Origin of the sequence: Thermocrinis jamiesonii (genome assembly GCF_000702425.1) — a bacterium.
In the GTDB taxonomy this organism is placed as follows: Bacteria; Aquificota; Aquificia; order Aquificales; family Aquificaceae; genus Thermocrinis; species Thermocrinis jamiesonii.
Genome location: NZ_JNIE01000002.1, coordinates 108,824 through 224,166, shown reverse-complemented (window position 1 = coordinate 224,166; position 115,343 = coordinate 108,824). Strand labels below are relative to the sequence as shown.

The 115,343-nt window shown below is 41.8% G+C and carries 105 protein-coding genes, 3 tRNA genes and 2 pseudogenes (2 of these 110 running past the window's edge); 58 read left to right on the top strand and 52 right to left on the bottom strand.

Annotation, left to right across the window (positions count from 1 at the left end; genetic code table 11):
* From K217_RS0101260 to flgL, 7 genes are all read left to right on the top strand, one after another.
* Positions 1–153: the 3' portion of a YifB family Mg chelatase-like AAA ATPase gene (locus tag K217_RS0101260; RefSeq protein ID WP_029551326.1), read on the top strand. It extends 1,380 nt beyond the left edge of the window; 153 of the gene's 1,533 nt are visible here — the last part of the coding sequence; its start codon lies off the left edge, out of view; its stop codon occupies positions 151–153.
* 85 nt (positions 154–238) lie between these two features.
* Positions 239–1,270, top strand: a complete 1,032-nt coding sequence (locus tag K217_RS0101255; RefSeq protein ID WP_029551325.1) for an OmpA family protein — start codon at positions 239–241, stop codon at positions 1,268–1,270.
* A gap of 46 nt (positions 1,271–1,316) precedes the next feature.
* Positions 1,317–1,643, top strand: coding sequence for a methionine--tRNA ligase subunit beta (metG, locus tag K217_RS0101250; RefSeq protein WP_029551324.1), 327 nt, complete (start codon positions 1,317–1,319; stop codon positions 1,641–1,643).
* A gap of 17 nt (positions 1,644–1,660) precedes the next feature.
* Positions 1,661–2,407, top strand: a complete 747-nt coding sequence (locus tag K217_RS0101245; protein ID WP_029551323.1) for a dihydroorotate dehydrogenase electron transfer subunit — start codon at positions 1,661–1,663, stop codon at positions 2,405–2,407.
* Positions 2,407–3,036 carry a riboflavin synthase gene (locus tag K217_RS0101240; RefSeq protein WP_029551322.1) on the top strand — a complete coding sequence of 210 codons (630 nt, stop codon included), beginning with the start codon at positions 2,407–2,409 and terminating at the stop codon, positions 3,034–3,036. Before K217_RS0101245 ends, K217_RS0101240 begins: the two co-directional genes overlap by 1 nt.
* 46 nt (positions 3,037–3,082) lie before the next feature.
* Positions 3,083–4,633, top strand: coding sequence for a flagellar hook-associated protein FlgK (flgK, locus tag K217_RS0101235; RefSeq protein WP_029551321.1), 1,551 nt, complete (start codon positions 3,083–3,085; stop codon positions 4,631–4,633).
* A gap of 11 nt (positions 4,634–4,644) precedes the next feature.
* Entirely contained in the window at positions 4,645–5,814 is a 1,170-nt protein-coding gene (gene flgL, locus K217_RS0101230) for a flagellar hook-associated protein FlgL (RefSeq protein ID WP_029551320.1), read from the top strand.
* Here flgL and K217_RS0101225 read toward each other — a convergent pair.
* Genes K217_RS0101225 through proC form a run of 3 tightly spaced genes read right to left on the bottom strand, consistent with a single transcriptional unit; the run spans position 5,809 to position 7,843 of the window.
* Positions 5,809–6,507 (bottom strand): biotin--[acetyl-CoA-carboxylase] ligase, encoded by a 699-nt coding sequence (locus K217_RS0101225; protein WP_029551319.1) that lies wholly within the window; start codon positions 6,505–6,507, stop codon positions 5,809–5,811. The genes flgL and K217_RS0101225 overlap by 6 nt on opposite strands.
* A complete protein-coding gene (gene pgeF, locus K217_RS0101220; RefSeq protein WP_029551318.1) occupies positions 6,504–7,109 on the bottom strand; it encodes a peptidoglycan editing factor PgeF in 606 nt (201 codons plus the stop codon). Before pgeF ends, K217_RS0101225 begins: the two co-directional genes overlap by 4 nt.
* A complete protein-coding gene (gene proC, locus K217_RS0101215) occupies positions 7,061–7,843 on the bottom strand; it encodes a pyrroline-5-carboxylate reductase (protein ID WP_029551317.1) in 783 nt (260 codons plus the stop codon). Before proC ends, pgeF begins: the two co-directional genes overlap by 49 nt.
* Positions 7,844–7,863: 20 nt before the next feature.
* On the opposite strand from proC, the gene gltA reads away from it, so the two are divergent.
* Genes gltA through K217_RS0101200 form a run of 3 tightly spaced genes read left to right on the top strand, consistent with a single transcriptional unit; the run spans position 7,864 to position 10,651 of the window.
* On the top strand, positions 7,864–9,285 hold the full coding sequence (gltA, locus tag K217_RS0101210) for an NADPH-dependent glutamate synthase (RefSeq protein WP_029551316.1): 1,422 nt from the start codon (positions 7,864–7,866) through the stop codon (positions 9,283–9,285).
* A complete protein-coding gene (locus K217_RS0101205; RefSeq protein WP_029551315.1) occupies positions 9,282–9,710 on the top strand; it encodes a DUF4878 domain-containing protein in 429 nt (142 codons plus the stop codon). The genes gltA and K217_RS0101205 overlap by 4 nt, the downstream gene beginning before the upstream one ends.
* The gene (locus tag K217_RS0101200; RefSeq protein ID WP_029551314.1) at positions 9,707–10,651 is read left to right on the top strand and encodes a glycosyltransferase family 9 protein; all 945 of its coding nucleotides are present in this window, start codon (positions 9,707–9,709) and stop codon (positions 10,649–10,651) included. Before K217_RS0101205 ends, K217_RS0101200 begins: the two co-directional genes overlap by 4 nt.
* Here the strand turns inward: K217_RS0101200 and K217_RS0101195 are convergent.
* From K217_RS0101195 to K217_RS0101175, 5 genes and pseudogenes are all read right to left on the bottom strand, one after another.
* The gene (locus K217_RS0101195) at positions 10,582–11,694 is read right to left on the bottom strand and encodes an FtsW/RodA/SpoVE family cell cycle protein (RefSeq protein ID WP_029551313.1); all 1,113 of its coding nucleotides are present in this window, start codon (positions 11,692–11,694) and stop codon (positions 10,582–10,584) included. The genes K217_RS0101200 and K217_RS0101195 overlap by 70 nt on opposite strands.
* Positions 11,673–12,749, bottom strand: coding sequence for a 3-deoxy-D-manno-octulosonic acid transferase (locus K217_RS0101190; protein ID WP_052178010.1), 1,077 nt, complete (start codon positions 12,747–12,749; stop codon positions 11,673–11,675). The genes K217_RS0101195 and K217_RS0101190 overlap by 22 nt, the downstream gene beginning before the upstream one ends.
* Positions 12,749–12,821, bottom strand: a tRNA-Pro gene (locus K217_RS0101185). The genes K217_RS0101190 and K217_RS0101185 overlap by 1 nt, the downstream gene beginning before the upstream one ends.
* A 151-nt stretch (positions 12,822–12,972) precedes the next feature.
* Positions 12,973–13,914: pseudogene (locus K217_RS07550) on the bottom strand (amidohydrolase); the annotation flags it as partial.
* A gap of 186 nt (positions 13,915–14,100) precedes the next feature.
* Positions 14,101–15,126 (bottom strand): KpsF/GutQ family sugar-phosphate isomerase, encoded by a 1,026-nt coding sequence (locus tag K217_RS0101175; protein ID WP_081820009.1) that lies wholly within the window; start codon positions 15,124–15,126, stop codon positions 14,101–14,103.
* A gap of 270 nt (positions 15,127–15,396) precedes the next feature.
* Between K217_RS0101175 and K217_RS0101170 the strand changes: the two genes are divergently transcribed.
* The 5 genes from K217_RS0101170 (at position 15,397) to rpsB (ending at position 20,449) form a co-directional block, all read left to right on the top strand.
* A complete protein-coding gene (locus K217_RS0101170; RefSeq protein ID WP_029551309.1) occupies positions 15,397–16,179 on the top strand; it encodes a cytochrome c oxidase subunit 3 in 783 nt (260 codons plus the stop codon).
* Positions 16,176–16,943 carry an SCO family protein gene (locus K217_RS0101165; RefSeq protein WP_029551308.1) on the top strand — a complete coding sequence of 256 codons (768 nt, stop codon included), beginning with the start codon at positions 16,176–16,178 and terminating at the stop codon, positions 16,941–16,943. The genes K217_RS0101170 and K217_RS0101165 overlap by 4 nt, the downstream gene beginning before the upstream one ends.
* A complete protein-coding gene (coxB, locus tag K217_RS0101160; RefSeq protein ID WP_029551307.1) occupies positions 16,940–17,695 on the top strand; it encodes a cytochrome c oxidase subunit II in 756 nt (251 codons plus the stop codon). Before K217_RS0101165 ends, coxB begins: the two co-directional genes overlap by 4 nt.
* Positions 17,696–17,708: 13 nt before the next feature.
* Positions 17,709–19,331 (top strand): cytochrome c oxidase subunit I, encoded by a 1,623-nt coding sequence (locus tag K217_RS0101155; RefSeq protein WP_029551306.1) that lies wholly within the window; start codon positions 17,709–17,711, stop codon positions 19,329–19,331.
* A 290-nt stretch (positions 19,332–19,621) separates the two neighbouring features.
* Positions 19,622–20,449 carry a 30S ribosomal protein S2 gene (gene rpsB / locus K217_RS0101145; RefSeq protein WP_029551305.1) on the top strand — a complete coding sequence of 276 codons (828 nt, stop codon included), beginning with the start codon at positions 19,622–19,624 and terminating at the stop codon, positions 20,447–20,449.
* Here rpsB and K217_RS0101140 read toward each other — a convergent pair.
* From K217_RS0101140 to K217_RS0101105, 7 genes are all read right to left on the bottom strand, one after another.
* Entirely contained in the window at positions 20,441–21,655 is a 1,215-nt protein-coding gene (locus tag K217_RS0101140) for a molybdopterin molybdotransferase MoeA (RefSeq protein ID WP_029551304.1), read from the bottom strand. The genes rpsB and K217_RS0101140 overlap by 9 nt on opposite strands.
* Positions 21,652–22,941, bottom strand: a complete 1,290-nt coding sequence (gene leuC, locus K217_RS0101135) for a 3-isopropylmalate dehydratase large subunit (protein ID WP_029551303.1) — start codon at positions 22,939–22,941, stop codon at positions 21,652–21,654. Before leuC ends, K217_RS0101140 begins: the two co-directional genes overlap by 4 nt.
* Positions 22,942–22,955: 14 nt before the next feature.
* Positions 22,956–24,836, bottom strand: coding sequence for an ATP-dependent zinc metalloprotease FtsH (gene ftsH / locus K217_RS0101130; protein WP_029551302.1), 1,881 nt, complete (start codon positions 24,834–24,836; stop codon positions 22,956–22,958).
* A gap of 229 nt (positions 24,837–25,065) precedes the next feature.
* Positions 25,066–27,246: a lipoyl protein ligase domain-containing protein gene (locus K217_RS0101120; RefSeq protein ID WP_029551301.1), complete on the bottom strand. Its 2,181-nt coding sequence runs from the start codon at positions 27,244–27,246 to the stop codon at positions 25,066–25,068.
* A 13-nt stretch (positions 27,247–27,259) separates the two neighbouring features.
* Positions 27,260–27,688, bottom strand: a complete 429-nt coding sequence (locus tag K217_RS0101115) for a phosphatidylglycerophosphatase A family protein (RefSeq protein WP_029551300.1) — start codon at positions 27,686–27,688, stop codon at positions 27,260–27,262.
* Complete coding sequence (locus K217_RS0101110; protein ID WP_029551299.1) at positions 27,685–28,536, bottom strand: peptidylprolyl isomerase; 852 nt, start codon at positions 28,534–28,536, stop codon at positions 27,685–27,687. The genes K217_RS0101115 and K217_RS0101110 overlap by 4 nt, the downstream gene beginning before the upstream one ends.
* Positions 28,479–29,306 carry a peptidyl-prolyl cis-trans isomerase gene (locus tag K217_RS0101105; RefSeq protein ID WP_029551298.1) on the bottom strand — a complete coding sequence of 276 codons (828 nt, stop codon included), beginning with the start codon at positions 29,304–29,306 and terminating at the stop codon, positions 28,479–28,481. Before K217_RS0101105 ends, K217_RS0101110 begins: the two co-directional genes overlap by 58 nt.
* Before the next feature lie 21 nt (positions 29,307–29,327).
* Between K217_RS0101105 and K217_RS0101100 the strand changes: the two genes are divergently transcribed.
* From K217_RS0101100 to clpX, 4 genes are all read left to right on the top strand, one after another.
* A tRNA-Leu gene (locus tag K217_RS0101100) sits at positions 29,328–29,410 on the top strand.
* 19 nt (positions 29,411–29,429) lie between these two features.
* Positions 29,430–30,731 carry a trigger factor gene (gene tig, locus K217_RS0101095; RefSeq protein ID WP_029551297.1) on the top strand — a complete coding sequence of 434 codons (1,302 nt, stop codon included), beginning with the start codon at positions 29,430–29,432 and terminating at the stop codon, positions 30,729–30,731.
* Positions 30,718–31,314: an ATP-dependent Clp endopeptidase proteolytic subunit ClpP gene (clpP, locus tag K217_RS0101090; protein WP_029551296.1), complete on the top strand. Its 597-nt coding sequence runs from the start codon at positions 30,718–30,720 to the stop codon at positions 31,312–31,314. The genes tig and clpP overlap by 14 nt, the downstream gene beginning before the upstream one ends.
* An 11-nt stretch (positions 31,315–31,325) precedes the next feature.
* A complete protein-coding gene (gene clpX / locus K217_RS0101085; protein ID WP_029551295.1) occupies positions 31,326–32,570 on the top strand; it encodes an ATP-dependent Clp protease ATP-binding subunit ClpX in 1,245 nt (414 codons plus the stop codon).
* A gap of 21 nt (positions 32,571–32,591) precedes the next feature.
* Here clpX and K217_RS0101080 read toward each other — a convergent pair whose 3' ends face one another.
* The 3 genes from K217_RS0101080 to K217_RS0101070 all read right to left on the bottom strand — a co-directional run bounded on the left by K217_RS0101080 (position 32,592) and on the right by K217_RS0101070 (position 34,851).
* Positions 32,592–33,287 (bottom strand): IS200/IS605 family accessory protein TnpB-related protein, encoded by a 696-nt coding sequence (locus K217_RS0101080; protein WP_231476978.1) that lies wholly within the window; start codon positions 33,285–33,287, stop codon positions 32,592–32,594.
* Positions 33,288–33,322: 35 nt separating this feature from the next.
* Positions 33,323–33,514, bottom strand: coding sequence for a hypothetical protein (locus tag K217_RS0101075; protein WP_155991089.1), 192 nt, complete (start codon positions 33,512–33,514; stop codon positions 33,323–33,325).
* Between the two features lie 164 nt (positions 33,515–33,678).
* Entirely contained in the window at positions 33,679–34,851 is a 1,173-nt protein-coding gene (locus K217_RS0101070) for an MFS transporter (RefSeq protein ID WP_029551292.1), read from the bottom strand.
* A 25-nt stretch (positions 34,852–34,876) separates the two neighbouring features.
* Between K217_RS0101070 and K217_RS0101065 the strand changes: the two genes are divergently transcribed.
* The 3 genes from K217_RS0101065 to K217_RS0101055 are packed head-to-tail and all read left to right on the top strand — an operon-like array spanning position 34,877 to position 38,708.
* Positions 34,877–35,716, top strand: a complete 840-nt coding sequence (locus K217_RS0101065) for an ATP phosphoribosyltransferase regulatory subunit (protein WP_029551291.1) — start codon at positions 34,877–34,879, stop codon at positions 35,714–35,716.
* 8 nt (positions 35,717–35,724) lie between these two features.
* A complete protein-coding gene (locus K217_RS0101060; RefSeq protein ID WP_029551290.1) occupies positions 35,725–36,675 on the top strand; it encodes an acetyl-CoA carboxylase carboxyltransferase subunit alpha in 951 nt (316 codons plus the stop codon).
* Entirely contained in the window at positions 36,672–38,708 is a 2,037-nt protein-coding gene (locus K217_RS0101055; RefSeq protein WP_029551289.1) for a DUF3536 domain-containing protein, read from the top strand. Before K217_RS0101060 ends, K217_RS0101055 begins: the two co-directional genes overlap by 4 nt.
* On the opposite strand, the gene rsmI is transcribed toward K217_RS0101055, so the two are convergent.
* From rsmI to gltB, 5 genes are all read right to left on the bottom strand, one after another.
* On the bottom strand, positions 38,680–39,357 hold the full coding sequence (gene rsmI / locus K217_RS0101050) for a 16S rRNA (cytidine(1402)-2'-O)-methyltransferase (RefSeq protein ID WP_029551288.1): 678 nt from the start codon (positions 39,355–39,357) through the stop codon (positions 38,680–38,682). The genes K217_RS0101055 and rsmI overlap by 29 nt on opposite strands.
* Before the next feature lies 1 nt (position 39,358).
* Positions 39,359–40,156: a universal stress protein gene (locus tag K217_RS0101045; protein ID WP_029551287.1), complete on the bottom strand. Its 798-nt coding sequence runs from the start codon at positions 40,154–40,156 to the stop codon at positions 39,359–39,361.
* Entirely contained in the window at positions 40,149–42,524 is a 2,376-nt protein-coding gene (gyrB, locus tag K217_RS0101040; protein ID WP_029551286.1) for a DNA topoisomerase (ATP-hydrolyzing) subunit B, read from the bottom strand. The genes K217_RS0101045 and gyrB overlap by 8 nt, the downstream gene beginning before the upstream one ends.
* A gap of 14 nt (positions 42,525–42,538) precedes the next feature.
* Positions 42,539–42,614 (bottom strand) — tRNA-Glu (locus tag K217_RS0101035).
* Between the two features lie 38 nt (positions 42,615–42,652).
* A complete protein-coding gene (gene gltB, locus K217_RS0101030; protein ID WP_029551285.1) occupies positions 42,653–47,152 on the bottom strand; it encodes a glutamate synthase large subunit in 4,500 nt (1,499 codons plus the stop codon).
* A gap of 50 nt (positions 47,153–47,202) precedes the next feature.
* On the opposite strand from gltB, the gene mog reads away from it, so the two are divergent.
* Positions 47,203–47,733, top strand: a complete 531-nt coding sequence (gene mog, locus K217_RS0101025; RefSeq protein ID WP_029551284.1) for a molybdopterin adenylyltransferase — start codon at positions 47,203–47,205, stop codon at positions 47,731–47,733.
* On the opposite strand, the gene K217_RS0101020 is transcribed toward mog, so the two are convergent.
* The 3 genes from K217_RS0101020 to K217_RS0101010 are packed head-to-tail and all read right to left on the bottom strand — an operon-like array spanning position 47,717 to position 50,363.
* Entirely contained in the window at positions 47,717–48,478 is a 762-nt protein-coding gene (locus tag K217_RS0101020) for an SAM hydrolase/SAM-dependent halogenase family protein (protein ID WP_029551283.1), read from the bottom strand. The genes mog and K217_RS0101020 overlap by 17 nt on opposite strands.
* Positions 48,475–49,713, bottom strand: a complete 1,239-nt coding sequence (locus K217_RS0101015; protein ID WP_029551282.1) for an aspartate kinase — start codon at positions 49,711–49,713, stop codon at positions 48,475–48,477. Before K217_RS0101015 ends, K217_RS0101020 begins: the two co-directional genes overlap by 4 nt.
* Positions 49,710–50,363 carry an endonuclease III domain-containing protein gene (locus K217_RS0101010; protein ID WP_029551281.1) on the bottom strand — a complete coding sequence of 218 codons (654 nt, stop codon included), beginning with the start codon at positions 50,361–50,363 and terminating at the stop codon, positions 49,710–49,712. The genes K217_RS0101015 and K217_RS0101010 overlap by 4 nt, the downstream gene beginning before the upstream one ends.
* 22 nt (positions 50,364–50,385) lie before the next feature.
* Here K217_RS0101010 and K217_RS0101005 point away from each other — a divergent pair, with 22 nt between their 5' ends.
* The 7 genes from K217_RS0101005 to K217_RS0100975 all read left to right on the top strand — a co-directional run bounded on the left by K217_RS0101005 (position 50,386) and on the right by K217_RS0100975 (position 55,114).
* Positions 50,386–50,616, top strand: coding sequence for a sulfurtransferase TusA family protein (locus K217_RS0101005; RefSeq protein WP_029551280.1), 231 nt, complete (start codon positions 50,386–50,388; stop codon positions 50,614–50,616).
* Positions 50,613–50,915 carry a DsrE family protein gene (locus K217_RS0101000; protein WP_029551279.1) on the top strand — a complete coding sequence of 101 codons (303 nt, stop codon included), beginning with the start codon at positions 50,613–50,615 and terminating at the stop codon, positions 50,913–50,915. The genes K217_RS0101005 and K217_RS0101000 overlap by 4 nt, the downstream gene beginning before the upstream one ends.
* On the top strand, positions 50,915–51,925 hold the full coding sequence (locus tag K217_RS0100995) for an aldo/keto reductase (RefSeq protein WP_029551278.1): 1,011 nt from the start codon (positions 50,915–50,917) through the stop codon (positions 51,923–51,925). Before K217_RS0101000 ends, K217_RS0100995 begins: the two co-directional genes overlap by 1 nt.
* A gap of 105 nt (positions 51,926–52,030) precedes the next feature.
* Positions 52,031–53,233: a chromosomal replication initiator protein DnaA gene (locus tag K217_RS0100990; RefSeq protein WP_029551277.1), complete on the top strand. Its 1,203-nt coding sequence runs from the start codon at positions 52,031–52,033 to the stop codon at positions 53,231–53,233.
* A gap of 10 nt (positions 53,234–53,243) precedes the next feature.
* Positions 53,244–53,576 carry a Sec-independent protein translocase subunit TatA/TatB gene (locus tag K217_RS0100985; RefSeq protein WP_029551276.1) on the top strand — a complete coding sequence of 111 codons (333 nt, stop codon included), beginning with the start codon at positions 53,244–53,246 and terminating at the stop codon, positions 53,574–53,576.
* Positions 53,530–54,270 (top strand): twin-arginine translocase subunit TatC, encoded by a 741-nt coding sequence (gene tatC, locus K217_RS0100980; protein ID WP_029551275.1) that lies wholly within the window; start codon positions 53,530–53,532, stop codon positions 54,268–54,270. The genes K217_RS0100985 and tatC overlap by 47 nt, the downstream gene beginning before the upstream one ends.
* Entirely contained in the window at positions 54,263–55,114 is an 852-nt protein-coding gene (locus tag K217_RS0100975; protein ID WP_029551274.1) for a prephenate dehydrogenase, read from the top strand. The genes tatC and K217_RS0100975 overlap by 8 nt, the downstream gene beginning before the upstream one ends.
* On the opposite strand, the gene K217_RS0100970 is transcribed toward K217_RS0100975, so the two are convergent.
* From K217_RS0100970 to K217_RS0100960, 3 genes are read right to left on the bottom strand one after another with little or no spacing between them, the layout of a single operon-like run.
* The gene (locus K217_RS0100970) at positions 55,100–56,224 is read right to left on the bottom strand and encodes an acetoin utilization protein AcuC (protein WP_029551273.1); all 1,125 of its coding nucleotides are present in this window, start codon (positions 56,222–56,224) and stop codon (positions 55,100–55,102) included. The genes K217_RS0100975 and K217_RS0100970 overlap by 15 nt on opposite strands.
* Positions 56,211–57,227 carry a mechanosensitive ion channel family protein gene (locus K217_RS0100965; protein ID WP_029551272.1) on the bottom strand — a complete coding sequence of 339 codons (1,017 nt, stop codon included), beginning with the start codon at positions 57,225–57,227 and terminating at the stop codon, positions 56,211–56,213. The genes K217_RS0100970 and K217_RS0100965 overlap by 14 nt, the downstream gene beginning before the upstream one ends.
* A complete protein-coding gene (locus K217_RS0100960) occupies positions 57,221–57,877 on the bottom strand; it encodes a rhomboid family intramembrane serine protease (RefSeq protein ID WP_029551271.1) in 657 nt (218 codons plus the stop codon). The genes K217_RS0100965 and K217_RS0100960 overlap by 7 nt, the downstream gene beginning before the upstream one ends.
* 30 nt (positions 57,878–57,907) lie before the next feature.
* Between K217_RS0100960 and K217_RS0100955 the strand changes: the two genes are divergently transcribed.
* Complete coding sequence (locus K217_RS0100955) at positions 57,908–58,570, top strand: septal ring lytic transglycosylase RlpA family protein (RefSeq protein WP_231476965.1); 663 nt, start codon at positions 57,908–57,910, stop codon at positions 58,568–58,570.
* Here K217_RS0100955 and K217_RS0100950 read toward each other — a convergent pair.
* On the bottom strand, positions 58,567–61,377 hold the full coding sequence (locus tag K217_RS0100950) for an AAA family ATPase (protein ID WP_029551269.1): 2,811 nt from the start codon (positions 61,375–61,377) through the stop codon (positions 58,567–58,569). The genes K217_RS0100955 and K217_RS0100950 overlap by 4 nt on opposite strands.
* 141 nt (positions 61,378–61,518) lie before the next feature.
* Between K217_RS0100950 and K217_RS0100945 the strand changes: the two genes are divergently transcribed.
* The 3 genes from K217_RS0100945 (at position 61,519) to glgB (ending at position 65,490) form a co-directional block, all read left to right on the top strand.
* Positions 61,519–61,740, top strand: coding sequence for a hypothetical protein (locus tag K217_RS0100945; RefSeq protein ID WP_029551268.1), 222 nt, complete (start codon positions 61,519–61,521; stop codon positions 61,738–61,740).
* 202 nt (positions 61,741–61,942) lie between these two features.
* A complete protein-coding gene (gene ilvD, locus K217_RS0100940; protein ID WP_029551267.1) occupies positions 61,943–63,610 on the top strand; it encodes a dihydroxy-acid dehydratase in 1,668 nt (555 codons plus the stop codon).
* Entirely contained in the window at positions 63,610–65,490 is a 1,881-nt protein-coding gene (gene glgB, locus K217_RS0100935) for a 1,4-alpha-glucan branching protein GlgB (RefSeq protein WP_029551266.1), read from the top strand. The genes ilvD and glgB overlap by 1 nt, the downstream gene beginning before the upstream one ends.
* A 118-nt stretch (positions 65,491–65,608) precedes the next feature.
* Here glgB and K217_RS07425 read toward each other — a convergent pair whose 3' ends face one another.
* The gene (locus K217_RS07425) at positions 65,609–68,920 is read right to left on the bottom strand and encodes an Eco57I restriction-modification methylase domain-containing protein (RefSeq protein WP_038028055.1); all 3,312 of its coding nucleotides are present in this window, start codon (positions 68,918–68,920) and stop codon (positions 65,609–65,611) included.
* Positions 68,917–72,210: a helicase-related protein gene (locus tag K217_RS0100925; RefSeq protein WP_029551264.1), complete on the bottom strand. Its 3,294-nt coding sequence runs from the start codon at positions 72,208–72,210 to the stop codon at positions 68,917–68,919. The genes K217_RS07425 and K217_RS0100925 overlap by 4 nt, the downstream gene beginning before the upstream one ends.
* 33 nt (positions 72,211–72,243) lie before the next feature.
* Between K217_RS0100925 and K217_RS0100920 the strand changes: the two genes are divergently transcribed.
* Genes K217_RS0100920 through K217_RS0100910 form a run of 3 tightly spaced genes read left to right on the top strand, consistent with a single transcriptional unit; the run spans position 72,244 to position 75,441 of the window.
* On the top strand, positions 72,244–72,591 hold the full coding sequence (locus tag K217_RS0100920; RefSeq protein WP_029551263.1) for a hypothetical protein: 348 nt from the start codon (positions 72,244–72,246) through the stop codon (positions 72,589–72,591).
* A 1-nt stretch (position 72,592) separates the two neighbouring features.
* Entirely contained in the window at positions 72,593–72,925 is a 333-nt protein-coding gene (yajC, locus tag K217_RS0100915) for a preprotein translocase subunit YajC (RefSeq protein ID WP_029551262.1), read from the top strand.
* The gene (locus K217_RS0100910; RefSeq protein ID WP_029551261.1) at positions 72,925–75,441 is read left to right on the top strand and encodes an AMP-binding protein; all 2,517 of its coding nucleotides are present in this window, start codon (positions 72,925–72,927) and stop codon (positions 75,439–75,441) included. The genes yajC and K217_RS0100910 overlap by 1 nt, the downstream gene beginning before the upstream one ends.
* On the opposite strand, the gene pyrH is transcribed toward K217_RS0100910, so the two are convergent.
* From pyrH to K217_RS0100895, 3 genes are read right to left on the bottom strand one after another with little or no spacing between them, the layout of a single operon-like run.
* Entirely contained in the window at positions 75,397–76,110 is a 714-nt protein-coding gene (pyrH, locus tag K217_RS0100905) for a UMP kinase (protein ID WP_029551260.1), read from the bottom strand. The two genes, K217_RS0100910 and pyrH, sit on opposite strands and share 45 nt — an antisense overlap.
* Entirely contained in the window at positions 76,110–76,973 is an 864-nt protein-coding gene (gene tsf, locus K217_RS0100900; protein WP_029551259.1) for a translation elongation factor Ts, read from the bottom strand. The genes pyrH and tsf overlap by 1 nt, the downstream gene beginning before the upstream one ends.
* 22 nt (positions 76,974–76,995) lie before the next feature.
* Positions 76,996–79,290, bottom strand: a complete 2,295-nt coding sequence (locus K217_RS0100895) for a DNA gyrase/topoisomerase IV subunit A (protein ID WP_029551258.1) — start codon at positions 79,288–79,290, stop codon at positions 76,996–76,998.
* A 27-nt stretch (positions 79,291–79,317) separates the two neighbouring features.
* Here K217_RS0100895 and K217_RS0100890 point away from each other — a divergent pair, with 27 nt between their 5' ends.
* Positions 79,318–80,067, top strand: coding sequence for a prepilin peptidase (locus K217_RS0100890; RefSeq protein WP_029551257.1), 750 nt, complete (start codon positions 79,318–79,320; stop codon positions 80,065–80,067).
* Here K217_RS0100890 and K217_RS0100885 read toward each other — a convergent pair.
* Both K217_RS0100885 and K217_RS0100880 read right to left on the bottom strand, forming a co-directional pair.
* A complete protein-coding gene (locus K217_RS0100885) occupies positions 79,982–80,899 on the bottom strand; it encodes a DUF86 domain-containing protein (protein ID WP_052178006.1) in 918 nt (305 codons plus the stop codon). The two genes, K217_RS0100890 and K217_RS0100885, sit on opposite strands and share 86 nt — an antisense overlap.
* Before the next feature lie 36 nt (positions 80,900–80,935).
* Entirely contained in the window at positions 80,936–81,457 is a 522-nt protein-coding gene (locus K217_RS0100880; RefSeq protein WP_029551255.1) for a 3'-5' exonuclease, read from the bottom strand.
* A gap of 174 nt (positions 81,458–81,631) precedes the next feature.
* On the opposite strand from K217_RS0100880, the gene K217_RS0100870 reads away from it, so the two are divergent.
* Both K217_RS0100870 and K217_RS0100865 read left to right on the top strand, forming a co-directional pair.
* On the top strand, positions 81,632–82,657 hold the full coding sequence (locus tag K217_RS0100870) for a P-loop NTPase (protein WP_029551254.1): 1,026 nt from the start codon (positions 81,632–81,634) through the stop codon (positions 82,655–82,657).
* Positions 82,658–82,660: 3 nt separating this feature from the next.
* Positions 82,661–83,881, top strand: coding sequence for a cysteine desulfurase family protein (locus K217_RS0100865; protein WP_029551253.1), 1,221 nt, complete (start codon positions 82,661–82,663; stop codon positions 83,879–83,881).
* On the opposite strand, the gene kdsB is transcribed toward K217_RS0100865, so the two are convergent.
* A complete protein-coding gene (gene kdsB / locus K217_RS0100860; RefSeq protein WP_029551252.1) occupies positions 83,865–84,572 on the bottom strand; it encodes a 3-deoxy-manno-octulosonate cytidylyltransferase in 708 nt (235 codons plus the stop codon). The two genes, K217_RS0100865 and kdsB, sit on opposite strands and share 17 nt — an antisense overlap.
* 12 nt (positions 84,573–84,584) lie before the next feature.
* Positions 84,585–85,565 carry an MraY family glycosyltransferase gene (locus K217_RS0100855; RefSeq protein WP_231476964.1) on the bottom strand — a complete coding sequence of 327 codons (981 nt, stop codon included), beginning with the start codon at positions 85,563–85,565 and terminating at the stop codon, positions 84,585–84,587.
* A gap of 15 nt (positions 85,566–85,580) precedes the next feature.
* Here K217_RS0100855 and K217_RS0100850 point away from each other — a divergent pair, with 15 nt between their 5' ends.
* Both K217_RS0100850 and K217_RS0100845 read left to right on the top strand, forming a co-directional pair.
* Entirely contained in the window at positions 85,581–86,567 is a 987-nt protein-coding gene (locus K217_RS0100850; RefSeq protein WP_338065577.1) for an AAA family ATPase, read from the top strand.
* A complete protein-coding gene (locus tag K217_RS0100845; protein WP_029551249.1) occupies positions 86,564–87,307 on the top strand; it encodes a carbon-nitrogen hydrolase family protein in 744 nt (247 codons plus the stop codon). The genes K217_RS0100850 and K217_RS0100845 overlap by 4 nt, the downstream gene beginning before the upstream one ends.
* 23 nt (positions 87,308–87,330) lie before the next feature.
* Here K217_RS0100845 and K217_RS0100840 read toward each other — a convergent pair whose 3' ends face one another.
* The gene (locus tag K217_RS0100840; protein WP_038028054.1) at positions 87,331–88,668 is read right to left on the bottom strand and encodes an MATE family efflux transporter; all 1,338 of its coding nucleotides are present in this window, start codon (positions 88,666–88,668) and stop codon (positions 87,331–87,333) included.
* Positions 88,658–89,488 carry a patatin-like phospholipase family protein gene (locus K217_RS0100835; RefSeq protein ID WP_231476963.1) on the bottom strand — a complete coding sequence of 277 codons (831 nt, stop codon included), beginning with the start codon at positions 89,486–89,488 and terminating at the stop codon, positions 88,658–88,660. Before K217_RS0100835 ends, K217_RS0100840 begins: the two co-directional genes overlap by 11 nt.
* Positions 89,489–89,551: 63 nt before the next feature.
* Here K217_RS0100835 and K217_RS0100830 point away from each other — a divergent pair, with 63 nt between their 5' ends.
* The gene (locus tag K217_RS0100830; protein ID WP_029551246.1) at positions 89,552–90,097 is read left to right on the top strand and encodes a thermonuclease family protein; all 546 of its coding nucleotides are present in this window, start codon (positions 89,552–89,554) and stop codon (positions 90,095–90,097) included.
* Here the strand turns inward: K217_RS0100830 and rsmA are convergent.
* Positions 90,094–90,831, bottom strand: a complete 738-nt coding sequence (rsmA, locus tag K217_RS0100825) for a 16S rRNA (adenine(1518)-N(6)/adenine(1519)-N(6))-dimethyltransferase RsmA (RefSeq protein WP_029551245.1) — start codon at positions 90,829–90,831, stop codon at positions 90,094–90,096. The genes K217_RS0100830 and rsmA overlap by 4 nt on opposite strands.
* 53 nt (positions 90,832–90,884) lie before the next feature.
* Between rsmA and rplS the strand changes: the two genes are divergently transcribed.
* Genes rplS through K217_RS0100805 form a run of 4 tightly spaced genes read left to right on the top strand, consistent with a single transcriptional unit; the run spans position 90,885 to position 92,944 of the window.
* Entirely contained in the window at positions 90,885–91,259 is a 375-nt protein-coding gene (rplS, locus tag K217_RS0100820) for a 50S ribosomal protein L19 (protein WP_029551244.1), read from the top strand.
* Positions 91,259–91,870, top strand: a complete 612-nt coding sequence (locus tag K217_RS0100815; RefSeq protein WP_029551243.1) for a ribonuclease HII — start codon at positions 91,259–91,261, stop codon at positions 91,868–91,870. Before rplS ends, K217_RS0100815 begins: the two co-directional genes overlap by 1 nt.
* Positions 91,848–92,708, top strand: a complete 861-nt coding sequence (rsmH, locus tag K217_RS0100810; RefSeq protein ID WP_029551242.1) for a 16S rRNA (cytosine(1402)-N(4))-methyltransferase RsmH — start codon at positions 91,848–91,850, stop codon at positions 92,706–92,708. The genes K217_RS0100815 and rsmH overlap by 23 nt, the downstream gene beginning before the upstream one ends.
* Positions 92,705–92,944: a hypothetical protein gene (locus K217_RS0100805; RefSeq protein WP_029551241.1), complete on the top strand. Its 240-nt coding sequence runs from the start codon at positions 92,705–92,707 to the stop codon at positions 92,942–92,944. The genes rsmH and K217_RS0100805 overlap by 4 nt, the downstream gene beginning before the upstream one ends.
* On the opposite strand, the gene K217_RS0100800 is transcribed toward K217_RS0100805, so the two are convergent.
* From K217_RS0100800 to hemN, 3 genes are read right to left on the bottom strand one after another with little or no spacing between them, the layout of a single operon-like run.
* The gene (locus K217_RS0100800; RefSeq protein WP_029551240.1) at positions 92,941–94,185 is read right to left on the bottom strand and encodes a hemolysin family protein; all 1,245 of its coding nucleotides are present in this window, start codon (positions 94,183–94,185) and stop codon (positions 92,941–92,943) included. The two genes, K217_RS0100805 and K217_RS0100800, sit on opposite strands and share 4 nt — an antisense overlap.
* A complete protein-coding gene (locus tag K217_RS0100795; RefSeq protein WP_029551239.1) occupies positions 94,154–95,065 on the bottom strand; it encodes an ABC transporter ATP-binding protein in 912 nt (303 codons plus the stop codon). Before K217_RS0100795 ends, K217_RS0100800 begins: the two co-directional genes overlap by 32 nt.
* Positions 95,062–96,432 (bottom strand): oxygen-independent coproporphyrinogen III oxidase, encoded by a 1,371-nt coding sequence (gene hemN, locus K217_RS0100790; RefSeq protein WP_029551238.1) that lies wholly within the window; start codon positions 96,430–96,432, stop codon positions 95,062–95,064. The genes K217_RS0100795 and hemN overlap by 4 nt, the downstream gene beginning before the upstream one ends.
* Before the next feature lie 45 nt (positions 96,433–96,477).
* On the opposite strand from hemN, the gene hemA reads away from it, so the two are divergent.
* The 6 genes from hemA to mutS all read left to right on the top strand — a co-directional run bounded on the left by hemA (position 96,478) and on the right by mutS (position 105,210).
* Positions 96,478–97,710 (top strand): glutamyl-tRNA reductase, encoded by a 1,233-nt coding sequence (hemA, locus tag K217_RS0100785; RefSeq protein WP_029551237.1) that lies wholly within the window; start codon positions 96,478–96,480, stop codon positions 97,708–97,710.
* On the top strand, positions 97,649–97,948 hold the full coding sequence (locus K217_RS0100780; protein WP_029551236.1) for an Lrp/AsnC family transcriptional regulator: 300 nt from the start codon (positions 97,649–97,651) through the stop codon (positions 97,946–97,948). The genes hemA and K217_RS0100780 overlap by 62 nt, the downstream gene beginning before the upstream one ends.
* 13 nt (positions 97,949–97,961) lie before the next feature.
* The gene (gene pheT / locus K217_RS0100775) at positions 97,962–100,250 is read left to right on the top strand and encodes a phenylalanine--tRNA ligase subunit beta (protein WP_029551235.1); all 2,289 of its coding nucleotides are present in this window, start codon (positions 97,962–97,964) and stop codon (positions 100,248–100,250) included.
* 200 nt (positions 100,251–100,450) lie between these two features.
* Positions 100,451–101,011: a 5-formyltetrahydrofolate cyclo-ligase gene (locus K217_RS0100770; RefSeq protein ID WP_029551234.1), complete on the top strand. Its 561-nt coding sequence runs from the start codon at positions 100,451–100,453 to the stop codon at positions 101,009–101,011.
* A 4-nt stretch (positions 101,012–101,015) separates the two neighbouring features.
* Entirely contained in the window at positions 101,016–102,683 is a 1,668-nt protein-coding gene (gene rny / locus K217_RS0100765; protein ID WP_029551233.1) for a ribonuclease Y, read from the top strand.
* Complete coding sequence (gene mutS / locus K217_RS0100760; RefSeq protein WP_338065576.1) at positions 102,673–105,210, top strand: DNA mismatch repair protein MutS; 2,538 nt, start codon at positions 102,673–102,675, stop codon at positions 105,208–105,210. The genes rny and mutS overlap by 11 nt, the downstream gene beginning before the upstream one ends.
* Before the next feature lies 1 nt (position 105,211).
* On the opposite strand, the gene K217_RS0100755 is transcribed toward mutS, so the two are convergent.
* From K217_RS0100755 to K217_RS0100730, 7 genes and pseudogenes are all read right to left on the bottom strand, one after another.
* Entirely contained in the window at positions 105,212–105,442 is a 231-nt protein-coding gene (locus K217_RS0100755) for a hypothetical protein (protein ID WP_029551231.1), read from the bottom strand.
* Positions 105,433–105,846, bottom strand: a complete 414-nt coding sequence (locus K217_RS0100750) for an NUDIX domain-containing protein (RefSeq protein WP_029551230.1) — start codon at positions 105,844–105,846, stop codon at positions 105,433–105,435. Before K217_RS0100750 ends, K217_RS0100755 begins: the two co-directional genes overlap by 10 nt.
* A complete protein-coding gene (gene hisF, locus K217_RS0100745) occupies positions 105,839–106,603 on the bottom strand; it encodes an imidazole glycerol phosphate synthase subunit HisF (protein ID WP_029551229.1) in 765 nt (254 codons plus the stop codon). The genes K217_RS0100750 and hisF overlap by 8 nt, the downstream gene beginning before the upstream one ends.
* Positions 106,603–107,880 (bottom strand): DNA mismatch repair endonuclease MutL, encoded by a 1,278-nt coding sequence (gene mutL, locus K217_RS0100740; protein WP_029551228.1) that lies wholly within the window; start codon positions 107,878–107,880, stop codon positions 106,603–106,605. The genes hisF and mutL overlap by 1 nt, the downstream gene beginning before the upstream one ends.
* Positions 107,881–107,951: 71 nt before the next feature.
* Positions 107,952–108,923 carry a thioredoxin-disulfide reductase gene (gene trxB / locus K217_RS0100735; RefSeq protein WP_029551227.1) on the bottom strand — a complete coding sequence of 324 codons (972 nt, stop codon included), beginning with the start codon at positions 108,921–108,923 and terminating at the stop codon, positions 107,952–107,954.
* 27 nt (positions 108,924–108,950) lie between these two features.
* Positions 108,951–109,046, bottom strand: a pseudogene (locus tag K217_RS07585) (peroxiredoxin); the annotation flags it as partial.
* Positions 109,045–110,151, bottom strand: a complete 1,107-nt coding sequence (locus tag K217_RS0100730; protein ID WP_029551226.1) for an NAD(P)H-dependent flavin oxidoreductase — start codon at positions 110,149–110,151, stop codon at positions 109,045–109,047. The gene K217_RS0100730 and the pseudogene K217_RS07585, both read right to left, overlap by 2 nt.
* Positions 110,152–110,205: 54 nt before the next feature.
* Between K217_RS0100730 and rimM the strand changes: the two genes are divergently transcribed.
* The 5 genes in view from rimM to der are tightly spaced (at most 9 nt apart) and all read left to right on the top strand, a layout consistent with a single transcriptional unit that may run on beyond the window.
* Positions 110,206–110,715, top strand: a complete 510-nt coding sequence (rimM, locus tag K217_RS0100725) for a ribosome maturation factor RimM (RefSeq protein WP_029551225.1) — start codon at positions 110,206–110,208, stop codon at positions 110,713–110,715.
* A gap of 9 nt (positions 110,716–110,724) precedes the next feature.
* Positions 110,725–112,563 (top strand): sodium-extruding oxaloacetate decarboxylase subunit alpha, encoded by a 1,839-nt coding sequence (gene oadA, locus K217_RS0100720; RefSeq protein ID WP_029551224.1) that lies wholly within the window; start codon positions 110,725–110,727, stop codon positions 112,561–112,563.
* Positions 112,560–113,228: a response regulator gene (locus K217_RS0100715; protein ID WP_029551223.1), complete on the top strand. Its 669-nt coding sequence runs from the start codon at positions 112,560–112,562 to the stop codon at positions 113,226–113,228. The genes oadA and K217_RS0100715 overlap by 4 nt, the downstream gene beginning before the upstream one ends.
* Positions 113,225–114,331: a metallophosphoesterase gene (locus K217_RS0100710; protein ID WP_029551222.1), complete on the top strand. Its 1,107-nt coding sequence runs from the start codon at positions 113,225–113,227 to the stop codon at positions 114,329–114,331. Before K217_RS0100715 ends, K217_RS0100710 begins: the two co-directional genes overlap by 4 nt.
* Positions 114,328–115,343, top strand: the 5' portion of a protein-coding gene (gene der, locus K217_RS0100705; RefSeq protein WP_029551221.1) for a ribosome biogenesis GTPase Der. 283 nt of this gene lie beyond the right edge of the window; only the first 1,016 of its 1,299 coding nucleotides appear in the window; the start codon lies at positions 114,328–114,330; its stop codon lies off the right edge, out of view. Before K217_RS0100710 ends, der begins: the two co-directional genes overlap by 4 nt.

Below are 115,343 nucleotides of genomic sequence, written 5' to 3'. Positions count from 1 at the left end.
CACCTAAGTGGAAGGTCTTACAGTAAACTCTTAAAAGTATCAAGAACCATAGCGGACTTGGAAGGGGAAGAAAAAATAAGAGAAGATCATATCTCGGAAGCTATACACTACAGAGTTGAAGAAAAATTACTAACTTTCAAAGACGGAGTTTAAAGCTAAATTTTGTTTTGTCCAAAATTTTTGCAGAACGGAAGACCTATAGAATTATAATTACAGTGAGGTAAAAAGGAGGAGTAGTATGAAAAAAGTAATACTGATAAAGGTTTTAGCTGTCGCTGTTTGTTTTGGGGTTGTCATCAAAAGTGATCTTAGAGTTTCCGAAGCCATTAATGAATCCCAAAGACTCATAGAAACCGCTTACAAAGCAGGAGGTAAGGATAAATCTATCTATCACTTTGAAAAAGCAAGAGCTTACAGAGATATATCCGTATTGCTTGCCTCAGAAATGGAGGAGGTAGGTTCTAAGATTTTTGCCATAAAGAGTATGAACTCTGCATCCAAGTCCATAGAGGGAAGTCAAACACTCGATACTTTGGAAATTACAGAACCAAAAAAAGAAGGACAAACTCTAAACATAGACCCAAAAAGCCTTCTATCCGCGCTTGAAAAACTCAGGGAGGATAAGGCGTTTAACTGTGCCCCTAAGGAACTGGCTTACACAGAAGCTTATTACGACGCCATAAATTATGAACTTTCAAAGGACAAACCAAACAGTTCTCTTTTGCAAAGTCTGTATAACAGCTATCTTTCCTATTATTTAATCGTTAAGGACAAGGTAGATATAGCAAAAAAGGCATCGCTTGAGTGTTATGTAGGTAAAGTGCAACTGGTCAGTGTGCCAGAAGCTAAGGAAGAGCCGGTGGAAACAGAAAAGGTTTCAGAAGCTGTTACAGAAGAAACAAAGAAAAGGGTAGAAGAACCTCTATTGGTTCGTGCTAGGATTCATTTTGATTTTAACAAAGCTGAAATAAAAAAGGAGTATATGCCTTTGCTGAACGAAGTGGTCAAAATTTTGAAGGAAAATCCGAAAATTAGCATAAGAATTGAAGGATACACTGATGACATAGGTAGCAAAGCCTACAACGAAAAACTTGCACTTAGAAGAGCTATGGCAGTTAAAGACTACCTTGTAAGGCAAGGTATAGATGCCCAAAGAATAGAGGTTGTGGGCTTTGGAAAAGAGAGGTTTATAGCAGAAAATAACACCTCTATCGGTAGGCTAACCAACAGAAGAGCGGAGTTTATAGTTATACAGGTTCCATCTGAATGAAAGAACTAAGTTATAATTTAATGCACAGTGTTTGGAGAACTATGCTATGGAATTAATTAGTTTAGAAGACTTTATCAAGCTAGACATAAGGGTCGCAAAGGTTCTATCTGCAGAAAGGGTGGAAGGTTCTGAAAAACTCATCAAACTCAGAGTGTCCCTTGGAAACGAAGAAAGAACTTTAATGGCTGGTATAGCCAAACACTACTCTCCTGAGGATCTGGTGGGAAAGAAAATAGTAGTGCTTGCTAACTTAAGACCAAGAAAGATATTTGGCGTAGAATCTCAGGGTATGCTCTTGGCTGCCTCAGACGGAGAGACTCTGTCCGTTCTGATCCCAGAAAAGGACATAAAAGAAGGCTCTAAAATTAGCTAATAGGTTAGCTCTCTAATATGAAGGAATTAGTTTGCAAAGTTATAAAAAATCAAAGGGTTGGGTCCCACACCTATCTGATGGAGTTGGAGTTTCCCAACACAACAGCTATAAAACCTGGACACTTTTTGATGGTAAAAGCTTGGGATGGTTTAGATCCGCTTTCAAGAAGAGCTTTTGCGGTAGCAGACAAGAAAGAAGACAGCATAAGCATATACTACGACGTGGTAGGCAAAGGCACAGCCCTTATGAGCAAGCTAAGGGAGGGTGACAGCATCAGAGTTCTAGGACCATTGGGAAAAAGGCTTTTTCCAATAGAAGGGCAAAAGCATCTTCTCTTAGGTGGCGGAATAGGTCTTTCTGGACTTTCTCTCTTGGCAAAAGAGTTAAAAAATCTGGGAAAAGAGGTCTTTGTATGCTACGGAGCAAAAAGTTCCGAAGGACTTTCTATGAAGGGATGGCTCAAAGAGGGTGGTTTGAGTTATAGGATCTTTACGGACGATGGTAGTGAAGGGGAAAAGGGCTCTGTTTTGGATGCTCTAAAAGACTTTGATAAAGACTGGATAGTGCATGCGTGTGGTCCAATTGGTATGCTTAGAGCTCTTCAGCGTATGTCAGAGGGTAGGAAGGTTTATCTATCTTTGGAAGCGCCAATGGCTTGCGGTTGGGGAGTATGTCTTGGTTGTGTGGTCAGGTCAAAAAACGGTGAGTTTTTGAGGGTTTGCTTTGATGGTCCAGTCTTTGACGCAGAGGAGGTGGTGCTTTAATGTTCTCTGGTTTGGTGGAAGAAGTGGGAAGAGTGGAAGAGCTAAAGCTTCTTTCGGGCGGTGCCAAGCTAACCGTTAAAAGCACACTAAAAGATGTAAAGATCGGTGACAGCATAGCGGTTAATGGGGTTTGCCTGACAGTGGTAGATATACAGAATGACACTCTGAGCTTTGACCTATCCCAAGAAACACTAAGCAGGAGCAATCTAAAGCTTTTAAAAAAGGGAGATCCAGTAAATCTTGAAAGAGCTCTAAGGGTAGGAGACAGAATAGGGGGACACTTTCTTCAGGGACACGTGGATTTTACCTCAAAAGTCTTAGTCTTTTCCCAAAGGGGTTCCCACTGGGAATTGAAAATACAAATACCAGAAGACTACAGAGAGTATGTAGTAGAGAAAGGCTCCATAGGAATAGACGGTATAAGTCTGACGATAAACTACGTAGAGCAAGATGCGGTGAGTATAAACATAATACCCCACACTTATGAAAAAACGAACTTAAAACACAGAAAAGTTGGAGACCTTGTTAATGTGGAGTTGGACATCTTGGGAAAGTACGTGATAAACTACGTAAAGCTTATAACGAAGGACAGAAAATTAGAAAAGCTATGGGAGGGTCTGTGGGGTTAAATTTTTTAGGTAGAGGACGAAATCTAATATAAGTAAGGGGTGGCTTATGTTTGGAGCAAGCTTTGGCGTGATCTTTCAGAGTTTGGAAATATTCAGAAAGTCCATTGATATAAGAAACAGAAACATTCTTAATGCCAACAATCCAGACTACGCACAGGAGGACCCAGTAATCAAGAGCTTTGCTCCATATGGCATAGCCTTAGAAACTATTGAAAGGGTCAGAAGTTTTCACTTTGTTGGACAAAGAAATGCCCAACTTTCCTTGGTTTCATCCCTTGATGAGAAGATAAAAAATAACAGCAGAGTGGAGGATCTTTTCCAAGAATTTACGCAGGGCTTGGGAGGTCTGGAATACATAAACGGGTTTTTTAGCAGTTACCAAGATCTTATGAAAGATCCAACCAATGAAGGAGCAAGGTCCAAGTTGGTTAATTCCGCTGGATCTTTGGTTAGCTACTTGAAGGACAGAAAGAGAAACTTAGACAGCGTTTCCAATTCCATAGACTACAGCATGCGCCAATACATAGACAAGGTAAATACAATAACCAAAAAACTCGCCAAACTAAACCAGGAAATATTAACGCTCTATGCCCAAACCTACTCAAGGGGTCAGGACTACAAGAACATACTGGACGAAAGGGACAGACTTTTGAGGGAGCTTTCGGAGTATATCAACATCAGAGCCCAAGAAGATGATATAGGAAGGATAAGGGTAGAAACATCAAAAGGTTTTGTTTTGGTTGAGGACAAGTTTAGCTGGGAACTTTCTTACGATGGAGCTAACAAATGGGTATTTTGGAATTCAAAGGATGGCACGCAGATTAATATATCCAACGATATATCGGGAGGAAGGATAAAGGGTCTTTTGGACTCTTACGCTGATCTACAGGACTATCAAAATAGGCTTGACCAGCTTGCAAAAAAGCTCATAAGCGAAGTAAAAGTTCCCGTTAGGACTGGAACAACTGAATATTACTGGACCTTGAACTACGCCAACCCTACGGACTTACTTGGAGTGTCCGGTAGCCTAACATTGCAGGGAAGTTCTACAGTGGTGATAAACTACAACTCTACAGATACATTAACAGATTTGGCTAATGCTATAAATGCTTCCGGTGCGGGCTTTAGCGCCAATGTTATAACCAACCCAGACGGAACTTACACTTTACAGATAATTTCCTCAGACCCATCTTACATCATAGAGGATAGCCAAGGGATGGTTGGAACAAGGGTTTTTCAGGGTGTGGGGATAGGAGATATTAGTGTGAATTCTAATCTATATTTATACCTTTCCAACTTGGATTACTCAAAGGCGGACGAATTTAACGATTTTTCAAGGTCTTGGTGGGACCACTCTAAGGACATATACCAAGGCCTCACAAACTCTATAGCCACAAATTTGAACGAATATAAAAGGCAAAGTGATATAGAAAGTGCGGTGCTAAATTCCATAGAGGCAAAACTGCAAGAGCTTCAAGGAGTTTCCATAGACAAAGAGTTTATGGAGATCTTTCAGCTTCAAAAAAGCTATCAAGCTTTGGCAAAGGTGGTAAGCGCTTTGGATGAGCTTTTGCAAACCACTTTAAATATGGTTTGAGGTGATGGGCTATGAAGTTGCCGGATAACTTGCTATTTTCAATCTTTCAAGATCAAGACGCAAGAATAAAGAAAGCACTGTCAGAAAAAACCTTAGATATTGCTACCGGAAGAAGGGTAAGAGCTATTTCAGAGGAACCAAGTATTACTTACAACGTTATTGAATTAAAGAAGGAAATAGCTCAACTGTCTCAGCACTCCCAAAACAGGCTCTTTGCAGACACAAACCTCACCTACGTAGACTTTACCTTAGGCAAGATTGAAGATACGATAAAAAAGCTATATGCAGACTTGCTAAGAACAAAAAACAGTGCCACCGTCTCTTCAGAACAACTCATCGCAATGGCTGAGGGCTTTAATCAATCTATAAGACAGCTCCTGGACAGAGTTAATGAAAGATTAGGTCAAAACTACATCTTTGGTGGAAATTCTCTAACTGTTAAACCATTCAATGAAAATACATTGAGTTATGAGGCAGGCCCTGAGGATTTTGAAGTGTGGATCTCTGAAAACTCAAAGGTCTCTGTATTCCTTGAAGGAGGAAGAGTGTTTAAAACTAACCTTTATGTATCACGAGCAACCTTTAACTCACCTACGGATAGCTTCTCTTCTGCTGGAAGCATAACCATACAGATTGGAACAAACACCTATACCATAAACTATGGAGGAGCTGGAGAGCCTCAGAATATTGAGCAGTTAGCAAACTACATAAACTCCACCTTAGGGGATAAAGTTTTAGCTTTTGTATCAACAAACCCAGATGGGACATACTCTTTGGCTTTATCAACAAAAGACTTAAGCGCAGACATGGAGTTTATTAGTATAACCGGCAACTTTTCCACAGGTTTTGATAATCCTAACATCTTACAGGCGATAAAACGTGTCAGGGATAAGCTTGAAAATGGCATATATCCCGATGAGTTTGATCTTTTTTCTATAAACAGAAGCTACGATATTGTTGCAATGAGAAGATCAGAGGTAGGGTCTGTTCTGAATGTTGTAAAAAACTTACAATCCACTCAGGAAAACCTTGATTTGGTCCTTAAAAAGCAAAAATCCGATCTTGAGGATGCAGATATACCAGAAAGCATAATGGAATACACAAGATACAGAATAGCATACGAAGCTCTTATGCGTATCGTGGCAGACCAAAAGGATCTGACGATCTTAAGGTATCTATAAGCTTCTTAAACTTACCTCTCCGGCTGTAAATTTAACTATGCCGTCAGAGGTCCTAAGCAGTAAGCCCCCATCCCAATCTATGTCCTCAAATATACCCGCTATGGCTGTATCAGATTGAACTACCACCTCTTGCCCAAGAAACAACAGCTTTTTCTTTATGCGATCTTTAAAACTTTTGAAGCCAGACCTTACGTATTCGTCCAAAATCTGGTTGAAGATGTTTAGAAGGTTTAACATAAAAACCCTTTTGTCAAAGGTTTTGGCACTTAGCATGTAAAGGGAAGTTGCGTTTAGATGGGCTGGAAGCTCCTTTTGGTTTAGGTTTATCCCCACTCCAACAACAAGCTTATCCTTAGACCTTTCTACCAGCACACCACACACCTTCTTCCCCTTTATATAAACATCATTTACCCACTTAAGCATTGGACTAAAGCCCTCCTTTTCAAGCATCAGTAATACGGAATAACCAACAACCAAAGGAAAAGGAGGGATCTCATTAAACTCCTTAGCATTTAACAAAAAGCTAAGGTAAAGCCCGCCCTCCTGAGAATGCCAAACCCTTCCAAACCTACCCCTACCCTTGCTTTGCCTGTTTGCTACCACAACCGTTCCATAAGGAAATCTTCCCCCTTTCAAAATGTCCTGCGTTGAAGATACCTCATCAAACCACAGCATAAATTCACCTATTCTCATGCCTCAAGCAAGGCAAAAACTAACATCCTTTGGGATGTTTTGTCCCTTCTATAGGAAGGAAACTTTTCACTGCATATGGTACATTGATTATAGGTGATTATTCTTTTTACTCCAAAGCTTTTTATTCTATGCAAAACTTCCAGCTGAGTGTCCAAAAAGAGCCTGCCATTTTTGTGGTGAAGGAAAATAAAGCCATGCCTAAACTCCTGACCCACTTCATAACAGCATGCTTTTGCTGAGGGACCTACAAAAACCAACGGATCCTCTTCTATTTTCAGAAACCTCTCCAAAAACTTCTCCACTATGTTAGCCTTTATACCCCTCCAGCCTGCATGTACCACTCCCACAGCTTCTTTACCTAAGAAGGCCATAGGCACGCAGTCTGCGGTTCTTACACCTATGGGAAAGTTTTTTCTGGTCGTAATTATAGCGTCTCCTTCTAAATGCCACTCTTCCTCTAAATAAACTATCCTATCTGAATGTATTTGCCTAAGTGTAAAAACTCTGTCTTCTGGTTCATAGAGTTTAAGTCCTGCCAAGGCGTTTTGGTATTTTATGACTGTCCAAGCTCCTTTGAGCGTTGGGTGCTTTTTCGTATGCATTCCATCAATATACCAGAAAATCCACTCTCTTCCAAAACCTTCAAACCTTCTATGGTGGTTCCCGAAGGAGAGGCTACTTTGCTTATCCATTCTTCTGGATGTCCTCCAAAAGTTTTAAGCATATAAATGGTGCCCTCTATGGTATCCAAAACCATGTCCTTTGCCTGATTGTAGTTAAAACCTTCCCTAACACCCGCAAGGCAAAGTGCGGATATAAACTTCATCACAAAGGCAGGACCAGAACCTGCGAGGGACGTGAAGGCATCCATTAAACCTTCATCTATCTTATACAAGTTTCCACACTGAGAAAAGCCTTCACAAAATTGTTTTTCCTCTTGATCGCTAACCAACTCATTACAAACGTAAGCTATCGCACCCTTCCCAACCGCCACCGCAAGGTTTGGCATACACCTTATTATCTTCTCCTCTCCCAAAATTTCTTCAATCCTTTTGAGAGAAAGTCCAGCTACAATGCTTATCAGCACCTTATTGCCCTTTAGCTTACCTTTTAGACTTTCTAAGACTTCCTTTGCGTCCTTTGGTTTTACCGCCAGGAGAATAAATTGGGAATTTTCTACCAAAAAGTCCAAGCTGTTTGCCCAGCCAATACCAAGCTTTAATGCCTTTTCTGACTTAGAATGATCCACATCAAAGGCTATAACTTCCCAAACTCTGCTTAACCCTTCCCCCAAGGCACTACCCATATTTCCAAAGCCAATTATGCCTATTCGCATAGCGTGATAAAATTATAATAATGCCTACAAGAATACGCTACGAGGACAGAAATCAAGAAGCTTTATTGCCACCAAAGCAAAGAGTAAGCACTTTTAGAGAATATGCTTTGGGATATTCTGTATCCCTTGCCTTGGACGAAGCGCAAAGGTGTCTTTTTTGCAAAGATGCGGACCAAAGGTGCATAAAGGCCTGTCCCGCAGGTATTGACATACCGGGGTTTATAAAAGAAATAGCTCAAGGAAACTTGGTGAATGCTTACAAAAAGATCATAGAGTCTAATCCGTTTCCTTCTATATGCGGAAGAGTTTGTCCTCAGGAAAAACAGTGTGAAGGTTCTTGCATACTGCACTACGATGTGGTAAGGAATAGAAAGAACAAGGGCTTAGCAGTAGCTATAGGAACCTTAGAGAAGTTTGTGGGGGACTTTGTCCGAATCTCCGGCTTAGATTTGGAAGAAAAGAAAGAGCCAACGGGAAAAAGAGTAGCAGTTGTAGGAGCGGGGCCTGCGGGCTTAAGCTGTGCCTATGAACTTGCAAAACTCGGACACAGCTTAGATGTGTTTGAAGCTCTTCCAAAGGCTGGAGGTGTAATGGCCTACGGCATACCAACCGCAAGACTTGACAGAAGCGTTATAGAATGGGAAATAAAGAGGTTGGAAAAACTTGGTGTGCGCTTTTTCTTTGGTTGGGTTGTGGGAAGGACCATAAGCCTTAGGGAACTTCTTGAAAACTACGATGCGGTCTTTTTGGGCGTAGGTGCAGGAAGAGGTAGTCTTGGAATTAAAGGAGATACGCTAAAGGGAGTATATTCTGCCATAGAAGTTCTCACAAGGGTAGGGCTTTTGAAGGCAAACCAGTTTCCCCAATCTTCCACACCAATAGACCTTGGCAAGAGAACTGCCATAATAGGTGGAGGTTTTACCGCAGTAGATTGTGCCATAACAGCCTTAAGGCTTGGAGTGGAAACTCACGTGCTATACAGAAGAACGAGGGAGACCTCCTCTGCAAGGGATGAAGAATGGGACCATATAGCCGAAGAAGGAGCCATCATACATTGGCTCACTCAACCTGTGGAAATATTAGGAGACAGCAAAGGAAGGGTGGTAGGTGTTAAGTGCATAAAGATGGAGCTTGGCGAACCAGACGAAAGTGGGAGACCAAAGCCTATACCGGTTCCCAACTCAGAACACATCATTGAGTGCGATTCTGTGATCTTTGCCATAGGCCAAAAGGCAAACCCCATAGCCTACGAAGGCATAGAGGGTTTAGAACTGACCCGTTGGGGGACGATTAAGGTAGATGAAAAGTTTAGAACAAGTATTAAAGGTCTTTTTGCAGGGGGAGATGTGGTAAATGGAGGGGATACTGTAGTAAGGGCTATAGTCCACGGCAAGAAGGCAGCAAAATCTATACACGAATACCTTACGGAGGTTTCACTATGAGGAGGATCGTCATAATACTTGCGGTGGTGTTGGCAAGCTTTTTTGCCTTTAGAGCCTGTAACACAAGTCCAGAGGAAGCTTCCAAAGATACTGTAAAGGAGTTTATGTCCGCCATAAGGGAAGGAGAGGGTAAAGAGGCTGTTAAACTGCTTTACCCACCCTTTAGGGATGCTTTGGTACAAGATGTAAAACTACCCATACATATCACCGAGATGAAACCTTCAGAACTTTTGGCTTGCGCCCTTAGTTCCATGGGAGAGAATGTAAAGAAGGTAAAGATAATAGATGTTAAGAGGATAGACGATAAACACGTTGAGGTGTTGGTTAAAGTCATAGATAAAAACGGTGTGGAAAAGCTCTTTTGGTTTATAACCATAAAGGATGAAAAGAGGTGGAAGATTGCAAGCATTTCTAATGTTAAATGAAGCTGTTAATTTGGCAAACTGCCTTCCTTGGGGATGTGGTTTTGGCCACTTCCCTGCTTCGCATACTTGAAGGAAAGTTTTCAGAAATAGGTTTTGTAGGAAGACCTTTTATAACTGAACTGTTAAAGGGCTACAGTGTAAAGCTCATTCCCTTCAACAAAGGACTTTTTGAATCTTTCAGGATAATCAAACAAATAAGGCATTATGATGGGGTAGTTTCTATTCACAGATCTATGCGCACCGCCCTTATACTTTATTTTTCTGGCATACCCTTAAGGATAGGGTTTGATAAGTCGGAGTTCTCTATGTTATACACCCACCGAATTCCCCACAGGTGGGGAATGCACGAAGTAGAAAGAAACGCACAGCTTTTAAAACCCCTTGGAATAGTTCCAAAGAAGGATGAACTTTATCCAAAGCTGTTTGTAGATAAGTTAGAAGTCAAAAGGGTTAAAGAAAAGTTTTTTCTTCCGGAGGATTACGTAGTCTTTTCGCCTTTTTCCAACTTTCCCCTAAAGGAATGGCTCATAGACCATTGGGTAGAACTTTCAAGGGCCATTGGCAAAAAGGTTGTTGTAGTGGGCACAAAAAGGGATGAGGAAAGGGCTAAGATCTTTGAGGACAGTGCAATAAACTTGGTAGGCAAAACTTCTTTGCGGGAGTTTATGGCTATTCTGTCCAAAGCTAAGCTTGTCGTATCCTGCGATTCCTCTGCGGTCCATATTGCCAATGCCTTAGGCGTGCCAGCCTTAACCATATACACCTCTACATCTCCCATCTACGGCTTTTATCCACTAAAAGGCGGATACCTTGTCCCAAATGTTGAATGTTCTCCCTGTTCGCCTAATCCAAAAAGATGTAAAACCAAAACTTACGAGTGTCTTAGGTCTGTTAGCGTAGAAAAGGTTTTTTCTCTGTGCCAAACCTTAATGACTGATTGAGCTAAACCTACCATAATCATTGAGGCTATCATGTTAGAAACACCGTAACTAACAAAAGGTAGCGCTAAACCCTTAGGTGGGATAAGGTTGACAGCCACGCCTAAACTCCAAAGAAAGGCAAGAGAAAAGTTCATGGCAATGCCAAAGGTCAAAAGCTTTCCAAAGGGCTCTGCTATCTTCACCGAGTAATAAAACAGCCTACCCACGAGTATAGCGTACAAACTTACCACTAACATAACACCAACAAAGCCAAGTTCTTCCCCTATTACAGACATCACGTAGTCCGTATCAGCCTCTGGAAGAATACCCATTTTTTGAATACCCTTTCCTATGCCTACGCCAAAGGGACCTCCTTTTGCAAAGGCATACAAGGACTGTATTATTTGATAGCCCTTTTCTTCAGCCTCTGCAAAAGGATCTATCCAAGCCAATATCCTCTCAGAAATATAACCAACCCTTAAAAGGCTAAGGCTAAAGAGAAAAGCCAAAGCTAACAGCGGAAGGTAAAGCTTATAGGGAATGCCTCCAACATACATTATGCTGAGGGAAAGGAGAAGCACAAATACCGCTCCTCCATTGTCAGGTTGTAAAGTAAGAAGTAAAACGTTTGGAAATATCAAAAGAGAAACCCACAAAGTCCAGGCAAAACTTCTCAAAGAACCTTTAACTGCTATGTAGTATGCTAAGAAAACTATTATGGAGATCTTCAAAAATTCTAAAGGCTGTACGCTTTTACCTATCAACCACCTATCTACAGGCTTACCTGTAATGATCTTTTTTATTAGTACTGCAGTGAGTGAAAGAAAGGAAAGAAAAACGAGAGAATAGGCCAACTTTTTATTAAAAAGCTTTCTGTAGTCCAACCTGCTTATGAACTCAGCCAAAATAAAACCAAAGGTAAAGGCTATCATTTGCAAAAGGGGCCTTCTGAGGGTTTCATACTTAAATTCTGCAAAACCAAGTACATTACAGCTGATTATGGCAACTTCCCCCATTATGAACAGAAGAACTACAGAGTAAGCTATCCACCTATCTCCAAACATTTTCTTATCCAAAACAAATAACAGTTTTTTATCTGATTGGCATACTGTGCTAAGTCAAACTGAAGGGGATAAACGATCTCTTCGTTGATTATTTTTTCAGCCTTTTCCACCGCTTCTGAGACGCTCTTGACTTTAAAACCAAGTCCTTTAGAGAGCACAAAGTCCTCCAAGTCCTTTATCTTTTGGGTGTAAGGTCCAAAGATTACAAATTTTCTGTGGTAGATAGGTTCCAAAATGTTGTGTCCTCCTATGCCTTTTGCAAAGGTTCCTCCAACTAAAGATAAGTCGCCATAGCGGTAAAGATGAAAAAGTTCGCCCAATGTGTCTGACACTATTACTCTACAGTTTTCCCCTTTTGAACTTTTCAGACAGGGCTTAAAGTCCGCCAGCTCTTTCATAAAGACATCTACCTTTGAAATATGCCGGGGGACCACAACCAAGTTTAAACCTTTGAATCTTTCAGACAGTTCCTTATAGAAGGTTTTTATAAATTTCAACTCAGAGGGATGAATACTCCCAGCAATTATGGTCTTACCCTCAGGTAGGTTAATCTCCACCTTTTTTCTTTCCCTCTCTAAAACAAACTTTAGGTTCCCGCAAACTACAGCCTTGGCACCAAAAGACTCAAACTTTCTTTTATCCTCTTCGGTTCTGCAAACTATCAGGTCAAACTCTTTGGAAAGGGCTCTTTCCAACACACCCCCTTTTGCATAAGCATTCAGTAAAATCTTTTTAGCTTTTACCCTCTTTATCAGGTAATACCAAAGTTCCCTTTCCATAATTATTAGGGCAAGGGGCTTGATCTGATTTAAAAATCTGTCTACGGAAAAGGGAATGTCTATGGGTAAAGGATGCAATGCGTCATAAAACTCTCTTTGTTGTTGCAAAAAAGCTTTAGCTCTTGGGGAAAAATAGGTCAAAACTACAAAAAAGTGTTTTTTAAGCTCCACAAGTATGGGTTTGGCGGTGTTGAACTCACCTATGCTTGCGCAGTGGAACCAAACAATCGCTTTTTGAGTGGATATTTCTATCTTTGGAAAAAGTCTATTCAACATCGGGGCGAGGGGACTCGAACCCCTGACCTTCGGCTCCCGAAGCCGACGCGCTACCACCTGCGCCACGCCCCGTAAGAAACCTTAAAATTCTTTCTCTCCATCTATTAGCCAAAAACTCTACCTCTTGCACGTCTATGGTTTTGAGTTCCCTCTTTTCCATCAGAACCTTTCCCTTGCAAACCACAGTGTCTATGTCCTCTGCGCTTGCGCTATAAACCCACTGAGAGATAGGATCATAAAGAGGTTTCCAGTGGGGCGCGTCTGTGCTAACAAGGATAAAATCCGCATCGTATCCCGGCTCTATCTTCCCAGCCTTTATGCCAACCGCAGAAAAACCCATCTCAGTAGCTATTTGAAAAGCCTTAAGCGCATCGATTGCTTTTGCATTCAAGCTATACCCCTTTTGCAGTTTTGCCATAAGAGCCATCTCTTCGTGCATGTTCAAGTTATCATTAGAAGCGGGTCCGTCTGTGCCAAGGCAAACGTGAATTCCTCTTTTTATGTAATCCCACACGGGAGCAATGCCAGAGCCAAGCTTTAGGTTGCTCTCCGGACAGTGCAGGACTTTAACACCCCTTTCTTTTAGAACTTCCCTTTCTTCCTCTGTTGTCCATACCACGTGAGCGCACAAAAGCCTTTCGCTTAACAAGCCTAAGCTTTCCAAATGCATTACAGGAGTTTTGCCATACCGATCCTTTATGTTCTCTACTTCCTCCTTTGTTTCGGAAAGGTGGGTGTGGATGTAAAGGTTTTCAGACAGGGCCAGCTCTTGAACCTTCTCAAAGGTAGAAGGTCCGCAGGTGTAGGGTGCGTGAGGGCAAAGCACGGGAAAGACAAGGTCTTCATTTTTAAAAACCTTCACAAAATCCTTTGCCCTTTTTATGTACTCTTCCGGTGTTTTGGCTACCTTCGTAGGAAAGTCCAATATACCAAAGCCCAATCCTACCCTAACTCCAACCTGCTTTGCCACTTCCCCCACCACCTCTTCAAAGAAATACATATCCATAAACAAGGTAGTTCCGCTCCTTATTCCCTCTGCCAAAGCTATTAGAGTGCCATCCCTAACAAACTCCGGAGAAACGAACTCAGCTTCTAACTTCCAGATAACCTTCTGAAGCCAATCCATAAGTGGTAGATCCGCACCAAGCCCCCTTAACAGTGTCATGGGTAAGTGGGTGTGCATGTTAGCAAAGGATGGTAAAAGCAGTTTTCCGTTGGCTTTTATCACGTTTTTAGCTTCTCTGTTTTCCTCACCAACGTATGCTATCTTGCCGTCCTTTACACCTATGTTTAGCCTTTTGCCCCTTTGAACTACGAATGCATCCTCTACCAAAAGGTCTAACATAAAAAGTTAGTATATCACGCCAGCCCTAAGAATATCGTGCATATGAATGATACCTATGGGCTTTCTGTTTTCGTCTGTGATAATCAAAACGGTAATCTTGTAATCTTCCATTCTTCTTAGGGCTTCTGCTGCAAGTTCATCCATCTTGGCGGTTTTTGGATCTTTGGTCATTACATCCTTGGCAAGACTGTTATTTAGGTCACCTCCTCTGTTTATAAATCTCCTTAAATCTCCGTCGGTGATGATACCGCACAGCTTTCCCTCCTCATCCACTACTGCGACAGCCCCAAACCCTTTGCTCGTAATCTCAACTATGACCTTCCCCATGGGATCGGTGTATTTTACTATAGGCACTTCCTCTCCGGTGTGACACAGCTCTCTGACAAGTTTTAGCTTTCTTCCGAGAGCCCCTGCAGGATGTCTGCAAGCAAAGTCTTTTTCCGTAAAACCTCTAAGTTCCAAAAGAACCATAGCTAACGCATGTCCAAGCACCAAAGAAGCAGTGGCGGAGGTGGTGGGAGCCAGATTTAGAGGACAGGCTTCTCTTTCTACTCCCAAAAGCAGATGGACATCTGAATGTTTGGCTAAGGTGGAGTTTTTATTGTTTGTGATAGCTATCAGCTTAGCACCTATGAGTTTTATGTAAGGAAGAAGGGCTATCACCTCTTCAGACTCTCCACTGTTGGATATGGCAACTACCACATCCCTGCCTTCCACAACTCCAAGGTCTCCGTGAAGCGCCTCCGATGGATGTAAATAGTGGGCAGGTGTGCCGGTGGACGAAAGTGTAGAAGCGATCTTTTGCGCTATGTGTCCAGATTTACCTATGCCCGTGGTTATAACTTTACCTTCGCAGTTGAGTATAAGCTCTACCGCTTTCACAAAGGATTGGTCTAGATTTTCCGAAAGATTTACAAGCCCTTTTATCTCCTCCTCTATAACCCTTTTAGCCTTTGCGATAATTTCTTCACTTGGGACGTCTCCCAAACCTTTAAAAGGAGTGACCTTCTCCTCACCTTTTTCCTTAATCATACTTATCCAAACCTACCCATTTGGGTTTTGTTAAGCGAAATGCTGTGTTTAACATGTAAATAAATATAACAGTTTGAGTAGAAAATCAAGGAACAGCTGGAAGCCCTGACTGCTTGGTTTTCGAGGATTTTTCGCAGTGTTTCTGCGTGGAAGTTTAAAATAGTAATTTTCATGATTTAAATCATATTAGCATCATGTGAAAGTCTTTTATACTAAACTAACTGTTGAAAGTTTTTACACTAAGCTAAGAGGTTTGAAAGGAGGAGTAAAATGGCACAGCACGAGGTGCACCACCACCTTGGAGAGCATGAGTATAGCTTTTGGCCCTTACCTATGGGACTAGCAATTCTTCTGCTCCCTGTAACCTTTGTGTCTTACTTTGTGTGGCAAAAGCCCATGCTTGCCCTAATTTTGGGAGGGATATCATTGGTGCTATTCGTCCTGTCTTTGGCTGGCTGGGCCTATGAGTTTTATAAAAAGGGACATGAAGAAGGTTTAGGCTTCCCCGCTATGATTTTCTTCATAGTTTCTGAAATAGTTATATTCGGCACTATGTTTGCAGCTTTCTACATGGCAAGGGTAGCCCATGCGGACAAATGGCCTGAGTGGGTTCCCAAGGAAATGAACCTAATAATGCCGGTCATACTAACCCTTATCCTTTGGACTTCCAGCGGCACTGCAATAATAGCAGAGAAAGCTATAGCTTCTGGAAAAAGATTTTTATCTACGCTTTTCTTCCTAATAACTATAGCCTTAGGTTTGATTTTCGCAATTTTGCACATATATGAGTGGATTCACCTTTGGCACGGTGGCTTTACCATAAGCTCAAACATGTATGGTACAGGCTTTTATGCTCTTACAGGCATACACACATCACATATATTCGTGGGTATATTCATGCAATTGGTTGCCATAGCTCTAATACTAACAAACCAAATATCTCATCATAAGGGACACACTTACATTAGAGCCACTGTTCTTTACTGGCACTTTGTAGACCTTATGTGGCTTTTGGTAGCAAGCAGTGCCTATCTGGTGGGTAGCTTGGTATGAAGCTTATCTTTCTTGTGCTTCTTCCTCTTTTAGCTATGGCTTACAGGATATCCAATTACGGCGAGCAGGATTTGTCAGTCGTGAAAATTAAAGAGGAGCTATACTTGGGTAAAACGATACCTGACGCAAAGGTTAAAACTCTAACGGGAGACGTAAGTCTGAAAGAGTTTATAAACCAAAAACCCGCAGCCCTGATCTTTGCTTACTATACTTGCGAAACCGCTTGTCCTCTCACTGTTCAGAACGTGAAAAAATTAGTTCGCTCAGAATACAAAGATTACAGATTTGTGGTCTTATCCTTTGACGAAAGGGATAGTCTGGAGACTCTTAAGTTATTTGTAGAGAAAAACTTCGGTAATCATGTCCCTAAAAATTGGTTGGTAGGTCTTCTTTCAAAGGAAGATATAAAAAAGCTCACAGAAGCTACAGGCTACAAGTTTTATTACATACCCAGGGACAAAATCTTTATACACACTTCTGCAATAATCTTTATTTCGCCTTCTGGCAAAATAACCAGATACCTTTATGGAGCTTTTCCTACAGAAAAAGACCTCAAACTTGCATTCATAGAAGCTCAAAAAGAACAGCCTAAGCTTAATAATATAATTGACTTGGCTTTACTTGCGTGCTACAGATACGATAGTACAAGGAGCAAGTATGTAATAGATCCCATGTTTATCTTTGCAAGTTTAGGAATAGGTGCAGTGCTTGCAACGCTTGCTATAGGTTTATTTTATAAACCAAAAAAGGAGGTTTTAAGATGAGGCGCGCCATGTTAGGTTTGCTTGGTGGATTTAGTCTAAGCTTTGCCGAACCTCTTGCAGAGCCAGCCCAATTGTGGGACAAGATGTACTACATATGGCTCGCCATATCTGTGGTAATATACCTGGTGGTGTTCATACCAGGGGCTTACTTTTTAGTTAAGTACAGATATAAAAAAGGTTCAAACGAAGAAGCACAGCACGTTCATGAAAACCCTATGCTTGAAGTCCTTTGGACCATAATCCCTGTGATAATAGTTATATACCTTGCGACGCAAAGCTTTGCCTTTTATAAGACTCAAAGGACTGCCCCAGAAGGAGCTTTTGAAATAAAGGTAACGGGTTTTATGTGGGGTTGGTCCTTTGAATACCCTAATGGAAAGCAGGTTTATGCTTTCTTTAACATGTTTGAAGATCCAGAAACAAAGTCTTACCTTCCTTTTGACAAAATACCGGATATGGCAAAAGCTTACATACCTGCAGGAGTCCCTATAAAGGTTCTTCTTACCTCTCAGGATGTAATTCATTCCTTCTACGTCCATCCTGCCAAGGTAACTGAGGATGCAGTTCCCGGAAGGATAACTCACATGTGGTTTAAGATCAACCAACCTGGAGAGTATTGGGTCTTTTGTAGGGAATACTGCGGAACCAAGCACTCCAAAATGGCTGCTGTGCTAAAAGTTGTTCCAAAGGAAGAGTTTGAAAAGTGGTATGGTGAAGCTATAGATAACAAACAAGTATCATTAAATAAATAAAGGAGGTGTAGCCATGGCGGTAGTAGGCGTACACAAACCGTGGTTTGGAGCCAGTGTAAAAGAGTGGATCTTCACCACAGACCACAAAAAGATAGGAGTAATGTACGGTATAACCAGCCTTATATTTTTCTTGATTGCGGGCATATCCGCCTTGGGCATAAGGCTTGAGCTTTTCCAACCTGGTCTGCAGTACGTGGATGAGGATCACTACAACCAACTTTTAACTTTGCACGGAGTTTTGATGCAGTTTTGGTGGGCTGTGGGTATATGGGGATCCTTTGGTAACTTCTTGCTTCCGCTCATGATAGGTGCAAGAGATGTAGCTTTTCCAAGATTAAATGCTCTTAGCTATTGGCTATTCTTTTCTGCAAGCGTTATGGCGCTTCTTACCCTTCTGCCCGGAAGCCAAATAAGGATGATGTGGACTGGTTATCCACCCTTTTCTCTTAACGACAACGCAGGTCCCGTAGCCTTTTACGCCTTAATCATACACCTTCTTGGAGCATCTTCTTTGGCCTCTGCCATAAACTTGGTAGTTACAAACCTCAGCATGAGGGCTCCGGGTATAAGCCTTAAAAAGATGAACCTATTCCTTCACTCCTTCTTGGCTATGAACGTGATACAGATCCTTGGTGTACCAGCCCTTGCGGGTGCAGTGACCATGCTACTTTTGGACAAGTATTTCCACACCGCCTTTTTTGACCCAGCAAGAGGAGGAGACCCAGTTCTTTATCAGAATCTATTTTGGTTCTACTCCCACCCAGTTGTGTATGTTATGATTTTGCCAGCCTTCGGTTTAATCTCGGAGATGATAGCTACCTTCTCAAGGAGGGAAATATTTGGAAGGACTTCTATGATCTTTGCTATATGGGGTATAGCCATACTTGGATTTATGGTATGGATCCATCACATGTTCACCAGCGGTGTGCCAGATTGGATAAGGATCTTGTTCTCCTACACCACAGTGCTTATAGGCGTGCCCACTGGTATTAAGATCTTCAACTGGATAGGCACACTATACAAAGGTTCTATAAGGTTTACCACACCCATGCTTTATACACTTTCTGCCATATTCATGTTCTTGATAGGTGGTCTTACCGGAATACCTTTGGGTCTGCCAGCTTTTGACATAGGTATCCATGACTCTCACTTTGTGGTAGCTCACTTCCACTACGTTTTAGGTATGGCTCTAACCCTTGCGGTTTTTGGTGGATTCCACTATTGGTTCCCCAAGCTAACTGGCAAGATGTATAGTGAATTTTGGGGCAAAGTGGGGCTCGTGTTGATCATGATAGGTTCTAACATCTTTTATTTCCTTCAGTTTATAGTAGGTCTTGAGGGTATGCCAAGGAGGTATGCGGACTACCCAGCCATAGAAAGTTGGATAGTGCTTCACCATTGGCAAACCTTTGGTGCTTTTATTCTTGCAATTGGTATAGCTATAGCAATTCTTAACCTGATCCTATCTGCAAAGTTCGGAAAGAAGGCACCCGACAATCCTTGGGAATCTCCCTCTCTGGAATGGCTCATTCCCTCTCCACCCCCTCCTCACAACTTTGACAAAATACCTCACATGCCAGCGGACTGGGATCCTTACAACTATGAATGGCTCAAAAAGCACAAGGGCAACTATTAAACCTTCGGGGGGTGCTCCCCCGGTTCTGTTTGATAATCTATGAAATGGAAGTTAGCTATAGCCCTGATGTTATTAATCTTAGCTTCTTTTCTATTTGGGCTTTGGTTCTACAGTGATCCTCAAGTTAGGAAAGAGCGGATAGATGAATATAAGGAGAAGATCCTCAAAAAGGAGAGGCGATTTTGGAGTCAGTAAATTATGTGGTATAATGTTTTTTAAACCGCACCTTTTCCGCTTGGGTTGCCCGAAAGGGTGATGGAAAAGGGTGGCAAAACCCAAGGAGGTAGAGCATGAGTGTAGCTACTATGAATGAGCTTTTGGAAGCAGGTGTCCATTTTGGACACAGCAAGGGTAGATGGAACCCAAAAATGGCTCCCTTTTTATATGGAGTCAGGCAAGGCATACACATAATAGACCTAAACAAAACTTTGGTCTATCTTAGGCAAGCCTATCACTTTGTGGCGGACAGCGTAGCTCAGGGTGCAGAGGTGCTTTTTGTGGGCACAAAAAAGCAGGCAAAGGACATCATAAAAGAAGAGGCAGAAAGGTGTGGGGCTCATTATGTAAACGAAAGGTGGGTAGGAGGATTGCTTACAAACTTTAGAACTGTCAGAAAAAGCATTCTAAAACTTAAGACCTTAGAGAGAATGGAAGCGGAAGGAGTCTTTGATGTTTTGCCCAAAAAAGAGGTTAGAGCTCTCAGAAAGAAAATGGAAAGGCTTCGCAAACTCTACGGGGGCATACTAAACATGGAAAGGCTACCAGATATCCTCTGGGTAGTGGATACCGTAAGGGAACATATAGCGGTCTTAGAAGCAAAGAAGTTGGGCATAACTGTGGTAGCCATTGCAGACTCTAACTGCGATCCAGACCTAATAGACTATCCAATTCCCGGCAACGACGATGCTATTAAATCTATAAAGCTTTTAACTTCAAAGATAGCTGATGCGGTCTTGGAAGGAAAGATGAGAAGAGAGTCTTTGGGCGAAGAAGTTGCAGAAGTAACCAAGAAGAGAATTATCACCATTGCAGAAGAAGAAAAGGCTCTCTTTGAGAAGGCTATGGAGATGTCTGAAAAATACGAATACATAGACAAAGGGGCGGAAGAGTTAGAATAATATAAGCTCCACCTCTTCCCCCTCTTTTATTTCTTTAACTCCTTCTTTTACCACAAGGTAGCAGTTGGCACCAACGTAAGAAGTTAGCATATGGGATTGAAGCTTTTGGGAAAAATCACAGACAAGGCTATCGCCTTCCCACCAATAAACCGCCCTAACGAACTCTCTTCTTTCTGCATCTCTTCTGTAAAAATCTCTCTTTATCTTTGCCTTGAAAGTTTTGGGAAGATATTCTTTTGCCCCTTGCATCTTCAGAAGGGCTGGTTTAACCAAAAGGTCAAAGGCAATAGCGCAAGAAACTGGATTTCCGGGTATGCCAAAGAAAAGACCTTTTCCACCATTGTATGTGCCAAAGAGAATAGGCTTGGCTGGTTTTATCCTAACTTTGTGAAACTTTACATCTACTCCCAGCTCACTGACTAAGGTTTTTACGTAATCCTTTTCACCCATAGACACTCCGCCGGTGGTTATAAAGACATCATATTCCCCTATCTGGGAAAGCACGTTTTTAAGCTTTTCTGGATCATCCTCCACGATACCAAGATGGTAAGCAATACCTCCAGCGGAGAGCACTCCAGCCAAAAGAGTGTAGTTGTTGGATGTTCTTATCTGGGATGGCTTAGTTATGGGTTCTCCTATGTCCTTTATCTCGTCTCCGGTGGAGAGAATGGCTACCCTTGGCTTTCTTGAAACTTCTACGTTTATCTTGTTCAAAGAAGCCAAGATCCCTACCTCGTAGTGCCTGATTATGGTTCCCTTTTCCAACACCACATCACCAGCCTTTAGTTCTTCCCCCCTTCGCCTTATGTTTGCCCCCTCTTTCAAGGAGGTTTTTATAAAGACCATTCCGTTTTTCGTCTCTGTATATTCCACGGGTATCACCGTATCTGCTCCCTCCGGAATTGGTGCGCCAGTAAATATTTTCACTGCTGTGCCTCTTTCCACCTTAAAAGACCCTTCTCCTCCCGCGGGCATCTCTCCTATCACCTTTAAGGATATGGGAGACTTTTCCGTTGCTTCCTTTATATCCTCCCATCTAACTGCATACCCATCCATTGCGGAGTTGTCAAAGGAAGGTCTATCTTCTTGGGAAACCACGTCTTCTGCAAGAACTCTGTTTAGTGCATCCACTATAAAAACCTTTTCGGAAGGCAAGCTTCTACAGAAGGATAAGACTATATCCAGTGCTTCCTCGTAGGGCATCATGCCAGAGCCTCTTCCAGCTCTTTTAGGCTCACCAGCTCTTCTGGATGGGCTATCCTTCCCATTACTGCACTTGCTGCCACCACTGCAGGGTTAGCAAGGTATGCTTCGCTCTTTGGATGTCCCATCCTTCCGGGAAAGTTCCTGTTGGAAGTAGATATGCATCTTTCCCCTTCTGCCAATATCCCCATATGACCCCCAAGGCATGGACCGCACGTAGAAACAGAGACTACACATCCTGCTTCTAAGAAAACGTCAATAAGACCTTCCCTCAATGCTTGCATATAAACCTTCTTGGAAGCAGGGATCACTATGCATCTGACGTAGGGATGGACCTTTCTACCTTTTAGGATCTTTGCGGCAATGCGTAGGTCCTCTATTCTTCCGTTGGTGCAAGAGCCTATAAAGGCTTGGTCTATGGATATATGAGTGGATTCGCTAACAGGATGGACGTTGGAGGGAAGATAGGGCCAAGCTACCAAAGGTTCTAACTTGCCAGCGTCCCACTCGTAAATTTCTGCGTATTCTGCATCTTTATCGCTTTCATAGACCTTCCATGGCTTTTTGGCTCTTTGGGATACATACTCTATGGTCTTTTCGTCTGGTGCTATTATGCCGTTCTTTGCTCCAGCCTCTACCGCCATGTTGGTAATGGTAAAGCGCTGGTCCATAGAAAGACTCTTTATAGCTTCTCCTTCAAACTCCATAGCTTTGTAGAGGGCTCCGTCCACTCCAATTTGTCCTATGGTGTAAAGGATCAGGTCCTTTCCCATAACCCAAGGCGCTGGCTTTCCATAAAAGATAAACTTCATGGACTGCGGAACCCTAAGCCAAGTTTCCCCCGTTGCCATAGCATAAGCGATGTCCGTAGAACCCATACCGGTGGAAAAGGCTCCAAGGGCACCGTAGGTGCAAGTGTGAGAGTCTGCCCCCACCACCAAGTCTCCGGGAACTACCAAACCTTCTTCGGGCAAAATGGTATGCTCTATACCCTCCCCTTCTTGGAAAAACCACTTTATACCGTGCTTTTTGGCAAAATCTCTGACGATCTTTGCCTGTTCTGCAGACTTTATGTCCTTTGCGGGCACAAAGTGGGATAGAACCAAAGCGATCTTTTCAGGGTCAAAAACCTTATCTATCCCGTACTTTTCTAAAATCTTTATAGCCAAGGGAGCTGTTACATCGTTTGCCATAGCTAAGTCAATCTTTACATTTACAAGCTCCCCAGCCTTCACTTCTTTTTTACCCGCATGATCCGCAATGATCTTCTCTGTAATTGTCATACCCATAGCACACCTCCTTCTTACACTGTAATTTTTTCTTCTTGCTTACTTTCTTCTTTCTTAAACTCCTCTTTCTTGCACTCGTTCTTTACCTCAACGCCGTAAAGCCTTAGGACCTCTATAAACTCTTCGCAGGATATGGTTTCCTTTTCAAGCAATCTTTTAACCACAGCCCTAATAGGTTCTTTGTAAGTTTCTATTATACTCTTTGCCATGTTGTATGCCTCTGTAAGTATGCACTTTACCTCTTCGTCTATTTCCCTTTTTAGCGCTTCGCTTATGTCTATGGATGTGGTCATGCCTCCCAAGAAGGGATTGACTACCCTTCTTACCGCCACCGGACCTACGTTTTCGCTCATACCCCACATGGAAACCATCCTATAAGCTAATTCTGTTGCCCTCTGCAGGTCATTTTCCGCACCTGTGGTTATGCCTTCTTTACCGTAAAACACTTCTTCTGCTGCTCTTCCCCCAAATAGAACCACAAGCCTTCCCATAAGGTCCTGTTTGTCATACATGTGTTTGTCGTCTATGGGCAGTTGTTGGGTAACTCCAAGGGCCATTCCCCTTGGGATAATAGAAACCTTGTGTAGGGCGTCCGAACCTGGCACCATCAAGCTCATTATGGCATGTCCTGCTTCGTGATAGGCTATTTTTTCTTTTTCCTTTGGAGATATAACCATACCTTTTCTTTCCAAACCCATCGTGATCCTGTCTATTGCCTCCTCTATGTCCTCCATCTCTATAGCGTCCTTTCCTTTTCTTGCAGCAAGGAGCGCAGCTTCGTTTAAGACATTTTCAAGGTCTGCACCGTTAAACCCAGGCGTAGCCCTTGCTACGATCTCAAGGTCTACGTTGGGAGCAAGCTTTTTGTTTCTTGCATGCACCTTTAGTATCTCATACCTTCCCTTTACGTCGGGCTTTGGAATGAAGATCTGTCTGTCAAACCTTCCGGGTCTTAAGAGGGCTGGGTCTAAGATGTCCGGTCTGTTTGTGGCAGCTATGACGATTATACCTTCTGAAGTGTCAAAGCCGTCCATCTCTACCAAAAGCTGGTTTAGAGTTTGTTCTCTTTCGTCGTGCCCCCCACCTATGTTGAATGCACCCCTTGACCTTCCCACTGCGTCTATCTCGTCTATGAATATGATGCAAGGTGCGTGCTTTTTGGCAGTTTCAAACAGGTCCCTTACCCTTGCCGCACCCACACCTACGAACATCTCCACAAAGTCTGAACCAGAAACAGATATAAAAGGCACATGAGCCTCCCCTGCTATTGCCTTTGCCAAAAGGGTTTTTCCAACGCCCGGCTCTCCATAAAGAAGCACACCCTTAGGTGGTCTTCCCCCAAGCCTTTGAAACCTAACAGGATCCTTCAAATATTCTATGATTTCCTTTACCTCCTCCTTTACCTCGTCCATTCCAGCTACATCGTTTAGCGTTACCTTTGGCTTTTCGTCAATATAGACCTTTGCCCTACTTTTCCCAAAGCTGAAAGCTCCCCTTGCTCCACCTCCACCTCCACCGCTTACCTGCCTCATCATGTAAATCCATATACCTATGAAGAGCAGTATGGGTAGCCAAGAGATCAAAAAGGTGAGCCACCAACCACCATGCTCTTGGACCGCCACCTCTACCCTAACGCCTTTATCTATCAATTTGCCAACTATGTCTGTCCCAGGTGGCAAGCCCGTTTCAACCTTCTGACCCTCTGTAGTTATACCTACCAAAGTATTGTCTTTTATCTTGACCTCTTTGAGCTTGCCCTCCTCTGCCAGTTCAAGTATGGTATTTATCGGAGTTTTAACTGCAGACTCTCTGTTTGACGAACTAAACACGTTAAAAGCGAGGATCATAAAACCAATTATTAAAATCCAGGTGAATAAGTTTTTCATCCACTGCATTACTTTCCTCCTAAAAAAATTAAGATAGTGTGAGCTTTACACTTTTCAAGCTATTTCCACTCTGTTTTTACCCAGACGTTTTGCCTCGTAAAGTGCCTGATCTGCCCTTCTGAGCATATATTCTAGGGCTTACCTTCAAGGGTGAGTGTGCATGGAACATTTGTCCATGCGGAAAGGAACTCTATGAGCAAGACCTCAAAGGGCAGTTTGTTTAAAAGTTCCAGGTCATTCATAGGAGTTCTAATAGCTTAGCGAGTTTGCTTTCGTCTGTAAAGCTTGTGGAAAGGTGTGCTTCTGGATGTCCGTAAAGACCGCAAAGTGTTACTACTTTGGTCTTTGTGTGCTTTTTGAGAAGTCTTATTACAAAGTCCGTTCTATAACAATGCACTCCCACAAGCACGGTAAGGTCGTTTTTGTCGTGAAGGATCGTCTCGTGGGGATTCGGTGGGTCCATTTCCAAAGAAGGGTCATACTTTTTTAGTTTGGGCCTGTAGTCTGGAAGAACCTTCACCTGAAATTTTTTAACCTTTTGGATCAGCTTTTTTATCGCTTGGGCTTTCTTTCTTAGCTCCTCTTCTTGCCAGTCCCAAAAGAGCAAGGGCCCTACAACAAGGGTGGGATTTTGGGACCTTTCTATCCACTGGGCTAACTCTTCAAGGGCTTGTTCGTAACTGACCGCTTTACCTTCTATGGTCGCTTCTCCTAAGAATACTTCCTTTTGGACGGCGGTTCTTGTTCTGTCTTCCTGTGGAGATGGCACCGCCTTTGGCTTTTTGTAGTATGGTGGGATAAACTCAGAAAAGTAGGGAGAAAAATCAAATTTTGGACTTTCTTTCCTTTGAACTTGTGGCAGATCTTCTTTTATAGCCAAGGACTTTTCTAAGGTGTCCTTTATTAGGTCCAGCTCTACGGTAAATTCTCCGTGGTATGCCTTTTCCTCTTCTTCTACTCCCAAGCTGTAGCAGGTTGTCCCTACAATATCAAATAGCACTCCCTTTGCACCCTCTTTGCTTGCCTTTTGGAAGATCTCGTATCGTTTTTCGTAAAACTCATAACAGCAGTGGCCTATGTAGGTGTATCCGTTTTCTGCACACCACTTGAGGGTATCTCTCAGAAGCTCAAAGGAGGTGATGGTTATTGGGATCATGCCCTTTTGGTAGGCAAGCCTGTAGGCATCTCCAACAGTGCATCCCCCACACTCTCCACAATCGTCTAAGTGTCTGTAGTCACACCAACGGGGCTTGGCACAATAAGGCAAGAGCATAACCTTTGCGTTCTTTATGTTTTCTATTAGCCCCCCTCCTATACTGCCTATTATTTGATTAAAGTTTTTTTTTCCTATACCAAGTTCAACCCCCTCTATCTTCCTTAGTGGAAACAAGACCGCCTCAACTATATCGTCCACGGTAAGGTTCAAACCTTCCCACTCCTTGTTTTTGAAAAACTCCCTGATCCTTCTTTCTACGTCCGAAAGGTGGGTGTGCTTTAAGTATGCTTCAAGGTCATATATTAGTCTTTTTGGATTTACAAAGAAGTCTCCGTTTATGATGATCTGCTCCAGGACCTTGCGCTCTGGATCTACCTTTGCAGAGACCCTAAAAGTTCCACCAAGACAGCGGTATATACCAAAAAGAAACTCTGGGTCAGAAGAAGACTTCTTAACCTCATAAACCCACTCTGGGCTTTTGTAGTATTCTTTTCTTTGTTCTAAAAGCTTCTTTTCCTCTTCTGTTAGTTCTCCCCACTCAAACTCAATACCCAGTTCTTCTGAAAGACCTTCCAGTATGGCAGAAAAGACCTCCTCCTTTTCCGGAAGCTTTCCCAAGTATCTTTTTACCCACTCCACTCTGTCCTCTGCAGACTTTATACCCTTTGAGGTTAGCTTTTCCACGGGAATCTGCAAAGACTTTAGCATACGCTCCACGTTAAAGTCCATCAAAATAGTTCCTTGATAAAGAAAGGCATTGCCTTCAAAAACTCCACCGGTGCCCGATATTTTTCTACCCTCCACCTCTATGTCGTTCCTTGGTCTAAATTGGGCTGGTATGCCAAGCTTTTGGAGTCCCTTTGCTACTGCGGTGCATATCTTTGCGGTGATCTCCTCAAAGCTTAGGTTTCCAAAGTCTCTTCTGTCCGCTATTACCTCCCATCCTATTTGGGTTTCGTCAAAGTATATGGCACCGCCCCCCGTTATCCTTCTACCCACCTCTATGCCTTCCCTTTGGGTGTATTCAAGTCTAACTTCTTGTTCTACGGACTGATGATAACCTATTAGGACGCACTCGGGCTTAAACTGCAAAAACCTTATGGTATTTGGGATTTTTCCCTCAGACCTTAGCTCAAGCATAATCTGGTCAAGGGCTATGTTCTCGTGCTGTGGCCTTTGGCCTGTATATAAAACCCTCCACATTATTTGCACCTCCTTAAAGTATTAAGTAAAGTATAAAACCAGTCAGTAATCCTGCAATGACATCGTCCGCCACCACTCCGTGTCCCTTGGGCAATCTTTCAAAAAGACTTATGGGAAAGGGCTTTAAGATATCCAAAACTCTAAAGACCAAAAAGGCAAGAACGATCATTTTTAAAGTGGGCTCAATCCAGAGAAAGGAAAAGAAATAGCCCACTATCTCGTCTATCACCACGCTTTCTGGGTCTTTTTCTCTGGTTAGCTCTAACATATACTCTGCACTTTTTACAGCCAAAAGGTAAAGGGGAATACCCAAGAGCAAGACAAGCCACCACTTAAAGCCAAAAAGGTATGCCAAAGGCACACCTAAAAGGGTTCCCACCGTCCCAGGTCCATATTTGAACCTTCCAAGGTAAAAGCCTGTGGCGATCAGCTCCCAGTTCATTGCACCACCTTTATAAAGCTCCTTTTCCTAAGGTTTTCTATTAGCTCCTTCTTTCTCTCCTCCAGCTTTTTTAGCAGGATCTCTTCCCTTAACTCTTCAATAGACTTGCCTTTGTATTCTTCTCTGATCTCAGAAACCCTTGCGATGTATATGTGATCTTTGTCTTCTGCAAAGACCAGATCTCCCACCTTTGCATTCCACACCTCTTTGTCAAGGCTATCCACCAACATCCCCCTTTCAACAGACAACCTTTCAGGGTTAAGCCCAAGAAGTTTGGCTATCTCCTCAAAGTCCCTTGTCTTTTCCAGTATGCTTAGCACCTTCTGCCCATCCTCCTTTTCTACAGTGATTACATCCACAACCCTTTTCACAACCACCTCTCCAGCTTTGTATTTTTCCAAAGCAAGCTCTACAGAAGAAACATCAACCTCCCTTATTAAAATCGCATATATACCCTGACTAAAGATCATTTCACGTCTTAGGAACTCCTTTAAGTCTTTAAGAGTAAGACCTTCAGTTTCCAGCTCTTTTTGGAGTTCTTCCAAACTCATATTGTTAAACTGGGCTAGTCTGAGTATGTTTTGGTCCAAGATCTCTTCTTGAACGCTGAGTCCTTTCCCCTGCACAAACTGGTTTATCAGCCACACATCCAAAAGTCTTGATAGGACTTCCTGCTTGTTTGCGGAGTTGTAAAAGAGCATTCCAAGCTTTAAATCGCTTTCCAAGATTGCTTCGCCATTGACAGATGCAACAACCCTATCAAAGAGTCTTCCCGCAAAGGAAAATGTTACTAAAGTTGCGAAAAGTAAAATTCCACACGATACTTTTTTAATGTGTTCTCCAACCATTCCTTTAAAACCTCCTGCCTTTTTTCCCTTATAAGCTTAGCCCTAACCATGGATTTGGCTTCCTCCAAAGGTATAATGCCCTCGTTTCTCCGTCCAACAACTCTGAATATTACATAACCCGCTTCGGTTTGAATGGGCTTGGAAATGGTTCCGATATGATAGGGACTGAGTTGTTTGCGAAGCGCTTCTGGCAAAGCTTGTATGGAATACCACATAGTCTCACCCTTTCTCAATCCCTTAATGTCTTCCAAAAACTCAATGCCTTTTGAAAGCCGATAATAGGCTTCGTTGGCGCTATCAAGACTATCCGCGACAAAGCGTTCAAGCCCAACCTGAGCAGGCATCTTAAAGTCCCTAAGGTTTAAATAATAGTAAGCTATTATCTGATTTTCATTTACTTGCACACCACCCACCAATCTATCAAGGATCTTGTCTATCAACAGCTCTGTTTTTATAAATTCGCGCACCACCCTGCTTAAGTTCTTAGAGCCTATGTTTCTTTCTATATACTCTTCTAATTCTCTTTTACCTGCAGTAATGCCCATCTTTTTGGCTTCCTGTTGTATGATTTTTGCCCTTACAAGCTCCACCAAAAAGTTCTGAACGTCAAACTTTGTAGCTCTTGCTATTGGAAGGTGAAGGATCTCCCTCCAGTAGGATTGGAAAAGTGAATAGACCTCGTCCCTTTCTATTGTTTCAGAACCTATTCTTGCCACTACGGAAGCCCAAGAAAGACTTACAAGCAGAAGGGTAACAAAAAACCCGAACATGATATAATTTTACACCTTAAAGCGGGTGTGGCGGAATTGGCAGACGCGCAGGACTTAGGATCCTGTGGGCTTAGCCCGTGAGGGTTCGAGTCCCTCCACCCGCATTACTAAAAGGAGGTTTTCATGAAGGTTAGCTTAGAGGAAAGGGAAGGACTTTTTAAGAGCCTTAAAGTAGAGGTCGAAGGACAAATAGTAAAGGAAAGTTTAGAGGAAGTTTATAACCAACTTATTCAAAATGTAGAATTGGAAGGTTTTAGGAGAGGAAAGGCTCCCCTATGGCTTATAAAGGCAAGGTATAGGGACTACATAAGGGAAGAGGTGGGAAAAAAGGTAGCAGACGCAACATTACAAAAAGCAATAGAAGAAAGCAATCTTAAACCGGTGGCTGACATATACTTGGAAGAAGTGGAGCTTGATGAGAAGGAAAATAAGTTAGCTTACAGAGTTGTTTTTGAAGTTCCACCTTCCTTTGAACTTAAGCTGGAAGAGATTGAGAACTTACAGGTTGAAGTGCCAAAGATTGAATTTAAAGAGGAGATGGTTCAGGAAGAGATAAATAGGCTTAGAGATCAGCATGCCCTGTGGGAGCCAGTAGAAAGGGAAATCAAAGAGGGAGACATGGTAGTCATCCAATACAATGTCCAGGATTTAGAAAGCGGAGAAACTTCGGAAGGGGAAACCACGGTTATAGTGGGTCAGAAGTTTTTGAGGGAAGAAATAGAAAGAGAGCTGTTGAACAAAAAGGAGGGAGATGAGATAACCATAGATAGCGTGGATCTGTTTGATGCGGAGGGAAAGGTGGTAGGTAAGGCAAAGGTTAAGATACAGATAAAAGCAGTAAAGGAGAAAGTGCTTCCGGAAGCTAACGACGACTTTGCAAAAGAACTTGGCTTTGGAGAAACTTGGAAAGAAGCGGAGGAAAAGATAAGGGATCTTATAAAGAGTCGCCTTGAAGATTACAAAGAGCGTGTGCGGGAAGGTGCTGTTGTAAAAAAGTTGTTAGAGCTTCATGAGTTTGAAGTTCCTCAAACCCTTCTTAGAAGGGAGCTGGGCTTTTTGGTAGATGCCAGGCTAAAAGAACTTGCCTCTTTGGGTATAGACACAAAATACTTAGACGTGCAAGGAATAGCAAAAGAACTGTTGCCTCAAGCAGTTGCAAACATAAAACTTAGTTATATTTTGGATAAATACGCTCAGGTAAAGAACTTGGAAGTTTCTCCAGAGGAATTGGAAAGCGAATACGCTAAGCTGGCTTCCTTACGCGGTGTGGAGGTAGATAAAGTAAAGGCGGAAATACAATCCAGCGGTTTAGAAGGCGCCATAGTAAAGGACATCTTAAGAACCAAAGCTCTAAAAGACATAATAAATAAAGTAGTTTTCGTAGAAGTTGAAACTAAGGAGGAAAAGGAAAATGAGAATACTTGACCAACTTGTGCCTATAGTTATAGAACAAACGCCGAGGGGAGAAAGGGCTTACGACATATACTCAAGGCTTTTGCAGGATAGAATCGTTCTACTTGGATATCCAATAGATGATCACGTAGCTAACCTTATAGTTGCCCAGCTTCTTTTCTTGGAAGCGCAGGACCCCGAAAAGGACATATACATGTACATAAACAGTCCAGGAGGTTCTGTCACCGCAGGTATGGCTATATACGATACTATGCAATACATAAAGCCCGATGTGGTAACCATATGCATAGGACAGGCTGCATCTATGGGCGCGGTGCTTTTGGCAGCGGGGACAAAGGGTAAAAGGTATGCCCTTCCCCATGCAAGGATAATGATCCATCAACCCTTAGGTGGAATAACCGGTCAGGCGACGGACATAATAATCCATGCGGAGGAAATAAAGAGGATAAAGAACATGCTAAATGAGATACTTGCTTTCCACACAGGACAGCCCTTAGAAAAGATAGAGAAAGATGTGGAAAGGGACTACTTTATGTCTGCCCAAGAGGCGGTAGAATACGGCATAGTTGATAAGGTTATCACAAAGAGAACTTAGGAGGCTCTGTTTTGAGTAAGGTTTATAAAAAACAAGAGCACAGATGTTCTTTTTGCGGTAGGACGCAGAGCGAAGTTCTTGTGCTTATAGCAGGTCCCAACGATACTTTCATATGTGACAGGTGCGTAGAAACTTGCAATGCAATCATAAGGGAGCAAAAAAGTCAGTTGGCAAAAACTGAAATTAGGGAAATTCCAAAGCCAGAGGAAATAAAGGCCATCTTAGATCAGTATGTGATAGGTCAAGAAAGGGCAAAGAAGATTCTTTCTGTTGCAGTTTATAACCATTACAAAAGAATAAGAATGAAAGAGCTTGGCATGAAGTTGGATGACGTAGAAATAGAAAAGAGTAATATACTTATGATAGGTCCTACCGGTTCTGGAAAAACCTTGCTGGCAAAAACCTTAGCAAAGATCCTAAACGTTCCCTTTGCCATAGCGGATGCTACGAGTCTTACGGAAGCAGGATATGTAGGCGAGGATGTGGAAAATGTGCTAACGCGCCTTTTGCAAAACTGTGGTTATGATGTAAAGCTGGCGCAGAAGGGTATAGTGTATATAGACGAGATAGACAAAATAGCCAAAAAGTCTGGCATAAACCCTTCCATAACCAGGGACGTTTCGGGAGAGGGCGTTCAGCAGGCACTCCTAAAGATCGTGGAGGGGACTGTAGCAAACGTGCCCCCTCAGGGTGGAAGAAAGCATCCCCATCAAGAATTTATACAGGTAGATACAACGGACATTCTCTTTATATGCGGTGGTGCCTTTGTGGGATTGGAGGACATAATAAAGCGCAGGCTCGGCAAATCAACAGTAGGTTTTGAATCAGCCATAGGTAAGTATAACCTTGAGGGAAATGTGCTTTCTTATGTGGAGCCGGATGACCTTATCCACTTTGGTATGATCCCTGAGTTTGTGGGAAGGTTTCCTGTTATTGCTGTCCTTGATGAGCTTACAGAAGATGAGCTGGTTAGGGTATTAGTGGAGCCTAAAAATGCTTTGGTAAAGCAGTACAAAAAGCTTTTTGAAATGGAAGGCGTAGAGCTTGAAATAACAGAAGAAGCTTTAAGGGAAATAGCGAAGGAGTCTATAAGGAGAAAAACAGGTGCCCGTGGGCTAAGAGCCATAATGGAAGAGATAATGACGGATGTTATGTTTGAAATTCCATCAAAAAAAGGTTTAAAGAAAGTTTTAGTAGATGAAGAGACTGTGAAGAATAATACTAAGCCTAAATACATCTTCAAAGAAGCAGTTTGAGAGGTTGTTCAAAAAAATCTCTCATTGGGACGTCCCCCCAACCTCTAAGGGAACTGACCTTCTCCTCACCCTGTCCCACAGAGCTTCCACCAGTAAGGGCGGAAGAGGGGAAAGGTCCCTCGACATAACCTTTCCAAGAACAGGGAAGAGGAAGGCTACCTTCAGAACTTGCCAAGCACTTTGAGAGACTTTTTTAGTCTCTCCCCGCTTGGGATTCCTTCCGTTGACGGCCTCACAGAAACTCGGCTCGTCCTGAAGGCTTTTAAGTTTTTCTAAAAGCAAACCTTTTGCTTTCTGAACTTGTTTTAGCTCAGAGTTTATGGCATTTCTTTTGTATTGGTTTGTCTCTTTCTTTAGTTGTTCCTTTAACTCCTCTTCCTTTTCCGTGTAGGTGTAAATGGCATACTCTAAGTATTCCCTGTATGAAAGAAGTTTTAGATAGTTCTCAGGAACTTCTTCTTTAAAACCTAATGCCCTTCTTCCTATCACGTAAGTTCCTGCTATGTCTTTGTCTATCCCAAACTGTGGTGCATATTTTAGTGCTCCTATAACAGAAGTGAAAGCGGGATTTACCTTGATAACTTCTAATCCACTTAGCTTTGCAGTTCTTTCAATCTTTGAAAGCAAGCTCTTAAAGTTCCAATGATGTAGTCTCTTTCTTAGCTTAGCTTTCCCATCCCCACGATAACCACGATTGACTTTCTTTAAGTTTTCTATAGCTATAGCTTTTCCTTTCTCTTTTGCTATTTCTACTATTCTATGTATTTGGTAGGTAGGTCAGGAAACAGTTGTCTTAGATTTTGGTATATTTGGCTATGGGAGTTTTTGTCTTTCAGTAGTTTATAAGCTGACCTTATGGCTGATGATTGCTTACGCATTAATTCCAAAAGCTTTTTTCTGTCTGAACTGTTCAACTGAAGTTTAAACTGCACGCTTACATACATCAGGTTTTTATTATAACTACTCAGCACTGCCTGAAGGATTTTTCGGACAGCCTCAGCTTGATCTTTGGAGGAGAAAAAAGACACACTACCTGAAAATAAAAAGAAACTACAATGCGATGCTTTACGAGCTAATTTATTTGGTTAGCGAAATTCCTAAGGTAGATTCAGAACCTTAGAGCTTTTAGCCACAGATAGGCAACAATAAACCAAAGGGCTGAAAATAGCATGCCAAAGGACGTAAAAAGAAAAGTATCATGCTTTATAGTCAATCCACCAAGCAGTCCCCCAAAAAATGCTCCCAAGAATTGCAAAGTGTTGAAAAATCCCAAAGATAAACCCTTTAAGTCCCTATGGGTTAGCTTAGTAAGAAGGGAAGGGATTATGGGCTCCAAAAGGTGAAAGCCTATTAAAAACAAAACGAGTAGAATAATTGCTCCATATAGGGAATTTAAAATTTGGTAGATCAGAAAGCCAAAACCTATTAGAGCAACACCTAGCAGAAAAACTTCTCCAAATCTTTTTTTTCTTTCTGCAAAAACCACAGCGGGAACCATAAGAATTAGGGATAAAATCAGCGCTGGAACGTAGATCTTCCAATGCTCCACCTTTGGCATACCGTATTCATAAACCAACCTGTAGGGTATGACGGTAAAAATGGCTACAAGAAAGGCATGCAAAACCGCAACCGAAAAGTTTAAAAAAATTTGATTCTTATCCATGAGGATAATGACAAAGTTCTTCATAGACGGTTCTATCTCCCTGCGATGATTCTTTGGTTCTGGAATAAAGAGGGCTAAATATACAGTAGCCAACAGGCTTAGGAAGGCGGTAAGGAAAAACAGCGTAGGCACACCTACCATTCCTGCAATAACGGGGGCAAAGACCAAGCTAAAGGTGAAAACAAGACTAATGGACGATCCGATTACCGCAAAAGCGCTGGTTCTTACTTCCTCTCTGGTTAAGTCTGAAGAGAGGGCAATCATAGCAGAAGAAACTGCTCCAAAACCCTGAACAAATCTTGCCATCACCATAACCCATATGTTTTTAGCCAAACCCCCAAGCAAACTCCCCAAGATGTAGGTTATCATCCCAAAGATTATCACCCGCTTTCTTCCGACCTTGTCTGAAAGATAGCCAAAGGGTATTTGGAAAATAGCTTGCGCAAAGCCGTATATGCCTATCGCAAGGCCTATCAAAAAGGGTGTGGAATCTTCGAGGCTTCTCAGATAGGGAGAAAGGACGGGTAGCAACAAAAAAAGCCCAAGCATTCTGGCAGACACCGCAAAGGAAATGCCTAAGATTACTTTTTTCTCTTCCTTTGTGAGGTTTTTAAGCATTAAGTTAATAGTATAAAATAGCCTTATGCTTATTCCGGAAGGGGAGAGATTTTTCAACTTTGAAGATTCAAAAAAGCTCAAGGACACCTTCGTAAAAGCTTGCGAGCTATTTAGAGATTACAACTTTATACAGCTTCCCACGTTGGAGGTTTATCATCCGCAGGATGCTAAACTTTACAAACCTTTTCTTATATGCACGCAGTCTGACGGAAGTTATTTAGCTCTTAGGTCAGACTGGACCATAAGTTTAACGAGATTTCTCAACAGTCTTAGAAAGGTAGATCTTCCCCTCAAGGTTTTTTATTGGGGACCGGTTTTTTCTCCAAAGGAGTTGGAAGGGTTTCAGATGGGAATAGAGTTGGTAGGTTTTGGATTTCCAGAAGGGGAGTATGAAGTCATAAGCAGGTTGGTGGAGTATCTTCTCAGCTTAGGGCTTAAAGATCTATCCATTATTTTGGGACACATGGGTATAGTAAAAAAGCTTTGCAGGAGTGAAGAGGACAAAGAAAGGCTAAGGAAGAAGAGCTTTTTTGGACTGAAGGAAGAGGACAGTATGTATCACCTTCTGAAGGCTTACGGAGGAAGTGAAGTTTTGGGGGAGTTTTCAAAAAAGTTTCCCGAGTTTTCTGCCGAATGTGAAGAGCTAAGGCGCTTAGGAGAGCTTTTAAAGGATTGCAAAGCTAAGGTTTTCTATGACCTTTCGGAGATAAGAACGCAGGAATACTACACAGGTATAGTTTTTGAGATCTTTCATCCAGAGGTGGGATATCCAATTGCGGGAGGGGGAAGATACGACAATCTTTTTCTACAGTCAAAGGCTGTAGGGGGAGCGGTGTATTTAGAAGCCCTTTTGGAAGTTTTATAATTTTTGTAATGTTTTTAGAATTTGAAAAAGAACTTGCAGAATTAAACGAAAAGATCATCCAACTTAGAAAGCTATATCACCTGGGAGAAAAGGACAAAGAGGAAGAGCTCAGAAGACTTCAAAGAGCTTTTAAGAAAAAAAGCGAAGAAATTTATGCTAAGTTAGGCCCATGGGAGAAGGTTTTGTTGGCAAGGCATCCGCAGAGGCCTCACACGTTGGACTACATAAAGCTTATCTTCAAAGATTTTATAGAACTTCACGGAGACAGGAAGTTTGGTGATGATAAAGCCATAGTAGCCGGTTTTGCTTATTTGGATGACGTGCCAGTGGCGGTTATCGGACACGAAAAGGGAAGGACTACAAAGGAGAAGATGGAAAGAAACTTTGGCATGCCACATCCAGAAGGTTACAGAAAAGCAATAAGAATAGCCAAGCTTGCCGAGCACTACTGCTTGCCCGTTATTACCTTCATAGATACGCCTGGTGCTTACCCGGGCATAGGTGCGGAGGAGAGGGGTCAGTCGGAAGCCATTGCAGAAAGCCTTTACACCTTTGGATACTTAAAGGTTCCGGTGCTGGCGGTGGTTATTGGTGAAGGAGGTTCGGGAGGGGCATTGGCTTTGGGTGTCGCAAATGTAGTTTTAATGCTGGAAAATTCCATATACTCTGTCATATCCCCTGAAGGTTGTGCAGCCATTCTTTGGAAGGATCAGTCCAAAGTAAAGGAAGCATCCAAAGCCCTAAGGCTAACCGCAAAGGATCTTCTTGAGCTTGGAGTTATAGACGGAATTATTCGGGAGCCATTGGGTGCAGCCCATTGGGACTACGCAAGGACTGCAAGGGTTCTCAAATACTGCATAAGGAAGCACTTAAGGGAACTTATAAAGCTAAGCCCTGAAGATCTTGTAAAAAGAAGAATTGAAAAATTTGAGCGTATAGGCTTCTTCTTGGAATCATGAAAAATCTCATAATTCACGCTCACTTTTACCAGCCCCTTAGGGAAAATCCATACCTTGGTGAAATACCATTGGAAGAATCTGCCTTTCCTTTTGAAAATTGGAACGAGAGAATATACAGGGAGTGCTATTTACCTGTAGCCTATGCCCACTACAGAGAAGGAACCATTACAAAGGACATAATAAACTGCTATAGTCATCTCAGTTTCAACATTGGATGGACGCTCTTAAACTGGATAGAGAAGTTCCATCCAGAGCTTGTAGAAAAAATAAGAGAGGGAAGTTCCCATGCCCTGGCTACCTCTTTCAATCATACCATCCTTCCTTTAGATCCGCCGGAAGACAGGGAGGTGCAAATATTTTGGGGCATAAGAGCTTACGAAAAGTTTTTTGGTAGAAAGCCAAAAGGTTTTTGGCTTCCCGAATTGGCGGTGGATGATCTAACCCTTGAGATCCTAAAAAAATACCACATAGAGTTCATAGTGCTTGCACCCCATCAGGTTTCCGCCAAGGGAAACTATTTGAGGATCAATGGGTTGGCGGTTTTTGTTTACAACGGAGAGCTTTCCCACGGAGTATCCTTTGGAGATTTGCTTTGGGACGCGGAAAAGCTTTTCGCATTAATGACACACAAAGGAGAACTTACAGTTATAGCGACAGACGGCGAAACCTTTGGTCACCACAAAAAGTTCGCAGAGCTTGCCCTTGCATATTTGTTTAAAAAGTACTCCAAAAGCTTTACTACCGCAGAGGAATACTATAGGTCCCACAAGCCCGTAGAGGAAGGAAAACTCATTCCTTATACCTCTTGGAGCTGTGCTCATGGAGTAGAAAGGTGGCGATCGGACTGTGGATGTAGCACGGGAGGACTACCAGGTTGGCATCAAAAGTGGAGAAAGCCCTTAAGGGAGGGTTTAGAGGCCATAAGGTCTGCGGTCAAAGAAAAGGCTTACAACCTCTTGGAAAAATACCTTACTGACCCAAAAGTAGCCTTCTTGCACTACGTGGAAGTCATATTAGAAGATTACTCTAAAAAGTCAAAAGATAACTATTTAAGAAATCACGCAAGGAGAAGCTTGTCAAAGGAAGAAAGAACACAGGTATTTAAAGCACTGCATTCGCTTGCTCTTATGCAATTTGCCTTTTCTTCAGACGGTTGGTTCTTTGCAGACATTTCTGGCATAGAAACTGTAAAAAATCTTTTGTATGCCAAAAGGGCAATAGACCTTATGGAACTGAGGCAAGCAGAGGATGTTCTTAAGCAGCATCTGGCGGAAGCACCAAGCAATCTTATAGAATACGGAAATGGTTTGGGCGTTTGGAATAGCTTAGTAAAAGCTCAGGTTTATATACCCTGTGATATAGCACATACCGCTCTGTTTTTGTCCCTGTCCGATGTGAAAAAGACAAAGGACAGAATAGGCTTTTGGGACTTTACCGTAAAAGACAAAAAAGAAAAGTTTTTGGTAGTCTTGAAGGATAAAATTACGGAACAGGAATTTTCTTTTGAATTTGGCTGGGAAGAGTTGCGCTTAGAAAAAGTCCCCCCAAAGTATTTGGAAAGGGTGTTGGATCGTTGGATAGAAACATTTGAAGACAGCTATTTAAACTTTGTCTCGGATCACATCTACATTTTGGAAGAGATAAATTTTTATGCTAAGTCAATTAAACTGCTGAAAGACGTAAGAACTCACTTAGGACTGCTTTTTAAGCTTAAGTTGAAAAAACTGCTGAACGAAAACGCAGGCGTAGAAAGCGTAAAATCAATACTACAAAGGGCAGAAGAGCTCGGTTTAGAATTGGACATACACGAGTTAAAAGACGCCTTTGTAAGATTCTGTCTTAAAAAGCTGGACAAAGAGGAAGAGTTTTTGGAAACAGTAAAGCTAATAAAGGAATACAACAGAAAGGTGGGAAAGTTTGAGCTTATGATAGACCTTTGGGAGGTTCAAAATAAGGTTTGGGAAAGGAGAAAGAACATAAAGGACAGGAGAATTTTTGACGCTCTTAATCTTCAACCAGATGCCACAGAATGACTATTTCGCCCTTTACCTCTCCCCTTTTGTTTAGTTCATCCAGCACCTCCACCACCCTTCCTCTTATGTATTCTTCATGAACTTTGGTAAGCTCTCTGGCTACGCATACGGTTGTGTTATCTCCATAGACCTCCTTTATGGCTTCCAAGCTCTTTATTAGCCTGTTGGGAGATTCAAAGGCAATTATGGTGCTATCTTTGTAGCGTCTTAGTTCTTCCAGAAAGTTGTTCAACCCTTTCTTGGGTAAGAACCCTACGAAGGTAAAACGATCGGTAGGCATGCCAGAGCCTACCAACGCACAGATTACCGCACTGGGACCTGGGATTACCTCTACTGGTATGCCTTTTTCAATGCACGCCCTTATGAGCTTGTATCCTGGGTCGGAGATAGAGGGTGTGCCTGCGTCAGTAACCAAAGCTACGTCTTCCTTCTCCAAAAGCTTGAGTATCTTAGGCACCTGAACGCTTTCCTTTGGCTCGTAATAAGAAAGCAACTTTTTTCCCTCTATCTTGTAGTGATTGAGCAGTATTAAGGTTCTGCGTGTATCTTCGCATGCTATGAAATTTACAGACTGGAGAACTTCCAAAGCCCTCAGCGTTATGTCCTTTAGGTTTCCAATAGGTGTGCTAACGACGTAAAGTTTCCCCATTTTACTTCACCAAAAGGATAGGAATGTTTAAGTGATGCATTACAAAGCTCGTAACGCTCCCCAAGATAAGCTCCTTTACCCTTCCCTTAGAAAAGGCTCCCATCAATAGCAAGTCCATGTTTTTTTCCTTACAATATTCTATCAGTTTTTCTTCAGGAATGCCAAGTATGCCTACATACTGCACATGCTCTCCCACTTCATTAGAAAAGTCCTTTTCCCCCACGTGCAGTGCATAGACCTCTCCTTCAAAAACCTTAGCCAAACTTTTTGCCATTTCTAAGGCCTTCTTTGCCAAAACACTACCATCGTATCCTACGCAGAGTTTTTTTATCTGTCTTTTTTCCTTTGGGACGATCAAAACGGAACAGGCAGATCTTCTGGCTACTATGTCTGTGGTTGAGCCAAGTAAAAAGCCCGAGACAGGTTTGTGAGATTTTTTTCCCAAAACTATCAAGTCCTCTGGATCTGCCTGAGAAAGAATCATCTGATAGGGCTTGCCTACGCTTTGATAAGAGGATACCTTAACTCCCCCTTCTCTACCCAATGCTAAAAACTCGTCCAAAAGCACGCTTGCCTGTTCTTCAAAAAACTCTCTTAGCTTAGAGGATATACCCGCATAATAGTTAAATCCTAAAACTCCCGCTATGTCTTCCAAGAGACCTTCGTCAAGAATGCGCTCGTCTATGATGTGAATACCAACTACTGGAACGTCAAACTTTTGGCCTATGGTAAAGGCATAATCTACCGCATTCCAACTTGTGGGGGACCCATCCAAACCTACCAATATTCTTTTAAACATCCAAGTTCCTAACTTCTTTTGCGTAAGCCTCTATGAATTCCCTTCTTGGTTCCACTTGCTCTCCCATAAGTATGCTGAAAATCCTGTCTGCCTCCGCCGCATCTTCTATGGAGACCCTCAGAAGCCTTCTTGTGGCAGGGTTCATCGTAGTTTCCCAAAGCTGTTCTGGATTCATCTCTCCAAGACCTTTATATCTCTGAATTTCAAAACTACCTTTGGCAAGCTCCATCATCGCATCGGGGATGCTGTGTGCGTCATCCACCACTTTACTTCTTTTTTCCATCCACACTTCCACTGGAAGCTTTAAACTTGTGCCTTCCAAGATTTGCTTGTAGATGATAGAAGAAAGAAGGTCTGCATCAACTATGACCTTCCTACCAGTGCTTTTGTCTGTAAATACAAGTTCGTAGGCACCTTCAAGCTCGTTGTATTTTGGTTCTACTCTGTAATTTTTTAGGCAATCTCTTAGACTGTTGAGCTTTACCTCAAAGGTTTCCCTCTTTCTTAGATCCTCCTCCGTAAGGCGATTCTTCAGCATGCACTCTACTATCTCCTCTCCCTTCTTCCTGACCAACACCCTGTAACCTTCCTCCATCTCCTTTAAACTTTTAAGAAGGTCTATAAGCCTGTCGCCTTTGTATTCTACACCGTTTCCGTCTCTTAAAAGACCTTCCTTCTTTATATGCTCGTAAAGGAAGTTCTCCAACTCTTTGTCGTCCTTAAGATAGAACACCGCCTTTCCTTTTTTGACCCTGTAAAGTGGGGGTTGAGCTATGTATAGGTGCCCGTTTTCTATGATCTTGGGAAGGTATCTATAAAAGAAGGTCAGCAGTAAGGTTCTTATGTGGGAGCCATCCACATCTGCATCGGTCATAAGAATGATCTTGTGATACCTTAGCTTGGAAAGGTCCATCTCTTCTCCTATGCCCGAACCCAAAGAACTAACTATAGCTTTTATTTCTTCGTTTGAAAGGATCTTGTCAAGCCTTGCCTTTTCTACGTTTAGAATTTTTCCTCTGAGCGGTAAAATCGCCTGAAACCTTCTGTCTCTTCCTTGCTTTGCAGACCCGCCTGCAGACTCACCCTCCACTATGAAAAGCTCACATTTCTTTGGGTCCTTTTCGGAGCAATCTGCGAGCTTTCCGGGCAGTGTGCTGTCCTCAAGGGGAGATTTTCTTCTTACAAGCTCCTTAGCCTTTTTTGCTGCCTCTCTGGCAAGAGCTGCCTCAATAGCCTTCTCCACTATGAGCCTAAGTATCTCTCTGTTGTTTTCAAAGTAATTGGAAAGGTTTTCATAAACTATGGATTCTACGATGTTTTTGACATTTTGGTTTCCAAGCTTGGTCTTTGTTTGTCCCTCAAACTGTGGTTCTGGCACCTTACACGAGATCACCGCAACCAAGCCTTCTCTTAGGTCCTCCCCTGTAATGGTTTCTTTAAGATCTTTTTGTATCTTTAGGCTTGGTAATGCCCTCATAACAGCCTTCGTAAGCCCAGACCTAAAACCCGTAACGTGTGTTCCACCCTCTACTGTTTTTATGTTATTTACAAAGCTTTCTACTACCTCCTTATAGTCCTTTGTGTAAGAAAAGGCTATGTCAACTATGACGTCTTCCGCTTCTCCCTGAATTCTGACGATTTCTTCAAAAAGTGGTGTTTTCCCTACCAAAAGATAGGATACGAGCTCCTCTATTCCCTTTTTGAAGTGATAAACAAACTCTTTGTTTATCCTTTCGTCTTTTAGTATAAACTTACAGTTGGGGTTAAGATAAGCCAGTTCCCTAACACGCCTTTCAACTATGTCGTGTTTTATCTTTGTTGTTTCAAAGATCTCCGGGTCCGGTTTGAAGGTAACCTTTGTGCCCCTCTTGGTAGTTTTCCCAATAGTCCTAACTTCCGTTATTGGTTCTCCCCTTCTGTACTCTTGTCTGTATATCAAACCGTCCCTGTATACCTCCACAACGAGCCACTCAGAAAGAGCATTAACCACAGATGCACCTACACCGTGAAGACCTCCGGAGTATCTGTAAACCTTTTTGTCAAACTTTCCCCCAGCCCCCAACATGGTAAAGACCATCTGAACCGCGGGAATACCAGTTTCGGGATGGATGTCTACGGGAATGCCTCTTCCGTTGTCCTCCACGGTTACGGAGTTGTCCGCATGTATTGTCAAGGATATCTGATCGGCATAACCTGCCATATGCTCATCTACCGCATTGTCTAAAATTTCCCATATAAGATGATGCAAACCCCTCTCCCCAACGTCTCCTATATACATAGAGGGTCTTGTCCTTACATGCTCTAAACCGGTTATTGCCTTGATTGCTTCCGCTTTGTATTCTTCGGATAAAACTTTTTTGTTGCCCATGCTGTGTTTTAAAACACCCCCGGCGGGATTTGAACCCGCGTTCTCCGCCTTGAAAGGGCGGTGTCCTGGACCTGGCTAGACGACGGGGGCTAGTATGCTTATTATTTTAGCATACATTTCAACGTCAGTCAAGCTTGGCTGGAAGTTTGTTCAATTTCGCAAACATCCGTAGCACCAAAGATGTCCCTCTTGCACGCTTCTAAAGGAATAACTTTGTAAAAGCTTTCCAAGTATTCTGCAAAATTATCCAGTATATGCTTTGCCCAAAGGCTTGACGTATAATTGTAGTGTTTGCTTATCAGATTTCTTAGTTCCTCCTTTTCCACATCGGTTATAAGCTTTCTTGCCATAACGTAAGAGCGGTTTATCTTCTTTGGAAGCTCTGGATCAAGAATGTAGGCGTATCCTCCTGTCATACCGGCACCGAGGTTGTATCCTACCGGACCAAGGACTACCACTATACCACCTGTCATGTATTCACAGCAGTGCATACCTGCACCTTCTACTACCGCAACAGCCCCGCTGTTTCTAACTCCAAAGCGCTCCCCAGCTTTTCCTGCAGCAAAAAGCTCTCCACCCGTAGCACCATAAAGACAAGTATTCCCCATGATCACGTGGTTTTGAGTATCCTCCACATCAGAAGGTCTAATTACTATCCTACCCCCATACATACCCTTACCTACATAATCGTTGGCATCTCCTATAAGGGTCAAAGACATTCCCCTGTGGTTGAATGCACCAAAACTCTGCCCTGCGGTGCCAAAGAAGGTAAGGTTTATAGTATCTTCCGGCAATCCCTCATCTCTGTATTTAACCGCTATGTAGTATGCAAGGCGAGTAGGTATAGACCTGTCTATGTTTCTTATTTTGTATTCTTTTTGCACTCTTTCCCCCTTTTCTATGTATGGCAGTATTTCTTCCTCTATTTGCTGTGCTAGCGGACTCCTTCTTGGGTTATCGTTTCTGTCCACAAGACACCTTAAAGGCTTGTCCTTTGGATAGTCCTCCTTCAAAAACTCTTCAAGTTTAATCCTCATTGAGCCAGGAAGGTGATCGTAGGTTATAACTTCCAGCAGATCTCTCCTTCCTATTATCTCATCCATGCTTCTAAAACCCATCTGCGCCAGTATTTCTCTTACTTCCCTTGCTACCGCTCTAAAATATGCCATAACATTTTCTACTTTTCCTTTAAACTTTTCCCTATACTTTGGGTCTTGCGTTGCTACTCCGGTAGGACACTGGTTTGTATGACAGAGCCTTGCCATCACGCAACCTTCCGCTATCATTGCAGCAGTTCCAAATCCAAATTCCTCGGCACCAAGAAGGGCTGCAATTATCACATCTTTACCCGTTCTCAGCCCACCGTCTACCCTAAGACGCACCTTGTCTCTTAGGTTGTTCTCCATCAAAACCCTTTGGGTTTCAGCCAAACCTATTTCCCAATAGTTGCCCGCATTCTTTATTGAACTGTAGGGACTTGCACCCGTTCCTCCTTCCGCTCCACTAATTTGCACGATGTCTGCATAAGCCTTTGCCACTCCTGCGGCAACCGTTCCCACTCCCGTTTCAGCCACAAGCTTGACGCACACCTTTGCCTTTGGGTTAGCTTCCTTTAGGTCGTTTATAAGCTGGGCTAAGTCTTCTATGGAATAGATGTCGTGATGGGGTGGTGGAGATATTAGGGTAATGCCGGGTTGGGCGTGTCTTAGCTTGGCTATGTATTCGGTTACTTTGTGTCCCGGCAGTTGTCCTCCCTCTCCGGGCTTGGCACCCTGGGCTATCTTTATCTCAATGTCTTTGGCAGAAGCCAAGTAGGTGGGGGTTACACCAAACCTTCCGGATGCAACCTGCTTTATGGCTGAGTTTTTAATAGTCCAATACCTTTGTGGATCCTCTCCACCCTCTCCAGAGTTACTCTTCATTCCAAGGCGATTGCAAGCTTCCGCTAAAACTTCGTGAGCTTCTGGAGATAGAGCACCTAAGGACATTCCCCCTGTGACGAATCTTTTTAGTATGCTTTCTTCTGGTTCCACCTCCTCTATGGGTATTGGCTTTTCAGCCTTTTTGTAAGTCAAAAGATGTCTTATAAAAGCAGGCCTTTCTTGATTTGCAATTTTTGAAAACTCTTTGTAGTCGCTGTAGTCCTTAGTTTCTAAGAACTTGTGAAGAGCCCTCACTACGAAAGGAGACCAAGCGTGCCATTCTCCACCTTTTCTAAATTTCATCTCCCCACCATAATCCAACTGGGGATTCTCCACCTCGTAAGCCATGTCGTGTCTTTTGAGTAGGCTTTCTTGGATCTCAAAAATTCCGTCTGCCTCTAAGGTTACAGGTGTGCCCGGAAAGTATTCTTCCACAAAGTCCCTGTTTAAGCATACGGTGTCAAATATCTTTGCCCCTTGGTAAGAGTTAAGGGTAGATATGCCCATCTTGGACATTATCTTGAGTATTCCGTCCTCAAGCGCTTTTTTGTAGTTTAGGATAGCCTTTTCGTAGGGCAGGTCTATCTGTCCAGATTCGCAAAGTTCTTTTATGGTTTGATAGGCTAAGTAGGGATAGATAGCAGAGGCGCCGTAACCTATCAGACAAGCCATATGGTGGGTGTCTCGTGCTTCTCCTGTTTCTACCACTATGGAAACCTTGTTGGAAAGATTTCTTTCTGAGAGCCACTTAAACACTGCGGAAACTGCCAGAAGGCTTGGCACCGCAAGCCTGTATTTGTTTATGTTTGCGTCTGATAATACTATAATTTCTGCACCTTCCCTTACCGCTTCTTCCACCCTCCTGCAAACGATCTCCACTCCCAGCCTAAGGTCGCATATGGCAATACCTTCATACATAGCGTCGTATATGAGGTCCGTTATACGCCTTTCACCTGCCAAATCCTGAAGCTCAACTATGCAGTAACTTCTTTCCTTGGGATAGGTCATGGGAACCCAAGCGACCTTAAAGTTTTTCTGCTCCATAATGGCTTTAAACTGGTTAGGAAGAAGTATAGGACTATCTATCTGAAGCCTTTTTGCGTGTTCAGGTGTTTCCTTCAGGAAATTTCTCTTATATCCCAAGTTCATCCGCAGGGACATAACCGCTCTTTCCCTTATGGGATCTATAGGTGGGTTGGTAACTTGGGCAAACCTTTGCTTGAAGTATCTGAAAAGCAGCACTGGCTTTTCCGAAAGGGGTGGTATTGGTGTGTCATCTCCCATTGAAAAGGTTAGCTCTTTACCCTCCTTGGCCATGTAAGCTAAAACGTTTTTTATCTCCTCTTGGGTATATCCAAAGGCTATCTGTTTTCTGAGCAGATCGTTGTCCTTATTTATCTTAAAGGACTCTTCTTTTACTATATCCTTTAGTCTTACAAGATATCTTTCTATCCATTCTCCATAGGGTTTTTGCTTTGCCAATCTTTGAAGTATCTCTTCCGTCTTTTCAAGCTTGCCTTCCCTTGGATTTACCAAAAGGGTATCCCCTGGTCCAAGCCTTCCCTTTTCTTTTATCTTCTTCCCCTCCAAATCTACCATACCTACCTCAGAACCTAACACCAGGATGTTGTCCTCGGTAAGAATATACCTTGATGGTCTAAGGCCATTTCTGTCTAAGTGCGCTCCTATCACCTTCCCGTCCGTAAAGACTATGGCTGCAGGTCCATCCCAGGGCTTCATCAAAAGGGACTGATACTCAAAGAACCTTATAACCTCCTCCGAAAGCCAAGGCACGGACTCCCAAGCGGGAGGTATGAGCATGTTTATGGCATGCTCTGGAGAATATCCGGCCAACACCAAAAGCTCAAAAACCCTGTCCAAAGAAGCTGAATCACTTTCTTGATAAGATACCAAAGGTCTTACGAGCTTTATCCTTTCACCAAATAATTCATGTTCTAACTCGTGCTGTAAGGCTATCATCCAGTTTCTGTTACCCAAAAGTGTGTTTATCTCCCCGTTGTGAGCTAAATACCTAAAAGGTTGGGCTAAGTTCCAGTTGGGAAAGGTGTTTGTAGAGTATCTTTGGTGGAAAAGGCAAAACCAAGACTCAATCCTTTCGTCCAAAAGGTCCGGATAGAATACATCCAACTGAGGAGCGACGAGCATTCCCTTATACACCAGCGTTTTTGAGGACAAAGAGGCAAAGTATAGCTTGTCTTTTAGCTTGTTGTCCGTTTCTATGGTCCTCCTTAAAAGGTAAAGCTCAAGCTCTCTTAAAGCTGGATCTACCCCTTCGCAGTCCAAAAGAAGATGAAAGATTTTGGGCATAACCCTTAGGGCAGACTCTCCCACCGCAGAGCTATCTATGGGCACCTCTCGCCATCCCACCAGCTTAAACGGACTTTTTCTTATGTGCTCTTCCACTTTGTCCCTTATGTCTTGGTATAAAAAAACCACTCCAACTGCTAAGTTCTCTATGGAGCTAATGGAAAGTTTTTTCTCCTCTATGTAATCTTTGAAGAACTCCCTTGGAACCTCTATCATAACACCTGCGCCGTCCCCTGTTTTGCCGTCTCCACCTATGGCACCTCGGTGGGTAAGATTCTTTACCGCTTGCACGCCCCACCTAACTATCTGATGGCTACGCTCTCCCTTTACATGACACACAAAACCCACTCCACAAGAATCGTGTTCTATAATCGCCATCTTTCACTCCTCAAAAAAAATAGTATAATGTTTTTTAAAGTTAATTTGCGATGGAAAAAGTAAAGTTCGGTGTGCTAACCGTATCGGATAGAGCAAGCAGGGGAGAATACGAGGACATAAGCGGAAAGTATATTATAGAGTATCTTCACGAAGTTGTGGCAACCCCCTTTGAGATCGTTTATAGGGTGGTGCCGGACGAAAGGGAGATTATAGAAGGGGCTCTCATTCATATGGCGGATGTGGAGAAATGTTGCCTTATTCTTACCACTGGAGGAACAGGTCCCGCACCAAGGGATGTAACACCCGAGGCTACCGAAGCGGTGTGTCAAAAGATGCTTCCGGGCTTTGGAGAGCTGATGAGGGCAGTATCTTTAAAGCAAGTGCCCACAGCTATCCTCTCAAGACAGACAGCGGGTATAAGGAATTCAACTCTGATCATTAACCTTCCCGGAAAACCTCAATCTATAAAGCTGTGCTTGGATGCGGTGTTTCCCGCAGTGCCTTATTGCATAGACCTAATAGGTGGTCCATACATAGAAACCAAGGAAGAAAGATTAAAGGCCTTTAGACCTCAGAAGTAAAAAAGCATACCTTTTCCCCCAAACTTATCCCAAATCTTTCCTTTGCATTTCCCATAGGAACAAAGAGCTCCATGTATCCAAAGCTTCCGCACACTGCGTTTATCTGCTCCCTTTCCCCTTCCAAAAAGTATCTAACTACCTTTAGTTTTTGCCCTCTAAATATAGCATGAGAGTATTTACCGCAGGGTACGTTGGTAATGGCGTTGCCGTATCTGTCAAAGTGTATGACCTTACCTTCTATTTTGTCTTTGAACTCTTTTGCCTTCTCCCACTCAAGCAAAAACTCATACTCTATCCTTCTTCCTACCATTTGCAAAGGCACACCCTTTGACAGATAACCGCACACTGGAGCAAAAACATCCCTGCCGTGAAAGGTTTGATTTATCCTTGGAAGTGTAAAGTTTTCAATAAGATAGCATTCGGGGGGCATAGCTATGTCCCTTAGCGCCAAATCAAACAGTCCGTTCATTGGTCCGACAAAGGTATAGGCACCGCACCTGACAGCTATTGCCTTTCTTTCTGAACCTACTCCCGGATCCACCACTCCAAGGAATATACTCCCTTTGGGAAAGTATCTGTAGTGAGCCTTTAGAATGAGCGCACCTTCCATTACGTTAAAGGGTTCTACTTCGTGGGTCAGATCAACTATCTGACAGTAAGGGTTTATGGAAAGCAAAACCCCCTTTACCGCTCCCACAAAGCCATCCTTTGTTCCAAAATCCGTAAGCAGAACTATCAGGCTCAACTGTTTATAACCTGCACCTTATCCCCTTCTTCTATAAATGCAGAATGAAGTTCTCTAACCGCTAATTCTCCGTATTTGGCTTCAATTAGACAGGATATTTTTATTTCAGAGGTGGATATTGCCATTATGTTTATGTTGTTTTTGTAAAGCACTTCAAACATCTTTGCAGCAGTTCCGTAGGAGCTTTTCATACCTATGCCAACAATGGATACCTTGGCTACATTGTCGTCCCTCTCCACCCCCTGAGCTCCTATCTCTTTGGCAACTTTCTTAACTATTTCTTCCGCTTTGTCCGCATCTGACTTATTCACCGTAAAGGACATGTCCGTATATCCCTGATGGGACACATTCTGCACTATCATATCCACCACTATGTGAGCATCCCCTAAGGCTTTGAATATGCTGTAAGCTATACCTGGCCTGTCTGGCACCCTTACTACAGTTATGCGGGACTCTTTTGTGTCTAAGGTTATAGCTCTTACTTCCACCTTTTCCATGACTTCCTCCTCCGGCACTATCCATGTGCCCTCCTCTTCGGAAAAGGAACTCCTTACATGTATTCTAACACCATACTTCATGGCAAACTCAATGCTTCTTGCCTGCATAACCTTAGCGCCAAGGGAAGCCATCTCAAGCATCTCTTCGTAGGAGATGTAAGGTATTTTCCTTGGTTTGGGAACTATTCTTGGGTCTGCGGTAAAGACTCCGGGCACATCCGTGTATATTTCACAGTCTGAGTTTAAGGCGTGAGCTAAGGCTACCGCCGAAAGGTCCGAACCACCCCTTCCTAAGGTGGTTATCTCCCAATCTTCCGTCACACCTTGAAAGCCTGCAACCACTACTGTGTATCCCTCTTCCAAAAGGTTTTTTATCCTCTGAACCCCTATTTTCTTTATCTTTGCCTTTGTATGGACCTTATCCGTTATTATGGGCACTTGCCATCCGCATAGACTTACCGCAGGAACACCAAGCTTGTTAAGGGTTAGTGCAAAGAGGGCTATTGCCTGCTGTTCCCCCGTGCTTATGAGCATATCTACCTCCCGCTCCGAAGGAAACTTATCTATCTGTTTTGCTAAATTTATAAGCCTGTCTGTCTCTCCCGCCATAGCAGAGGATACAACCACTACCTTATAGCCTTCCTCTATCTTTTTTAAAACCCTTTTTGCTGCGTTCTGTATTCTTTCTAAGTCCCCTACGGAGGTGCCACCAAACTTCATAACAAGGATTTTGCTCATGAAACTTTTATTTTAACAAACTCACAAAACTCCCTAATTGGGCACACATCACACTTTGGTTTTACCGGTTTGCAGATTGTTTGCCCAAAGGCGACCAAAAGTCTGTTAAAGTCCATCCAATATTCCTTTGGTAAGATCTGGGTTAGAACCTTCTCTGTTTGCTCTGGAGTTTTTGTGCTTACAAGCTTCCACCGGTTGCAGATGCGATGCACGTGTGTATCCACTCCTATAGCAGGTTTTCCAAAAGCTTCCACAAGGACTATGTTTGCTACCTTCCTTCCCACCCCCTTCAGCTTCAGAAGTCCCTCAAGGGTGTTTGGCACCTCACCGTTAAACTCTTCTTTAATTTGTAAAGCCATCTGCTTAAGGTATTTTGCCTTGTTTTTGTAAAAGCCCACAGGATACAGCAAACCCTCAAGCTCCTTTTGGTCTATTTCCAAAAGATCATCCAAACTCTTTACTCTCTCAAAAAGCCTTTTGCAAACTTCGGCAGTTGTTTCGTCCTTTGTGCGAGTAGAAAGAAGGGTGCATATGAGCGCTCTCAAAGGGTCTCCTTTCTTTTGAGCCTTCAGCTTTTCTATAGGCGCATTAAGGCGGTCATATTCTCTGCGAAGAATTTGTATGACTTTTTTCAACTCCTGAAGCTCCACCGAGGTTTATAATTATAAAGCTATGGCGGACAGAGAGCTTGACATAAAAGGTGAGGTGTGTCCCTTTACCTTCGTCAAAAGTAAGCTGGTTTTGGAGCAGATGGAGGTGGGTCAGGTTCTCAGAGTTATTTTAGACTATCCACCTTCTGTGGAAAACGTGCCAAAAAGCATGAGGGAAGAAGGACAAGAAGTGCTGGCAGTTAATAAGTTAGACAACGGCAGTTGGGAAATACTCATAAGGAAGGTTAAATGAGGTTTCTTTTTATAGTAAGCAGTGATCCTTTTTCAAAAGACTACGCAACTATTTTAAAGCTCACAAAAGAGTTGGTGAAAAGGGGAGAGGTTATTATCTTCTTTACGGGCAACGGTGCTTATTACACCATAAAACCGGAAACGGAAGAGTTTAAAAAGCTTGGAGCAAGGCTTCTGTTTTGTTCCCATTCTGCCCACCAAAGGGGCATAAAGGACCCCCTTCCTTTCTTTGAAAGCAGTTCCACCTACAACCTATCAAAAATAATGCTTGAATGCGACAAAGTCCTATCTTTTAACTAATGAGAAAAAAGACTTTTTTAGATTTATCCCTCTCTGAACTTGGTGTGGGAACCTATTTGGGAGATTTGGACGAAAAAACTTCACAAGGCTACAGGGAAGTTATACGTGAAGCTTTCAAAAGGGGTGTTAATGTAGTAGATACTGCCATAGTGTATAGGTATATGAAAAGCGAGCGGGATGTAGGCGTGGTAGTGAATGAGTTGGGAAGGGAAAACTTTATTATATCCACAAAAGGGGGATATGTTCCCTATGAAGTAGAACTTGGAGCAGATCCGAAGGATTATTTTTACGAAAACTTCATCAATACAGGCGTTATAAACATTCAGGAGATGACACCACAAGGACACTACTTAGGAGCTAAGTTTATAGAGTGGTGTTTTAACAAAAGTTTGGAAAACTTGCAAACAGATTACATAGATATTTACTTTCTTCACAATCCTGAAGAACAACTGAGCTTTTTCTCAAGGGAACAGTTCTTAAAAAAGTTGGAAGAGTGCTTTTATTTCTTGGAAGAAATGGTAAAAGCTGGAAAGCTTAAATTTTATGGGCTTGCCACCTGGAGTGGTTTTAGAGTATCCCCTTCCTCAAGGCAGTATTTATCCTTGGCACAGATCGTCAAAGTAGCAGAAAAGGTTGGTGGTAAGGATCATCACATGAGGTTTATCCAACTTCCATACAACTTAGGAATGACAGAAGCATACACTCTGAAAAATCAGGAAATAGACGGAGAAAAGCTTTCCACCCTTGAAGCTTGCGAAAGGTTGGGCATCTACACCTACACAAGCGCATCCATCTATCAGGGTAGGGTGATCGGCCGTGTCCATCAAAAACTGAAGGAGTTTTTCAATCTTGAGAAAGACGTTCATGTTGCCCTTCAGTTCGTAAGGAGCACTCCGGGAGTAGGCACCGCACTGGTAGGAATGAGCAAGCTATACCACCTAAATGAAAACCTTGAGCTGTTTGAAAGACCAAAAGCAGACCAAAGCACGTTCCTAAAACTTTTCCAATAAATCTGATGGTTATACCGTAACTTATAAAAACCCTTCCAAAACCTCAGAAATTCTTAACAATTTCTTAACAAAGCTTTTCGTCTTTACCTTATGCTATAGCAAATCATGGAAAGAGGGAGCTTTCTAAGCCTCATAGAAAGCATAGACAGGTTTGCAGTGGGTATATTCCGTCAGTTTTTAATAAAGGAAGAGGATAACAGAGTTTTAATAATCACGCCCAATGAGGAATACAAAAAATGGGCCATGGCGTATCTTGCCACGAAGTTAAAGGGATTTGGGAAAAGTATAGTCGTTGAATGTGAAAAAGAAGTAAAAACCTCCCCTACTGTAAGGAAAAACAACCTACTGGACAAATACACCTTTGATAACTTTGTGGTAGGACCTTCCAACGAGCTTGCCTACAAGGTATGCCTTGAGGTGTCAAAAAATCCTGGAAAACTATTCAACCCGGTATTTCTGTATGGGAAGTCTGGCTTAGGAAAGACGCACCTTTTGCACTCCATAGGCAACAGATTGAAACAAACCCACAATGTTCTTTACATATCCTTGATGGACTTTTCCGACGCTATGGTTAAGGCTTTAAAAGAAAACAGAATAGAAGAATTCAGAGAATCCTTTTTGAATTTGGATGTGCTTCTTTTGGACGACGTTCAGTTTTTGGTAGGAAAGGAAAGGACTCAAATAGAGCTCTTTAGAATTTACGAAAAGCTACAGGCAGAAGAAAAGCAAATAGTTCTGGTTAGCGACAGACATCCAAAAGATCTAAAGGATGTATCCGAGAGGCTTATCAGCAGATTTGAAAGCGGGCTTATCATAGAGATAGGCTTGGATGAAGAAACCAAAAGGAGAATAATAAAGCAAAAGCTGATCCTATATGGTTTGCCTTTGGACGAGCCTACAGTAAATTATGTATTGGAAAATACAGGATACAACGTAAGAGAGATAGAAGGTTTTATACAAACTTTTAAAGTTACAGGATTTAAGCCCAAACCTAACAAAGAAAACGTAGAAAAGAAGGTAGAGACGGTAATAAATCTTGTTGCAAAAAGCTTTAAGCTAAACCCAGAACTTTTGAAAAAGGAGACAAAAGAAAGGAAGGTCATAAACGCTAAGCATATTGCGATGTATTTTTGCAAAACGATCCTGAACCTTTCTTATGCTGAAATAAGCAATCTCTTTGGGAAAAAAGACCACACGTCTGCGCTGTATGCTATAAAAAAGGTAGAACAAAAGCGCACGGAGGATAGGAAGTTTCAGTATATGATCTCCTTCCTTGAAAAAAGCTTAAGGAAAAGCTTAGGTTTATAATACTTTTCAAATGGATTTTCCTGAAATTCTCATCATACTGCTCGTTGCTATGGTAGTGCTTGGTCCTGAAAAAACCATAGAGTTAGCTACAAAGTTGGGAGAGTTTCTAAGAAAGGTAAGGGAAACCTGGGATGAGCTCAGATACCAGATGTATATGGAGAGCTTAAACAAGAAGATTATGGAAGAGTCAGAACAAACCCAATCCTTAGAGGAATCACAAGAGGAAGGAGTTTTAGAATACATAGAGGAAGTTAAGGCTAAAGAGGTGGAGGAAAATGAGTCAGGAACTACCCAAAATGCCTCTGACGGAACATCTGAGGGAACTCAGGCAAAGACTGATTAAGTCTGTGGTTGCCTTCTTGGTTGCTTCTGGTGTTTCCTTTTACATAGCCCAGTATATTTTTGAAATCTTAAAACAGCCTGTCAAAAAAGCTTATCCCCAGGTGGAGCTTATAACTCTGTCCCCCACTGAACCGCTTTTTATACTTATTAAGATCTCTGTGGTCTTTGGTTTTATACTTTCTTCACCTTTGATCTTTTACCAGCTTTGGAAGTTTGTAGAGCCAGCCCTCTATCCCAATGAGAAGAGGATGGTTATACCCATAACTTTGTTTTCTCTGATTCTTTTCATCTTAGGTGCAAGCTTTGCTTACTTTTTGGTGATGCCCATAGCTCTCAAGTTTTTAATTGGTATAGGCTTTTCCCAACTTCAGGCTACACCTTTTTTGTCCGTCAATCTCTACATATCCTTCCTGCTTAAGATGATAATCGGTTTTGGTATTGCCTTTCAGCTTCCCATAGTGCTTTTCTTACTGCAAAGAGTGGGCTTGGTTACAGATGCGCAGTTAAAGAGTTTCAGAAAATACTTTATAGTTTTGTCCTTTGTGGTTGGTGCCTTTATTGCCCCCGACGCTACAACTCAAGTGCTCATGGCCATACCCCTTATACTGCTTTACGAAGTTTCCCTCTTAATTGGCAAATTGGGTAAGAAAAGAAAGACAGAAACCGCAATAGAGGTAGCAAAAGAAGATGTTTGAAAGGATAGCTATAGTAGGTGTTGGTTTTATGGGGGGAAGCTTTGCGCTCAGCGTAAAATCCGTTCTTTCTTGCCAGATCTTTGGAGTGGATATAAATCCGCAAGCTTTGGAAAGGGCAAAAGATCTGAAGGTGATCCACGAAGGCTCTACAAACATAAAAGAGCTTAGCTCTTTCAGACCTGACTTGGTTGTGTTGGCTACACCTGTTAGGACTTTTGAAAGTATAGCAAAGGACTTAAAAGAATGCCTTTCTTCGGAAACTGTAGTAACAGATTTGGGAAGTGTTAAAGGGCACTTGGTTTATACAGTAGAAAAGATTTTGGGAAGCAAGTTTGTAGGAGGACACCCTATAGCGGGAACCGAAAAGTCTGGAGTGGAAAACAGCGTAGAGGGTCTTTTTAAGGGCAAGAGAACCATACTTACACCAACCCAAAGGACAGAAAGGGACGCTTTGGAAAAGGTAAAAAAGCTTTGGGAACTGATAGGATCAAAAGTTGAGTTTATGGACCCCTTTTTGCATGATGTGGTCTTTGGAGCGGTTTCCCATCTTCCCCATGCGGTAGCCTTTGCACTAATAGACGCTTTGCTCCTGCTTACAAAAAGAACTGGTATAGACCTATTCCAGTATCCGGGCGCAGGCTTTAAGGACTTTACCCGCATCGCCGCCTCGGATCCCATAATGTGGAGGGACATCTTTTTGGAAAACAGAGAGAACATTCTTGAGGCTATTGACTGCTACAGTTCTTCCTTAAGAAGACTTAGGGAATTGATTTCAGAAAAAAGGGTGGAGGAATTGACCCAGTATTTGAAGGAAGCCAGGGAAAACAGGTTAAGAATAGAGTAGTGTTTTAGCTTTTTGGCAAATTTCTTTTACTTCTTTTCTTATGTCTCCCTCGTTTGGTCTGTCCAAAAGCCGGTCAAACATATAACTTCTGTCCGTTTCTTCAAACTCTTCAAAATCTACACTTAAAAGCACTTGTTTTGCTTTTGAGTTTATGAGTTTGGGAATATCTTTACCCGCCAGCTCGCACCAAATTAATGCCCAAGCCCTTGCCAAAGCAATGGGATGATAGCCACCACCACCAAGGTAAATTCCATCTCCCAAAGCTTCTCTAATTAGTCTAAAAGCACTCAAAAGTCCCCAGTTGGAAAGCTCAAACTTGGAAAGATAATCTTCTTTCAAACTATCGGTCCCCAGCTGAAGCACATAGACTTCTGGTTTGAACACTTCCAAAGCTATTTCCAAACCCTTCTCTAAGGCATACAAAAATTCGCTGTCGTTTAACCCCTTAGGCATAGGAAGGTTTAGGTTGTAGCCCTTTCCTTTACCTTTGCCTATTTCTTCCAAAAAGCCCCTATTAAAGGGAAAAGCATATTCGGGAGATTGGTGTATAGAAAAGACAAACACCTGGTTATCTTCATAAAACCCATCCTGCACACCATCGCAGTGATGAGCATCTAAGTCTATGTAAAGTATAGCTTTGAAACCTTTTTGTTTTAGGTAGTTTATGGCTATGGCTGGATCGTTGATAAAGCAAAAGCCGTGCGCCTTGTTTGGATAGGCGTGATGCATACCACCTGCCGGATTAAAGGCTCTGTAACCCTCCAAATAGAGCTGAACCGCCTGCACAGTAGAACCTGTAGCAAGCACAGAGCCCTTCCACATAGCAGGTGAAATAGGATTTTCCAAAGTTCCTATGTTGTATCTTTCTCTTATCTCCTTACTGACCTTCCCGTTTTCATCCACCCAACGTAGGGCGTTAAGGTAATCTTCTGTGTGAAAAAGTCTTAGCTCTTCCAAAGACGCTTCTCTACTCTCTACGTAGTTTTCTAAAAGGTCCATAGATTTTAAAAACTCCAGCAGAAGACTAACCCTTGGTATTCTGAGCGGATGGTTTGAAGTATATCTAAGGGACCTGTAGGCATAGCTGGCAACAAGCTTAGCTTCTTTCATCGCTTATGTAGATTCTTCTGATGGGGAAGGGTATTTCTATGCCTTCCTCTTCGTAAGCCTTCTTTATTCTTTTTATAAATTGGTGTCTTACGATAAACTGGGCGTCTGGATCCAATACCCTAAGCACCACGTTGAAGTTTATACCTGAATCTCCAAAAGAGGTGTATCTTATAAAAGGTTCAAAGTTTGGGTCTGCTCCCTCAATCTCCTTTTGAATTTCCCTTGCTATTCTTACAGTTACCTCTTCCACCTTTTCAAGATCATCAAAGTATGATACAGAAAGCGGGATGACCAAAGCGCTTTCCAAACTTGGCTTATGATAGTTTATAACAATAGAATTGACTAACTTTGAGTTTGGAATAATCACCAGGTTGTTATCTCTTCTTCTTATGACGGTATTCATCCAAGTAATGTCTTGAACGTAGCCCTCTTCACCGCTTTCCAACCTTACAAAATCTCCCACCTCAATCTGTCTGCTGGCTATTATGTTCAAACCGGAAAAAAAGTTAGACAGAGTTCCCTGTAGCGCAAGAGAGATGGCAAGACCACCTATACCAAGGGTGGTTACAAAATGAACTACGGGAACTCTCCAAAAAGAAAGCAAAGTTATTATGCCCAAAACAATGACTAAAAACTTTATTATTGCAAAGATTATGCCCGTCTGAGGAAATCTCATACTGGTCTTTGAAAGGTAAAACCTCAAAAGCTCTGAGGTAAGATTGGCAAAAAACAAAGTAAGGGACAGAATGAGAAGGGACATAAACACCTTTTCCAAAAAAGCTCCATGACCTATTGCAAAAGGAGGATAAAGTCTTAAGGTCAAGTAAAGGCTTATTAAAACTACCCAAAGCAAAGAAGGAAAGCGAATTATCTTAAGCACTATTCCAAAATAGTCCTGCGTTAGTTTTCTAAGCCATCCAAAAAGAAGTTTCCTTAGAATAAAGAGCAAAGTCAAGAAAACAATAAAGGCAGCAAAACTAATAAGGAGTTCCCTACCTACCATCTGGGAATCTGTCTTCTGAAGGTTCTAACCAATTTATAGCCCACTAAGAACCCTCCTATGTGGGCAAACCAGGCCACACCACCCATGCTGGCAAAGGGAAGCGTAAGAATACCGTTTATTATCTGAATAAAAACCCAAAGGCCAATAAAGAATATAGCTGGCACTTCCACAAAGGTAAGAAAGAAAAAGATAGGCACGAGGGCTAATATCCTTGCATGAGGGAAAAGATACAAGTAAGCTCCAAGCACTCCGCTTATGGCTCCACTTGCCCCTACCATAGGTATGTCATAGCTACCGGTTAAAAAGCTAACAAAAGTCTGTATCAAACCTGCCCCAACTCCGGAAAGTATGTAAAATAAAAGATACCTAAGCTTTCCCAATTTGTCTTCCACGTTGTCGCCAAAGACCCAAAGAAACCACATGTTGCCTATTATGTGAGGCCAACTACCGTGTAAAAACATGTGAGTAAGCAATTGGTGAGGGTTGAAGAACAATTCCGATGGCACCAAGCCAAAGCTGTAGATAAAAACATTAAAATCCGTTTCGTCTAAGCTTACCTGATAAAGCCACAAAATTGAGCAAGCTATTATTATTGACAGATTAACCACGGGAAAACTTCTGCTTGGGTTTATGTCCTTTATAGGAATCATCCAACATAAAATTATAATGTGTTGTTTTTCTTGCTAATTTTCTTCCTATCTGGATGCACTATTGTTATAAGGGATAAGTCCGAGCAAAGCAAGATTGGAGAACATGATCAGGGAAAATACCACACTCTTCGCGTATATTGTCCTACAAAGTTAGAGACCTTGGGATTTTACTGTTCTGGCTCAAGAGCTTACAGTAACTTAGTTCAGGCTGGTAGTAAGGTTAGAATTTACAGCTACCAAACTGGGAAAAGCATAACCATAGCAGTCTTTAGAAAAGAAGATATAGATGGTGTTTGTGTGCCAGAAAGGTTTGAACCTCTTCTTGGCAAAAGCCCCTTTAGAGCAAGGATGGAGGTTGAAAGGTGTGGGATTGATGGTATAACTGAGTGCCCACCTGTTATAAGAGGTCTTGCCAGTTGGTATGGGCATCCTTACCATGGAAGAGAAAGCTCTTATGGAATAATCTTTGACAAAGAGGGTATGTATGCAGCCCATAGGGAACTGCCCCTTGGAACTCTGCTGAAGGTAAAGAATCTCAGGAACGGTAAAGAGGTGGTAGTAAAGATTATAGACAGAGGTCCTTTTAAAGGAGATAGAGTTTTGGACCTTTCCGAAGGTGCAGCAAGAAAATTAGATATGATAAAGGACGGAGTGGTTGAGGTGGAAGCGGTAGTCCTTAGATGTGGAGATTAAACGCTCTCTACTATGTTTCTGATTATTTCCCTTTCCAATGGAGAGCTTACTTTGGGTAGTATAGTGTCTATTACAACAGCCTTTGCAGATCCATACCTTTCCAACCTTCTTGCACACCTTATCGTATCTCTTATGGAGAACACGAACTCCACAGGTTCTTCAGACTTTTGGCTTTGGTAATCTCTGTAGGCTTTCCTTATGGCATTGGCAATCTTTAGAAGTTCAAAAATTAGCCATATCTGTTGTTCTCTTTTTGGAGTTTTAAGTTCCATTCCTTTTTCTGTTTCTACGCCATTTACTACCGCATACCAAAGGTAAGTAAAGTCTTCACTGTTTATGTCAGAAAGGGATGAAAGATAATCTTTTAGTATGATCGCTTCGTCTGGATAGAAAAAGCCCCTTTGATCTTCAAAGGGAGGATAATCCACAAACATAACATCTGCACGGGACTTTATGTCCTGCGGAAGTTCAGAAACACCAAGATAGTGCTGTGGATTCATCCCACCAACAAGGATCACGTCACTACGGGCTTTTATAACCTCACCTGTGGGCAGTGTAAGATACCTCCTGTAGTCAAACAGTGGATTAAATAGCTTTACCAGAGAAGGGGGCAAGGTGTTTATTTCGTCTATGTATATGACCGCTCCTGGCGTTTGCAGGGCTTTTACAAGCTCAGAAAAGACCCTCTTTGTGCCCCTCTTTGGATCAAACTCGTAGGTGTAGGTTAGGTCCTCCTTTTCCATCTTTGAGTGGCACGGGATGATGTAAAGGGGTCTGTTGGTAAGTGCGGAAAAGACCTCCACCAAAAAGTTTTTACCCACTCCCGCATCCCCTTCCAAAATGAGAATGCCTTCTCCAAAGCTGAGTTGGTCTTTTATCAAAGATACAAACCTTTCTAAGTTTTGCACAAACCAAGGGGTTTCTTCAAAAGACACAAAGAGGGGAACCCTATAAGGCTCGTAGGAAAACAAACCGTTTAAGTGTCTTAGATAGCTTTTTATCCACTTTGGCATGGACCTTAGGTCTTCTATGGGGACAAGGTTTGAGTAGCGCTTGGGTTCAAGCACCACACCATCCTCTCTCTCAAAAACTACCTTTGTAAAGACCTTTCCATTGATAAAGAGCTTATCCTCTGTTTTTAGTCTCCACAACAGCTTTCTCTTTTGTCCGTCAAACTTTGGAAACTCTTCATTACCAAAAAGTACCTTGTCCCTTAGGTTTTCTATCCTGAACCTTTTTAGTCTGTAAGATATTATCCGTTCCTGAATTGCTTTCTCTAAAAGTCTTTCCCCTTCTAATTGAAGCTCTTTTGGTAGCTTGCTCAGAAGGTCTCTAAAATCCTTCACCTCCTGATAGCTTTCCAGCTCTTCAACGCTTGAACCCTCTCGCTCCAGAAAAGACTGCCTCAATCTTTCCAAACCATCTGCCAACATCCTCTTTAAACTGGTATTTATTTGATCTTTCAGCTTTGTTAGGATCTCTATCTCTTCTTTTTCCTCTGCGTTGTTTAACCAGTCCTCCACCTCTTTTAGCTCTTTCTTTGAAACCTCACCTCTTTTTAGCTTTTGCTGTATATCATCCAGAAAAAGCTCTAACCTACGCTTTTTCAAAAGCTCCTCTCCCTGAAGCACAAGCTCCCTTATCCGTCTGAGTGGAATATCTAAAGAATAAAGCTCCTTTAGACCTTTTAAACCATCTAACTGAGAAAGGCTTTTAGCTTTTTCCACACTGGAGACAAAATCCTTGTAGAGTTTTTCTGCCTGTTTTATGAGCTTTTCTTGTCTTTCCTTTGGGTAGATAAAGTCCAAAAGGTTAGAACCAAGTTTTATCAATTGGTAAAGTTTGCCTTCCTTTGTGTCCAAGACCCTGCTTGTGTATATAGAGCCGTCCTTAGACACCTTCACCACTGAATAGCCAAAGCCTTTCAAAGTTTGTAGGTATTGTCCGGAGCTAAGATCCACTATGCCTAAGCTGTTTTCCTCGGCATCCGCAAGGAAGACAAACATACCCTCTTCGTCACCGTCTAAGCCCGAAACCCGTATGGGAACGTCCAATTTAAAAAGCTCCTCCTCTTTATTAACATCCAACACAATTACCTTGTTATCTTCACCCAAAACCAGCTTAGAACCAAGCAGGGAGATGGCCCTTCCGGGCTTATAAGGCAACTTTTTTACAAGGCTTCCACCCATACTGTATATAGCACATCCTTCTGTTCCAGAAACAAAGACCTTTAAAGAAGGTAAGATCTTTATACCCTTGATCTCCCCAACCTCCGAGCAAGAAAATACACTCTTAAATTCCACCGTTTTAAGAGATAGGTCATTTGCGATGTCTATGGTATAAACCTTATTACCCACCACACCAAAGGCTAAGATACCCCTTTTTAGGTCCAATCCTGCGGAGGGCCTTATCCCCTCCTGTGAAAGTTTAAAACTTTTCCACATACCGGGATTATTCGGGTCTTCCATGCGATATACCACCAAGTAAGGTGGTGTAAGCAAAGCTAAAAAGCCTTCTTTGAACAGTATTTCCGAAACAACCTGTGCAGGTGGGCGTGCTGGTAGTCTATGAAATCTACCTTTCCAATCGTAAAACTGGAGGATACCATACCTCCTTCCTACTAAAAGCCATAGGGCATCTTCGGAAACACCTATGGTTTCTATCCAAAATTCCTCTACTTTTGTATCGGGATCTCGCTGAAGGTCCTCCTCCAACCAAAGCCTTAGCACACCCTTTGAAGACTGTATTTCGTAAGTTTCTCTCCTCTGTTTCTCTTTACTACCTAAAAGCCTCTTAAGTATCTCCATTTAAAATGAGTTTAAAGCTTATATGACAAAGGAGTATAAGTTTTTGATTATATCCTTATAAGGCAATGTTATAAGTCCTCAAACTGCGAGGCTGTTCGAAAAATCCTTCAGGCAGTGCTGAGTAGTTATAATAAGAACCTGATGTATGTAAGCGTGCAGTTCAAAATTCAATTGGATAGTTCCGACAGAAAAAAGCTTTTGGAATTAATGCGTAAGCAATCATCTGTCATAAGATCAGCTTATAAACTGCTAAAAACCAAAAACTCCCATAACCAAATATACCAAAAGCTAAGACAACTTTTTCCTGACCTACCTACCAGATACATAGACTCTGCTATCTACAAAATGCTTGGCAAGTTCTGAAGTCCGCCCTCCTCTTCCCTGTTCTTAGAAAGGTTCTACCAAGGGACCTTTCTCCTCTTCCGCTTGTGCTTGTGGAAGCCCTGTGGGACAGGATGAGGAGAAGGTTAGTTCCCTTAGAGATTGGGGGGACGTCCCGATAAGGGATTTTCGAACAACCTCCCAACTTCTTGACACAATTGTTGCTTTGTTTATACTATCCTTTATGCTAAGAAGCGATGCTATAAAGAAAGGGGTAGAAAGGGCACCGCATAGGGCACTTTTGAGGGCCTGTGGGCTAACAGATGAAGACTTTGATAAACCACTTATAGGCATAGCCAACTCCTACATAGACATAATCCCAGGACATGTGCATCTTAGGGAGTTTGTGGAACCTATAAAAGAGGAGGTACGCAAAGCGGGTGGTGTGCCAATAGAGTTTAACGTCATAGGAGTGGATGATGGTATTGCAATGGGGCATTACGGTATGCACTACTCTTTGCCCTCAAGGGAACTCATAGCGGACTGTATAGAGACTGTAGTAGAAGCCCACCAGCTTGATGCACTAATTTGCATACCAAACTGCGATAAGATAGTGCCTGGTATGCTCATGGCTGCGGTCAGGTTAAACATTCCTACCATCTTCATAAGCGGTGGTCCCATGCTGGCGGGAGAGCTAAACGGAAAAAAGGTGGATCTGATAAGTGTTTTTGAAGGTATAGGACAGCTCAAGGCTGGAAAAATAAACGAGGGACAACTAAAACTCATAGAGCAGTCTGCCTGTCCCACCTGTGGCAGTTGTTCTGGGATGTTCACTGCCAACTCTATGAACTGTATTACAGAAGTTTTAGGTCTTGCTCTTCCGGGAAACGGCACCATACCGGCGGTGGATCCAAGAAGGGAGCTTTTGGCAAGAAAAGCAGCAAGAAGGATAATGGAGCTTTTGAAAGAAGACATAAGGCCCAGAGACATTCTTACCATAGAAGCCTTTGACAATGCCTTTGCGGTAGATATTGCCATGGGTGGTTCTACCAACACAGTTTTGCACCTTTTGGCAATAGCCAACGAAGCAGGGATAGATTACGACCTAAACAGGATAAACGAGATCTCAAAGAGAACGCCAACCCTTTGTAAGATCTCACCCTCATCTCATTATCACATTCAGGACTTGGACAGTGTGGGAGGCATACCGACGATCCTTAAAGAGATGATAAGGGGTGGATACCTGCCCTATCCGGACAAGCTTACAGTTAGCGGAAAGACCTTAAGGGAAATAGCAGATTCTGCTCCAGATGCGGATGGCGAAGTGGTAAGAAGGATAGAGAATCCCTACTCAAAGGATGGAGGCTTGGCGGTTTTGTTTGGCAACCTTGCTCCAGAGGGTAGCGTGGTGAAAACTGCGGGCGTAGATGAAAAGATGCTCGTTTTTAAGGGTAAAGCCATATGCTTTGACTCAGAAGAGGAAGCGGTAGAAGGTATTATGTCTGGTAAAGTTCAACCGGGACATGTGGTAGTTATAAGGTATGAAGGTCCGAAGGGTGGTCCGGGTATGAGGGAGATGCTCTCTCCCACATCCGCCATCATGGGTATGGGCTTGGGAGACAAAGTCGCTTTGATCACAGACGGAAGGTTTTCCGGTGGAACGAGGGGAGCATGTGTGGGACATATCTCACCAGAGGCTGCCGCAGGAGGTCCCATAGGCATAGTCCAAGACGGAGACGAGATACTTATAGACATACCAAACAGAAGGATTGAGCTTTTGATATCGGAGGAAGAGTTTAAAAGAAGGATGGAAAGCTTCAAACCAAAGGAGAAAGAAATAAAAAGTAGGTGGTTAAGAAGATACGTAAAGTTTGTCCAAAGCGCTTCTAAGGGAGCAGTCCTTTTGGCTTAATGGAGTTTTACTCACCTATAACGGATTATGATGTTTATCTGTTTAAAGAAGGCACGCACACGAGGCTTTACAGAAAGCTTGGCGCCCACCTTGTGGAAGGGGGATGCCATTTTGCTGTTTGGGCTCCAAACGCTAAGGAAGTATTTGTTTTCGGAGACTTTAACGACTGGAACAAGTTTTCCCATCCGTTGACAAAAAGAAAGGACCCTTCTGGCATATGGGAAACCTTTGTTCCCGGTGTTTGGAAGGGTTGCAAGTATAAATACTTTGTGGTTGGTGCAGATGGTGTGGGAAGAGAAAAGTCAGACCCTTTTGCCTTCTTTTGCGAACAGCCACCGGGTAATGCGTCCATAGTTTGGGACCTGAGCTATCATTGGCAAGATGAAGCTTGGATGAGGGAAAGGGGAAAACGCATTGATTATCATGCTCCTGTGAGCATCTACGAGGTGCATTTAGGCTCTTGGAGGAGGGTGCCAGAGGATCAAAACAGGTTCCTTCAATACCGAGAAATGGCCGATTGGCTTGGAAAGTATGTGGAAGAAATGGGATTTACTCATGTGGAGTTTTTGCCTGTGATGGAACATCCCTTTTATGGTTCTTGGGGATATCAGATTACCAACTACTTTGCTCCCACCTCAAGGTATGGCACACCCCAGGACTTTATGTATCTTATAGATAGCCTGCACCAAAGGGGCATAGGGGTGATCTTAGATTGGGTCCCTTCCCACTTTCCCACAGACGAACACGGACTTGCATACTTTGACGGCACCCATCTTTATGAATACGAAGACTGGAGAAAAAGGTGGCACCCAGACTGGAACAGCTTTGTCTTTGATTATGGCAAGCCAGAAGTCAGGTCTTTCCTTTTGAGCTCTGCTCACTTTTGGATAGATGTTTATCATGCAGATGGGCTAAGAGTAGATGCGGTTGCGTCTATGCTTTACTTGGACTATTCCCGATCTGAGTGGGTCCCAAACATCTACGGCGGTAAAGAAAACTTGGAAGCCATAGAGTTTTTGAGAAAACTCAACGAAACCCTTTACGGGGACTTTCCAGACATTCACACCATAGCGGAGGAATCTACTGCCTGGCCTATGGTAAGCAGACCCACTTACGTAGGGGGACTTGGCTTTGGCTACAAGTGGAACATGGGATGGATGAACGATATTCTCTTTTACTTTTCAAAGGATCCGATCTATAGAAAATACCATCATGATAAGCTAACCTTTAGCGTATGGTATGCCTTTTACGAAAACTTTATCCTTCCACTTTCTCATGACGAAGTGGTGCATGGCAAAGGCTCTTTGCTTAACAAAATGCCAAAAGACGATTGGCAAAAGTTTGCCAACTTAAGACTTTTGCTCTCTTATATGTATGCTTTCCCTGGGAAGAAGCTTCTGTTTATGGGCGGAGAGTTTGGACAGTGGAAGGAGTGGGACCACAACAACAGCTTGGACTGGCATCTTTTGGAGTATGCACCCCATCAAGGAATCCAAAGGCTTGTAAAGGATCTAAATCACATATACCGCAGAGAAAAGGCTTTGCATGAGCTGGACTGCGACCCTCAAGGCTTTGAATGGGTAGATTTTTCAGACTACGAGCAAAGTATAATAAGCTTTTTGAGAAAATCAAAGGATGGCGAGACTATTTTGGTAGTTTGCAACTTTACCCCAGTGCCAAGGTATAACTATCGGGTTGGAGTGCCAAAGAAAGGAGCATGGATAGAGATCTTCAACTCAGATTCTGAGCTTTACGGTGGTGCAAACATAGGAAACATGGGAAGGGCAAAAGCTGAAGCTGTGCCTTTTCACGGAAGACCATACTCTTTAAGCTTAACCTTACCACCTTTAGGTGCGGTGTTTTTGAAGTGTTTTGGATGATAAACTCATTTGGAAATGAACATGCTTGCTCCATTCTTTTGTAAAATTCTCAACTAAGGCTTCTTCAAATGGGGGTTGGGCATACTTCCTTTTCATAGACTGTATTTTAATTCTTCAGCTAAGAGCTTTCTATTATTTTTATCTCTTCCTCTGTTAAATCGTAAAGCTTATAAACAAGCTGGTCTATTTGCTTTTCTAAATGGCTTGTGTCTTCGTCTGGGTTTTGTTTTTTGATGGAGAGGATTTGATCAACCAAGCTTTCCAAGGTCTTAATTATTTCAAAATTTTTAAAGTTCACTTTCTTTACGGGTAATTTCCCTATGTAATACTCATCAAAATGCATTGTTCTTATGGCACGGTTGTATACAAACCAGTAATAAAACCACTCTGCTAATCTTGAGTTCAAAATCCCCAAAATATAATTGTAGCTGTAAGTTGAAATATCGTATATAAACGTATTCATAACAGTATCTAGGGTTAAATAACCTATATTGTCAAAGGTAGCTATTATTATTATCCTATCAAAAGGTTTCATAGCATGAGCAACTATATTTTGCGAAATTATCTTTTGCTTTCTGAGAAGATTTAATTTCTTCTTATTCTGTTCGTCCATTTTAGGTATGGAAATCTTTTTTATATCTCCGTATATGGTGAATTTTCCAATATTGTCACCTCTTATAACTTCTATATCACCATCAGGCGTAATGTATTTTTGAAATGGTAAACCTCTACACGTGTAAGAAATTTGGTTTAGTAAAACAGTATCTTTAATAATTTTATTGTAAATCGCAAATTTTAATTCGTCTATATAGACAGGTATTATCCCCAACTTTTTTATCAAATTCGTATTTGATAATGTTATGTAATTAACACTATCTCCCCAATAATCTCCAGTTTTGAAAAAGTAATCTTCATTGATTTTTTCTTTTTTACATATCACGATAACTTGTTCGAGTTTAACATTTTCAAAAGCCTTACTTACATCAATTACTGAAAGTAATCTATTGTGAAAGACAGAAAAAACTCTTGGTTTTTCCCAGCTTTTTACATAAGTAAATGACTTAGGAATTATAAAGGATAAAACTCCAAGTTCTTTTAATAGATGAAAACCTTGTTCTATAAATAATGACGCTGAGTTTTTTCTCGTTTCATAAAATTTAAATTTGCCTAAAATTCTCATTTTGTAATCTTCAATTCTTGCACCGTGAGGCGGATTCCCTATCACAATATCAAACCCATCCGTTACCCCAAACATCCACTCAGGGTCAAACCAATCAGAAGATGCATTTTGGTCGTATGGATCAAACTTTGCTATCTTCTCAGCGGTTTCAGCCGGAAGCTTAGCCTTTTCTAATTTTTCCTTTAGTTTTTCCCTTAGCTCCTTATCCTTTTTTTGAAGCTCAAGCTTTTGCTTTCTTGTCTTTGCATTAAAATACCTGTGGCGCACTCTTTTTATCTGTTCTTCAAGATCTTTAATTTCTTGAGTGCGCCAAATATGATTGTTCCTTTCCAGCCCTATAAGCGTATTCGCAGCCACAAAGTTTGTCTCAAGATTTGGAAGTGGTCTTATGCCAAAGTTTTCCTTAGACTTATCCACCTTTTGGTCAATCAAAAGAGATATAAAAAACCTTAGCTTGCTTATTTGCACCGCAATAGGTTGAATATCCACACCATAAATGCAGTTTTCTATCAAATAAAGCTTTCTTGCATAATCTGGATAATTTAAGCTTTCATCAAAAGACTCGTTTATCTCTTTCAATATCTCTTCTCTTTCTGACTTATCCAGTTCCAGTTTTTTAAACGCTTCTTCTGATTCTTTAATTGCCCTTTGATACTGTGTTTCATACCAAAGTTCATTGTTCGGGTCTATCTTTTGGAGAATATGCACAAGCTTGTGAAGAATTCCCATAGGAAAGGCACCGCTACCGCAGGCAGGGTCCAATACCTTCAATCTGTCTATTAGCTCTATGATTTCATGCCTTTGGTCTTCGGTTAGCTCTGGCGCATCCTCTGTGTAAGAAAGGAGTTTTTCTATTTGTTCTTCCGTTAGCTTTGAGTGGGTTTTGAAGTATTCTTTCAAACTTTCGTCTACCATATAATCTACAATTTCCCTTGGTGTGTAATAGCTTCCTGTTGCCTTTCTTGCAGTTTCTGCAGTTTCTGGAACATAAGCGGCAAGTAAGTTTTCAAAAACCTTACCGAGCATTTCCGGGTCAAGGGCTATTTCTTGGTCTATAGGCGTTGCTTCATCTACGGTGAAGTTATAGCTTTTAAGAATTTCAATCAGACCTCTTACAGGCTCCCTTTTACCAAGCCCGTATTTAGAAAGATCTACCCTTTCTTCCTTTTCTTGGAAGAAAAGATAGTCTGGCACCTTTGCCTGCTTTTCTGGGTTTCTTGAAAAGCCATCAACATAGATTACCCTTCCATTTTCGTCTTCTTTGTCAAGACAGTCAAAAAGCCCACCGTTTATAAATGGTATTTGACCGAAAAGCTCTAAAACTTCCTCTTCAGAAATCAAAAACTTATCCTTGTATCTCAAAAGCGTTTTTACTCCATACTCATTTCTGTTTGCAAAAAATCCGTCATCCTTTGCAAACCTACGATCTTCTATCTTCTGATTTAGCACTGCAAAGAAAAGATTTTGAAGTATGGCGTTGTAGTAGTTGTTTCCCTTGCCAAAGTCTTTTACCATCCTTTTTAATTTTTCTTTATCAAACAAATCCTCTGGAACAAGTCCTTTCTCTTTGAGAAACCACACGAACATTAGCCTTGTTATAAGTCTTATTAGGTTTGTCGCTATCCTTATTTCCTCGTCCTTTTGTGGGTCTTCGCTGTGCTTGTAATCTTCTGGAAACCACACCTTGTCCATAGCCCAAAAATACCAGTTTTGGATCTCTTTGTAGAATTCCTTTGTAACAGGAGACACAGAAAAGGCGGATTTTACACTTTTAAGGGACGAAAAGTCCGCATTTCCCACTTGGTCAATAAAGGTCTTGTTCGTTAAATGGGGGCTAACGTAGTAAGTGTATCTTTTGTAAGGACTATACTCTGCCTTTGTGCCGTAAGATTCTTTGAAAACTAAGGAAAAGCGAAAGGGCTTTTTTTCGTCTGTATAAAATACAAAAATCCCTGCGGACAAGCTCTCTGCTTTAAGCACGTCCTTAGCTATCTGAAACTGTCTTTTCTTACTGCTTCGTTCTGTAATGTCTTGATTTAGTTTTATGGCATAAATGCTAAAACTCCTTGTATCTTCAAGGTCCTTAGTAGCAACAAGCTTAATAGATTCTACGATTTCTCCATTACTACCGCTTAGCTCAATAAAAGTTTCTCTATCTTTTACAGTAAAACCTTTATGAAAGAAAAAATCTCTAAGTTTTTCAAGGGAAAAATCAAAGGCAAGATTTTTAGCTAACTCTTTCCCGCTCATAAACCTATGTTTTCAATAGCTATTATAACATCCCTTTCTTCTTCCTTTAGACGGGCTTTAACCTTTTCCAAAAAGTTTTCTCCAAGCTCTTCTTTTAATTCCTTTATTCTTTTCTTGAGTTCCTCTGGCTTTTTTAAAAGTCTTTCCCAACTAACTATTTCCTGAAGCACATACTCAGAAAGAGTCTGATACTCTACTAAGTCTTCCATAAGTGCGTTCAAAAACTTTGCATCCTCTTTTAGCTCTTCCCTTTTTAAGAGAGTGGATATCATGTTTTGTGCCTTTACTTCCAAGCTGTTTTCGTTCTTTGGTTTTTTAGCAGGACCAAAATTTGAGCTTTCAATGATCTGTTGGTAATGCTCCCAAAACTCTTCCGATAGTTCTTCTCTTTTATCTTTTGGGTTTGCTTTTATTTTTTCGTAGATCTCTTCAAAGCTAACTTCTACAGGTTTCTTTTCACTATAGTCCTTGTATCCAACAAACAGATTTTTACCCTTCCTTATGAAAACCATCAACTCATTCTTATCTCCCTTTTTTGCAACCTTTACCCTATTTGGCACATTTTCAAGCTCATTCTTTATCCAAGGATGTTTTTCAAGTAAATCCTCGTATTCCTTTTTTACCTTTGAGAAAAAGCTTTCCTCTTCCTCTTGATATGTGTTCAGTCTTCGGTAGAGTTCGGATGGCTTTGGTTCTTCATCAGGAGAAAATATTTTGGCATCTTCCCCCAAAACATGGTGAATCATAAACATCTTAGTCTCTGCAATTTCTCTTGATTTGACTATGTCTGCCCCCCTTTCAGTAGGAAAGAAGTTGATAATTCTTATTTCGTCGTAGAGCTTTTTGCCTATGCGGTTGATCCTTCCAACCCTTTGGATTACTCTAACAGGGTTCCAAGGAATGTCGTAGTTTATTACTACACCTGCCCTGTTTAGGTTTATACCTTCCGAAAGCTTGTCAGTTGTTACGAGAATACAGTATTGGTCTTCCTGCTCTTTGTATTGGGCATCAAAATTTTTAAGAATTTTCTCGTAAGTTTCCTTTCCTATGTTTCCTATTGCAGAAAGGACCTTGCCTTGAAATTCCCTTTCAAGGACTTCTTTTAAATATTTGGCAGTATCTATGTATTCAGTAAAGATTACCACTTTCATGTTTTCTTTCAAAAGTTCTTTTATGCCTACCACAAGTCTATTTACCTTCGGGTCTTCTTTTAAAAGATTTAGTTTTTCCATTTTCTGCTTTAGGTCTTCAAAAAGCTTTATATCCTCCTCTATGTGTTCCAAAAACTCTTTTTTCAATTTGTTAACATTGTATATCTTGTGATACTTTTTGTTGATTTCACCGCTTTCAAGCCTTTTTTTGTATTCTTCCAATTTTTTTTCTATCTCCTTATCGTCTTCTTCTACTAATCCTTCCATTAGCTTTCTGTCTAAGATAAACATTCCTGTTTTTTTGGCAAACTGCAGGGCTTTTTGATGGATTTCTATAAAGTTATCCAAACTTTGATAAAAGGCTTTGAAACTGCTCTCAAAACGCTTTACCAAAAGCCTTCTCATAAAGTCATACAGGTTCCTTTGATAAACATATAAGAAGTTCTCTTCCTCGTTTCCCAAAGCTTCTTCTTCTGGTATATAACCTTTTTCTTTTTCATACTTTATGGGAATGTATATGGCTCCGTGGAACCTTCCACCTTCTTCTGGTTCATAAAAGGCTTGTATTACTTCATCGTAAAATTCAAGCTGTTCTTTGCTTAGTTCAAAAAACCACTCCTCAGGATTCTTTACTTCTGGTATTTCCACCTTATCTTTGTAATACTTTAGGTCCAAGCGGTTTCTTCTGATGGTTACCTTTTCAATGACTGCCTTTATTTTTTGTGAAAGCTCCTTTGCACGCCTTTCCACCTCCGAGAGGTCTATTTCTTTTCCCCCAAAAAGCTCTTTGTAATACCTTTTCGCCCTATCTCTTTTGTCTTGGTCAGCAGAGTTGTAGTAGTTTCTGATGTAAGCAAGTTTTCTGAATTCGTTGTCGTATTTGTTAAACTTGCTTACGAGGTCTCCATCTAAGGTAAGCGTTGATTTTTTGGGAATGGTAAAGAGCTTTAAAAGGGCAAAGATGTCTGCTGGTTTGTTGTTAAAAGGTGTAGCGGTAAGGAGTATAACTGTTTTCCCTCTACAGATTTCGCTAAGATGGTAATAGCTCTCTGTTTTTTGGTTTCTAAAGCGGTGTGCTTCGTCTACGATTACCACTTCTATTCTGTGAGTGTCAGAAAACTTTTTAGCCTCTTCAAGCTTTCCCAAAGAAAAAACTTCCCAACCGTAAAGTTCAAAGTCCTCCAAATATTTTTTCCATCCAGAAGTTTTTGCATCATCCCCCACCAAATGGGGAGGACACACAACAATTCCTCTCTTGCCCAAGGCTTTAGCAGTGAGGCATGCAATGACGGTTTTCCCAAGTCCAACCACATCCGCCAGTATTACTCCTCCGTGATCTTCACAACAGGCAACCGCTTGTGCAACCGCAGAAAGCTGATAATCGTAAGGTTTATATCCCCTTCTTTTCATTAACTCCTCTAACTCAACCAAAGGAAGTTTTTCTTGGTGCAGTTCTAAGTAATTCTTCAAAAGATATGCGTAGGCTATAAAGGGTGTGATCTCTTTGAAAAATGTCCTATTTCTGAAAATGTTTATTATGTCGTCTTTAGAAATTTCTACCGCCGTATTCCACCTTTCGTCAAAGTATTTTTCCGCATCTTCAAAACCATAATCCTTTATTTCTACGTTAAACTCTTCTTGGCTTTTTAGTCCAGCTTTGGTTAGATTAGAACTGCCGGTGATAAAGGCATTACGCAAAAGCTCATGATCCAATTTGAAAAGATACAACTTTGCATGATTTGGTTTTATGGTTTTTCTTATGACCAACTTTCTATCCTTTAAAAGCTTCAAGAAAAACTTTACCTGCTCGTAGATCTCTTTTTTATCCAATTCCTCCGAAGTGAAAGCCCTTTCTATGGACTTTAAAAAGCTTTCCTTTATCTCTTCCACGTTTCTTTGTTCTTTTTCCACTTCATAAAGTCCATAAACAGTCTTATCCACGCCCAAACCTACAAGGACCTTAATAAAATCTTCTTTTATTTCTTCCTCTTTTTCCTTTAGTGCTTCGTAAAGGACATTAATACCCGAAAAGTAAAAAAAGCCCACAAGAAACTTCAATTCTTTGCTGTGTTTTATAAGAGTTTTTAACCTGTCTTCTAAGGTTTTCTCTTCTGCATTGGTAATAAAGTTTTGGCCCATAACAGCCTCCAACAATATGATAAAATAAAAACCATGAGCATAAGACATCAAACAAGACTTTACATAGAGGAGCTTTTTAGCAAGATAAGGCAGGAGTCGGGAAAATATCCTGTATATAATCTCTACCTTCCAAAAGATTGTGAAGATCCTGAAGAAATAAACATCGTAGATATGCAGGTAAATTTTTCAGACGAAGAAAGTATAAAAAAATACTTAGACCGCACCACAAGGGAAACCCTTGAGGCTGAAGTGAAGGGTCTAAAGCTTGTGGGGATAGTTCTGGAAAAGGAAGGAAGTTATATTTTCTCCTCAAAAGAAGACCTAAGCGACAGTTTTAAAAAAAGTGTTATAGAAAAAATAGAAAGCATAAAGGAGGAGTAGTATGATAGAGTTTGCCTTTGCTCAGAATGGGTCTCCCCATGGTTCAAGCCCTTGGTCTGCACTACTTTTTCAGCTATTTTTCTTTCTCTTCCTGTTTGCCTTGTTTTACTTTCTTTTGATAAGACCACAGCAAAAAGCAAGAAAAAAACATCAGGAGTTTCTCTCTAAGCTAAAGAAAGGGGATAGGGTAGTAACCTCTTCGGGAATAATAGGAACGGTGGTGGAAATTGGGGATAACACAGTTTCTTTAAAGGTTGATGCAAACACACGAATTACGTTTCTGAAAGAATACATAAGCGGGTATCACAAAGAAAAAGAAGAAGAAAAATCTTAATGCAGATAGATTTAGAGAACAAGCTTGTTGTCCCAATACCAAAGGATTTTAAAAAAACCGCTCTTATATACAAAGAAAAAGAAATTTCCTACTCTGAATTAATAGAAAATACAAAAGAGTATGCCAATTATATGGACATTCTACCGGGTGATAGAGTGGTTATCTTTGCAGAGAACAGGCCCGAGTGGATATATGCCCTTTATGCCATTTGGCAGAGGGGTGGGATAGGGGTTCCAATAGACTATATGTCTTCCAAAAAGGACCTTGAATACATACTAAGGGAGACCACTCCTAGTGTGGTGGTGTGTTCCGAAAAAACAGAAGAACACCTAAGGGAAGCTCTACTTTCTTTAAACTTAAACACTACGGTAATAAACTTAGACAGAGTCATACCACCAAAGCCCATTGAACATGTTATGCGCAGACACTTTCACGACACAGCGCTAATCCTTTACACCTCCGGCACCACCGGAGAGCCAAAAGGTGTAATGCTAAGTTTTAAAAACATCGTTTCGAACATCCTCGGCGTAGAGCGTCTTAGGGTAGCTTCAAAGGAAGACAGCACCTTGGCACTCCTTCCCTTCCACCATTCTTATCCTTTAGTGGTCTCTATGCTTTTGCCCATATACTTGGGTGCTACTATAGTCTTTTTAGAAAAGCTAAGCTCAGAGGCACTGTTGGAAACCTTGCAAAAGCATCCTATCAGCATACTAATAGGGGTACCAAGGCTGTATCAACTTTTACACCAAAGGATTAAAGAAAAAATAGAACAAAACGCTTTGGCTAAAGTCCTACTTAAAGTTAGTCCAGTTTTGGGAAGAAGGCTAAGAAAGTTGGTTTTCAAAAAGGTCCATCAGACTTTTGGTGGAAAGCTAAAGTATATGGTAAGCGGTGGTGCAAAGCTTCCCTTAGAAACTGCCAAGTTCTTTGACAGCTTGGGTTTCTTAGTCCTTGAAGGATACGGTCTGACGGAAACCTCCCCCATAGTTAGTTTTAATCCTCCAAACAAAATAAAGCTTGGCTCAGTAGGTTTGCCTATAGAAGGAGTTCAGGTTAAGGTAGACCTAGACGGTGAAATTATGGTAAGGGGTGCAAACGTTATGCAGGGTTACTATAAAAAGGAGGAGGAAACGAAAAAAGTCTTCAAACAAGGTTGGCTTCTTACCGGAGACTTAGGATACATAGACCATGAAGGTTATTTATACATAACAGGAAGGAAAAAAGAGATTATAGTCTTGTCTGGGGGTAAAAACGTAAACCCAGAGGAGTTGGAACTGCTAATATCCAAAAGAAGTCCGGTTGTTAAGGAAGTTTGCGTTTTAGAGGTAGATGGAAGCCTTCATGCGCTGATCTATCCCGACTTTGAAAAGGCAAAGGAAATGAAAATACTAAACCTTGAGGAATACATAAAGTGGGAGGTGGTGGATAAGGTCAATAGAGAGCTTCCGGATTGGAAAAGGATAAAGGGGTTTAAACTGACTTCTGAGGAATTGCCCAAAACCCGTCTTGGAAAGCTAAGAAGGTTTATGATCCCAGAAATATACAGAAACTTGGAAAAGATAGAAAAGAAAAAGGAAGAATCAACGGTAGTTTTAGAAGAAGAAGGAAAGGTCATAGCAAGATTTCTTTCTAAACTTTCTGGAAAAGAAGTAAAGGGTTTTGAACACATAGAGCTTGACCTTGGCTTGGACTCTTTGGCAAAGGTAGAACTTTTAGCCTTCTTAGAATCAAGCTTTGGCGTTTTCTTAAGGGAAGAAGATCTCTCTCTTCATCCCACTGTAAAAGAGCTTGAAAATCTTGTAAAGGAAAAAAGGCAGAAGTTTGAACCCCAAGAGATAAGTTGGGAAAAAATAATAAGGTCCGCAAGTCCTTACATTCCTTATCACAACCACACTGTGTTTAATTTGGGTCTTTTTTTGCTGAAACTTTGCTTCAAACTTTACAACAGGTTAGAAGTTTATGGATTGGAAAACCTGCCTGAACCACCCTTTATAATCGCTCCAAACCACGCAAGTTATTTGGATGGTTTTGTATTGGCAAGTGCCCTACCTCACTCTATTGCAAGTAAAACCTACTTTTTGGGAGCGGAAGAGTACTTTAGAAATCCAATAAGCTCAACTTTTGGAAAGTTAGCACATGTGGTGCCAATAGACCTTCAGAAAAAGGTTAAAGAGTCTGTGGAAAAGACCGCATGGCTTTTGAGGACGCAGAAGGTGGTGGTGATCTTTCCGGAAGGTGCAAGGACAAGAGACGGAAGACTCCTTCCTTTTAAAAAGGGCTTTGCTATTCTAAGCAGTGTGTTAAACGTTCCGATTGTTCCAACCGCAATAGTCGGCACCTATCAGTCTATGTCCATAAGAGACAGATTTCCAAAACCTACAAAGATAAAAGTGGTCTTTGGAAAGCCGGTTTATCCAAAAGGTAAAAGCTTGGAGGATATAGTGCAAGAGGTAAGGGCACAAGTGGAAAGCTTACTTGATCAAAGAACCGACCTTTTCACCCATAACAGCCCTTAAGAGGTTGCCGGGTTTGTTAATGTTTAGCACAAGGATGGGCAGTTTGTTTTCCATACACAATGTTAAAGCGGTGTGATCCATGATCCTTAGTCCCATGTTTATAGCGTCAAGGTAGGATATTTGGTCTATGAACTTTGCCTGCGGATTTTTTAGAGGATCATCCGTGTATATACCATCAACCTTTGTCGCCTTTATGAAAAGTTGAGCAGAGATCTCCACTGCCCTCAGTGCTCCCGCGGTGTCTGTAGAAAAGAAGGGATTGCCTGTGCCTGCGGCAAAGATAACTACCCTACCTTTTTCTAAGTGCCTTATTGCCCTTCTTCTGATGTAAGGTTCTGCAACCTGTCTTATCTCCAAGGCTGACAGGACCCTGGTGTGTATGCCACCGAGCTTTTCCAGAGCGGACTGAAGGGCCAAAGCGTTTATGACTGTAGCAAGCATTCCCATATAGTCTCCCGTAGCCCTGTCTATTCCTATTTCTAAACCTCTTATGCCTCTAAATATGTTCCCCCCTCCTATGACTATAGCTATCTGAACGCCCACCTTTACTAAACTGCCTATTTCCGCTGTGATGTATTCCAAAAACTTTGGGTCTATACCGTAGCTCTGACTGCCCGCAAAAGCTTCTCCAGATAGCTTCAAAAGAATTCTCTTATAAACAAGATCCATCAGGCAGAACCCACTTCAAACCTGACGAACCTTACCACCTCAAAGTTTAGACCTGTTTGTGAAATATACTGCTTTACTGTTTTTTTCTCATCCTTTATGAAAGGCTGTTCAAGAAGGACTTTTTCTTGGTAGAACTTTTTGAGCTTACCTTCTACAATCTTCTCTATTATGTTCTCAGGCTTTCCCTCCTGGCGCGTTTGCTCTGTTAGTATTCTTCTTTCCCTTTCCAATAACTCTGCAGGAATAGATTCTACGTTGACAAATTCAGGCTTCATTGCTGCAATCTGAAGCACCATATCCTGCGCAAGCCTTAAAACATCGTCCGAAAGACTATCCGCTTTATACTCCATCAGGACACCCACTCTGCCCATTCCATGCACATAAGCGTGCACGTATCCTTCTGCATCAAACCTTACCCACCTGCTCAACCTTATGTTTTCCCCTATCCTTGCTATGGCTGACTTTACAACCTCTTCCAGCTTTTGTGAAGGATCTGCAAAGAAAGTTTGCTGGCTAATATCTTCGAAGGTTCCCGAACCGTTGGCATTCTCAGGAAGGCTTGCTATGTGCTTTGCTAAGTTAAGAGCTAACTCTATAAAATGTTCGTTCTTTGCGACAAAGTCTGTTTCGCAGTTTAGCTCCAGTATCACACCCTTTTTTCTGTCCTCAGACACAAAGGTTTGTATTATGCCTTCCTTCGTTTCCCTTCCTGCCTTTTTTTCAGCTTTGGCAAGGCCTCTGATCCGCAGGATCTCCTTAGCCTTTTCTATATCGCCCTGGGCCTCTTCCAAAGCTTTTTTACAATCCAACATACCTGCGCCTGTCATTTCTCTAAGCTGTTTTACCAACTCTGCACTTATCATCCTTTCCTCCTCAAAAGATTTATTATAAACGCTTCTTTATAACGATTTTAACTAAGCGGTCCCCTTTCATACTCCACCTTTCCCTAACCACACCCTTTGGAATTTCCTCAGCCTTTATCCTGTCGTAAAACACAGAACCTTCAGCTGTAGCCAACATCAGCTCAAGCTCTTCATCTTTCCTAATGGGTATAACATCCACAAGTTTTTCCCTCCTTAAAGCTAAAACCTCCACACCTTTTCCAGCTCTACTTCTGATGGGCACACTGTTTGCATCAATCTTTTCTATTTTACCTTTGTCTGTGATTAAAAGCAAAAACTCCTCGTCCTTTGCAACCCTCAAGCCCACCACTTCATCACCCTTTTCAAGCTTTATGCCAACCATCCCTTTAGAGCCCACAGTGGCGGGTGATACTTCCGAGATTGGAAACCTCAACACCCTTCCTTCCTTGGTGAAAAGAATAATATGCCCCTCTTCTGGAGATTGGATAAGTCTTATGATTTGCCCTTGATCTTCGGTTAGCTTTATGATGCTTATTCCCTGAGCTTTATATTCAAAATCTACCAAAGGTATTTTCTTTATGTATCCTTTATTGGTAGCAAGAAGGAGCCTGTCCATAGCCTGGGATCTTACAAAGGCACCCACTATTTTTTCTTCTGGCTCTTTGAAAGATACCCTGCTGCCCTGTAAAGCCTGAACCCCTGCTATCCAGTAGACTCTACCCCGGTTAGACACCATAAATAGTCCATCGTCAAAGGGCACTTCCAACACATTTACCACTTCCCCACTCTCTATGTTTTCCAAAGGCATAACCCTTCCATCTGAGAATATTACTACCGTTATACTACCCGTCTTAGAGTCCTGATCTAAACCCTCAACAAAGGTCTTTCTGACCGATGGAAAAGATTCGGCCAATTTGGAAGTTTCTTCAATGAAAAGTTTTAACCGTTCCCCTTCGTCTTCCACAAGCCTTCTGTAATAGGCTATCTTTTCTTTGAGTTCTTTTTCTTCTTCTTCCAATTTACTTCTTTCCAAGGAGGTGAGCCTTTGAAGCTTCAAGTCCAGCACTGCGTTAGCCTGCGTCTCAGTTAGCGAATATTTTCTCATAAGCCTTTCCTTAGCTTCCGCAATGTCCTTAGAAGTCTTTATATCCTGAATGATTTCGTCCAAATTAGAAAGAGCAATTATCAAACCATTAACTACGTGAAGTCTCTCCTCAGCCTTTTTTAGGTAGTACTTAGACCTTCTGTATATTACTTCTAACCTGTGGCGTATAAATTCCTGAAGTAGGACCTTTATACCTACCTGCTTTGGTTCTCCATCTATCAGCACCACAAAGTTTATAGGAAAGTTTCTTCTAAGCTGGGTGTATTTGTAAAGCTTTTCTAAAACATCAGAACCTTTTGCTTCTCTTTTGAGCTCAACCACAATCCTTAACCCTTCCTTGTCCGACTCGTCCCTTATGTCCGATATTTCCTTTAGCTTTCCTTCCTTTACTAGTTCCGCCATTCTCTTTATTAACTCCGATTTATTTACCTGATAGGGTATTTCTGTTATGACTATCTGTTCCCTTCCGCCGGAGACCTTTTCCACGTGCGCCTTTGCCCTTATTCTGACCTGCCCCCTTCCCTTTTTGTAAAACTCTACAAGCTCTTTGTAGTTTTCAATTACTCCTCCCGTAGGAAAATCTGGACCTTTGAGATGTTTCATTATTTCCTCTGTTTCTACGTCTGGATTTTGGGCTAAAAGGATAAGGGCTTTGGCTACTTCCCTTAGGTTATGGGGTGGTATGGATGTTGCAAGACCTACTGCTATACCTGAGGTTCCGTTGCAAAGAAGGTTCGGAAACTTAGAAGGTAAGACCTGAGGTTCTGATGTAGAGCCGTCAAAGTTTGGCACAAAATCCACCGTATCCTTGTCTATGTCCTCAAGCATCAAAAGGGCATACTTGGATAGTTTGGCTTCCGTGTATCTCATTGCGGCGGGCGGATCACCGTCAATGGAACCAAAGTTTCCCTGTCCTATTACAAGTGGATAGTTCATAACAAAGTCCTGAGCCATTCTCACAAGAGCTTCGTAAACTGCCTGATCACCATGAGGATGAAAGTATCCTAAGACTGTGCCAACTATTCTTGCACTTTTTACAAAGCCTTTATCAGGCAAAAGCCCCATTTCGTACATAGCATACAGTATGCGCCTTTGAACGGGCTTTAGCCCATCCCTAACGTCCGGTATTGCCCTCCCCACAATAACAGACATTGCGTAGTCTATGTAAGACTGTTTTACCTCTTCTTCTATTGGGACCTCTACGATCTCCATGTCTTGTAATAATTTTAAAATAAAGTTGTGGTTTATCTTCTTCTTTTTGTGCTTGGTGCGGTGTTTGGAAGTTTTTACAACGTTTTGATATACCGAATCCCAAAGGGTATGTCCATAGCCTATCCGCCTTCCCACTGTCCAAACTGCAAAGTTCCCATAAAGTGGTATGACAACATTCCAATAGTTTCCTACCTTATGCTGAAAGGCAGATGTAGAAACTGTAAAAGTAAAATACCTCTGAGATATCCGCTTGTTGAGATGGCAAGTGGGCTTTTGGCAGTGATATGCTTCTACAAGTGGGGCTTTAGCTTGTCTGCCTTGGTTTTTTACATCTTTTTCTCCACCCTCTTGGTCCTTAGCATGATAGACTGGGATACTTTTAGCTTGCCTGAGCCAATCATACTTGGCGGTATTCTCTTTGGTTTTACAACTTCCGTTTTTAGGTCGGACTTTAGTCTATTTGAAAGTTTTGTGGGAGCAATGTCTGGCGCTTTACCTTTTTTACTTATTTACCTATACTACACTAAGATAAGAAAGATGGAAGGTTTGGGTTTTGGAGATGTGGAGCTTATGGCTTTTATAGGTTCTGTAGCAGGCATTTGGGGAGTGATAGGGGCGGTTTTTCTTGGCAGTATTATTGGGCTAACCTATGCCATTCCTACGATATTAAAAAACAAAAACATAAACTTTGCTATTCCTTTTTGTCCTTTTCTTTCTCTTGGTTGTTTCTTAGCGGTGATTTTTGACTTGAAGAAACTTTTTCTAATAGGTTTTTGAGAGAAACAGCAATCTCTTTCATCAACGGTTCAAACCAATCCTTTGTTTCTCTTAAATTTTCATAAAGCTCCTCTTGTGGTATATCCCACGTGCTTATTAGTTTATTTTTAAGCTTTATCATCTTGATAATTCTATCTTTGTGCTCCTCCGAGACTATTCCGTGCTCTACCATTTTTAAGAGGCAATCGTCTCCAAACTTTTTTATTCCAAACTTTGGTGCTAAATGTTTGCATATGTCAAACAAAGAATCGTAAGCTACTTGATAAAAATACTTTACTCTATCGTAATACATAGGCTTGCTTTTGAACTCTTCTAAATCTACCGAAAGAACGAAGTTTATTTTGTCTACGGAATCTTTCACGTGTTTTGCTTTTTGTCTTAGAAGGTCAAAGTCTATCAAAAGAACATTCCCGGTAGTTTTTTTTATGTGTTCCACCACCGCCTTTGCATATTCCTTAAATACATGGATATTTTGTTCTAAAAAGTGATATAGCTCTTCTGGATCTACTGTTTTTTTTGGGTCTCTGTATTCAATGTAGAAGTTGGTAAGATCCTGAAGGTTTTTTAAATCTTTAAAACCTATGTGCTCGCCCAACTTTACCAAACAGTCTTTTGACGTAGTCCTTAGACCATAAACCACAGATAAGTGTCTGCAAGGTCTCATAGAACTTTCAAAAGCCAAGTTAAAATCCACCCTTGCCTTATCCCAAACAAGCTTGTTCTTTACAAATTCTTCTTTGCCCATCGATACAAGCTTTTTCAAGTCCGCATAAGCCTTTTCTAAATTGTGAAAACTTTCCAAGATCAAACTTATTTTTACCTTTTTCTCCATAGCTTAGTTATCGCTGAAGATTTAAAATCTATAACACTACACTTTTATGGGCAACTCTCCTACCTCAAGGTCCTCATACTTTTTTACAAGCTTTAAAAAAGCTAAAGATGTTATGTAGGCATCTTCCAAAGCATCGTGAAAGTTTGAAAGGGGCAAGTTCAAGCTTTTGGAAAGCTCCTCTAAGGTAGGTATTTTATCCCTAATCTCCAAAAGATCTACCAAATCAATGTAGTAGGGACGGAAAACTCCTCCGCACGATTCCCTAATTAAACTCCTCATCACCCACACGTCTATTTCCGTAAAATAGCCCACGAGCACGCAGTCCCAGGAGAATTTAATAAACTCTTTACAGGCTTTTTCCGGTTCTATGCCTTCTTTTAGTTCGTCAGGCAATATGCCATGCACCTTTATGCTTTCTAAGTCTTGCATGAAGTTTTTAACTTTAAAGCTTATGTGATCAGAAAGTTTTAGCTTTAGTCCCTCCAAACGAAAGGCACCCAAGCTTAAAATCTTTGCAGTTTTGAAATCAGAGTGAGACATTTCTGTATCAAAAACCACAAAACATTGATCCTTTACCTTTTTTTTTTAAATCCAAATCCCAGTTGAACTTCTCAAAAGCTTCCTTGTATATCTTCTTATAAAACCAACGCTTAAGTTTAATCAAATTCATTGAGAAAGCTCATAGTTGGTGGTTTTAAATAAATTATATTCATTTATACGCGGAGGTGTAGTATGGCAGTAAAGGAGATAATGGAAGCCTTGGCAAGGCAGTCGGTGGAAAACAAAAAACTCTCCGAGTTGGTAAAGGATATAAGGCTTGTGGGTGATAAGCTTGAACTGATTTTTGTATTGCCTAACAAAAGCTTGGAAAGTGAGATAAGGGACAAAGCTATGACCGTTCTTAAAGAGGTGGAGGGTGTGGAGAACTTTGAAATAAAATTTGCTCCAATGGGACAGCCTGTCCAAAGTCCCGGTTTTCATAAAACCAGACTTTCTGGTATCAAACACCTAATAGTGGTCGGCAGTGGTAAAGGTGGGGTGGGCAAATCTACTGTAGCGGTAAACATTGCCCTTGCCTTGTCCAAGCTTGGATACAGAGTTGGTCTTTTGGACGGAGACATCTACGGTCCAAGCATACCAACCATGCTGGGCTTAAAAAATCAAAGGGTGGAGGTGGATAAATTTAACCGAATTATACCTGCAGAAGCCTTTGGAATGAAGGTAATGTCCGTAGGCTTTTTGCTCCCATCGGAGGATACACCGCTCATATGGCGCGGTCCTATGCTAATGAAAGCTTTAACTCAGTTTCTTTTTGATGTAAAGTGGGGTAGTTTGGACTTTTTGGTTTTGGACCTACCACCGGGCACAGGAGATGTTCAATTGACCCTTGCTCAAACGGTGGAAATTGACGGCGCAATAGTGGTTACCACCCCCCAAGACGTAGCCCTTGCGGATGTAAAAAAGGCGGTGGTTATGTTCAAAGAGGTGGGTATTCCGGTGCTTGGTGTGGTGGAAAACATGGCATACTTTGTCTGTCCAGAGTCTGGCAATAAATACTACATATTTGGTAAAGGAAGGGTTTCAAACTTTGCCCTTGCTTATGGACTTAAAATATTGGGCTCTGTGCCTATAGAGCCTGCAATCTCAGAAACTTCCGATAGTGGAGTGCCCATAGTAGAAAGCTCTCCAGATTCTCAATCTGCTAAAGCGTTTTTGAACATAGCCAAGATTATTGCAGAAGAACTTGAAAGGAGGTAAGCAATGTTTATAAAAAAGCTTGGCAAGAGAGTTGTTTATTTGGATCACATAGCGACCACGCCAGTAGCACAAGAGGTGCTGGAGGCTATGCTTCCCTATTTTAGGGAACACTTTGGTAATCCTACATCTTTACACAGTTTTGGTCAGATAGCGAAAAAAGCTATAAACGAAGCAAGAGAAAAATTGGCTTCTTTGATAGGTGCCAACTCTCCGGATGAGATCATATTCACATCGGGCGGTATAGAGGCTAACAACCTTGCTATAAAAGGTATAGCTAAGGCTTACGAAAAAAGAGGAAGACACATTGTTTCTACCGAAATAGAACATCACTCCATACTTCATCCTCTCAAAAGCTTGGAAAAGGAAGGGTGGGAAGTAACATACCTAAAGCCAGACAAGTATGGGCTTATACACAAAGACCAACTTGCCGAGGCAATCAGAAGCGACACAGTTTTGGTAAGCATAGGCCATTCAAACAGAGAAATAGGAACGATACAGAATATTAAGGAATTAGTAGAAGCTGCAAAGGAAAAGAATCCAAGGGTGATCTTCCATACAGACGCCTGTCCTACCTTAGGGCACTACCCCGTTAATCTTCAAGAGTGGGGTGTGGATTGTGCATCCTTTACAGCCCATCTGATGTATGGACCAAAAGGGGTGGGTGCCTTATGGACCAGAAAGGGTGTGAAGATCCGACCTCTCATTGAAGGTGGAACGCAGGAAAGGGGAGTCAGAGCTGGAACAGAAAATGTGCCGGGCATAGTGGGTTTTGGTGCGGCGGCAGAGCTTGCCCAAAAGGAATTAGAGGACAGAATGACAAGGCTTTCCTATTACAGAGACAAACTTAAAAAAGCCATAGAGGAAAAACTTGACTACATAGAATTTACTGGACATCCTACCCAAAGGCTTCCTCATCACCTTTCTTTGATTGTCCATCTTATAGAAGGAGAAGCTATGCTTTTGAGGCTTGACCTTATGGGTGTGGAAACTGCCTCTGGGTCCGCTTGTGTGTCTTTAGCTTTAAAACAATCCCACGTGCTTTTTGCCATAGGAGTTCCCAAGGAAGTGGCAAACGGTTCTTTGGTCTTTAGCTTTGGAAGAGACAACACGGAAGAGGATGTGGATTATGTGGCGGAAGAATTTCCAAAGACCGTAAAACTGCTAAGAGAGCTATCTCCTTTCAATCCGGAGAACTGGGAGCAGTATATTAAGAGTAAAAAGTGAGCTTTTGGGCTACAAGCTTTAGGTCCTCTTCTGTATCAACGCCGTGATAGTAATTTGAGCTGAGAAGGACTTTTATCTTTACCCCTTTCTCTAAGAGTCTCAGTTGTTCTAAGGACTCAAGCCTTTCTAAGGTTGATGGTTCCCATCTGACAAAGTCCATAAGAACATCTCTTCTGAAGGCATAGATGCCTACGTGCTTTAGAGGATAGAATGAAAGGTGTTTTTTCATGTAAGGTATAGGACTTCTGGAAAAGTATAGAGCATTTTGGTTTTCGTCCAGGACTACCTTTACGCAGGAAGGGTTGTCGTATGCGGTGGGGTCATGTATGGCAAGGGTAGCAACAGGATACTCATCCAAAGCACAAAAAAGCCTTTCTACGTCCTCTTTATAAACAAAGGGTTCATCACCTTGATAGTTTATCACGTAATCTGCCTCTACGTATTTTAGGGCGTAAGCTGTCCTGTCGCTTCCAGAAGGAAGGTCAGAAGGAGTGAATATTATTCTGATGGGTAAGTCTTGAACCACCTCAGCTATCCTTTCACTGTCTGTAGCAAGGACCACCTCCTCCCCAGTTTTCAAACACCCTTCCGCCACCCACCTTACAAGAGGTTTGCCATTTATTAGCTGTAAAGGCTTTTCCTTAAGTCTCGTAGACCCCAACCTTGACGGTATTACTATAATTCGCTTCATCCGTATATAACCCTACATTTTAAGCCTAAATCTAACTATCCTCCAATAAAACCAAAGGTAGAAAAAACAAAAGGCTAAGAAGGATAAGACCAAAGGTATAGTGTTTCTCCAAAAGAGAAGAGCAGGTATAGACGCCATTATCTGAAAACTCCAAAGGTAGGGAGAGGTCAAAGAGTTTCTTATTACCGGATGGGTTCTTTTGTATTTTCTTCTTATGATCCTTTTGTAGATTAACGTATGCAGATGTATGGCATCAGGTTCAAAGGGACTGCCCCCTCTTAAAAACTTTCTTCTGTAAATGGAAAAAACTGTTTCAAAGACTGGATAAGCCAAAAGCATGAGCACAAACCATGGGGAAACTTCAGGATGTTTATTTACCAAAAGCACGCCTTCCAAACCTGCCAAAAAGCCTATAAAGTAACTTCCACCATCTCCTAAGAAGATCTTACCAAAAGGAAAGTTCAAAAGTAGAAAACCAAAAATAGCGGAAGCCATGATTAAACTCAGATAAAGCAAAAGCTCATCCTGCAGAACAAAACTTACATAAGCGTATGAGAGGAATATAATCATTGATACACCACCAGCCAAGCCGTTAAAGCCGTCTATTATGTTCATGGCATTAGCCATACCAGCCAAGGCAAAGGCGGTAAAAAAAAGAGAAAACATCTCAGAGTTTTTAAGAAGCTCGTCAAGGATGGGTACGTCTATTCTTTTTAATCCTGCGGAGAGAAAGACCACGACCAAAATCCCAGAAACAAAGGCGGATAGTAATCTAATTTTGGGACTTACTTTTTTAGTGATGTCTTCCGCAAAACCCGCTAAAAAGACAGGTAAAGACACAGCAAAAAGGGTTAAAAATTCTTTTCCAAAAGGTTTTCCGAGGATGGTTGAAAATAAGCCAGAGACCACACAGGCAGAAAAGACAGCCAACCCACCTATCCTTGGAGTTGGATTTTGATGAAATTTTTGAACTCCCTCACTTGTATCTACCAAAGGTTTATGTTTAAAATGAGTAAAAGCATAGCTAAGCATAAGGCTTACAAGGAAAGCTATTATCAGATATTTCATTACATTAAAATATTAACCGAGCTAATGAATCCTCAAAGTATCGTTGAAGGGGTAAGTTCTGTATTAAAAGGAAAGGAGGATGTGATTCTCAAAGTCCTTGTTTGCTTTCTTTCGGGTGGGCATGTGCTTTTGGAGGATGTGCCAGGAGTGGGCAAAACCACCTTAGCGCTTTCTTTTGCAAAGGTTTTAGGTCTGTCTTTTGCCCGTGTGCAATTTACCAGCGACCTTTTACCTTCGGACATACTGGGTGTGAGCGTATATGACCAGTCCAAAAAGTCCTTTGTATTTAAGCATGGTCCTATCTTCCACAACATAGTTTTGGCTGACGAAATTAACAGGGCTACTCCAAAGACACAGAGCGCTCTTTTGGAAGCCATGGCAGAAGCCAAAGTTAGCGTGGATGGCGTTACCTACGAACTGCCAAAACCCTTTTTTGTGATCGCAACCCAAAATCCAATAGAGATGTACGGAACTTTTCCACTGCCAGAATCTCAGTTGGACAGGTTCAGCATGAAAATATCCATCGGATACCCAGACAAGGAAACAGAAGCTAACATTCTCAGAGGGGACAATCCTTTGGAAAAGGTGGAAAAGCTAACTCCTTTGGTAAAACCTCACGAAATACTGGCGACCATGCATCAAATAAGTAAGTTTTACGTATCTCCCGACATAGCAAAGTTTGTGGTTGAAATAGTTACCAGAACAAGGAAACATCCTGAGGTTATTTTGGGCGTTTCCACAAGGGGTGCCATACATCTTATAAACTGTGCGAAAGCCTTAGCTTACTGTAGGGGCAGGGACTATGTAGTGCCGGAGGATATAAAGGACTTAGCTCCTCATTGTTTGGCCCACAGGATGGTCTTAAGGGAAGGGGTGGAAGGGGAAGAGCTGATAAAGGCTATACTGGAGGAGGTACCACCTCCTTGACAAAGCTTGCGGTTTTGCAGTGGCATGTTGTCTTTGGCAGTGTGCAAAAGAACAAGGATAAACTTTTGAGTTTTTTAAAACACTTGGAAGATGCCCTTGTGGTTGTCCCGGAGATGTTTCTTTTGGGTTTTGATTACGAAAACCTAAAAAGGCAGGTAATTTACTGCCAAGAGGTGGTGGAGGAGCTCAAAGAATTGTCCAGGAGTAAAAATCTTACGCTGGTGGGCACGTATCCGGAGGAGAGGGAAGGAAAGCTTTACAACACCGCTTTTGTAATATCTGAGGGCAAGCTTGTGGGAAGGAGAGACAAGATAAAACTCTTTCCTATTTACAGGGAGAACAAGTATTTTTCTCCTGGTGCAGAAAACCCTGTGTTTGAAACAAGGCACGGAAGGATTGGTATTCTCGTATGCTTTGAGTTAAGGTTTGCGAGTTTGGGGTGGGATCTAAGGAAAAAAGGAGCTCAGATCATAGCGGTGCCGTCTATGTGGGGTGCAAAAAGGAAAGAACATCTAAAGGTTCTTTCAAGAGCAAGGGCTATAGAGCTTCAGACTTTTCTTCTGCTTTCAAACGCGTGGGGGAAAATTGGCGAAGAGGAATACGCAGGCTGTTCTGCCATATACGACCCATGGGGAAATGTGCTGGCCTTTTCCGAAGAAGGGGAAAGTATTTTGGTAAGCTTGGCAGATACAAAAAAAGTGGAGGCGGTAAGAAGACTCATACCGGTTGATGATTGGTAAGGGAATGAGACACACGAAAAGAATTAAACTAACTTAGAAATAGTCTTTCTATAAGCAAAGTAAAATATAGCTGCCCTTAGTGTAGTTTCTATACTCATAAAAACCCAAGGGACCAAAGGGGAAGGAAAGAGTTTTAAGAAAACATAGGATGGAATTATTCTGAAAAGCCAAAAAGAAGTTATGTTGATGATAAGGGGAATTTGGGTTTTCCCCATGCCTTTTAGTGCGCCGGAGTATATGCTCGCATAAGCCATCTGAGGTTGGGACAGAGCGACAATTATCAAGTAATAAACTGCCAAGTGGATGACCTCCTTATCTTTCACAAACAATTGCGAAAGCTCGGCAGGAAATACTATCAAAAATATACCCACCAGTCCCATTATAGAAGCGGTAAGATGTGCGATTGTGGATATGCCGTATTCCAAGCCTCTGTAATTTTTAGCTCCAAAGTTCTGTCCAGATACAACAGTGGATGCGACCATAAAGCCAAAGCCAATCATAAAGGATACACTCTCTACCCTAAGGCCTACTTGATGCGCTGCAAGAGCCTTGTCTCCAAAACTTGCTACCATACCCACGAATACGTTAAAGGACAGACTGGTTATTCCTCTCTCCAGCGCAGTGGGAAGGCCTATTCTGAATGTTCTAAAAAGCACATCTTTTTCAAAGCTAAGCTTAATAGGAAAGGGTTTTTTGTGGAATAGATAAAGGTATAGGTAAGCTATAAGTCCAAAGATCTCCGAAAGGGCCACACCCCATCCAGCCCCTTCCACTTCCAATCTCGGAAAACCAAATTTGCCATAGATAAGCAGGTAGGCAAAGCTAATGTTTATAAGGCTCATAAGGAGGGATACTTTAAAAGGGCTTTTTGTATCTCCGTAACCATTGTAGGCGGCATAAAACGTTTCTGTGATAAAGCCAACTGTAATGAACGTAAAGATGGGGTCTAAGTATTTAGAAGATAGTTTGGCTACTTCCTCAGAAGCGCCAAATTTCACCATCAAGTAGGTTGTTAGGTCTGTACCAAAGAAGGTAAGGGGTAGGGCTATAAGGAATGATATGATCAAGCCCCATAGAAAGGCAGGAGAAGGGTCTTTGCCCGCTCCGGCCCTCTGAGCTACTAACACAGACGTGCCAGTATAGGAGAGTGCCATGAGGGAGTAGATAAACCACAGCATACTTGCGGAATATCCCACACTGGCTACTGCGGTGGAAGAAAGCCCAGACACTAAAACTATAGAAACCGTACTTTCTACCGTATAAAGAAGGTTTGAAAGAATAATAGGTAGTGCAAGCTTTGTAACCTTTTTGGCAACTTTAATCCTACCTTCAGACGGATCTATGAGAAGTTTATTGCTCATTGATAAATCTTTTCATAACCTCCAAACCTTTTCTGTAACCAAGTTGATAAATTTCATCTACCTTCCATAGATTGTGTAAGCTGTATCTTCCCAACTCCGGCACGATTAAAAAGTTGCAAAGCTCTTTCCTTTTTTCTACGTTGGACCTAATCGCAAGGACAAAGCTCCTCAACAGTATGCTTACTATATTTTTGGGCCTGTCTGCAGGATCCATGGGATTGACATCTACGCCTACCACCGGTATATCCCTTTTCAAAAAAGGTTCCACAGGCAGGTTGTTGGTAACTCCTCCATCTACCAATAGAAAGTGTTTGTATCTAACGGGCTCAAAAATGCCGGGCAAAGCACAACTTCCTAAAACGATTCTATAAAGATCACCTTCCGAAAAGTAAATAGTCTTTCCAGTAATTATATCAAGGGCGCACACATGAAATTCTTTTTTCAGCTCCTCTATCCTATCCACCTTCAGGTATTTTCTGAGAAACTTTTCTCCTTTTAAAAGGGAAAAAAACCCAAGTTTGGGAATCCTTGGCTTTATGTATCTAATCCACTCTCTGTCCTTTACTATTTTCAGCATCTCCTCAGGTGTATAGCCTGCGCAGTAGAAAGCCCCTACTAAGGCACCTGCGCTAACCCCACTAACACCAACTATTTCAAAACCAAGCTCTTCCAAAGCTTTTATAACACCTATGTGGGCTATACCCCTTACCGCGCCACCCGAAAGAACCAAGTTTATCTTCATAGAAGGATAAAGTATAAATAACACGTCGGATGAGAAACTACCTAAGCGCATAGCTTTTTCTGAAACCGCTATAGCCATAAAGGTAAGCCAAAAGCGTTATACCTTTCCTCTTTCTCACTCAACAAGTATAATAACTAGAAAATGCGCACAGTTATATTATTCTATATTTTGCTTCTTCTGTTTTCTTATTCGTGTAAAGAAAGCACAAAGGCTAACAAAGAGGAAAACGAGGCTAAGATACCTTGTCGGGTGGTAAAGGTAATAGATGGGGATACTTTTACCTGCACCTTAAAAAATGGGGAGGAGATAAAAGTTAGGCTGATAGGGGTGGATACTCCAGAAAGTAGGGAAGGTCCCAAGTTGGAAAGGGATGCAGAAAGGACAGGATTGAGTAAAAAGGAGATCCTAAGGATGGGAAAAGAGGCTACTGAATATACGAAAAAGCTTTTACCCAAGGGAGAGGTAGTCTATTTGGAACAAGATGTCCAGCCTACAGATAGATACGGTAGAGTCCTTGCTTACGTGTGGCTTAAGGACGGCAGAATGTTAAACGAGTTATTACTGCTTGAAGGAATGGCACAAGTTTATACTATCCCACCAAACGTGAAATATCAAGAGAGACTTCTCAAAGCCCAAAAGAAAGCCATGGAGGAGGGGAGAGGATTTTGGAGCGTAAATAAACCTTAGAGTTCCTTTAGCTGATACGCAAAGAAAAGTCTTTGTATCTCTTCTAAAGAAAGTTCTTCAACCCTTTTTGAAGGGTCTATAAAAGCTTTTTTTAGTATATCCTCTGGAAATTTGTTCCTTAAGGTCTTTCTCTTAAAGGAGAAAAGTTTTGTCAGAAATGCTTTGTATGTTTTCAAATCTATATTCAATTTTTCTTCCTTTCTGACGAGCTTTATGACTGCGGACTGGACCTTTGGTGGTGGTAAAAAAAATCTGGGTGGCACCGTCATAACATAGGTGATTTGGAAGAAGGTTTTAAGAAAGCAACCAAGCCAAGAAGTGCCCTCTATGAGCTTTTCTGCTACCTCCTTTTGGACCATAAAAACTGCCAAATTTATGCAATTGTGACAAAAAACTGTTCTTTCAATTATAAGAGTTGCCATATTGTATGGTAAGTTTCCCAAGATCTTTATTTGTTTTCCGATTTTGCAATAATTAAACTCAGAAGCATCTGCGTGATAGATTTTTAACCTTTTGTCTTCCAACTTTTTCAGTTCTTTAATCATATCTGGATCTATCTCTATACAGTGAATTTCCTTTACAGAAGTCTTTAAGATTTCTTTAGTTAAACTTCCTGTGCCGGGACCTATCTCTACTACAACATCTCCTTCGTTTAATTCTGCAACGTCCAAAATCTTTTTTGCCACGCCGGGGGAGACCAACAAATGCTGTCCGTATCGCTTTTTTAAGCGCACCTTAACTCTCCTTTTATGTTATAATAACCTTTTTTGAATACGGAGGTATAGCCATGAGTAGCTTACTACAAGACATAGAAAAAGCATACATCCCAGCTAAGGAATATCCAGAGTTAAAGGTGGGAAATACGGTTAGAGTGTATTACAAGATCGTGGAGGGCGATAAAGAGAGAATACAGCCCTTTGAAGGTGTGGTAATAAGGATAAGGGGTTCTGGTTTGGGTAAAACCTTTACGGTTCGTAAGGAATCTTACGGTGTGGGTATAGAGAGAACATTCCCTTACTACAGCCCAAACATTGAGAAAATAGAGCTTGTTAAGTATGGTAAGGTGCGTAGAGCAAAACTTTACTACCTTAGAAAATACAAGGGTAAAGAAGCGCTCAGCAAAGTAAAGGAAATAAAGCCTTGGGAAGTGAAGAAAAAGTAATGCTTGAGTGGGAAATTCCCCTTTGGGAGAAAGGGCTTACAGTAGCAGGTGTGGATGAGGCAGGAAGGGGTCCTTTGGCAGGACCAGTGGTAGCCTGTGCGGTAATTCTCCCTCCCTTTACACAACCATTCATAAAAGGAGACTCAAAGAAACTATCTTCAAAGGAAAGAGAGGACGCTTACGAATATATAAAACAGATAGCTTTGGCTGTAGGCACAGCAGTGGTGGATAGCACGGTAATTGACAGGCTTAACATTCTGAAGGCTACGAAGTTGGCAATGGAAAGGGCTTTGCAAGATCTTAAGATGAAATTTGACGTAGTTATCACAGATCACGTAAAGTTGGAAAACTACAACTGCATAGCTTTAACAAAGGGAGATGAAAAGAGCCTTAGCTGTGCGTGTGCGTCTATAGTGGCAAAGGTGTTAAGAGACAGAATCATGGAGCACTACCACCAAATCTTTCCTCAGTTTAATTTTCAAAAAAACAAAGGATATCCTACAAAGGAGCACATCAAAAGCCTAAGGTTAAACAAACCAACTATAATACACAGGAAAAGCTTTATGCCGGTAAGACAATTGGAGCTTTATGCACAAACCCGTTTTACTTGAAGAAGCTGTAGATCTACTTTTGGGAGGGGGCGGAAAGATCTTTGTAGATTGCACCGTAGGGCTTGGAGGTCATGCAAGAAAAATACTGGAGAAAAATCCGGAGGCATTTCTAATAGGCATAGACAGAGACCCTTATGCCCTTGAAATTGCAAAGGAAAACCTGAAGGAGTTTGACGGAAGATTTAGCTTATACAAAGCTAATTATTCTGATTTTGACTTGGTTTTAAAAGAAGAAGGCATAGCCTTAGTTGATGGTTTTTTGTTTGACTTGGGCGTGTCTATGTATCAACTCAAAAGTCCGAGGGGATTTTCTTTTCAAAGGGACGATCCGTTGGACATGAGAATGGATCCTGAGGATAGGATCACCGCTTACGATGTGGTAAACAGATATTCAGAAAAAGAGTTGGAGAGAATAATAAGAGAGTATGGGGAAGAAAAAAAGGCAAGGGCCATTGCCAAAGCTATAGTCCTGCAGAGAAGTAAAAAACCCATAGAAACCACAAAGGAGCTTGTGGATGTAATTCTTTCTGTTTTGAAAAGACGGGGCAAGATCCATCCTGCTACCAAGGTGTTTCAGGCTATAAGGATAGAGGTAAATAGGGAGTTGGAGCATCTGAAAATCGCTTTGGAGAAGGTGCCAACCTACCTAAGAAGTGGTGGCAGGTTAGTAGTTATATCCTTCCATTCCCTTGAAGACAGGATAGTAAAAAAGTTTTTCAAAGAACACTCCTATCAGTTTAAGATTCTCACAAAAAAGCCGATAACTCCCAAAAAGGAGGAAGTGATGCAAAACCCAGCAAGCAGGAGTGCTAAACTAAGGGCTGGAGTTAAGATATGAGGTATATTGTGCTTTCAATCTTACTAATAACTTTGAATTTTCTCTACTCCGCTTATTCTATAAGAGTGGCTAAAGAATACGCCAGCAAATTAACGGAGTTGAGAAAGGAATTAGAAAAAAACCTTTCCCTAAGAGTGAGCTATTCAAACGCAGTAAATTATCTAAAAGCCAAAGAATGGACTAAGGAAAGGGGCTTTATCCCGGTAAGCTGGGATAAGGTAAGCTTAATAGATTAGAGCTTTTGCTCTTCTAAACTCAGTGCCAAAAGACTTATTACTCTGTTGCCCTCCATTTTATCCACCACAAACTTGTATCCACCATATTCAAACTCATCCCCCTCTTCCGGAACCTTGGCAAGGTTTTTCATGACAAAGCCTCCGATTGTGTCGTATTCATAATCCTCCGGAAGCTCAATCCCAAGCCTTTTTGAAACAGTTTCCACATCAACCCAACCGTAAATCCTGTATACCCCCCTACCCACTTGCTGAAAATTCTCTTCCCAGCTTTCTGGGAACTCCTCGAAGAGAAATTCAAGTATGTCTCCTATGGTTACAATTCCCACAAGCTCACCGTGTTCGCCAACTACGATTGCTATCTGAGAGTTGTTTTTACGCATTTCCAATATCAGATCTTTCAACACCATTACTTCGGGAACTATCAGTACTTCCCTTTTAAACTCCTTTAACTTTCTGTTTAAATTTTCTTCAAAGGGAACAATCTCTTTTACAAAAATAACACCTGTTATACTATCTGGGTTTTGCGAATATACCGGAATTTTGCTATGCTTTCTTTCCAAAATCTTCTGATAAACTTCTCCCACCGTTTTTTCTTCATCCAAAAGAAAAAGGTCCGGTCTTGGCGTCATTATCTCTTTAACAGTGGTTTCTTTTATAGATATAGCTTTCTCTACCATCTTTTTTTCTTCCTCGCTGAAGAGTCCTTTTCCGTATCCGATGTCAAATATTTCCCAAAAGACCTTCTCCTTATCGTTATCTTGGTCCGCTTCGGTCATGGGTAAAAGACTGCCAATTGATCTGCTGAATATAGCCCTTAGAGGGTAAAGCAGGGTGTGTATTAAGTAAAAAGGAACTGAGTAGAATAAGGACAAGCGTGTAGCAAAGTGTAGGGCTACGTTTTTTGGTATAACTTCGCCAAAAATAAATATCAGAAAACTTATTAGCAAAGCGGAAAAGGTCGCACCACCCTCTCCAAAGTGAGATACGAATAATGTGGTGCCATAAGCGGAAAGAAGCACGTTTGCAACTTCATTTCCTATAAGAATGGAAAGTAAAACTTCACGGGGCTTTGAAAGGAGTTTGATTACTAACTTATATAGTCTGCTGTGGGAGTATTTTCTAAGAAGATAGCGGTTTGTGCCAAAAAAGACCACCTCCGACGAAGAAAAAAAACCAGAAAGATAGAGAAGAAAGACAAATACCGCCAGTTCAGTATATATTACAGCAGACGAACCTTCCATCTATGAATGCCTCCCTTAACTCTGCTTTACATTCATCCATCCTATACTCGCACAGAGGGTAAAAAGGACAAGCTTCCTCTGAATACATCTGCACGTCAACAGTCTTTAAAGTTTTTCTTTCAGAGGGATGTTCTGCAGGCATGTTCTGTATAAGATACTTAGTATAGGGATGTAAAGGTGACTTTAAAACATGCTGTTTTGTCCCCATCTCTAAGAGCCTGCCTCTATAAAGGACCGCCACACTATCTGCAACATACTCCACAGACCTAACATCATGCGTTATCAAAAGAACAGATATGCCCTTAAGTTTTAGTTTTAAGAAAAGCTCAAGTATGCCTCTTCTGAGGCTCGCATCCAAGGAAGCGGTTGGCTCGTCAGCAACTATAAGCTTTGGTTCCAATACGGTAGCTCTTGCTATTGCAACCCTCTGTTTTTGCCCTCCGGAAAGCTGATAGGGTTTTCTGTGCAGATACTCTTCAGTCAAACCTGCTTCCAGTAGTGCATAAAGGATCTTTTTCTCCCTGTCTCTGTATTTGTGAACTATTAAAGGTTCTTCCAGTATTTCTTTTACGCTCATACGTGGATTTAAAGAAGAAGCTGGGTCCTGAAAAACTGCGGATACATAGCGGGTGTATTCTTTACCAAAGTTTGAAATTTCCCTGCCATCAAAGAAGATTTTACCCTCAGTTGGTTTTTCCAACCTTAGAATGAGTTTTCCCAAAGTGGTTTTGCCAGAACCAGACTCTCCAACCAGTGCTAAAATTTCACCCACCTTTATTTGCAAGCTCACACTTTTAAGGGCAAAGAAGTTCCTACTTTTAAACAGGCCTACCTGTAACTTGTATGCCTTGCTTACTTGTTGGACGCTTAGAAGATTCATATTGTTCTGGAAAAGCGAAGCTCTTTTTTCTGTGGTAGGTATTGGTCAAAGACCATGGCTATGTTCCTTATTAAAAGCCTTCCCATTGGCGATACCCTTATGGACCTGTCCTTTATCTCCAAAAGTCCGTCCTCTTCCATTTCTTTAAGCTTAGATAGTTCTGCTTCAAAGTGGTCTTCAAAGGATATGCCAAAGGTATTTTCTATCTTATCAAACTCGCACCGGAAGTTGCACATAAGGTCCATGATAACTTCTCTTCTAATCAAGTCCTCTTCGTTCAAAATATACCCTCTCATGGTGGGAAGGTCCATATTATCCAAAGCCAGGTAGTATTCCCTTATGGTCTTGTAGTTTTGAAAGTAGGCATCCTCCAGCATACTTATAGATGTCGCACCTATACCTATAAGATCTACACCCTTTTTGGTGGTATATCCTTGAAAGTTTCTCCACAGGGTGCCGTTTTGCTGGGCTATAGAAAGCTCATCTTCAGCTTTTGCAAAGTGATCCATACCAATGTAGAGATAGCCTGCCTTTTGGAAAAGTTCTATGGTCATTTCCAAGATCTTTAATTTGTCTTCTGGAGGGGGTAAGGTGTTTGGGTCTATCTTCCTCTGCAAGGGCTTTAACCAAGGCACATAGGCAAAGTTATAAACCGCTACCCTATCTGGGTTAAGCTCTATGGTCTTTTCTATGGTTCTTTTGAACTTCTCTGGTGTCTGATAGGGAAGCCCGTATATAAGGTCTATGTTTATGCTTTTAAAGTTAAGTTCTCTTAGCCTTTTCATAACCTCTTTCATTAAAGATTCTGGCTGTATTCTGTTTATTGCCCTTTGCACCTCTTCGTCCAAGTCCTGAAGTCCCATACTTATTCTGTTAAAACCTAAGTCCCTTATGGTTTCCAACTGACCCTCTGAAAGATACCTCGGGTCGATTTCTATGCTTATCTCTCCCTCTTTATCTATCTGGAAAGTTTGACTTAGCTTTCCATACAGCTCCCTCATTTCTTCGTTGGTTAAAAAGTTTGGAGTGCCTCCACCCCAATGAAGTTGAACCACTGGTCTGGATAAGTCAAGATACTGACTGATAAGATCTATTTCTTTGTATAAGTAATCTAAGTATTTTCTTGACACGTCTTTTCTGTGGGATATGATTACATTGCATCCGCAAAACCAACAGGCGCTTTCACAGAAAGGTATATGCACGTAAATAGAAAGGGGTCTTTTCTTTTTGTTGCTTTCCAAAAGCTTTCTTTTGTAATCCTCCTTTCCAACTCCAGTGTGAAATTCAGTAGCGGGGGGATAGCTTGTATATCTTGGTCCAGGTCTGTCATACTTCTCTATCAGCTCTTTGTTAAATAATGTCTTCATAAGTCTATTAATTTATGCCAAAGGTCTATATTATTATATGATGTGATGCAGAACATATTTGTATGGGGTTTTAACTTTAGGACAGCTCCCATAAGCGTTAGGGAGATCTTAGCCTGTAGTAAAGAGGAGATAAAAAACCTCTTGCCTGCGATAAAATCATACTCTGGTGCAAAGGAATTGGTAATGCTTAATACTTGCAACAGAGTGGAGTTTTACACTGTATGCGAAGACTATAGCCAAGTTTATGCCATCGTAGAAAGTTTTTTGGATATAAAGGGAGTTAGTCAGAACTACAGAAAATACTCTTTCTTTTTGGAAGGTAAAGACGCCATAGCTCACATTTTTAGAGTATCAAGCAGTCTTGATTCTATGGTGGTGGGCGAAAGCCAAATCGTATCTCAGTTTAAAGAAGCTTTTCAAATAGCAAGGGATGTGGGCACAGTTGGGAAGATCTTAAACAGGGTTTTTGAGAAAGCTTTGAGAACCGCCAAAAGAGTGAGAACAGAGACAGGTATAGGAAAGAGTGCGGTTTCAGTAAGCTATGTTGCTGTGGAGTTAGCCAAGCAGATATTTGGCAATCTGAGCAAGGCTCAGGTTTTGTTGATAGGAGCCGGGGAGATGGCAGAGCTTGCAGCCAAGTATTTCAAAAAACTAAAGGCTAACATCTTTATAGCCAACAGAACTTACGAAAAGGCTTTAGAACTGGCTAAGGAGTTGGAGGGTAACGTAATAGTTTATAACGAGCTGGAGGATCATCTACACAAGTTTGATATAGTTCTTTTGTCCACCGGTGCTAAAAATTATGTGCTTACAAAAAACATGGTTGAGAAGGCTATGAAGAAAAGGGACTACAAGCCTATGTTTATCATAGACATATCTGTGCCAAGAAACGCAGAACCGGACATAAACGAGGTGGATCAAGCTTTCCTTTACAACATAGATGACCTAAAGGTCATATCTCAGGAGAACCTAAGGGGACGCTTAAGGGAAAAGGAAAAAGGTGAGATTATTGTGTGGGACGAAGTAGAGAAGTTCTTTAGGTGGCTTGAGTTTCTTAAGATAGAAGACAGAATAGTTAAAATAAAGAGCCTTTGGGCAGATGTGGAAAGAAGGGAACCTAAGTTTAGAAAATTTCTTTACCACGCCCTAAGGGAGATAAAAAAAGATCCTATAGGTTCGGAAAAGTTGGTTAAAATACTTCTTCAGGAGGATGAGAATGCAAACGAGGCCAGAAAATTATCCGATGTCCATAACCGAGCTGATGGAATTAGAATCTGAGTATTCAATCAAAGCCTACATACTCATAAAGGCGGATCCAAGGGAAATACCTTCAATTATGTTAGCCCTATCCACCTTTGATGGAGTGAAAACTGCGGACGTGGTAACTGGTCCTTACGACATTATAGTATTTGTGGAAGTAAAAAATCAGGATGAATTGGGAAGACTTGTGATAAACAAAATCCACTCCTTAGAGGGGGTGAAAGAAGCACTTACCTGTGTGGTAGTCAGAATATAAAGATCTAAACTCCATGAAAGTTCCGCTAAGTTGGCTTAATGAATTTGTTGATCTGGAAGGAATAGAGCCAGAGGACATAGCAAGGGCTTTAACTCTAAGGAGCGTAGAGACTAACCTAAGTGTGTGGGATGCAGAATTAGAAGGTGTGGTTTTTGGAAAGGTTGTTAGTCTTTGGGAGCATCCAAAAGGCGAGGGTCTAAAGGTCTGCAAGGTTAAAATAGGGGAAGATAGGGCGCTTCAGGTAATAACCAAAGACACAAGTTTAAGAGAAGGTGAGGGTGTTTTGGTTGCCCTTCCGGGGGCAAAGGTGGGAGGAAAAATTATCAAAGAGAAGGAATTTTTTGGTGTGGTTTCAGAGGGTATGCTTTTGTCTGCTTCCGAGCTTGGTTTGGAGGACCGCTCAGAAGGAGTTATAAAGGTTGATGAGGACTATCCTTTGGGCACCTCCGGTAAGGAAGTTCTTGGATTTGGAGAGCCAATATTGGAGATAGAGATCACACCAAACAGAGGTGACCTTCTCAGTGTCATTGGCGTTGCCAGAGAGCTTTCCGCACTCTTTGACCGCCCTATGAAGCAGACAAAAGAATATCAGCTGGAGGACTTTGGAAGCTTAGACATAAGGATAGAGGATCCGCATTGTAAAAGATACAGAGGGGTTCTCATAAAGGGAGTGAAGGTAAAGGATGCGCCCCTTTGGCTAAAAAGAAGGCTCTGGCAGTGTGGAATAAAGAGTATAAACAACGTGGTGGATGTAACCAACTACATAATGCTGGAAAGGGGACAACCTCTTCATGCTTTTGATTGGGACAAAATAGAAGGATACATAGTAGTAAGAAGTGCAAGGGTGGGAGAAGGTATAAACACGCTAACGGGTGCATACAAACAACTAACCGAACAAAACCTGATCATAGCAGACAGCAAAAAGCCTTTAGCCATAGCGGGTGTGGTTGGTGGTTTGGACAGTGCAGTGGATAAAAACACCACAAACGTTTTGTTGGAAGCTGCTTACTTTGACCCATACAGAATCAGAAAATCTGCCAAAAGCTTGGGAATACAAACTGAAAGCTCCTACAGGTTTGAAAGGAACGTAGACATTGACGCCTTAAAGCGCTATCAAAACATTGCTACAGAACTAATTCTAAGATTGGCTGGAGGCAAAGTGAATGCGGTAAGGGACGTATATCCTGAGCCATACAAAGCTTTAAAGGTCTTTCTATCTTTTGGAAAATACAAAAGATATACGGGAGAGGACTTAGACAAGGAGTTTGCCCTTAGGGTTTTACAAAGGCTCGGTTTTGAATGCTCTGAATCTACCTGCGGTTTGAATGTTTTTGTGCCCGCCTTTAGAAGCTTTGACGTAAAGGGAGAGGCAGATGTGGTGGAAGAGCTAATAAGGGTTAAAGGCTATGACAGCCTAAGGCAGGAGCCCTTATTTATCCCCTCTAAGGCAAAAAGAATTGACAGACTTGAAAGCACAATAAGAAACTTTTTGTCTTCCAGAGGTTTTTTTGAAGTGCTTAACTTTTCTTACGAAAGCTTAGAGCTTTATACGATCCTGGGCTTGGAACCGCCAAAAATTGAAATAACAAATCCTCTGCTAAAAAACGAAAGGTTTTTGCGCACATCCTTAATTCCCTCTCTGATTAAATCTTGCCTTTACAATAAGAAGAACTTTGTTCAACAGGTAGCCATCTTTGAGTTAGGCAAAGTTTTCTTTGAAAACGGGGAAGAAAAAAGATTAGGGCTTTTGTCCTGCGATAGTCACTCTTTGGAAGACTTTAGGACTTTGGTTTCAGACCTTCTAACTTATATAAGCGTGGAGCACTTTTCCCAAAGGTCCAACTATCCATTCCTGCATCCTAACCTTCAGGTAGAGTTTATCGTTGGAGGACAAAGGGTAGGATTTTTAGGGGTTCTTCATCCACTCATACAGAAAGAGCTGGATATAAAAGGTAGCGTTCTGATCTCTGAACTTGAAGTTGAAAAGCTTCAACCTAATAAGGTTAAGTATAAAAGCATTTCCAATTATCCTCCTGTGGTTAGGGACATTTCTCTGGTTATGGACAAAGGGCAATCGGTGGATAAATTAATTTTATATATTAGAGACCTGGAAGAGGTGGAAGATTTGAGCGTTTTTAGCGTATGGACTAACGAAGAAGTGCTTGGGGAAGGCAAGAAAAGTGTCAGTATTAGGCTCTTTTTGAGAAGCACAAAAGGTAGTATGTCTGACGAAGAAGCCAACAGCATAGTGTTTAAGTTGGTGGAAGACTTAAAGAAAGAGTTTAACGTGAGCCTAAGGTAAAGCAAGCCTGCCCCGCTTGTAGTGGAGAGGATACAATTGGGGTCCACAAGGTGAGGCTATAGGGAGTCCGGGCTCCAGGATAGTCCCAGCGAGGACATCCTGGGAGGACACCCACCTATTGATGTCGGGGCCCACCAAAGCCTCTTCCACTACGGCCGGGTGGGTTTTCTTGCCTTCCCCTCCTTAACAGGAGGTGGAAGATGAAAACTCTAAGCAAAAAAGAACTTAGAAATACAATCAGAAGTTTAAGAAGGGGATTACCAACTGACGAGCACCGCATACTTTCCCAAAGGATTTTGGAAAACATAAAAACTTTCGGTATTTTAGGCGACGCTAAAGTGATCTTAGCGTTCTGTCCCTTTGATGGAGAGCCAGACATTTCTCCGATGTTTGACGAAATACTCAAGTCTGGAAAGGATCTCGTTTTACCCAAAGTTGTGGGCAACAGCTTAAAGCTCTGCAGAGTTCATTCCACTGAAACGCTCAGCGCCGGTAGTTTTTGTATTCTTGAGCCCGCAGAGTGCGAAGAGGTAGATCCAGAAAAGATAGAACTGGCCTTTATTCCCGGAGTTGCCTTTGACAAAAGAGGCTGTAGGCTGGGTATGGGAAAGGGCTATTACGATAGGATACTGGGGAGGGTAAAGGGTTTGAAGGTGGGAGTAGCCTTTAGCTTTCAGGTCCTTGAAAAGATCCCCTGCGACCCTTGGGATCAAAGGGTAGATGCGGTTTTGACCGAAGAAGGAATCTTTTACAGGAGGTAGGAAGATGGGTGAAAACGTGCTGATTTTTTTATTAGCTTTATTATTCTTAGCTGTTGGAATTGTTATAGGTCTTTTCCTTTTTAGAAAAAAACCTACGCAGGTGCCCACACAATCGGAAGAGGTGCGAAGGCTTTTGGAAAGTGCCCAAAGGGAATACGAAAAGATCATAAACCTTGCAAGGGAAGAAGCCCACAGGATTAGACAGGAAGCGGAAGAGAGAAGAAGGGAAATAGAACAACAGTTGGCCCAAAAGCGATCAGAGCTTGAAAAAAAGGAACAGGAGCTTGAACAGAAAATAAGAACTGCAGAGCAAGCCTTAAATCAAAGGGAGCAATCCTTGATCCAAAAGGAACAGACCATAGAAAGAAGGTTTGAGGTCCTTGAAAGAAGAGAAGAAGAGCTTTACAAAAGAGAAAAGGAGCTAAGGGATTTGGAAAGGCAAGTAGAAAAGGCTCAGAAGGATTTAGAAAACAAAATCAAAGAGATTCAAGAATTAGAAAGGGAAGTTCAAGGACTGAAGGAAAAGGAATTGCTTGAGCTTCAAAGAATAGCGAATATGACGATGGAAGAAGCCAGAGCAGAGATCTTAAGAAGGACGGAGGAGTCTGCAAGGATAGAAGCTATAAAAATAGCCAAGAGGATAGAGGAAGAAGCAAAGGAAATGGCAGATTTGCGTGCAAAGAGGATCATAACTACCGCTATCCAAAGACTGGCACCGGAGATAGCTGTAAATTACACCACTGTCACTGTAGAACTTCCTTCCAACGACTTTAAAGGAAGGATAATAGGAAGGGAAGGTAGAAACATAAGGACCTTTGAACAATTAACAGGTGTAGACCTCATCATTGACGACACACCAGACATAGTTACCATATCCTGCTTTGACCCTCTCAGAAGAGAAATAGCAAAGGAAGCTTTAGAAAGGCTAATAGAGGATGGTAGAATACACCCTGCCAGGATAGAAGAGGTGGTGAATGAAGTTAAGAAGGAGATAGACGAGAAGATAAAAAAGGCTGGAGAGGAAGCGTGCATAGAGCTTGGGCTATACGACATAAACCCAGGACTTTACTACTACATCGGAAAGCTCTACTATAGGACCAGTTACTCTCAGAACGTGCTTTTGCACTCAAAGGAAGTCGCATACATTGCAGGGTTGTTGGCGGAAGAGCTTGGATTGGATGCTAAGATGGCAAGGAGGGCAGGGCTTCTTCATGATATTGGTAAGGCTGTATCTCACGAACTTGGTGGTTCTCACACAGACATAGGCATAGAACTTTGCAAACGCTATGGAGAACCTGATCCAGTGCTTAATGCCATAAAGGCGCACCACAACGAGGAACCTGTCAGATATCCAGAGGTAGCCCTGGTGTGTGCTGCAGATGCTTTATCTGCTGCAAGACCTGGTGCAAGGAGAGAAACCTTAGAAGCCTATTTGAAGAGATTGGAAAAGCTTGAGCAAATTGTAAAGTCCTTCAAAGGTGTGGCAAACGCTTACGCAATCCAAGCGGGAAGAGAGGTAAGGGTTATAGTAAATCCGGAGGAGATAAGCGACGAAGAAGCCTATCAACTATCAAAGGACATTGCAAAGAAGATAGAAGAGGAGCTTGAGTTTCCAGGTCAGATAAAGGTGGTGGTTATTAGGGAGACAAGGCATGTGGAATATGCAAAGTGAAGACCTAACTCCGATGCTTTCTCAGTATCATGCCCTAAAAAGACAGTATGCGGATTGTTTGCTTTTTTTCCGTCTTGGAGATTTTTACGAGCTGTTTTACGAGGATGCGATAATCGGTTCAAAAGAGCTTGGGCTTGTACTAACTTCAAGACCTGCTGGGAAGGGTAAGGAAAGGATTCCCATGTGCGGAGTCCCCTACCACGCATCCCAGTCTTACATATCAAAGCTTGTAAGTCGTGGGTATAAGGTTGCCATATGCGAGCAGTTAGAAGATGCATCCCAAGCCAAAGGGGTGGTAAAAAGGGACGTCGTAAGGGTTCTAACGCCCGGCACTTACTTTGAGAAAGATCTTACAGGTTTAGCTTGTGTATACCGAAAAGGACAGAAGGTTTATTGCTCTTACCTTAGTCCATCCACCGGTGAATTTTTGGTAGGAAGGTTCAACAAGGACAACTATCTGGAGTTCCTTTTGAAGTTTCAGCCAAAGGAGATTTTGACCCATGAAAAGGTAGACGACAGTACGCAGAAGATTCTAAAAAGTTTTTTCACTCTATACACCGAAGAAGACATCCAAGCGGGTCTTGAACTTATAAAAAAAGACTTTAACATCTTCCACTGGTCAGGTTTAGGATTTGAAGAGGAAGAGTTTTTAATACCTTGTGGTGTAGCCTATCTTTACCTGAAGAGAACACAGAAGGGCTTTACCCCCTATGTGCAAAAGCCTAAACCCTATGCAGGAGAGGGTTATGTTGCTATAGACTATCGCACCAGAAGGGGGCTTGAACTTTTGGAAAGCTACGAAGGAAGGGAAGACCTCTCCCTTTTTGGCGTTATAAACAGGACCCTTACCGGTATGGGAAGAAGACGCCTGAAGTTTAGGATCACCCATCCCTTTCTCAGGGAAGAAGACATAAAAAAGGTTCAACAAGCGGTTGAAGAGCTGTTGGAAAACAGAGAGCTTTTAAAGAGTATAAGATCCAAGCTTGAAAACATGCCAGATTTAGAAAGACTTGCCTCACGTATTAGTGGCAATGTAGCCACTCCAAGGGAATTTGCATTGCTCAAAAAGGCGCTAAAACTTTTGCAGGAAACAAAAAATATTTTGGAACACTGCCAGTCAGAACTTCTAAAAGATCTATTTCACAGTTTAGAAGACTTAGATGACATCTATCAGGACATAGAAAAAACTTTGGTGGATGATCCGCCCATACACCTAAAAGAAGGTGGGCTTATAAAGGAAGGTGTCCATCAGCAGTTGGATGAGCTAAGAAACCTAAGGGACAAAACAGAAACAATCTTAAGGGAATACGAAGAAAGATTGAGAAAAGAAACAGGCATACAAAGTCTAAAGATAGGCTACAACAAAGTTATGGGATACTACATAGAGGTAACAAAGCCGAACCTAAGATACGTGCCAAGCTACTTTAGGCGCAGACAAACCCTATCTAACTCAGAGAGATTTACTACAGAAGAGCTCCAGAGGTTGGAAGAAAAAATCATCTCTGCCGCAAGCAGGGCAAACGAGATAGAGTATCAGCTGTTTTTAGACCTAAGGGAAAGGGTTTTAGAAAACATACACAGGGTCCACAGAAACGCTCAGCACATCGCAGAATTAGATTACATTCAAAGTTTGGCACAGATAGCCTTAGAGAAAGGATGGAAAAAGCCTGAACTTTCCAAAGACAAGATCATACAAATAGAAGAAGGAAGGCATCCGGTGATAGAACACTTTGTTAAAGACTATGTGCCAAACGACACATACATGGACGAACAAAGCCTTATACACATAATCACAGGACCGAACATGGCGGGAAAGTCAAGTTACATAAGGCAGGTTGCCATTTTGGTTCTTCTGACTCACATGGGTTCTTTTCTTCCATGCAAAAGCGCACGCATAGGTTTGGTGTCTTCTATCCACGCAAGGATTGGTTCAGGGGATATATTAGCTTTGGGAGTATCCACCTTTATGAACGAGATGATGGAGGTTTCTGCCATCTTGAACTCTGCAAATGAGAGAAGCCTTATCATTTTAGACGAAGTAGGAAGGGGCACATCCACCTACGATGGCATAGCCATATCAAAGGCTATCGTTGAGTATATAGCAAAGAAAGTAAAGGCGCGCACCTTAGTAGCGACACACTACTTGGAACTTACAAGCCTGGAGGAAGATTTTCCGCAGATCAAAAACTACCATATGGCGGTCTCCGAAGGAAAGCAGGAGATAAACTTTTTATACACCCTAAGGAAGGGAAGTGCAAAGGGCAGTTTTGGAATATACGTCGCAAAGAAGGCAGGTCTTCCGGATGAGATCATCCTCAGAAGCCAGGAAATTTTAGCAAGCTTTGACAGAACTTTACCTATTTTAGAAAAGGTCTATGAAGACTCAAAAAGATTAGAGGAGGAGATGATCTATAAGGAAGTTTTGGAAAGCTTAGAAAGGTTGGACATAGCTAATCTTACACCCCTTAAAGCACTTCTTATACTTGCAGAGCTCAAAGAAAAATTAACATCAAAGATCAATCCTTAGTTCATATATCCTCACCCCTAAGTATCCTTTGGGTGTAATTCACGCACGCCAGCACCATAAACATGAGGGCATGATTTTGGGTGTTCGGAAGCTCTTCTTTTACCCAAAGGCTACCGTCTTCCTTTTTTACCAGTTTTATGTATTTAAATGCTTCTTCTGCCAACTTTCTGTTTGAAACCTTCTCCAAAACCTTTTGTTTTATTTCCTCCGGAACAGGCTCCTCTACAAACATCTAAGGTAATCCTCAAGTATTTTTGCGTGATCAAAAACTATTTTATCAAAAGGTATTTGTTCTAAAGGGAAAACCATAACCTTCTTTGCGTCATCACCAGCCTTTGGCTCTCCTTCCGCATCCAAAACGAAAACCACAGAAACCACATGAAAGCGAGGGTCCCTATTTGGCTCAGAGTAAACCCCCAAAAGCTTTACGATCTTAGCATCCAAACCCGTTTCTTCCTTTACTTCTCTTAGCACTGCCTCCTCTACCCTTTCCCCAACCTCCACAAAACCACCAGGAAGGGCAAAACCATAAGGCTCATAATGCCTTTCTATAAGGACTATCCCTTTGAACCTCTTACCACTCCAAACCCTAACAATACCGTCCACCGCAAGAAAAGGAGTTTTTGGCTCAAACATGAGCTAACCTCACGTTTATTCCTCTGCTTTTGAGATACTTTTTCAGCTCTGGAATGCTTACCTCTTTGAAGTGGAACAAAGAGGCAGCAAGGGCTGCATCTACCTTAGATTGGGAAAACACCTCATAAAAGTGCTCCATATTACCCGCACCACCGGAAGCTATTACTGGTATTCTTACAGCCTCAGACACCGCCCTGTTGAGCTCTATATCATAACCCCTCTTCGTTCCGTCCGCATCCATAGAGGTTAGAAGGATCTCACCTGCACCCAAGCTTTCTACCCTTTTTGCCCACTCTACCACATCCAAACCCGTGGGCGTCCTTCCTCCATGAATGTAAACCTCCCATCCTTTACCAGACCTTTTGGCATCTATTGCTATAACTATACACTGGGAGCCAAACCTTTTGGCAGATTCGTAAATAAGCTGAGGGTTTTTAACCGCAGAAGTGTTGATAGAAACTTTGTCCGCGCCAGCCTCCAAAAGCTTTCTTATGTCCTCCAAGGACGCTATTCCTCCTCCAACAGTAAAAGGCATAAAGACAGTTTCCGCAACGTTTTTTACTACGTCTATTAAGATCTTCCTTCCTTCTGCGGACGCACTTATATCCAAAAAGACCAACTCGTCAGCCCCCTGATCTTCATAACTCTTTGCTGCTTCCACCGGATCCCCCGCATCCCTTAAATTTTGAAACTTTACACCTTTTACCACCCTTCCCCTATCCACGTCTAAGCACGGAATGATCCTCTTTGCAAGCATCACAGCTTCCTTCCTATCTGCTGGTAGATCTCTTTAAGCGGTATTCTGTAGTATAGAGGTCTTCCGTGCGGGCAGGTGTGAGGATTGTTTAGCTCCACCCACTTTTTCAATAAACCGTTGATTTGGACAAAAGAGAGCTTTTCTCCACCTTTTACTGCAGTTTTGCAAGCTTTATCCGAAGAAAAACCCATCTCGTAGTTTATCCTCTCAGCCAAAAGATGTTGGTCTATAAAGTAAAGACTTTCTATCCATTTTACCACCAATATTGTATCATCTATTATTCCCACCAGTTCAGGTTCAGCAAGGTATTTACACTCCTCTTGGGCAAGGGAAGGCACATAAACTTTTTGCTTTTTTAAAAGCTCACCCAAAAGTTCTTTTACCTTTCCTTCCTGAATTAGGCGCACTTCCGCTTTTTTTGGATGGACGTTTATGTCCAGCATAAAGGGGGGCACATCCAAAAAACAGAAAGCTATCCTTCTGTGCCCTACTGCTCTTCTCAGATATTCCAAAAGACCCCTGTTTTGGACGGGCCTTGAGTTGATAAAGAGCTTTAAATCTCCCCTCTTTTGGGACAAAGACACAAACAGGCGCACCTCTATCCCGTACCCTTTCAACTCCCGCTCTTCAAACTTTGTATTGTACAAATCTTCCAAGCGCTCCTTAGTATCCTTAGCAGGTGGGAGGTTTAGAATCTCTTTTCCATCGCTGATGACTCTAAGGGCTATCTGTGGTTTTGCTATTGCATAGTCTTTCAAAAGGCGCAGTATTCTTGCTCTTTCTGTGTCTTCTTTCTTTAAGAATCTCTGTCGCACGGGCAAATTGTAAAAAAGATCATAGATCTCAACCTTTGTTCCTACGGGCATACCCTTTTCCCTAACAGAAAGAACTTTACCACCCTCTACTTTCATCTCATAGCCTTTTTCTTCTTTGTAGAACCTGGAGCTTATGTTAAGTTTGCTGACCTGAGCTATGGCATAAAGAGCTTCTCCCCTAAAGCCGTAGGTCTTAAGGGACATAATGTCCTCAAAGCTTTCAATTTTGCTTGTGGAAAAGGGGAGAATAACCTTTGGCAAGTCCTCTGGGTGTATGCCGACGCCGTCATCTTTTACAGATATGTATCTTTTACCTCCTTTTATTATTTCTACTTCTATCCTATTTGCCTGCGCATCAAGTGCGTTCTCTACAAGCTCTTTTACACAATCCAGGGGGCTTTCTATAACTTCTCCAGCGGAAATCTTGGCTCTTACATCCTCCGGAAGAATTTTAACAAACATTTACCATTGAGGCTTGGGATTGCTTGGCTCGTTTATTGCGAATGATTGCTTACGCACTAATTCCAAACTCTTTACCATTGGGCTGTTATCTTGGACTTTTTGTTTAAGTATTTATCAACCGCCAATGCAGCCTTAACCCCATCTGCAGCGGCTATAACTGCCTGTTTTATGTTTGTGCAAAGCACGTCCCCTGCTGCAAACACGCCGGGCACAGAGGTCATCATCTCCTCATTTACCACTATACAGTCTCCATCGGTCATCTCTACTTGGTTCATCAAAAAGTCCACAGAGGGCTTGTTTCCACCCAAGAATATAAATACACCATCCACTTCAAGACGTTTCTTTTCTTTTGTTTCTATATTTTGCACATCCAAACCTTCTACAAAGGATGTGCCAACTATCTCAAGGACCCTGTGGTGTATCAGCACCTCCACCTTCGGATTGGACTTTATCTCTTCCACAATCTCTGGCGGTGCCTTTATCCTTGAAGAAGGAACCACCAAGTATATTTTACTGGCAAACCTGCTTATAAACTCCGTTTCCTCCAAAGCATAGTCATCCTCTCCAACGACCGCCACCGGCTTTCCTTTGAAAAAGGCTGCATCACACACGCCACAGTAAGACACACCCTTTCCTAAGAACTCCTCTTCGCCTTTGTATTTGTTCGTTCTCTCCATAGCACCGGAAGCAATTATCACTGCCCTACCCTTAAACTCCCTTCCGTCTATGGTGTATACCTTCTTGATATCACCCAGAAGGTCCGTAGCGATCACCTTACCTCTTACAAACTTAGCACCAAAGTCCTTTGCGTGATCTCTCATTAACTTTAAAAGTTCATAGCCTGACAAAGGTCCCCTTATGCCTGGATAGTTTTCTATTTGCTGTGTTACTCCAAGAGCACCGTCCGCTTCCGCTCTGTAAAGCACAAGTGTAGAAAGTCCAGCCCTTGCGGTGTATATTGCTGCGGAGGAGCCGGCAGGACCGGCACCTATGATAATAACATCGTATATTTCATCTGTGTTGAAGTTAAGCGTGAGCTCCATTTTTTTCCTCCAAAGTTATAAATATAATCAGACTTTGAGTGCTTCATATACCCTTCCTACCAATTCTGGAGAAGGCTTTAAGGTTTTTTCGCCCTCCTCCCACTTGGCAGGGCAGGCTTCATCATAACGTAGGGTCTTCCCTTTTTCCAGTTAGGATTTCTATTAACTCTTTTACTGTTATTATACCCTGTTTTTTCAGTAGATGTCCGTTTGCCCCACTTATGAATATCCCCTCTTCATAGTTGCCAAGCCATGCTGCACCCAACCTGTCTGCTATACAAAAGCCAACTTTTTTTGCCTCTTCACCTTTGTTGCAAGGCATCACACAATGGGATATACATCCATTCCAACCGTTGTATCCAAGCAAGAGTCTTTCTATAAAAGGCGTTTTTACCACCCTAAGGGGATACCCTACGGGAGATTTAAAGAGTATTATATCTTCTTCTTCAGCCTTCAGAATGACATCTTTGTAAATGTCAGGTGCATCACACTCCACCGTAGCAATAAAACGCGTCGCAATTTGCACCCCACTTGCTCCTCTCTCCATATACCACACTATATCCTTATAGCTCCAAATACCACCTGCTACTATTACAGGAATGTTGCCCCATTTTTTACTCTCTTCCAACACCGAAGGAAAAAGGTTTTCCAGCTGATACTCCTGCATAAAACACTCTTCATATTTAAAACCTTGATGCCCCCCAGATTTTGGACCTTCTAAAATAACTGCATCGGGTAATCTTTTGTATTTTTTCTCCCAAGTTCTGCATATCAAGTTTAAAGCCCTTGCAGAGGAAACTATGGGTATAAGCGCCACATCTGCACCCTGAGCATACTCGGGCATTCTAAGGGGCAATCCCGCACCGGTTATGATCGCATCAGCTCCTGCTTCTATTGCGTCTTGTAACACTCTGCCATAGTCGGTTATTGCGTAAAGGATATTAACCCCGATGGCACCCTTGCCTTGAGAGATTTCCTTTGCCTTTTTTATCATCAGTGTTAGGGCTTCTTTGCTGTGAGTGTATATTGAACCTATCGGTCTTCCGAATTTATCCCTTTTAACCATCTCAGGAAACCTATATCCAGTGCCAACTGCGGATATAACACCCATTGCACCTTCCCTTGCAACAGCACCCGCTAACCTTTCCCACGACAAACCAACCCCCATACCACCCTGTATTATGGGAACTTCCAGTTCTATCTTTCCTATTTTCAACCGCTTTAACATAAAAGCACCTCGTTCTATAATTTAAACAATGTACTTAGGTGTTGCAAGCTCGGTATGGAAAATTTCATAGTTGTGGGTAGAGTGACAAGTACCTTTGGTTTGAACCAAGAGCTTAAGGTGGAAACCTATCTGCCTCCAAAAGAGTGGAAAGGTATAAAAAGGATCTTTTTCAAGAAAAAAGGTGGCGATTATGTCCCTTTTGAAGTTGAAAAGCTGAAAGCACATGGGAAAAAATGGGTTGTTTTAAAGCTAAAGGGGGTTGATAGCCAGGAAGGGGCAAAAAAGTTTATAGGTGCCAAGATTTTTCTTCCGCAAGAAGATCTCCCTAAGAGAAAGGAGGGAGAGTATTACTTTTTTGAATTGGAAGGTTTAGAAGTTAGGAGTAATAGTGGTGAATATTTGGGAAGGGTTAGCGGTGTTGTGGAGGTTAAGGATAATGTATATCTTGAAGTAAATGGCGGAAAGGTGCTTATTCCCTTTACAAAAGTGTTTGTTTTAGAAGTTAAACCTGATGAGGGGTATTTGGTTGTTGCAGATATGCTAAAGGAACTGTTTGATTTATAATTTTTCCCGATGAGGAAAATAGAAATAACGGACGTATCTTTGAGGGATGGCATTCAGTCTTTGCTTGCTACAAGGGTAAGAACAGAAGATATGCTCGAAATCGTGGAAATACTTGATAAATGCGGCTTTTATTCCTTGGAAGTTTGGGGAGGGGCTACCTTTGATGTGTGCCTTAGGTATCTCAAAGAGGACCCTTGGGAGCGTTTAAGAAAATTCAAAGAGCGCGCACCTAACACAAAGCTTGAGATGCTTTTAAGAGGCCAAAATATAGTTGGGTATAGGCACTATCCAGACGATGTGGTAGAGTCTTTTGTTAAGAAGGCTTACGACAACGGCATAGAGGTCTTTAGAATATTTGACGCCCTCAACGATACCAGAAACCTAAGAAAAGCTATAGAAACTGCCAAAAAGGTGGGAGCTATAGTGAAGGGTGTACTGTCTTATACAATAAGCCCAGTTCATAGTGTGGAGTATTACGTAAATATTGCAAGAGAACTTGTGGATATGGGAATAGATATAATTTCTATAAAAGATCAAGCGGGTTTATTGTCTCCAAAGGTGTGTTATGAGTTGGTAAGTGCTTTAAAGTCCGAGTTTCCAAAATATCCAGTCCATCTTCATACTCAGACTACTGCAAGCTTGGCGGAGATGGCTCAGCTAAAGGGTGTGGAAGCGGGTGCAGACATGATAGATACCGCTTTTTACTCTTTGGCCTCCCAAACTTCCCATCCCGCAGGGGAGACAATGATATACGTTCTGAGGGAGTTTGGCTATAAGGTGGATGTGAATGAAAAACTTTACAAAAAAGCGGGAGACCTTTTTGCAAAGATCAGAACAAAATACAAAAAATACGATGTGCTACCACCTTATCCTGATGTGGGTGTGCTTTTGCATCAGATACCAGGGGGGATGATAAGCAACTTTATAAGCCAACTTAAAGAGCAGGGTATGGAAGAAAAGCTACAGGAAGTTTTAGAAGAGGTAATAAGGGTCAGGGAGGACCTTGGCTATCCACCTTTGGTAACACCCACCAGTCAAATAGTAGGATCTCAAGCCTTTTTAAACGTGCTTCACGGCGAAAGGTATAAGGTAGTTACCAAAGAGGTTAAAGATTACGTAAAAGGTTTATACGGCAGACCACCTGCACCAATAAAGGAAGATGTGCTTAAAAAGATCCTTGGAGATGAAGAACCAGTTTATCACATAAGACCGGCCGATCTTTTAGAACCAGAGTTGGACAAAATAAGGCAGGAGGCAATAGAAGCTGGAGCAAAAAGTGAGGAAGACATACTTTCTTACGCCCTTTTCCCCTTGGTCGCAAAGGAGTTCTTTGAGTGGAGAGAAAAAGGTGAGCCATACATACCTGAGCTGAACATGGTAGAAGAAAAAAGAGAAAACATACCCATTGAGTTTATGATCACAGTTCATGGAGAGCAGTATCACGTGCAGATAGCAGGAAGGGGAGAGCCTACCCAAGAAGGAAGACCATTCTTTATAAGATTAGATGGAAGGTTGGAGGAAGTTTTACTAAAGCCCATAAGAGAATTGGCGCCTGACACTATGGTAAGCGGAGACATTTACACACTTGGCACAGAAGTAAAACCCAAAAGACCTAAACCTGTGGGACTTGGAGATGTAGCCTCACCAATATCGGGTAAGATAGTGAGCATAAAGGTTAAGCCTGGCAATGAGGTAAAAGAAGGGGATGTGCTGTTTGTGGTGGAGGCAATGAAGATGGAAAACGAAGTCTATTCACCCATAGAAGGTATTGTGGAAGAAGTGTTTGCCCGAGTAGGAGAGACCATAAATCCAGACGAGGTGGTGGTAAAAATTAGGCCCAAAGCATGAAGATTTTCCTGCTTGAGGATGACGAGGATCTTTCTGAGCTCTTGGCCTATCATCTTCAAAAGGAAGGTTTTTCTGTCATCTGCTTCAATAAAGGAATTGACCTTCTGGAAAAGGTAAAGGACGAAAGACCAAGCCTGTTTATTTTAGACATAATGGTTCCCTCTTTGGATGGTTTTAGAGTAGCAAGCTTTCTAAAATCTTCACCTCATACAAGGGATATACCCATAATCTTTCTTACTGCAAAGGGTATGGAAGAAGACAAGTTAAAGGGTTTTGAGCTTGGTGCGGATGATTACATAACAAAACCATTTTCTGTGAAAGAGTTCTTGGCTCGTGTTAAGGCGGTTTTAAAAAGATACGGAACTTTAAAAACTGGGGGGGTTATCAATTTGGGAAGTCTTAGCGTAGATTTAGAAAAGATGGAAGTAAAAAGAGGGGATGAGAAAATCAATCTAACAAAAACGGAATTCCTAATTTTAAAAGCGCTTTTGGAAAACTATCAAAAACCAATCAGCAGGGACTACCTTGTTGAGTATGTGCTAAAAAAAGAAGTTTACGACAGAACCATAGATGTGCATATAAAAAACCTAAGGGAAAAGTTAGGTAAGGAAGGTGAATGGATAAAAACCATAAGGGGTGTGGGTTATAAATTAGAAGCACCATGAGGTGGTTCATCTTTGCCTTCTTAGGAATCTACTTTCTTATGAACTTATACGTGTTTTTAAAGCTAAGGCATCCTGCTTTTATTCCGGTGATCCTAATGGGTTACTTTTCTCCCTTACTGATGAGGTATGCGGACACTAACCTATCTCCTACAATTAGCTATTTTGTAGGCTTGTTTGCCCTACTATACATGGGCTTTTTGGTGTATTTTATTTTGCTTTTCCTTCTTTTTGACATCTATACATTGTTTGTTAAATTTCTTCACCGAGTTTTTGGCGTAAATCCTTTGCCAAGACCCTCTAAAAAAGCTACTCTTATTCTTGTGTTTATCCTATCCCTTAGCTTGTCCGCCTATAGCTATTACGAAACCTTGAACTTAAGGGTCTATCACTTTAGGCTTGAGACGGAGAAATTACCCTTAGAGAGAATAAGGATAATGCACATATCGGACGTTCACCTTGGACCGGTTATGGGTATGGATAAAATAGAGCTGATAAGGAAAGTCTATAATGCATACAAGCCTGACATTCTTGTATCCACCGGAGATCTGGTGGATGGGAACATGAAGAGGAAAGACGGTTTAGCGGTTGCTTTGGCAGAGATGGACCCACCTATGGGAAAGTTTGCAGTTCTTGGCAATCATGAATACTACAGAGGTGTGGATCAAGCGGTAGAATTTACCAAATCTGCAGGATTTAAGCTTTTGAGGGGAGAAGTAATAGACTTAGGTTTTATGCTGGTGGCAGGTGTGGATGATGACGACTGCAGACTCTTTAACGCATGCATCGGCCCAATAGACGAATACGAGCTGTTAAAAGATGCTCCAAATAGAGATAAGTTTGTACTTTTGTTAAAACACAAACCAAGGTTGGATAAAAGGGCTGTGGGGATGTTTGATCTTATGCTCTCTGGACACACCCACGGCGGAGTTTATTATCCTGTAGGAAAGTTTATAATCCCAAAGCTTTTTGAAGCAAACGCAGGATGGGTGGATTTGGGAAAGGGAAGCTATCTTTTTGTAAGCAGAGGGGTAGGCACCGGAGGACCACCTATGAGACTGCTTGCACCACCAGATGTAGCTATAATAGATATAGTTAAAAAGTGAAGATAGTTATAGTAGGAAGGCCAAACGTAGGAAAGTCAACGCTTTTTAATCGTATTGTGGGCAAAAGGATAAGTATAGTTCATGGCATGCCAGGCGTTACGCGAGACGCGATCGAATCAATAGCAGAGTGGAAAGGAAGAAGGTTTAAGGTGGTAGATACAGGTGGGCTCATCGAAAGTGAGGAGCAGATAATCAAAGAAATAAGGAAACGGGTAGAGAGACTTTTGGAGGAAGCGGATGCGGTTCTTTTTGTGGTTGACGGTAAAGAAGGTATTACATCAGCAGACCAGTCTATAGCAAAACTGCTTTATCCTCACAAAAAAAAGGTTTTTTTGGTTGTAAATAAGATAGATACAAAATCTGCACAGTCAAACCTTTATGACTTTTACAGCTTAGGTTTTGAAAGGGTTTATCCAATCTCTGCACAGCATGGCAAAGGCGTAGGGGAGCTTTTGGATGGTGTTTTCTCTTGCGTAGCGGAAGGGGAAGAAGTTATACAGCAAGAAGGTATAAGGCTGTCCTTTGTTGGTAGGCCTAACGTGGGAAAGTCTTCTTTGGTAAATGCCATACTTGGTAGTGACAGGGTTATAGTTTCTCCCATAGCCGGGACCACAAGAGACGCGGTGGAGATCTTTTTTGAATACAAAGGGGAGTATTTGATACTCGTTGATACCGCTGGAATTAGAAGGCCTTCAAGGGTTGAATATGGTGTAGAATTCTTCTCAGTAGGAAGAGCCATAAAGGCTATTGAGATGTCCGATGTGGTTTGCTTGGTGGTGGACCTTTCGGAGGGAGTAACCCATCAAGATCAAAAGATAGCCAGTTTGATAGAAAGAAGATACAAGGGATGCGTAATAGTAGGTAACAAGTTTGACCTTGTCGATCTAAAAAAGGAAGAGGCAGAGGCTTACATAAGGCAAAGGCTTTACTTTTTAGACTATGCACCGGTGGTGCTTACAATAGCAACGGAAGGCAAAGGAATAGAGGAGCTTTTGGAAAGCGCTTTAGTGGT

Excerpts from the sequence above, each read along its gene's own strand:
- K217_RS0101255 (WP_029551325.1), top strand. The coding sequence starts at position 239 with ATGAAAAAAGTAATACTGATAAAGGTTTTAGCTGTCGCTGTTTGTTTT.
- metG (WP_029551324.1), top strand. The coding sequence starts at position 1,317 with ATGGAATTAATTAGTTTAGAAGACTTTATCAAGCTAGACATAAGGGTC.
- K217_RS0101245 (WP_029551323.1), top strand. The coding sequence starts at position 1,661 with ATGAAGGAATTAGTTTGCAAAGTTATAAAAAATCAAAGGGTTGGGTCC.
- K217_RS0101240 (WP_029551322.1), top strand. The coding sequence starts at position 2,407 with ATGTTCTCTGGTTTGGTGGAAGAAGTGGGAAGAGTGGAAGAGCTAAAG.
- flgK (WP_029551321.1), top strand. The coding sequence starts at position 3,083 with ATGTTTGGAGCAAGCTTTGGCGTGATCTTTCAGAGTTTGGAAATATTC.
- flgL (WP_029551320.1), top strand. The coding sequence starts at position 4,645 with ATGAAGTTGCCGGATAACTTGCTATTTTCAATCTTTCAAGATCAAGAC.
- K217_RS0101225 (WP_029551319.1), bottom strand. The coding sequence starts at position 6,507 with ATGAGAATAGGTGAATTTATGCTGTGGTTTGATGAGGTATCTTCAACG.
- pgeF (WP_029551318.1), bottom strand. The coding sequence starts at position 7,109 with ATGCATACGAAAAAGCACCCAACGCTCAAAGGAGCTTGGACAGTCATA.
- proC (WP_029551317.1), bottom strand. The coding sequence starts at position 7,843 with ATGCGAATAGGCATAATTGGCTTTGGAAATATGGGTAGTGCCTTGGGG.
- gltA (WP_029551316.1), top strand. The coding sequence starts at position 7,864 with ATGCCTACAAGAATACGCTACGAGGACAGAAATCAAGAAGCTTTATTG.
- K217_RS0101205 (WP_029551315.1), top strand. The coding sequence starts at position 9,282 with ATGAGGAGGATCGTCATAATACTTGCGGTGGTGTTGGCAAGCTTTTTT.
- K217_RS0101200 (WP_029551314.1), top strand. The coding sequence starts at position 9,707 with ATGAAGCTGTTAATTTGGCAAACTGCCTTCCTTGGGGATGTGGTTTTG.
- K217_RS0101195 (WP_029551313.1), bottom strand. The coding sequence starts at position 11,694 with ATGTTTGGAGATAGGTGGATAGCTTACTCTGTAGTTCTTCTGTTCATA.
- K217_RS0101190 (WP_052178010.1), bottom strand. The coding sequence starts at position 12,749 with ATGTTGAATAGACTTTTTCCAAAGATAGAAATATCCACTCAAAAAGCG.
- K217_RS0101175 (WP_081820009.1), bottom strand. The coding sequence starts at position 15,126 with ATGATTAAGGAAAAAGGTGAGGAGAAGGTCACTCCTTTTAAAGGTTTG.
- K217_RS0101170 (WP_029551309.1), top strand. The coding sequence starts at position 15,397 with ATGGCACAGCACGAGGTGCACCACCACCTTGGAGAGCATGAGTATAGC.
- K217_RS0101165 (WP_029551308.1), top strand. The coding sequence starts at position 16,176 with ATGAAGCTTATCTTTCTTGTGCTTCTTCCTCTTTTAGCTATGGCTTAC.
- coxB (WP_029551307.1), top strand. The coding sequence starts at position 16,940 with ATGAGGCGCGCCATGTTAGGTTTGCTTGGTGGATTTAGTCTAAGCTTT.
- K217_RS0101155 (WP_029551306.1), top strand. The coding sequence starts at position 17,709 with ATGGCGGTAGTAGGCGTACACAAACCGTGGTTTGGAGCCAGTGTAAAA.
- rpsB (WP_029551305.1), top strand. The coding sequence starts at position 19,622 with ATGAGTGTAGCTACTATGAATGAGCTTTTGGAAGCAGGTGTCCATTTT.
- K217_RS0101140 (WP_029551304.1), bottom strand. The coding sequence starts at position 21,655 with ATGATGCCCTACGAGGAAGCACTGGATATAGTCTTATCCTTCTGTAGA.
- leuC (WP_029551303.1), bottom strand. The coding sequence starts at position 22,941 with ATGGGTATGACAATTACAGAGAAGATCATTGCGGATCATGCGGGTAAA.
- ftsH (WP_029551302.1), bottom strand. The coding sequence starts at position 24,836 with ATGCAGTGGATGAAAAACTTATTCACCTGGATTTTAATAATTGGTTTT.
- K217_RS0101120 (WP_029551301.1), bottom strand. The coding sequence starts at position 27,246 with ATGTGGAGGGTTTTATATACAGGCCAAAGGCCACAGCACGAGAACATA.
- K217_RS0101115 (WP_029551300.1), bottom strand. The coding sequence starts at position 27,688 with ATGAACTGGGAGCTGATCGCCACAGGCTTTTACCTTGGAAGGTTCAAA.
- K217_RS0101110 (WP_029551299.1), bottom strand. The coding sequence starts at position 28,536 with ATGGTTGGAGAACACATTAAAAAAGTATCGTGTGGAATTTTACTTTTC.
- K217_RS0101105 (WP_029551298.1), bottom strand. The coding sequence starts at position 29,306 with ATGTTCGGGTTTTTTGTTACCCTTCTGCTTGTAAGTCTTTCTTGGGCT.
- tig (WP_029551297.1), top strand. The coding sequence starts at position 29,430 with ATGAAGGTTAGCTTAGAGGAAAGGGAAGGACTTTTTAAGAGCCTTAAA.
- clpP (WP_029551296.1), top strand. The coding sequence starts at position 30,718 with ATGAGAATACTTGACCAACTTGTGCCTATAGTTATAGAACAAACGCCG.
- K217_RS0101075 (WP_155991089.1), bottom strand. The coding sequence starts at position 33,514 with ATGTATGTAAGCGTGCAGTTTAAACTTCAGTTGAACAGTTCAGACAGA.
- K217_RS0101070 (WP_029551292.1), bottom strand. The coding sequence starts at position 34,851 with ATGCTTAAAAACCTCACAAAGGAAGAGAAAAAAGTAATCTTAGGCATT.
- K217_RS0101065 (WP_029551291.1), top strand. The coding sequence starts at position 34,877 with ATGCTTATTCCGGAAGGGGAGAGATTTTTCAACTTTGAAGATTCAAAA.
- K217_RS0101060 (WP_029551290.1), top strand. The coding sequence starts at position 35,725 with ATGTTTTTAGAATTTGAAAAAGAACTTGCAGAATTAAACGAAAAGATC.
- K217_RS0101055 (WP_029551289.1), top strand. The coding sequence starts at position 36,672 with ATGAAAAATCTCATAATTCACGCTCACTTTTACCAGCCCCTTAGGGAA.
- rsmI (WP_029551288.1), bottom strand. The coding sequence starts at position 39,357 with ATGGGGAAACTTTACGTCGTTAGCACACCTATTGGAAACCTAAAGGAC.
- K217_RS0101045 (WP_029551287.1), bottom strand. The coding sequence starts at position 40,156 with ATGTTTAAAAGAATATTGGTAGGTTTGGATGGGTCCCCCACAAGTTGG.
- gyrB (WP_029551286.1), bottom strand. The coding sequence starts at position 42,524 with ATGGGCAACAAAAAAGTTTTATCCGAAGAATACAAAGCGGAAGCAATC.
- gltB (WP_029551285.1), bottom strand. The coding sequence starts at position 47,152 with ATGGCGATTATAGAACACGATTCTTGTGGAGTGGGTTTTGTGTGTCAT.
- mog (WP_029551284.1), top strand. The coding sequence starts at position 47,203 with ATGGAAAAAGTAAAGTTCGGTGTGCTAACCGTATCGGATAGAGCAAGC.
- K217_RS0101015 (WP_029551282.1), bottom strand. The coding sequence starts at position 49,713 with ATGAGCAAAATCCTTGTTATGAAGTTTGGTGGCACCTCCGTAGGGGAC.
- K217_RS0101005 (WP_029551280.1), top strand. The coding sequence starts at position 50,386 with ATGGCGGACAGAGAGCTTGACATAAAAGGTGAGGTGTGTCCCTTTACC.
- K217_RS0101000 (WP_029551279.1), top strand. The coding sequence starts at position 50,613 with ATGAGGTTTCTTTTTATAGTAAGCAGTGATCCTTTTTCAAAAGACTAC.
- K217_RS0100995 (WP_029551278.1), top strand. The coding sequence starts at position 50,915 with ATGAGAAAAAAGACTTTTTTAGATTTATCCCTCTCTGAACTTGGTGTG.
- K217_RS0100990 (WP_029551277.1), top strand. The coding sequence starts at position 52,031 with ATGGAAAGAGGGAGCTTTCTAAGCCTCATAGAAAGCATAGACAGGTTT.
- K217_RS0100985 (WP_029551276.1), top strand. The coding sequence starts at position 53,244 with ATGGATTTTCCTGAAATTCTCATCATACTGCTCGTTGCTATGGTAGTG.
- tatC (WP_029551275.1), top strand. The coding sequence starts at position 53,530 with ATGCCTCTGACGGAACATCTGAGGGAACTCAGGCAAAGACTGATTAAG.
- K217_RS0100975 (WP_029551274.1), top strand. The coding sequence starts at position 54,263 with ATGTTTGAAAGGATAGCTATAGTAGGTGTTGGTTTTATGGGGGGAAGC.
- K217_RS0100970 (WP_029551273.1), bottom strand. The coding sequence starts at position 56,224 with ATGAAAGAAGCTAAGCTTGTTGCCAGCTATGCCTACAGGTCCCTTAGA.
- K217_RS0100965 (WP_029551272.1), bottom strand. The coding sequence starts at position 57,227 with ATGGTAGGTAGGGAACTCCTTATTAGTTTTGCTGCCTTTATTGTTTTC.
- K217_RS0100960 (WP_029551271.1), bottom strand. The coding sequence starts at position 57,877 with ATGATTCCTATAAAGGACATAAACCCAAGCAGAAGTTTTCCCGTGGTT.
- K217_RS0100950 (WP_029551269.1), bottom strand. The coding sequence starts at position 61,377 with ATGGAGATACTTAAGAGGCTTTTAGGTAGTAAAGAGAAACAGAGGAGA.
- K217_RS0100945 (WP_029551268.1), top strand. The coding sequence starts at position 61,519 with ATGTATGTAAGCGTGCAGTTCAAAATTCAATTGGATAGTTCCGACAGA.
- ilvD (WP_029551267.1), top strand. The coding sequence starts at position 61,943 with ATGCTAAGAAGCGATGCTATAAAGAAAGGGGTAGAAAGGGCACCGCAT.
- glgB (WP_029551266.1), top strand. The coding sequence starts at position 63,610 with ATGGAGTTTTACTCACCTATAACGGATTATGATGTTTATCTGTTTAAA.
- K217_RS07425 (WP_038028055.1), bottom strand. The coding sequence starts at position 68,920 with ATGAGCGGGAAAGAGTTAGCTAAAAATCTTGCCTTTGATTTTTCCCTT.
- K217_RS0100925 (WP_029551264.1), bottom strand. The coding sequence starts at position 72,210 with ATGGGCCAAAACTTTATTACCAATGCAGAAGAGAAAACCTTAGAAGAC.
- K217_RS0100920 (WP_029551263.1), top strand. The coding sequence starts at position 72,244 with ATGAGCATAAGACATCAAACAAGACTTTACATAGAGGAGCTTTTTAGC.
- yajC (WP_029551262.1), top strand. The coding sequence starts at position 72,593 with ATGATAGAGTTTGCCTTTGCTCAGAATGGGTCTCCCCATGGTTCAAGC.
- K217_RS0100910 (WP_029551261.1), top strand. The coding sequence starts at position 72,925 with ATGCAGATAGATTTAGAGAACAAGCTTGTTGTCCCAATACCAAAGGAT.
- pyrH (WP_029551260.1), bottom strand. The coding sequence starts at position 76,110 with ATGGATCTTGTTTATAAGAGAATTCTTTTGAAGCTATCTGGAGAAGCT.
- tsf (WP_029551259.1), bottom strand. The coding sequence starts at position 76,973 with ATGATAAGTGCAGAGTTGGTAAAACAGCTTAGAGAAATGACAGGCGCA.
- K217_RS0100895 (WP_029551258.1), bottom strand. The coding sequence starts at position 79,290 with ATGGAGATCGTAGAGGTCCCAATAGAAGAAGAGGTAAAACAGTCTTAC.
- K217_RS0100885 (WP_052178006.1), bottom strand. The coding sequence starts at position 80,899 with ATGGAGAAAAAGGTAAAAATAAGTTTGATCTTGGAAAGTTTTCACAAT.
- K217_RS0100870 (WP_029551254.1), top strand. The coding sequence starts at position 81,632 with ATGGCAGTAAAGGAGATAATGGAAGCCTTGGCAAGGCAGTCGGTGGAA.
- K217_RS0100865 (WP_029551253.1), top strand. The coding sequence starts at position 82,661 with ATGTTTATAAAAAAGCTTGGCAAGAGAGTTGTTTATTTGGATCACATA.
- kdsB (WP_029551252.1), bottom strand. The coding sequence starts at position 84,572 with ATGAAGCGAATTATAGTAATACCGTCAAGGTTGGGGTCTACGAGACTT.
- K217_RS0100850 (WP_338065577.1), top strand. The coding sequence starts at position 85,581 with ATGAGTAAAAGCATAGCTAAGCATAAGGCTTACAAGGAAAGCTATTAT.
- K217_RS0100840 (WP_038028054.1), bottom strand. The coding sequence starts at position 88,668 with ATGAGCAATAAACTTCTCATAGATCCGTCTGAAGGTAGGATTAAAGTT.
- K217_RS0100835 (WP_231476963.1), bottom strand. The coding sequence starts at position 89,488 with ATGGCTATAGCGGTTTCAGAAAAAGCTATGCGCTTAGGTAGTTTCTCA.
- K217_RS0100830 (WP_029551246.1), top strand. The coding sequence starts at position 89,552 with ATGCGCACAGTTATATTATTCTATATTTTGCTTCTTCTGTTTTCTTAT.
- rplS (WP_029551244.1), top strand. The coding sequence starts at position 90,885 with ATGAGTAGCTTACTACAAGACATAGAAAAAGCATACATCCCAGCTAAG.
- K217_RS0100815 (WP_029551243.1), top strand. The coding sequence starts at position 91,259 with ATGCTTGAGTGGGAAATTCCCCTTTGGGAGAAAGGGCTTACAGTAGCA.
- rsmH (WP_029551242.1), top strand. The coding sequence starts at position 91,848 with ATGCACAAACCCGTTTTACTTGAAGAAGCTGTAGATCTACTTTTGGGA.
- K217_RS0100805 (WP_029551241.1), top strand. The coding sequence starts at position 92,705 with ATGAGGTATATTGTGCTTTCAATCTTACTAATAACTTTGAATTTTCTC.
- K217_RS0100800 (WP_029551240.1), bottom strand. The coding sequence starts at position 94,185 with ATGGAAGGTTCGTCTGCTGTAATATATACTGAACTGGCGGTATTTGTC.
- K217_RS0100795 (WP_029551239.1), bottom strand. The coding sequence starts at position 95,065 with ATGAATCTTCTAAGCGTCCAACAAGTAAGCAAGGCATACAAGTTACAG.
- hemN (WP_029551238.1), bottom strand. The coding sequence starts at position 96,432 with ATGAAGACATTATTTAACAAAGAGCTGATAGAGAAGTATGACAGACCT.
- hemA (WP_029551237.1), top strand. The coding sequence starts at position 96,478 with ATGCAGAACATATTTGTATGGGGTTTTAACTTTAGGACAGCTCCCATA.
- K217_RS0100780 (WP_029551236.1), top strand. The coding sequence starts at position 97,649 with ATGCAAACGAGGCCAGAAAATTATCCGATGTCCATAACCGAGCTGATG.
- pheT (WP_029551235.1), top strand. The coding sequence starts at position 97,962 with ATGAAAGTTCCGCTAAGTTGGCTTAATGAATTTGTTGATCTGGAAGGA.
- K217_RS0100770 (WP_029551234.1), top strand. The coding sequence starts at position 100,451 with ATGAAAACTCTAAGCAAAAAAGAACTTAGAAATACAATCAGAAGTTTA.
- rny (WP_029551233.1), top strand. The coding sequence starts at position 101,016 with ATGGGTGAAAACGTGCTGATTTTTTTATTAGCTTTATTATTCTTAGCT.
- mutS (WP_338065576.1), top strand. The coding sequence starts at position 102,673 with ATGCAAAGTGAAGACCTAACTCCGATGCTTTCTCAGTATCATGCCCTA.
- K217_RS0100755 (WP_029551231.1), bottom strand. The coding sequence starts at position 105,442 with ATGTTTGTAGAGGAGCCTGTTCCGGAGGAAATAAAACAAAAGGTTTTG.
- K217_RS0100750 (WP_029551230.1), bottom strand. The coding sequence starts at position 105,846 with ATGTTTGAGCCAAAAACTCCTTTTCTTGCGGTGGACGGTATTGTTAGG.
- hisF (WP_029551229.1), bottom strand. The coding sequence starts at position 106,603 with ATGCTTGCAAAGAGGATCATTCCGTGCTTAGACGTGGATAGGGGAAGG.
- mutL (WP_029551228.1), bottom strand. The coding sequence starts at position 107,880 with ATGTTTGTTAAAATTCTTCCGGAGGATGTAAGAGCCAAGATTTCCGCT.
- trxB (WP_029551227.1), bottom strand. The coding sequence starts at position 108,923 with ATGGAGCTCACGCTTAACTTCAACACAGATGAAATATACGATGTTATT.
- K217_RS0100730 (WP_029551226.1), bottom strand. The coding sequence starts at position 110,151 with ATGTTAAAGCGGTTGAAAATAGGAAAGATAGAACTGGAAGTTCCCATA.
- rimM (WP_029551225.1), top strand. The coding sequence starts at position 110,206 with ATGGAAAATTTCATAGTTGTGGGTAGAGTGACAAGTACCTTTGGTTTG.
- oadA (WP_029551224.1), top strand. The coding sequence starts at position 110,725 with ATGAGGAAAATAGAAATAACGGACGTATCTTTGAGGGATGGCATTCAG.
- K217_RS0100715 (WP_029551223.1), top strand. The coding sequence starts at position 112,560 with ATGAAGATTTTCCTGCTTGAGGATGACGAGGATCTTTCTGAGCTCTTG.
- K217_RS0100710 (WP_029551222.1), top strand. The coding sequence starts at position 113,225 with ATGAGGTGGTTCATCTTTGCCTTCTTAGGAATCTACTTTCTTATGAAC.